The organism is Rhodococcus yananensis (assembly GCF_020515525.1).
GTDB classification, from domain to species: domain Bacteria; phylum Actinomycetota; class Actinomycetes; order Mycobacteriales; family Mycobacteriaceae; genus Rhodococcus; species Rhodococcus yananensis.
This window is the reverse complement of the sequence record NZ_JAIYEP010000004.1, coordinates 1-109778: the sequence shown is the minus strand read 5'-3', so window position 1 is coordinate 109778 and position 109778 is coordinate 1. Positions and strand designations below refer to the sequence as shown.

The window sequence follows — 109778 nt, the reverse complement described above, 5'->3', positions numbered from 1 at the left end:
CATTTCTGGTAGCTCCCACTACCAGAAATGCGCACGGGTCGCCGGGCCCGAGGCGAGGAAGGTGGGGTCCGGATCCACCCCATAACGTGTTAACGTCTAACGTAATGACCGAGAACACGCCCCGTCCGGGACGGCCACGAGATCCCGCAAAGGATCTCGCCGTCCTCGTCGCCGCCCGCCGACTGCTCGGCGAGGTGGGCTACCAGCAGACGACCATCAGTGCCATCGCGCGCCGGGCCGACGTCAACGCACCCGCCATCTACCGGCGCTGGCCCACCCGCGAGGCCCTCCTCGAAGAAGCCGTCCACGGCCCGGGGCGGCACGTCCTGCCCGAACCCACCGCCGACCTGCGCACCGACCTCGCGACCTGGACGAACATCTTCCTCGCCCGCGCCGCGAGCCCCGCTGCGCGCGCCGGAGTCCCCGGACTGCTCGCCGACGCCACGTCCGACGGCGACCGTGCGCGGCTGATCGCGCTGCAGGACCCCGTCCGCAAGGCGTTCGTCGAACGCCTCGACGCGGCCGTCGACGCCGGCGACATCCCCGGTCCCGTGCCGGCGACGATGCTGTTCGAACTCCTCGCCGGAGCCACGACCGTCCGTGGCCTGATCCACGGCGACGACGACGCCGACGCCTTCGTCGACGAACTCGCCTCGTCGCTGTACGTGCTCGCTCGGCACAGCGACGAGATCCCCGATGCGCGCGGCGGTGATGCCCGATGAAGATCGACGTCCAACTCGACGGCCGGCCCGAGAACGCGGCACAGCGGGCCCGGGAACTGGCCGCGCTCGGGGTGGGTGGTCTGTTCACCTTCGAAGGGCCCCACGACGTGTTCCTCCCTCTCGCGGCGGCGGCGCCCGTCGTGGACACCGACCTGATGACGAACGTCGCGATCGCGATTCCGCGCAGCCCGATGCACCTGGCCCACACCGCCTACGATCTGCAGGTGCTCAGCCGCGGGCGGTTCCGTCTCGGACTGGGCTCGCAGATCCGGCCGCACATCGAGAAGAGATACGGCGCACAGTGGTCCAGGCCCGCCGCCCGCATGCGTGAGAGCGTGCTCGCGATCAAAGCGATCTTCGATGCGTGGGAAGGCAATTCGCGTCTCCGGTTCGACGGGGAATTCACCACGCACACCCTGATGCCCCCGACCTTCGACCCGGGCCCGAACCCGTACGGACCCCCACCGGTCGACCTGGGCGCGCTCGGGCCCGTCATGACCCGTACCGCCGCGGAGGTCGCGGACGGGCTGCTCGTCATGCCGTTCAACAGCGTCCGACACTTCCGCGAGCGCACGATGCCGAAGATCGAGGAGGGACTCGACCGGGCCGGTCGCGACCGCGCGGACCTGGCGATCCACCCGCAGGTGATCGTCGGTGTCGGCCGCACCCCCGAGGAACTCGACGCGGCGTCGCGCGGAGTGCGCGGGCTACTGGCGTTCTACGGCTCCACCCCCGCCTACCGGCCCGTCCTCGAGGTGGAGGGCTGGGCAGACCTGCAACCGAAGCTCAACGTGCTCTCCAAACAGGGGCAGTTCGCGGCGATGACCGACCTGATCGACGACACGATGCTCACGACCCTCGCGGTGCACGGCACCCCCGAGCAGTGCGCGGCGCAGATCGTCGCCCGGTTCGGCGACCACGCCGACCGGGTGTGCTGCTACTTCCCGGGCTATCCCGTCCGCGACGCACACATCGCCGAACTGGTGGCTGCCGTCGAGGAACTCTCGTCGTGACGGGAGTGCTCTGCGAGGTGCGTGACGGCGTCGCACTCGTCACCCTCGATCGGCCCCGGCAACGCAACGCCTTCACCGGTGAGATGGGCCGCAGACTGGGTGAGCTGTACCGCGAGTACGACACCGACGACGACGTGCGCGTCGTCGTTCTCACCGGGACCCCACCCGCGTTCTGTGCGGGAGCCGACCTGTCGGCGGGTGCCGGCACGTTCGGCGCCGCCGCCGACGATTTCACCGCGTCACCGGTCGACCCGCCGGCGTTCCGGATCCGCAAGCCGGTGATCGCTGCGGTGAACGGCCACGCGATCGGTATCGGCCTGACCGTCGCCATGCAGGCCGACATCCGCATCGTCGCCGACGACGCGAAGTACGCGATCCCGCAGGTGCGTCGCGGTGTGATACCGGATGCGATGTCGCACTGGACGGTTCCGCACATCGCCGGAACGGCTGCAGCCGCCGACATCCTGCTCACCGGCAGGACCTTCGACGGTCCGGAGGCGGTGCGATTGGGCATCGCGAGCCGGTCGCTACCGGCCGGTGAGGTACTGCCCGCTGCCCTGGAGGTTGCGCGTGACATCGCCGTGAACGTGGCGCCGATGTCGGCGGCGCTGTCCAAGCGGTTGCTGTGGGACGCGGCACGGTACGGCTTCACCCCGGAGACCGTCGCCGATCACGAAACGGAACTGCACCACAGGGTGATGGGCGGCGTGGACGCCGCCGAAGGAGTCCGCGCCTTCCTCGACCGGCGGTCGCCGCGGTGGTCGGCGCGGGTGTCGACGGAGTGGAAGGATCTACCGTGGGAGTGAACCCGATGCAGGCGAACAGGTTCGGTCCGGAGACGACCACCGACGACGTGCTGTCCGGTGTCGATCTCGCCGGGCGTGTCGCGGTGGTGACCGGTGTCACGAGCGGCATGGGCGGCGAGATCGCCCGCGCGCTGGCGTCCGTGGGTGCCGTCGTCGTGCTCACCGCCCGCGACGGGAACGCGCTCGTGGCGGTCGCCGACGGGATCCGCGAGCGGGTGCCGGGCGCCCGGGTGCACGCGGTGCAGATGGATCTGACCGACCTGTCGAGCGTGCGGGCCGCCGCCGGTGAGGTCCGGGCCGGGCACGAGGAGATTCATCTGCTCGTCAACAACGCCGGTGTGATGTACACGCCGTTCGGGCGGACCCGGGACGGCTTCGAACTCCAGTTCGGAACGAACCATCTGGGTCACTTCCTGCTGACCACCCTGCTGCTGCCCGCGCTCGGGGCCGGTGCTGCCGGCGCGCGTGCCGCGTCGCGGGTGGTGACCGTGTCGTCGGATGCGCACAAGGCGTGTGGCGTCGACCTCGTCGATCCGCATTTCGAACGCACCGACTACGACAAGTTCGTCGCCTATGCGCGTTCGAAGTCGGCGAACGTGCTCATGACCGTCGAAGTGGAGCGGCGTTTCGGTGATCGCGGTGTGCACGCGTTCGCGGTGCATCCGGGTGTGGTGGCGACGAAGCTGGCGCGGTACATGACCCGTGAGGACGTGGCCGAGATGAAGCGGCTCAGCGCCGGCACGCCGGGACTGCTGAAGAACGTCAAGTCGATTCCGGCGGGCGCTGCGACCGCGGTGTGGGCGGCGACCGCTCGCGAACTCGGCGGGGCCGGCGGGAGTTATCTGGCGGACTGCGGGATCGGGCGGGCGGAGGAGCACGCGACCGACCCGGCTGTCGCGCAGGCGCTCTGGGAACTGTCGGAACGCTGCACCGCCTGACCCCACCCGCACGGGTCAGGAGCGCTGGGCCTGCTTGACGAGACCGCCGCCGATGATCAGACGCTGGATCTCGCTGGTGCCCTCGTACAGGCGCAGCAGTCGCACATCGCGGTAGATCCGCTCGACCGGTACCTCACGCATGTAGCCGGTGCCGCCGTGGATCTGCACCGCGAGATCGGCGACCTTGCCGACCATCTCGGTGCAGAACAGCTTCGCTGCCGACGGTGCGATCCGGCGATCGGTCTCCTCGACCCACGCCCGCGCCGCGTCGCGGACCAGTGCGCGACCGGCCATCACACCGGTCTGCTGATCGGCGAGCATGGCCTGCACCAGCTGGAAGCTTCCGATCGGGGTGCCTCCCTGCGTGGCTGTCGCGGCGTACGCCACCGACTCGTCCAGTGCGCGCTGCGCCTGCCCGACCGACAGTGCGGCGATGTGTACGCGACCGCGGGCGAGCGACACCATCGCCGCCTTGTAGCCGACGTCCTCGTTGCCGCCGACCAGCGCCGACGCCGGAACCCGCACCCCGTCGAAGTGCACATCCGAGGTCCAGGCACCCTCCTGCCCCATCTTGGCGTCCTTGGCTCCCACCTGGACACCGGCGGTGTCGGCCGGGACGAGGAACACCGCGATGCCGGTACCGTTCTCGTCGGCGGGCCGGGTGCGGGCGAACACCACGAACAGGTTCGCGAGCGGCGCGTTGGTGATGAACCGTTTCTCGCCGGTGATGACCCAGTCGTCGCCGTCACGCACGGCCTTGGTTCGCAGCCCGGACGGGTTCGAGCCGGCCCCCGGCTCGGTGAGCGCGAACGACGCGACGACCTCGCCGGAGGCGATGCCCTCGAGCCACTGCTGCTTCTGTTCCTCGGTGCCGTAGTTGACGAGCACCTGCCCGGCGATGCCGTTGTTGGTGCCGAACATCGACCGCAGCGACAGCGTCGTGTAACCGAGCTCCATGGCCAGTTCGACGTCCTGCATCAGGTTCAGTCCGAGACCGCCCCATTCCTGGGGGATCGCGTACCCGAACAGGCCCATCTCCTCGGCGGCCTGACGGATGTCCGCGGGGATCGCATTCGTGTCGGCGATCTCCTGTTCGCGGGGCACCACCGCGTCGCGGACGAACGAGCGGGTCTGGGCGAGGATCTCGCGGAAGTCGTCTTCGTCGACCTGGGTGGCCGGTGTCGCAACTGTCATGACGACCACTCTCCGATGCCCGGGCCGGAGATGTCCAATACGAATCGGCGGCATGACCGTATAGGCATTGTCGATGGATCGGGAGGGGGGTTTCGCGACGTCACGCCGATATATTCGGACTCGTCGACCCGTGTTCGGGAACCGTCTCGAATCGTCCCTCGACCCGAATCCCCGAAAGGAATCCGTCATGCCCCTGCTGGAGAACCGTACCGCCGTGATCACCGGTGGCGCTCAGGGAATCGGTTTCGCGATCGCCCGGTCGTTCGTGGATGCCGGCGCCCGCGTGGTGATCGGCGACCTCGATCTCGACGCGGCGACCGCCGCGGCCGACAAGCTCGGCGGTCGCGACGTCGCGCGTGCCGTGAAGGCGAACGTCGTCGAGTCCTCGGACTGGGACGCGTTGCTCGCCGAGGCCGTGGACGGGTTCGGTTCGCTCGACGTCGTCGTCAACAACGCGGGGATCACCCGCGATGCGACGATGCGCACGATGACCGAGGAGGATTTCGATCTGGTCGTCGCCGTGCACCTGAAGGGCACCTGGCACGGCACCCGCAAGGCCGCCGCGATCATGCGTGAGGCGAAGCGCGGTGCGATCGTGAACATTTCGTCGCTGTCGGGCAAGGTCGGCATGGTCGGGCAGACCAACTACTCGGCGGCGAAGGCCGGCATCGTGGGCCTGACGAAGGCCGCCGCGAAGGAGATGGCGCACCACGGTGTGCGCGTCAACGCGATCCAGCCGGGCCTGATCCGGTCGGCGATGACCGAGGCCATGCCGCAGAAGGCATGGGACGGCAAGATGGCCGAGATCCCGATGGGCCGTCCGGGTGAGGTCGATGAAATTGCGTCTGTCGCAATGTTCCTCGCTTCCGACATGTCGTCCTACATGACCGGCACCGTCCTCGAGGTCACCGGCGGCCGCTTCATGTGACCACCCGGTCACTCCCCTCTGTCTGGAAGGTCATCATGCGCGAAGTAGTCATCTGCGAACCGGTCCGCACTCCGATCGGCCGCTACGGCGGAATGTTCAAGTCGCTCACTGCAGTCGATCTCGGTGTCGCCGCGCTGCGCGGCCTGCTCGACCGCACCGGAATGGCCCCGGACGCGGTGGAGGACGTCATCCTCGGGCACTGCAACGGCAACAGCGAGGCCCCGGCGATCGGACGGGTCGTCGCGCTCGACGCCGGTCTGCCGGTCACCGTCCCGGGGATGCACATCGACCGTCGCTGCGGATCGGGGCTGCAGGCCGTCGTTCAGGCCGCGTTGCAGGTCGGCGCCGGCGACAACGACGTCGTCGTCGCCGGCGGCGCGGAGTCGATGAGCAACGCCGCGTTCTATTCCGTCGACATCCGCTGGGGCGGCGCCCGCACCGGTGTGCAGATGCACGACGGGCTGGTGCGCGCCCGCGCCACAGCGGGTGGGAGGCTCCATCCGGTGCCGGGCGGCATGATCGAGACCGCCGAGAATCTGCGCGCCGAGTACGGCATCAGCCGGCTCGAGCAGGACGAACTCGCCGCGCAATCGCACGCGCGGGCCGTGGCGGCGCAGAAGAACGGGATCCTCGCGGAGGAGATCGTCCCGGTGACCGTGAGCGGTCGCGACGGTGACGAGGTGATCGACACCGACGAGCATCCCCGCGCCGACACCACCGTCGAATCCTTGTCGAAACTGAAGCCGATCATGGGTCGGCAGGATCCGGAGGCGACGGTCACCGCCGGCAACGCGAGCGGCCAGAACGACGCGGCGTCGATGGCGATCGTGACCACCCCGGAGAAGGCTGCCGAACTCGGCCTGACCCCGCTGGTGCGGATCGTGTCGTGGGGTGTGGCCGGTGTGGCGCCGAAGATCATGGGTATCGGCCCGGTCCCCGCGACGGAGATCGCGTTGAGCAAGGCCGGGATCAGGCTCGCGGACGTCGACGTCGTCGAACTCAACGAGGCGTTCGCCGCGCAGGCTCTCGCCGTCACCCGGGAGTGGAAGTTCGCGTCCGCGGACTTCGAGCGCACCAACATCCACGGTTCCGGGATCTCGCTCGGTCACCCGGTCGGTGCGACGGGCGGGCGCATGCTCGCGACGCTGGCCCGTGAGCTGCACCGCCGTGACGGACGGTACGGGCTCGAGACGATGTGCATCGGTGGTGGACAGGGGTTGGCTGCCGTGTTCGAGAGGGTCGTCTGACCACGGAACCGGTACTTCCGCCCCGCGACGGCCGATCGGAGACATCCGGTCGGCCGTCGGCGTGTGCGGGCATCCCGCCGTCCTGCACAGGAACACGTTCCAGTCCAAGTTTCCGTTTCTGTACTGGCATGTTGATGCGATAACAGAAATGTGTTCTACTTTCTGAACTGTGACGCGATGCACATTTCGGACGGTGGGCGTGGGGTCTCACTGTCGCAGGCCCTACCCGGAAGGATCCAGCGCACCATGTCTTTGAACCTGGCCGATCTCATCGAAGCCGTCGTCGATGCGATTCCCGACCGTCTCGCGCTGGCCTGTGAGGGCCGCACGCACACATACGCACAGTTCGACGCCGCCGCCAACCGCATCGGCCACCACCTCGCCGGCGTCGGTGTCGGCGCCGGCGACCACGTGGGCGTGCACATGCGCAACAGCCTCGAGTTCCTCGACACCATGCTCGGAACCATGAAGATCCGGGCCGTCCCGATCAACATCAATTTCCGGTATGTGGGAGCGGAACTCGAGTACCTCTACAACAACGCCGAGCTCACCGCCCTCGTCGTCGACGACGAACTCACCGATCTCGTCGCCGAGGTGCTTCCGCGCGCCCCGAAGCTGCGGCACATCGTGGTCGTCGGCAACGGTCCGATCGACGCACTGACCACCGCGGCCGCCGCCGCGGACGTCACCGTCGTGCGGTACTCCGACGCGGTTGCCGAGGCGTCGTCCGACCGTGATTTCGCCGAACGCAGCAGCGACGACCTGTACATCCTGTACACCGGGGGAACCACCGGCATGCCCAAGGGCGTGATGTGGCGGCACGAGGACTTCTACTACGCGGCGCTGGGTGGCGGCAGCGCCTACGGCGACCCGCACGACGACCCCGAATCGCTCGCGGCCGCCGCCGCGGCGAACACCAGCCCCATGACCTACGTCATCACCGCACCGCTCATGCACGGCGCGGCCATGTATGCACTGCTCATGGGTCTGTTCATGGGATTCCCGCAGGTCGTCATGCGCAACTTCGAGCCGGCCGCCGCACTGCGCCTCGTCGACGAACACAAGGCCGCCGTGCTGATGGTGGTCGGCGACGCGATCGCCCGCCCGATCGCCGACGTCCTCGCCGACCGCCGCGACGATTTCGACCTGAGCTCGCTGATGGTCATCGGATCCGGCGGTGCACTGTGGTCGGTGAGCGTACGCGACCAGCTCACGTCGATCCTGCCGAACATCTACCTGCACAACTCGTTCGGCTCGTCCGAATCCGGGGCCAACGGCTCGATCACGCCCGGCGCCGACGGCCGGCTGCGTCTGCCGGCGTCACCGAAGATGCGGGTCGTCGACGTCGACTTCTCCGCCGTCGAACCGGGTTCCGACACCATCGGGTACCTCGCACGCATCGGCCACGTGCCCGTCGGATACTTCCGCGACGAGGAGAAGACCGCCGCCACGTTCGTGGAGGTCGACGGTGAACGCCTGTCGATCCTCGGTGACCTCGCCTCCGTCGAGGCCGACGGCACCATCGTCATCCTCGGCCGCGGTTCCGCGTGCATCAACTCCGGCGGTGAGAAGATCTACGCGGAGGAGGTCGAGGAAGCGGTCAAGGGGCACCCGTCGATCGAGGACGCACTCGTCGCCGGTGTCCCCGACGACCGGCTCGGTGAGAAGGTCTCCGTCGTCGTGCAGCTGCGGGAGGGCGCCGAGGCACCGTCGCAGATCGAACTCGCCGACTACTGCCGCTCGGTGATCGCCGGATACAAGGTGCCGCGGCACCTGGTCGTGGTCCCGGAGATCGTGCGTTCCCCCGCCGGCAAGGCGGACTACCGCTGGGCGAAGTCGACGCTCGCGCAGTCGGTGCCGGCGGAGGCCTGACCGACCGGCCCGGCCCACTCGAACCGGTGGGCCGGGCGGGGCGGACCGGATCGAACCCGCCCGGGTGCGGGGGTGGGATCAGCCGGAGAGCCGGTAGAAGCGGAAGAACGCGAAACCCTCGATCGGGAGGACGTCGACGCGGGTGAAGCCGGCGTCGTGCGCGTACCGCCGCAGGGTATCGGCGCGCATGACGGTGCCGGTACCCGCGCTGGGCTGCCGGCTCATGCCGTCGGGCAGGCACACCGCGAGGCTGTATCCGTACATGAGCCGTTCGACTTCGTCGCCGGGTGCCGTGAACTCGTCCGCCACGGCCTCGTCCATCACGATCACGACGCCTCCCGGAACCAGCGATCGCCGCGCGGCGGCGAGGACGTCCACGGGGCGAGGCAGGTCGTGGATGCATTCGAAGGCGAACACGGCGTGGAAGGTGGAGTTCGGGAGGGTGGCTGCGTCGGCTTCGGTGATCGTGATGCGCGACGCGACGGCCCGGTCGGCAGTCACTTTGGCGCGGGCATCCTCGACCGAGGCGCGGTCGATGTCGTATCCCCGTACCTCGGCGTCCGGATAACTGCGGGCCAGCGCGATGGTCGACCACCCGCCACCGCAACCGATGTCGGCGATCACGGCACCGGGAGTCCGCAGCAGCCCGTCGAGGTCCGCGACGGACCGCAGGGCGTCCGGCAGCCTCTTCTCGAACCACGGCCGGTTCACGTCCTCCTGGGAGCGGCGCACATCGGTGCCGTACTGCGCCCAGCCGACACCCCCGCCGGTCCGGTACGCGTCGAGCAGGGCGGGTAGTTGGACCATCGCGCTGCAGATCATCCGCGACAGCGGTGCGAGGTAGTCGAGATCCGTCTCGTCGGTCAGCACCTGCGCACCGGCCGGTGACAGCGCGAACCGCGGTGGATCGGTGCCGTCGACGGTGAGCAGTCCCGTGACGGCCTGTTGCTCGAGCCATTCGCGGGCGTAGCGCGGGTGGGTCCCGGTGCGTTCGGCGAGCTCGTCCGGTGTGGCGGGCCCGTCGGCGGCGAGGCTGCGGTACCAGCCGAGCCGGTCGCCGAGGTGGACGGACATGAGGTCGATGGTGCCGAGGGCTGCGTCGACGATGCGCTCCGCCGACGCCGGACCGGACGTGACGAGGGTCTATCACGCCGAGTTCCCGCACCTCCGCGACCTACGCGAGTTCGCGGACGCCCGCGTACTCGCCGACGACATCCAGACCATCTGGCTCGACGCGATCGATGCCGGCAGATCCGCGGGTGTCCTCCGAACGGACGTGCCGGCCAAGGTGTTCCACCGGTTCCTGCGCGACGCCGTGTGGTTCTCGGTCTATTGGCGCAAGCCGGGCGACACGTACACGGTCGACGAACTGTCCGAGCACTGCCTGGCGGTGTTCCTCGACGGAATGGCTGCCGCGACGGGTGACGCAGCGGCCGCGGCGTCACCTGATCGTCGACCGCACCATCTCGACGAACGCCCGACCGGCCTCCGACAGCGACGTCGCGTCGAATGCGATCCCGTACGGGCGGGTGAACGTCGGCTCGCACGGTCGCGCCACCGCGACGTCCTGCACGGACTCGGCCAGCGCGCGCTCCACCAGCGACCCGCCGAGACCCGCCAGCACCATCGGCAGCCGGATCTCACGGTGATCCGACAGGACGGCCAGGGACGGGCGGACCCCGGCACGACGCATCGCATTGTCGATCTCGAGGCTCATCGCACCGCCGTCGCGTGGCACGAACACCATCGGGATGTCGGGCAGTGCCGTCAACTCGATCGGACCGGGCGGCAGGTCCGTGCCGGGCGGGTACACGAACCAGTACTCCTGCTCCCCCAGCACGATGACCTCGAGGCCCCGGCCGCCGTCGTCGAGGGGGAGATGGGACACGATGAACTCGCAGTGACCGTCACGGATCACGGCGGGTGCGTTGTCCTCGGTCCGCAGATCCCCGAACCGCACCGTGGCCTTCGGGTGCGCGCGGCGGAATCGGGCCACGAGATCCACGATCGGGCCCGTGGCCAGTGCGGGGAACACCATCAGGTCCAGGCTGCCGGTGATCTCCCCCGGGTCGGCCGACGCCAACAGTTCCTCCACGGCGTCGACGTCGCGGAGGATCTGCCGGCTCGGGCCGATCAGGCTGCGCCCGGCAGCGGTGAGCACCATCCCGCGTCCGATGCGGTGGAACAGGTGCACCCCCAGCTCCCGTTCCAGGGTGCGCAGGGCCTGTGAGACCGTCGGCTGCGCAACACCCAACGCCGTCGCCGCACCGTTGATGCCGTCGTTCTCCACGACGGCGAGGAAGTACTCGACCTGACGGAACTCCACCGTGTCATCCCTCCCGCAGCTGCTCTGTGGCGCTCGCGATGAACGCCGCGGCCGCCGGTGACGGCTCACCGGCCCGCAGCACCAACCCGACCGGTCGGATCAACGGTGGTTCGATCGCGCGTACCGCAGCGCTCGGCATCTGCTGGCGCGCCAGCGGCGCCGGCACCACGGTGGCCCCGATTCCCCGCCGGACGAACTCCCAGGTCGCGGTGGGGTGCGCGCAGTCGACGACCACGTTGTGCGTGCCGAGCAACTCGCCGGTGCGGGCGGCGTCGGCGCGCGAGCCGAGATCGACGACCAACGGTACGTCCCGCACGAGGGCGCGCGGCACCGGATCGGGCAGTCCCTCCGCGAGATCGGGATGCATCGCCAGCACGAGATGCTGCTCCACCAGCGGAATCGCCACCATACCGCCGTGCTCGGCGGACAGGTCGGTGATCCCGAGCTCGGCTTCTCCCCGCCGCAGCGCGGTGTGCACACCGGACGGGCCGTCGGCATCGGACACGCGCACCATGATCCTCGGGTAGCGGGCCCGGAAGCGGCGGACCAGATCGACCACCGGATGAAGGGAGAACGCGGAGAACGTCGTGATCTCGACGGCGCCGGCCTCGAGGTCACGTACCGCGGCGACGCGCGCCTTCGCGCGGTCGACATCCGCGAGGATCCGACGTGCGGCGACCTCGAGGGTGCGCCCGGCCTCGGTGAGGGTGAGCCTGCGCCCGGTGCGGTCGAACAGGGTCGTGCCGAGTCTGCGCTCGAGGGTGCGGATGGCCTGCGACAGGGACGGCTGTGAAATATAGAGGGCCTGGGCTGCTTTCGTTATCCCGCCGTGGTCGATGACGGCCACGAAGTAGGTCACGAGATGCAGGTCCACTCGACCATCGTAGTGGTCGAGCTCACGTCGGTGGGGCGGCACCCACCGACGCGAGCGGGTTCTCAGGCTCCGGTCCAGACCGGAGCGCGCTTCTCGGCGAATGCGCGGGCACCTTCCTGCGCGTCGGCGGACGCGAAGACGGGGTCGACGAACTCGCGCTGTGTCTCGAAGCCGTCGGCGTCGGTGTAGTTCGCGGCCATCGACACGACCTGTTTGGTCGCGCGCACCGCCAGCGGCCCGTTCCGCGCGACACGGGCGGCGAGTTCCTTCGCGACGTCGAGGGCGTGACCGGGCTCGGCGAGCCGGTTGACGAGTCCGTACCGGTGGGCGTCCTCGGCGGTGAACGGATCACCGGTGATCGCGATCTCCATTGCCAGTTGGTACGGCAGGATCTTCGGCAGCCGCAGCAGACCACCGGCCGCGGCGGCCAGTCCACGCCCGACCTCCGGCAGGCCGAACTTCGCGTCGCGGGCCGCGACGATCAGGTCGGCGGTCAGCGCCAACTCGCAGCCACCGGCGAGCGCCCAACCCTCCACCGCCGCGATGAGCGGTTTCGTCGGAGGTGCCTGCGTGAGACCGCCGAATCCGCGCCCGGGCAGCGACGGACGTTCTCCTCGCGCAAAGGCTTTCAGGTCCATTCCCGCGCAGAATGTTCCACCGGTGCCGGTGAGGATGCCGATGGTCAGGTCGGGGCGCGCCTCGAACTCGTCGACGGCGGCGGCGAGCGCCTTCGACACCTCGAGGTCGACGGCGTTCCTCGCCTCGGGCCGATTCAGTGTGAAGACGGCGACGCCGTCGGCGAACTCGGCGAGAACGACACTCATGCGGGGGCTCCTGCTCGGTCGTCGGGTCGGGCGGGAAGGGTCCAGCGGGCGGGGGAGCCACCGTCGGACACGATGTCGCCGCGGTCGGCGAGCACGATCAGGTGTGCCTGGGTCTCGCGGACGGCGAGTCGCAGCAGACGCGGCTCCATGGCCTCGATCGGCCGCGACCACGAGACCCGCACCGTGATCTCCCAAGCGGTGGATTCGGGGTGCGTGACGAGAGTTTCGCGGATCTCGGTGAGCCGCTCCTCGTGGTGGTCGAGCAGCTGCCGTGCCCGGTCGGACGTACCGCGGAAGCGGTACTCGTGAGCGGGGAGGACCTCGCAGTCCGGCAGCGTCGTCGTCGCGTGCAGCGACAAAAGGTAACGATGCAGTGGATTGTCGAGTTCGCCCGGACCGGACGAGATGTTCGGGCTGATACGCGGAAGCATGTGGTCGCCACTGAACAGCAGGTCGTGGTCGCGGTCGACGAACGCGAGGTGCCCGGGAGTGTGCCCGGGGGTCCACACCGCGTCGATGTTCCAGCCGGGCAGCCCGAGCGGCGAGCCGTGTTCGAGAGTGACGTCGGCGGTTTCTCCGTGCGGGAAGCGGACGAGGGAGAATCGTTCCGCCTCCACCACCTCCGGTGGCGCACCCAGCGCGGTGAGATCGACCCGCCACGCCTCCTCGTCGGCGCTGACGTCCACGGGAGTGAAATGCCCGAGTGCTGCCGATTCGGCGGCATGCATCGCGATGACGGCGCCGGTGGTGGCGCGCAGGCGCGGCGCGAGACCGAAATGGTCGGGGTGCAGATGGGTGATCGCCGCGTATCGCACATCGCTGATGTGATGACCGGTTTCGGCGATGCCGTCGACGAGGGCGCACCAGGATTCCTCGGTGTTCATCCCGACGTCGACGAGGGCGAGTCCGTCGTCGATCGCGAGGGCGTACACGAGCGTGTACCGCAGGGGATTCCCCGGCATGGGAACGGGAATCGACCACAGCCCGTGCCGCACCTGTTCGACGGGGGGAAGCCGCTTGTCGGCCCACGCTTCGCGCTGCGCGATGCCGATGTCCTCGGTGACGATCATGACGGAACCTCCTCGGGTCGGCCGAACGACACCCGCAGAGCACGCTTGAGGATCTTGCCGCTCGCGTTGCGGGGCAGCTCGTCGACGATGTGGATGCGCCGGGGGCGCTTGTACGAAGCGAGCCGACCGTCGGTGAACGCCGCGAGATCCGCCTCGCTCGGCGGTGCGGCGCCCGCGACGAGGCGGATCACGGCGGTGACCGTCTCGCCCCACCGGTCGTCGGGGAGCCCGACGACCGCGACCTCCGCGACCGCCGGATGTTCGGCGAGCGCGGCTTCGACCTCGACGGGATAGACGTTCTCGCCGCCGGTGATGATCATGTCCTTGACCCGGTCGGTGACGAACAGGTAGCCGTCGTCGTCGAGATGCCCGGCGTCGCCGGTGCGCAGGAATCCGTCTTCGGTGTGGAGGGCGGCGGTCTCGACGTCCCGTCGCCAGTACGCGGCGATGTTGTTGCGGGAGCGCGACACGATCTCGCCGGTCTCACCCGGTGGCAGCAGCTCACCGGTGACGAGATCACGGATCTGTATCTCGTTGCCGGCGAGCGGTTTTCCGGCCGAGCGCAGGAGGTGGGCGCGTGGGCCGTGCGGGTCGTGGTCGTCGGCTCGCAGCGCGGACAACGCTCCGGTCGTCTCGGTCATCCCGTACCGCTGCACGAGACGGCAGCCGAGGGTGTCCATCGTGCGGGCGAGCATTGCCGGGGTGATCGGGGACGCTCCGTACGCGATCATGCGGAGACTCGACAGGTCGTACCGGTCGAGGTCGGGTAACTCCAGCAGCAGACCGATCGCGGACGGAACCAGGAATGTATGTGTGACACCGTATTCGGATATCGCCTGCGCGATCAGGGCGGGTTTCGCCTCCCCGACCAGAACGAGGTGCAGGCCCGCCGACAGGCACGTGCTCATCCAGCCCGCACCCGCGATGTGGAAGACGGGAAGGGCATCGAGCGAGACCGAATCCGCAGTGAACTCGTACAGTTCGAAGTTCTCGGGGACGTTGTGCAGGTTGCGGTGCGTCGACACCGCGCCCTTCGGCCGCCCCGTGGTTCCGGACGTGTAGAGCTGCAGGATCGCGGTGTCGGGATCGTCGCCGAATCCGGGATCGGCGGCGCTGCCGTCGGAGACGATCCGGTCCCACGAGTGGGCGTCGCCGGCGACGGTGTCGTCGCCGACGATCACGATGTGGACGTGCGGCAACGCCGCGGCGACCGCGCGGGCCGCGGGTGCGAAGTCCGGTTCGACGATGAGCACACCGATCTGGGCGTCCGCGGCGATCGCGGCGATGTCGTCGGGGTCGAGACGCCAGTTGATGGGCGTGAACACGAGTCCTGCCTTCGCACAGCCGACGAAGGCGGCGGCAGCGGGGATCCCCATGCGCAGCAACGCCCCCACCCTGTTCGGGTCGGTGGTGAGCGCGGCGAGGGCGGACGCCGTGCGGTTGGTGAGATCGTCGAACTGCGCGTACGTGAGGGTGGTGTCACCGCAGGTCACCGCAGGAGAATCCGGCTGCGTGACCGCGAGGGTCCGGATCCGGTGGGGAAGGTGAAGTCCACTCACTGCACACTCCTGTTCGACGGTCGGCCGCGGGGAGGCGGGGCCGCAGCCAGCAGAACACGAGGGTGTCGGCGGCCACAAAGACCGGCGGCCGCACGCAGGGATAGGGCAAACCTATGTGTGCCGGGGCACCTCGACGGCACGATCCGACCGTCCCTGCGCGCCGTCGATCCGCGTCGACGTCACGTACCGCCGAGCGCGGCGGCGACCCGTCGCAGCAGGACCGCGTCCGCGGGAAACGCATCGGATGTGAACGTCCAGTCGCCGCCCGTCCACGGGTCGGTGAAGCGTCCCTCGCCCTCGGCCGGCAGGAGTTGCGAATGTTCGTACAGGGCGAGATATCCGGGATCGTCCACATCGGCTGTTTCCGATCCCGAGAGAACGACGGACATGCTCTGCGGACCGGACAGTTGAAGCAACCGGACGAGCTGGAGGAAGTCGTCGCCGCCGTAGCCGTGCGGAACGCCCGGGAGCACCAGCACCCGGGGAGCGGGCCCGGCGGCCCCCGGATCCGCCGCCGCGGCGAGGGCCTCGAGATCGGCACCGTCCGCCAGACCCCGCAGCTTCGCGGAGACACCGGCCGCGTCCAGCACCGGAGGACCGGCGAGCACGGGCGCCGCCACCTCACGCAGGGTCGTGAGCGCACCCGCGGGGTCGACGATGTCGAGCCGCGCACCCGGATGTGCGGCGAGCAACCGCAACGCGAGGGCGATCACCACCCGGTGCGCGGCCTCGCCGTCACCGGCGACCCACAGCGGCCGGTCGAGCGGCAGGCGCAGGCACAGGGGAACGCGGAGGTCGTCTCCGTCGGGCGACGAGAGCTCGCCCACCCGGATGCCGTCGCTCGGGGTGCGTGCGGCGTACCAACTCGGCGCCGCCCACGACGCCAGCGCGGCAGGCAACCGCGCGTCGAGATCGCGCAGTTCGGCGGTCAGCTGGGTGCTGTCGTCGCGACGGCGCGCGTCGGACGCCGCGACGAGGTCGTCGTGGCGTCGCTGCGCCGCCGCGCGGGCCGACTCGGCGGCGCCCCCGGTGCGGGTCGCGGGGTCGGCGACCGCCGCGGACAGTTCCTGATCGAGCCGGTGTTGCGCGTAGTCGCGCCCCGACCGGTGGCCGGCGGCCGAGCGCGCCGCGTCCTCGAAGACCCGCCACAACCACTCGAACGACGGAAGAGGCTCGGAGGCCGGCGCGGCCGTCGGTGCTGCCGGGGTCTGCGGGGTCGCGGGTGCCGGAGGGGGCACGGCGCTCGGTTCCGGGGCAGGGTCGTCGACCTCCACGCCGTGTGCGACGAACATCTCGCGGAGCCCGCCGGCATACCCCTGACCGAGAGCCCGCATCTTCCAGACATCCTTGTGCCGGTAGAACTCCCAACACAACAGCGCGGTCTCGCCGTGCTCCGGCCGGATGCGGAACTCGCCGAGCACCGCACCGGACGGGGACTCGACGGTCGCGGTCACCGCAGCGGGTGCGTCGGTGCCGACCGCGCACAGCACCCGAGCTCCCGGTCGCACCGCACCCGTGTCGACGACGAGTGTGTCGCCGTCGAGCCGCACCCCGACCGCACGTGGCCGGTTGTAGAACACCACGTCGTCGGACGACGCGACACGCAGCGTGTCGTCGACGACGAAGACGCACGGATCCACGGGGCCCGGACCGGCGACGCGCACGTGCGCCACCGGTCCGGGAAGCGGGCCGTTCTGCCCGGGGGTGAACTCCACGGCGGGGTCAGGTCGCGAGGAACCGGCCGAGCTGCGGCGCGGCCTCGCCGGGATGCTTCGCCTGCATGCCCTCGCCGATCGCCTGCAGCTTCCATTCGCTGCCCTGCCGGTACACCTTCGCCATCACCATTCCGGTGAACGGCATCCCGCCCTGCAGCGTGTAGCGGGCGAGTTCGTCGTCGGTGGTGCCGTCGACGAGCCGGCAGAACGCGTTCTGCACCTGCTCGAAGGTGTGCCCCCGGTACGAGGTGACGATGAACATCACCGTGTCGACGTGCGGAGGAATGCGGGTGAGGTCGACGAGCACGACCTCGTCGTCGCCGTCGCCCTCACCGGTGAGATTGTCGCCCTGATGCTGGATCGACCCGTCCTTGGAGGTGAGCTGACCGTAGTACGCGACGTCCACGATGTTCTGGCCGGCGAACAGCACCGCCGACGCATCGAGGTCGATGTTGGCGGACCGGTTGCCGAACAGGCCGCTCTTCTTGACCGGATCCCAACCGAGACCCATCCGCAGGAACGTGAGCGCCACACCCCCGTCCTTGCGCAGCGTCACCTTCTGGCCCTTGACCAGGCTGACCGGCCGGCTCTTGGTCAGGTTGACCTCGCCGCCGGGCGCCTGCTGTGCGTGTGAGGGCACCGGCTGCCCGTACTGCGGCTGCCCGTACTGCGGCGCCCCGTACTGCGGCTGCCCGTACAGCGGCTGCTCGTACCGGGGTTGCGACGGCGGCGCGTACTGCTGCCCGGATCCCGGCGGCTGCGTCGGTGCCGCGGGCGGTGGGGTCGGTGCCGCGGGCGGTGGGGTCGGTGCCGCGGGCGGCTGCGTCGGTGCCGCGGGCGGTGGGGTCGGTGCCGCGGGCGGAGCAGACGGTGCGGATGCCGCCGCCGGCGGGGGAGCATCGTCGACGCTCACACCGTGATCGGTCACCAGCGCCGCGAAACCACCCGCGTACCCCTGCCCGACGGCACGCACCTTCCAGGTGCCCTGCCGCCGGTACAGCTCGAGGGCGATGACGATCGACTCGGTGCTCAACCCCTCGATCCGGTACTCGTAGAGCACCGCTCCGGACGTGTCGGACACCCGCGCGGTGGGCGGGGCGAACGCGCCGAACCGGCTCGATGCGTCGTCGAGCGTGATCACGGCGCGCACCTGGTCGATGTCCGCGGGAACGTCACCGAGCGACACGGCGAGGGACGCGGCCTGACCGTGCGCACCCGGCACGAGCTTCACCCCCGGCCCCGCGGGCTGGTTGAAGAACACGAAGTCTGCGTCGGAGCGCACCTTGCCGTCGGACTTGACGAGCAGAGCGGACAGGTCGGCGGGCGTCGTCAACTCGAGGGAGACGACGACGTCGGAGACGTCGATGGGGCCGTTCTGACCCTTGGCGAGCGGGCTGGTCAAGACTCGTGGTCCTCACTGTGTCGGCGACGGGAAGGGCGTGCACAGACCACTCTACGAAGCGAGCGGTACATCCAGGGAACGGGTGAACCACGCGAGGATCTCCTCGCTCGCCGCGATGCCCGCGGCGTCGGTCACGGCGACGGTCGGATGCTGCCAGTCGAGTGCCTCGAGTTCTCCGTGGCGCGGCCGGATCGCGGCGTGCGCGGCCACCAGCATCTCGGCGTCGAGCGCGCCGTCCCCGGCGGCCAGGACGGGCGCATCGGGGTCGAGTGCCCCCGCGTCCGTCAGCCGCCGGTGCACCTCCGCGACCGCGCGGCTCTTGCACACCGGATCCGGCATCGAATAGATCTTGCGACCCTGCTGGGAGACGTTCCATCCCCGCGCCGAACACCACCGGTCCCAGTCCTCGAGGAATCCCGGTGGCTGCGCGGCGACGTCGACGACGAGATAGCAGAACAACTCGTCGGCGACCCGCACCTTCGACACCCAGTCGTCCGTGATGCGGCGGTGCAACTCGGCGACCACCTCGTCGAGCGTCGCACAGGATTCCAGCACCGCGGTGTCGATGCGCCGACGCCACGCGGGGTCGGGTTCGCCGTCGACGAGGATCACCCCGCCGTTGCTGGTGATGGCGTGGTGCCAGGGGCCGCCGGGCAGGTCGATCCGCCGGAACTGTTCGGGTGTGCGGGTGGTCGTCGGCACCACGGGGCAGGCCGCAGCGAGGTCCCCGAGCAGCGTTGCCGCGGTGCCGGTGACGTACGACAGCGGGGCGCCGTCGAGGTACTCGACGCACAGCAACTCGGCGGGATCGGTGTGCCCGCCGAATGCGCCACGGGAATAGATCATCGTGCGGTCGAGATCGGTGGCGATCAGCGCACGCGTCACGGCACGTCCTTGATCAGACCCATACAGGAGTAGGTGAGCTCGGGTACCTCCACGACCGGCACGCCGCGCGCGGCGGCGAGCATCCGGATGTGGGCGTGCTCGTCGGCGTGTTCGTCGCGGACGAGCACCATCCACGGCACCCGGCGCAGCAGCACCCGGGTCGTCTCGCCGACACCGGGTTTGACGAAGTTGATGCTGGAGATTCCGTAACGCATGCGGGTCTTCTCCACCGACTCCCAACCGGCCCAGGTCGGTTCGCGGTCGGAGGCGAGAATGTCGCGTGCGTCGGCGACGGCCCCGGCGTGGTCGTCGAACTCCGCGGACACCGCATCGAGGAGTTGCCCGGAGACGTCGTCGTCGGCGAGTTCGGCGTAGAACTTGGCGCCGTGGAATTCACCGGGACCGATGAGACCGTCGCTGAGTACGGTGCGGGACACCAGTCCGGACACCGTCGAGTTCAGGCACGCGGACGCGATGAGGAAGTCGTCGCGGGTACCGTAGGTGCGCACGCAGTGGCCGGGGTCGGCGAGGACGGCGAGATCGGCGGACAACGCGGGTCCGCCGGACGCCGCGTACTCGGCGAGCGCGGCCGACAGTTCCCGCGCGATGGCACCCTTGCCCGTCCACCCGTCGACGAACGTCACCGATTCGGGGTCGTGCCGGGAAGTGATGTAATCGAGTGCGGCCCGGTCGATTCCCCGTCCGCGGACGATCGACACCGCGTAGTGCGGAAGATCGAGTCCGTGGTGTCGCCTCGCCCAGCGGCGGATGAGGATGCCCACGGGCGTGCCGGCGCGCGCCAGCGACACGAGGGTCAGATCGGTTCCGCGTTCGGCGAGAAGCAGTTCGGTGACGGTTCCGACGGCGCGTGCGAGACGGGGCGCCGTCGCGGCGAGCGTCTTGTCGAACAGTTCCCGGTAGCCGGCGTCGGGCTGGTACTCGATCGGCAGGGATTCGGCGTAGTGCGCCAGGCCCGCCTGGATCCGCGCCTCCCGCTCGGCGATGTCCCCTTCGAGGTCGACGTGCGAGAGATCCTTGAGCAGCCACGTCACCTCGTCGGGTGCGTAGGAACCGAACTCGGGTCCGGTCAGCGGCACCGTCACGGGCGTCCCCCTTCGTGTCGTCGTGCGGTGAGTACGGCAGGGTCGGTGGACGGCACGGTCGCGACGAGCACGTCCTCACCCGCCGCGGTGAGGACGTCGACGAGCCCGCCGGAGGCGCGCAGCCGGTCGGTGTCGGCCGGGGCGTCGACGACGAGCAGCAACTCGGCGCGCTGCCCTTCGCGGTCGGGCCACTGCGCGTTGTACAAGTGACGGGGTGTCTCGTCCTCGTGTTCAGCGGCGACGGACTCCGGTGCGATGAAGGAGAATCCGCGTCGCAGTGGGTAGCCGGGCGAGTCGCGCACGTACGCGGGGGAGCGGGTCGTGGTCTGGAACCGGGCCGGGGTTCCGCGCACGGTCAGTGCCTCCGCCAACCGCAGCGGCAGATACATGAGTTCTTCGTGGCCGATGACGATCGCGGGCCGCGTGGCGTCCCGTGACGCGGTCAGCACGTCGGTGGCGCAGCGGATCGCGTCGTCGAACCGCTCGGTGTCGTCGCGCAGGAACCCGTGTCGTCCGCCGTCCGGAACATCGGCGGGCCAAGGCAGCTCGACGAATCGGGCGTGTCCGCGCCGGTCGGCGGTCGGGTTGAGATCGGGTGCGGCGAGCGCGGTCACCTCCGCCGCGAGGCCGTCCGGTAGTTCGGTGCGGCCCGCCGCGAGGCTCACGTGGTCGATGCTCGCGCCGAGTTCCGCGGCGGCCGCGCGGGTGGCCTGCCGGTGCCGCTCCTCCCGCATGTCGACGAGCGACGCCACCACGTACCGACGTCGCGGATGATGCCGGTGCAGTGCGCGGATCGCGTCGATCGCGGTGGCGCCGGTGGAGATCTCGTCGTCGACGAGAACGAGGGGCGCGTCGTTCGCGAACAGATCGGGGGAGGTCGGAAGCAGCAGGTGCGAGGTGGCGTGCGAGTGTCCCTCCTCGAATCCGGCGAACACGGGGCTTCGCGGGACGTGTCGGCGCGTGGAGTGCAGGTAGCACGCGGCGCCGATGCGGTCGGCCACGCAGTGGCCGAGTCCGGTTGCGGTTTCGGCGAAGCCGAGGACCACGGTGGTCCGGGTGGCATCGGCGAGGAGTCCGGCGACGAGATCGCCGAGTCGATTGCCGGCGCCGAGTACGTCCGCGGGATCGGTCGGGATGTGCTTGCCGAGCACCGTCGACACCAGCAGATGCGCCCGTTTCGGGTTGCGGCGCAGGCCGGGTTCGACGAGGAGCTCCACCCGATCCGGTCCCGGCGCCGAGAGATGGTGCAGTGCCAGACCGAATCGCTGTGTCGCCCACTTCGGTTCGGTCACCGGAGCGGAGCTGCGGGCCGCCGTCACCGCTGCACCAGGGCCGTGAGCAGGTCGACGAACGTCACGCCCTTGTTGGTGACACCGAACACCGAGGCGCGCAGCAGCGTCTGCTGCGCCCACGAGCGGTGCGGGCGCCGTTCGTTCATCTTGTTGCGGTATCCGGAGGCGCGTACCCCGCCGGTGTCGGCGCCGAGAACGTCGATCGCGTCCTCGTACTCCTCGTGCGTGACGGCGGACAGCGCGTGCACCGCCGCGACGTGCGACGGGTGGATCACCGTCTTGCCCTGGATTCCGTTGGCGTGGTCGAGGGCGATCTCGCGGAGCAACCCGTCGAGGTCTCGGCTGACGAGTTGCTGGCGGAACATCACGGCGTCGTGCTCGACGAACGGGGTGGTGCGCAGCGTCGGGCGGAACATGCGTTCGTGGTCGGCGAAGTACTCCCACACCGGGCCGGTGATGACGAAACCCGTCCCGTCGGTGCGTCCGAGCCGGTTGACGATGTCGGCGATGACATCCGCGACGACCCGCACGTCGTAGATCGTCAGGTCGCGGTCGCGGCGGATGCCGAAGGCCCCGCACATGTCGGTGGCACCGATCCGCACGGCGAGGATCTTCGCGCGGTGCTCGGCGAGCAGCGTCGCCACCGCATCGAGTTCGCGGTCGCGGGTCTCGCGGTGCACGATCCCGGTCGACTCGAGCACCGGCATCGCGTACAGGTGACGACCGAGTAGTTCGGAGGCGCCGCCGACGGACTCGAGGAATCGACGCCCCGTGTCGGCGGAGAACTTCGGGAGCACGAATCCGGCGAGCACGGCGGCGCCCGGGCCCAGGAGCCGGGCGATGCGATCGATGCCGTCGGCGGTGCGGACCCGCACGAACAGCAGCATCGGCGCCGGTCCGCGCGCGGCGAGGTCGTCGAGTGCGGCGACCGCGTTGCGGATCCCGGCCTCCACCTCGTCGTCGGCGACGGCGTCCTCGAGATCGACGACCATGGAGGTGACGCCCGCGTCCGCCCGGCGCAGGATGGTCGCGGCGAGATCGTGGCGGGTCGCGGGTACGTACAGGGTCGCCCCGAGCGCGAGCGCGAGCCGGTCGCGTTCGTCGTCACCGAACGGCTGCGGTTCGACGTGGAAGAGGCGGCGGCGGGTCGCCTCGTCCAGATGCTGGAAGTGCCGCATCGTGCGCACCTCGGTGTCGGTTGCCCCCATCATGCGTGTTCGGTCCGTCCTCTCATCCGTGCGACGACTCCGGCGATGAAGTCTGCGACCGCGTCGAGGTCGCGGGCATACGCCCAGTAGTCGGGGTGCACACCGGTCAGGGCGTCGACCGCCCTGTCGATGCGGTCCAGTTGCGCATCGAGGACCGACCCCCATTCTGCGGTGAGACCGCGTTGGACGGCGAGGTGCTGTGCGTCACGTAGCCGGAAACGCACCTCGTCGACCTTCGCTTGCGGATTCTCCCGGATGGCACGCAACGTCGCGAGCCGACCGGTGACGGCGTCGACGAGGTCCTCGGCGACGGACAGTTCGCCGCGCACCGCCGCGACCCGTTCGAGGGCGGCCTCCGGATGACCCTCGCGCAGCGCGGCGCGTGCCTCGCCCAGTCCGGTCTCCGCCGCGTCCACCAGCGCGGACGCCTTCGTGTCGTTGTCGGTGAGATCGGCGGAGCTCGCCGCGTTGAACTCGCGCAGCAGCGCCGAGTACGCGGGGGCGAGTTGAGCCGTACGGGTGCGGACCGCACCCGTACGGGTTGTGACGGACGCCACGGCGTTTCGTGCCTCCGCGTCGCGTCCGGGTGCCTGTGCGAGCGCGGAGTGGAGGGCGGCGGAGGCCTCCTCCGCGGCCCGGGCACGGTCGCGGATCGTGCCCGCGCCGGTCGCGGTGTCGAGTGCGCGCAGGGCGTCGTCGAGGTCGTGGACGGCCGTGACGACGGACGGGTAATGCGTGTACGCGGCGTGCTCCGGCGCGTCGATCATCGCGAGTGCCGCGGCGGCGGAGGTGCGAGCGTGCTGCGCGAGTTGCGGTGCGGTCTGCGCCAGTGCCGTGGCGTGCTCGAGGTGGGCGCGGTTGCCGTTGTAGAAGCGGTCGAGCAGGCGGGTGGCCTCGGCGATCCGCTGCGTGGCCTGCTGGTATGCGGCTGCGGGTTGCAGCGGTTGCCCCGGTTCGGACCGGGCGAGCTGCAGGTAGTGGCCGGCGGCGTCGTAGCAGGCGCTCCGGATCGGATCCCACTGTGCCCTCATGCCGCGCTGCGGTTCGAGGTCGTGGGAGGCGGCCACCGCGAGTTCGGCGACCGACTGGCGCCGGTCCATGTCCAGGAACGCCGCCACCATCGTGTCGTGGGCACGACGTGCCGCAGGATCCTCGGTCGGTGCGCCGCCGAAGAGGCGGCGCGTCCATCGGCTCGCCACAGAGCGCATGGTACTTGCCGGTTCGGTCGTGGCGTCGGGACCGCGCGTGCAGGCTGTGGGCACACTCCGCCCGATGCCATTACTGTGGGGTGACACGCGCAAACCGGGCACACGGCCCGGGTCCGTCGACCGTTCCGATCGATACGAAAGGACCCCGCATGGGCGTCAGCTTGACCAAAGGTGGAAACGTCTCCCTCACGAAGGAGGCCCCGAACCTGACGGCCGTGGCAGTCGGCCTCGGCTGGGACGTGCGCACCACCACCGGTACCGATTTCGACCTCGACGCCAGCGCGATCGCCACGGGCGGCGACAAGAAGGTCGTCTCGGATCAGCACTTCGTGTTCTTCAACAACATGAAGTCCCCCGACGGTTCCATCGAGCACGCCGGCGACAACCGTACGGGCGAGGGCGAGGGCGACGACGAGGTCATCAACGTCGACCTGGCCGCGGTGCCCGCGAACATCGAGTCGATCTTCTTCCCCGTCTCCATCTACGACGGCAACGGCCGGGGGCAGTCGTTCGGTCAGGTCCGTAACGCGTTCATCCGCGTCGTCGACCGTTCCAACGGCAACGAACTGGCCCGCTACGACCTGAGCGAGGATGCCTCGACCGAAACCGCGATGGTCTTCGGCGAGCTGTACCGCAACGGCGCCGAGTGGAAGTTCCGCGCGATCGGCCAGGGTTACGCGTCCGGTCTCGAGGGCATCGCTCGCGACTACGGCGTCAACGTCTAGATCCCACTTGTTCGGATCCGGTTCCGGTCACGCACCGGAACCGGATCCGCCCCTCGTTCCGGCTCTGCAGCAACCACCCGGCACGACCTGACCCTCACGAGAAAGGCCACGCTTCGTGGTTCTGCGAATATTCGGTGCGTCCTTCGCCGTCACCGTCGTCTCCCTCGTGGTCGCCTTCCTGTACGGCGGCCCGCAAGCCCTGCTCCTGTGTGTGATCCTCGGCATCCTCGAAGTGTCGCTGTCGTTCGACAACGCGGTCATCAACGCGACCGTGCTGCAGCGCATGAGCGAGTTCTGGCAGAAGATCTTCCTCACCATCGGCATCCTCATCGCCGTGTTCGGCATGCGCCTGGTGTTCCCGCTGGTCATCGTGTGGGTCGCGTCCGGTCTGGGCCCGGTCGACGCACTGAACCTGGCGTTGAATCCGCCGCCGGACGGTGCCCCGTACTTCGCGAACGGTGACCCGAGCTACGAGACGCTCATCACCGAGGCGCACCCGCAGATCGCGGCGTTCGGTGGCATGTTCCTGCTGATGCTGTTCCTCCACTTCATCCTGGAGGACCGTGAGATCCAGTGGCTGAAATGGCTCGAACGTCCGCTTGCGAAGGCGGGCCGACTCGAACGCCTCGAGGTCGTCATCGCGATCGTGCTGCTGCTGTTCACCGCCACGATCATCGCGCCCGACGACAAGGTGTCGACGGTGATGATCGCCGGTTCGCTCGGCATGATCACCTACATCGTGGTCAACGGTCTCGGCGAGATGTTCCACATCCCCGAGGAAGGTGAGGAGGGATCGTCGGGCGGCCCGAGCAAACTCGCGAAAGCCACCGGCAAGGCCGGGTTCTTCCTGTTCCTGTACCTCGAGGTCCTCGACGCGTCGTTCTCGTTCGACGGTGTCATCGGCGCGTTCGCGATCACCGCGGATCCGATCATCATCGCGCTCGGCCTCGGCTTCATCGGTGCGATGTTCGTCCGGTCCATCACCATCTACCTGGTGCGCAAGGGCACGCTGGCCGATTACGTCTACCTCGAGCACGGTGCCCACTGGGCGATCGGCGCGCTTGCCGTGATCCTGCTCTACTCGATCGGCACGCACGTGCCGGAGGTCATCACCGGCCTGATCGGTGTCGCTCTGATCGGTGCGGCGTTCGTCTCGAGCGTGTACCGCAACAGGAAACTGCAGTCCGTCACCCTGGAACGCGTGTCCTGACGCGAACCCGGGTCCATCGACGATGGGAGCCCTCGACCTCGCGGCCGGCGGCTCCCATCGCCGTATCGGGGCGTCGCACCGCCCCCCACATCATCGGTTCACACGAAGGGAAAGCCCATGGCGATCGACTACACGAAGAAGCCCGAGTCCGGATCGGGCGGGGGAGTGAACCTCTCCAAGATCAACCTGACGAAGGACGCGCCCACCGTCAGCCTCGCGAAGGGCGGTGCCGGCCAGGGCGTCACCCGTGTGAACCTGAACTGGTCGCGCGGCGAGCAGAAGAAGGGTTTCCTGGCGAAACTCACCGGCGCCACCGGAGGGGTCGACCTCGACCTGGGCTGCCTGTTCGAACTCGCCGACGGATCCAAGGGTGTCGTCCAGGCGCTCGGCAACAGCTTCGGATCGTTGAACACCCCGCCCTACATCCACCTCGACGGTGACGACCGCACCGGCACGGTACAGGGCGGCGAGAACATGCACGTGAATCTCGAACGCCCCGAGCTGTTCAAGCGGGTGCTGATCTTCGCGATGATCTACGAGGGCGCCGCGAACTGGGCGGCCGTCGACGGTGTCGTCACCCTCACTCCGCCCACGGGACCCCAGATCGAGGTGCGCCTCGACTCCCCGAACAACGGGGCCCGCATCTGCGCGATCGCGATGCTCGAGAGCACCGGGCAGGGCGTGACCGTCAACCGGCTCGTCGAGTACGTCAACGGCAGCCAGTCGGACCTCGACCGCAAGTACGGGTGGGGCATGCAGTGGCAGGCCGGCCGCAAGTAGTCGGGACGTGTCTCAGCGGGTGGGGAGATCGCGGACGTCGTCCGGGTCGATGTCCGGGAACTCGGTGTCGACGTCGAACTCGTTGATCGACGTCGATCCCGAATTGTATTGCTGCAGAATGCGTCCCGCATCGTCCACCCACAGTTCCACAGTCGGTGTGATGCCGTCGAGGATCATCCGGCGGGCGTCGGCGATCTCGGACCTCGACAGGTCCGTCGCGAGCTGATCGAGTGCCGTGTCGGCGTACGCGGCGGTGTCCACGGTCGCGGTGAATCGAGTCGAGGTCCGGCCGTCGTCGGTCGTCGCGGTCCCGTGATCCTGCGCGCCCGTGATCGACTCGACCAGGATGGCGGTCAGTCGCTGCTGATCGCGAACGGTCATGGGAACCGCGGCGGGGATGGTGTCCGGATCGATCCGATACCAGGCGCCCGATTCCAGGCGCCCGCGTCCGGAGGCGGGAAGATCGTGGTAGCGGATGAAACTGCCGTCGTCGCTGCCGAACGTGTCGAACGGGCCGAGGGGTGATTCGACGACCCGCGTCGACACGATGTTGCGTTGCACGTCCGCGACGGTCACGGAGTCGGGTAGATCCTGCCCGTGCAGGACGCTGCGCATGGTCCCCACCGTCGTCATCACATCGAATGCGGCCCGCACCCGGTCGAGGGCGGCGGTCGCCTCCGCGTACTGCGTCGACGCATCCACGGGCACCGCCCGGGAGCCGATGTCGCTGCACGCGGTGAGCATCAGGACGAGAGTGGCTGCGGCAGCGGACACGGCTGCCCGGACACGGCGTGTACGGAACACGGATACCCCCCCGTTTTCGATGTGCGCCCGTGCGGCGCCCCCCGCGCCGAATGCTACCGGTTCCGTCCGCTCGTTCGAGTCTGCACCTCGACGGGCGGAGGTCGGGCCGACGTGCCGATGGGATGTCCGCGGTCGTACGCGAGGATGGGGACATGCTGGAAACCCCCGTGATCATCGGTATCGGATCGATCTGTGTCGGCTTCGTGTTCTTCCTGGCCGCGGCCAGCGGTGCGCGTGCCCGGTGGAATCGGAAGGTGACGATCACGTTGTTCGTGATCGCGATCGTGTTCATGACGATCATCCCGGTCATCGGCGCGATCGGGTTCGCCGCCTAGCCGGGTTCGCGGCGGCCACTCAGGAGCCGGGCGCCCGATAGGACGCATCCCTCCGCGCGGCCTCGTCGACCTGTTCCGGGGTGAGCAGCGCGATGGGACGCGACCGCGCCGCCCCCGATGCGATCGTGCGCAGTTCGAGGGTGGCGGCAGCGACCTCGTCGGGTACTTCGCCGACCACGTACAGATCGTGCCCGCCGAGTGCGAAGTGCACGGAGTCCACGGTGCCGCCGACGCTTTCGACCATCGCTGTGATGGCGTCGCGGCGGGCGCTGCCTCCGTCGGAGAGCAGTCCCTTCGCGCCCTCGGCCGTGTACGTGACCTGCCACAGATATTTCGGCATGTTCGTGCCCTCCCGGACCGCGGTACTGGTTGTCTCCATGGTCGGCCCTGTGAGCGCCCGGCGCGGTGCTTTCGGACGAACGCGTTCTGGACCTCGGTGTGACCCCGCCACGGATCACGACTCGGTTCGAGTACTGGCGGATGACCTTGTTCGGGACATCGAGCGGAGCAACCTCGAGCGGCGCACCACGGTCGACACATGAGCGCGGTGACCGTTCGGCGTTACCGAGGTGAAGCTACCTATGTGTGCAGAGGATGGTCAGAGAATCCCGGCCTTCTTGGCGGCGCTGCGGACCTGGAAGGACATGACGATCAGCAGGACGCCGAACAGGATGGCGTAGATGCCGACCAGGATGATCAGACCGAGGATGCCGGAGCCGGGGAAGATCAGCAGCACGACGCCGAAGATCACCGCCAGGACCCCGGCGACGAGGGACCAGGCCCAGCCGGATTCGGGGACGGTCCGGAACCGGAGGGCGCCGACGATGCCGGTGATGCCGAACAGGATCGCGTAGAACGCGATGATGTAGAGCAGCACGAGCGCGGTCGCTCCGGGCCAGAAGAGCGCGACGAGGCCGGCCAACACCGACACGATGCCCATCGCCAGCCACCATCCCCAGCCGTCGAGTCGCGCGCGGTCGCGGATGGACTGCCCGATCAGCAGGATGCCGTCGACGATCGCGTACGCCGCGAACACGATGACCAGTGCCCAGACCGTGATGCCGGGCCAGACGAGGGCGATGATGCCGAAGATCACGGCGAAGATGCCGCGTAGCAGCACCACCCACCAGACCGATTTGAAGAGGGAACGGAATTCGTCCTGAGGAGAGAGCGGGCTCGCGGACACGGCGACTCCTTGCATGAGGCTTCGCGATCTTGCCGGGACCCCAGAATAAGGCGAATTCGTTCGTGTCGTGCGGTTTTCAGGCTCTGTCGAGCCAGGTCGCCTGCGTACCGTTCGCAAACTCCCGGCGTTGCGTGACCGTGAACCGTGTCGGGGCGAAGTTCCCGGTGAGCGCCGGGATCCCGTCGCCCGCGATCACCGGATAGCTCTTGAACACGAGTCGATCGATCTCGTCGAGGAGTTGTCCGGCGAGATCGCCCCCGCCGCACAGCCAGATGTCGAGTCCGTCCTGTTTCTTCAGGTCGCGGACGAGTTCGGTGGGGTCGGTGTCGACGATCTTCACGCGGGGGTGATCGACGGGCGCCAGGGTGCGCGAGAAGACGTATTGCATCATGTGGTCGTATGGGCTCACCACACCCTCGTCGTGGGCAGGAGCATAGGCGCCGCGACCCATCAGTACGGTGTCCCACTCGCGATTCGGTGTGTCCACGGGGATGCCGGCGTGGGGGCGAAGGTGGGTGGGGACGGATTCGGGGTACTGCTCGGTGAGCGATCCCGTGTCGTCACCGATCGGATAGAAGTCGAATTCTCCCCGGGGGCCTGCGATGTAGCCGTCGAGGGTCACGGCCGCGTAGTAGACGAGCTTGCGCACGGGTTACCGCCTGTTTCGTAGTACTATGTATGAAGTGGTTTGAACCGTAGAACTACAGATGGAGTGGTGTCAAGTGGTGCGCACGAATCCCGAACGCCGGAGGGCGTTGCTGGACGCATCGATCGAGGTCCTGGCCCGCGACGGGGCTCGCGGACTGACCTTCCGCGCGGTGGACGGGGAAGCCGCGGTGCCGGCCGGAACGGCGTCGAACTACTTCGCCAACCGCGACGACCTGCTGGTCCAGGTCGGGCACCGCTACTACGAACGATTGATCCCCGACGCCGAGGTGCTCGCACGGGGGCGAGCCCCGCAGACCCGCGATTCCATGATCGACGTCATGACCGAGGTCGTCGAGCGGGTCGCCCGGTTCCGCACCGGCTATCTCGCGATCCTCGAACTCCGACTCGAAGCCACCCGGCGGCCCGCATTGCAGTCCCTGCTCACCGACCGTGTCCGTACCGACCTGGACCTCAACATCGCCAACTACCGGGCGTCGGGACTACCCGACGGTGAGAACACCGTCGTACTACTGTATTTCGCGTTGAACTGGCTCATCCTGGACCGATTGACGCTGCCGGATCTGTTCGACGAGCAACGTACCGCCGAACTGGTACGTACCGCTGTGGAGCGCATGATCGTCGAGCCCGTGTGAGTGTGGTGAGTCCGTGCGGGTGCGGTGACGGCGGGACCGTACCGTGAGGCGAGGCGGTCGCCCGACCGCCCGGAACCCGAGGAGAGCGCCGTGTGGCCCGAACACTGGCCGGTGATCGCCCGGCAGATCACCACGAGTACGGAGTCTGCGCTCGCGGCGGCGAGCGACGGGGCTGCCGACGCGTTCCGTGCATCCGTCGACGACCTGGCCGCGTTGCCATACGAGCAGGTCGGTGCCGTGCACGCAGGTGTGGCCCGCGAACTGCTCGAGGAACTGCACCCCGACGGTCTCACCGGTGAGGACGTGCAGGCGGTCCTCGAACGCACCGTGCGTGCCGGGCTTGCCTGGTACCCGGAACTCGCTCCCGACGCGGTGGTCTCGGTGCTCACCGGCACCCTCGGAGTGTCCGATCCGGACGCCCCGCAGCCGACGATCGCACCCGTCGACCACCTCGCGGCGGCGGTGCTCGTGCTCGCCGATCTGCTCGCCGCGCGCCGCGTCGCTGCGCGCCCGTACCTGCGGCGGGCCGTCGGGGAGATCGAACGTGGCGAGACGATGGAGATGCCCTGACACACCGGTTCAGGGCAGGGCGTCGTTCTCGGCGTTGGCGGTGATGCGGCGCAGCAGGTCGGTGAGGACGTCGAGTTCGTGATCGTCGAGACCGTCCAGCAGTCGCCGTTCGCCCGCGATCCGGACGGGAACCTCGCGTTCGACGAGCTCGCGACCGGCGTCGGTCAGCGACAGGAGCACGACCCGGCCGTCGCGTTCGAGGCGCTCGCGCGCGACGAGACCCATCTTGACGAGGCGTTCGGTGTGTTTGGTGGTGGAGGCCCCCGAGATCCCGGTCACCGAGGTCACCTCGCTCGCGCGCAAGGGGCGGTCGCTGCGGGCCAGCGCGCTCAGGACCTCGAGTTCGGTGCGGCCGATGCCGCTCGGCTCGAGCTGGTGCTCCACGCGGGCGAGGGCGAGTGAGCTGATCCGGGTGATCCGTCCGATGAGATCGATCGGGCGGACGTCGAGGTCGGGGTACCGGGCCTCCCAGGCGAGGCGTACCCGTTCCACGTAGTCGGGCCCGGTGGGGTGCGTGGGCATGTGCGCATCCTACCGCGTCGTTCACAGGAGATTCATAGATAATTTATCAGTGAAGTATTACGATGGGTCAATGCTCCGAACCCGTCCCGACACCTCCGGCCGTCTCCGGCACTCCACGGGTGCCCTGGCCCACTCCCTGTCGTCCGCCGCGTGGCGCGACGCCGTGGAGGTGCGGCGGGCCGACCCCACGATCGCCGTGGCACTCCGCGTCGGGACCGCGGTCCTCGTCGTGCTCGTCGCCGGGGGGCTTCTCGGGTACACACAGGTCGCGGGCTTCGCGGCGCTCGGTGCGCTGTGCGCCGCGTTCGTGCGGTACGAGCCGTATCCGCGGCTCGTCGCCAAGCTGGTGCCGCTCGGCATCGGCATGGTCGGCTACACCGCGTTCGGTGCCGCGCTGGGCGTGCTCGGGCTGTCGGTGTGGATCCAGATATTCGTGCTCGCGCTCGCAGCCGGCGTGGCCTACTGGTTGCTCACGGCATTCCGGGTCACCGGACCGGGGCCGGTCGTCCTGATCTTCGCCGCGGCCGGAGCAGCCGGTTTCGCCGACACCGCAGCGGACATCAGGCTCGCCGCGGGGGCCGCCGCGATCGGATCCGTCGTCGGGGTGCTCGTCGCGCTCGTTCCCGCGCTCCACCACCCGCACGGACCCGCCCGGGTCGCCACGGCCCGGGCGCTCGCGTCGGTCGCCGCACTCGAGACCGACGGCGCGACCGGCGTTCCCGCCGCGCGCACCGAGATCGCCCGCGCCCGCGACGTCATCGCGCTCGGGCCGCGACGCCTCATGGACCGCCACACACGCGAACTGCTCGCGCTGCTCGCCGCTGCCGAGGAGGTCGTCGACAGCGGGGACCACGACACGATCGTCGCCCGGCGGGACGACTTCGTCCGATTCGAAACAGAACTGCGCCGGGTGCGCCGCGACATCGAGATCCCGAGTGTCGACGGATCCGGTGCCCCGGTCGTCGAGCGTCCCGACGGCTTCGTGCGGCAGGGTGTACGTGCCCTGCGGGACCGCGCGATTCTCGTCGGTGTCGGGCGCGTGGCCCTCGCATCGCTGTTGTCCGGGTGGTTCGCCGCGGCCGCCGGACTGCAGCACCCGCTGTGGGCGACGATGGGCGCGATGGCGGCACTGCAGGGCGCGAACTATCGGCACACCGTGGCGCGGGCCATCCAGCGGCTCGTCGGCAACGCCGTCGGCGCGTTGCTCGCCGCGGGACTGCTCGTCCTCGACCTGGACTACTGGCCGATGGTCGTCGCGATCGTGCTGTGCCAGACGATCACCGAAATGTACGTCACGCGCAACTATGCGATCGCGACGGTGTTCGTCACCTCGATGGCGCTGCTGCTGACCGCGATCGCGGAACCGCTCGGGCCCGGGATCGGGGTCAGCCGGGTCGGCGACACGCTCGTCGGCGTCGTCATCGGCGTGATCGTCGCGGCGCTGACCATCGACCGCCGCGACCGGCACCACCTCGAGGTGTGAGACACGTACGGTGCGGTGATCAGGAGTGTGCGGCCTCGAACCGGTCCAGGATGTGCGCGGGGATACGCCCGCGCGAACTGACCTCGTAACCCTGGCCGCGCGCCCAGTGCCGGATCGCGGCGAGTTGTTCGGGCGAGCGTCCGGGAATGATCTTGTGCGTGCGGGGTCTTCCGGTCCGCGCCGGCACCGGAGTCGGTGTCGTGGGAGGAATGGCGGGTGAGGCAGCGCGGTTCCGGCGCGACTCCTTCAGCCACGGCTCGAGCTGGGCCCAGAACCTGTCGGCGTTGGCCGGCCGCAGATCGAGTTCGTACTCCACGTCGTCGATCGCGATCCGGATCGACTGGGCCAACCCCTCCGCGATCGGCTCGCCGTCGATGTCGTCGAAGTACTCGACCTGCACCCGCTGCGCCACGTTGTCTCCTTGTCCCCGATCATGCCCACCGAACGCTAGTTCGTGTCGGGTAGTGCCTTCAAATTCCGGACATACCGTCCGACGCGGTCGATCAGGTCGTCGAAGAAGGCTTCCGGATCGGTGCGGGTGACGATCTCCGCGTTCGTCGGCCGCCCCCACATGCCGGTCCGGTCCGCGACCGTCGTTCCGCGGGTGAGCCGGCCGTCGATCTCGACGTCCACCGTCGCCGCGCGCGTGGTGAACGGTACGGTGCCGAGCGCGACCGCCGCGGCGAACGGGTCGTGCACGTGGGCGAGGTATCCGATGTTCTCGTCGCGGTGGAACTCCATGTAGAACCGCAGCGCGTCGGACAGGTGTCGCACGACCTCGTTCGAGGCCGACGAACGGTGTCCGCGGGGCTGATCATCCGAAAGGTCTTCCAGCGGTGAGCTTCCTGCCGATTCGGAGAGGCGTCGCAGGTGGTGCGGGTGCATCTCGATCGTCTCGGTGACGTCGAGCGGACACACGATCGGCCGTCGTTCGGGTGGCACCGCGGAGAAGGCGTCGAACACCTCTTTCGCGGCCTCCGGATCGACGGCGACGTTCCACTCCGAGGTGGGCGTGGTGTTGCCGGGATGATGGAAGCACCCGCCCATGACGACCAGTCGCCGCAGCCGATGCGGCAGCTCGGGATCCTTCCGGAGGGCCAGGGCCAGATTCGTCATCGGGCCGGTGACCAGGCCCGTCAGCTCCCCGGGGCGCTCGTGGGTCAGTTCGATCCACGCGTCGGCCGCACTGCGTGACGACGGTATCCGTGTCGACACGGGCAGCACGGCATGACCGACCCCGAGCGGGCCGTGGGTGTCCTCGGTGGTCATCAACGGTGCCACCAGCGGGACCGGCGACCCCACGGCGACCTCGACGTCGTTTCGGCCGCACACGTCAAGCCACGCAACCGTATTCGCGGCGACCCGGTCGACCGGTACGTTCCCGGCCGTGCACAGCACCGCCGCGATGTCGGCTTCCGGGCTCGCCGACAGGTACAGCAGCGCCAGGGCGTCGTCGATGCCGGTGTCGACGTCGACGATCAGCGACACCCGATCGGAAGAAATGTGTGAGCACACGCGTCCATCTTGCGATACCGGTCGATTCCGCGGGGACAGGGGGTCCCGGTGCGTGCGTCGATGCAGGTCGCTGGGAGAATCCCGACGATGAGCGAGACGCAATCGGGGTATTTCACGCAGGACGGCGACGTGTATCGACCCACCCGGTACGCGGTCAGCCCCTGGTCCGAGAGGATGCTGCACGGCCCGGCCGTGTGCGGACTCATGGCCCGCGAACTCGAACTGCGGCACGGATCCGACGACATGGTCCCCGCGCGGATCACCATCGACCTGTTCAGTGCGGTGCGTTTCGACGACGTGCGCTTCACCACCACCGTCGTGCGGGACGGCAACCGGATCCGCGTCGCGGACGCGCTGCTGATGCAGGACGATGTGGTCGCCGCGCGCGCCGCCGTCCAGTACCTGCGGCCTTCCGGCCAGCCGCCGGGCCGGGTGTGGACGCGGGACACGCATCCGCAGCCGCCCTCCGGTGCGGACGACGCCGGTGCGCGGCACCTCGTGTGGTTCGGCAGCGACGACCACCCCGACGGCTGGTCCACCCGTCGTTCCGAGCACCAGAATGCCGGGCGCAAGCGGCTGTGGGCACGCCAGTTGCCGGTGATCGTCGGGGAGGAGACGTCGCCGTTCGCGCGCACCGTCACGGTCGGGGAGGCCACGAGTCTCGTGACGAACTGGAGCGACGTCGGTGTCGGGTTCATCAACTCCGATCTCACCTTGACCCTGTCGCGGCTGCCCGTCGGCGACGAGGTCGGGGTGGAAGCGGAGCACCACATCAGTGCCGACGGCATCGCCGTGGGGACCTCGGTGCTGTTCGACCGGTCGGGCGCGTTCGGGACGGGAACGGTGACCGCGGTCGCCAACGCGAGGCGGCAGGTCGACTTCGGCGGACGCTGAGCGGCCCGTGGGTCCGCGATCTGCCGGCGGGTTCCCGCCGTCGACGATGGGGTCGACGAGTATGTGCGACAGTGACTCTCACGACTCGACCATCGGACGCGCAGGTTCGCGCCGGACGTGCCGGACAGGACCTGCGGGGTCGCGGGTGTGGCGGGAACCTCCGGCCCGGATAGTATCGGCGGTATGCGTGTCGAGCGGATCGTCGACCTGAGTCATCCGATCTCTCCACGCATCCAGGTGTATCCGGGCGATCCCGAGCCGGTGTTCACCCCGCACGCGACGGTCGCGGCGGACGGTTTCGCGTTGCTGCACGTCGCGATGGGATCGCAGACCGGCACCCACGTCGACGCACCCTGCCACGTCCTCGGCGACGGCGAGTCGGTGGACCGCCTCGATCCGGCGCTGTTCGTCGGGAGGGGTGTCGTGCTCGACGGGCGCGTCGGGGAACGCGAGCGCATCGTGCCCGACGTGTGGGAGTCGGTTGCGATCGGGCCGGGCGATGTCGCTCTCGTGCACACCGGATGGTCCCGATACTTCGGCACCGACCGGTATTTCGCGCACCCCGCGTTGAGCATCGAGGCGTGTGCATGGCTGCTGGAGCGGGGGGTGCGTGCCGTCGGGATCGACGCCCCGAGCATCGACCCCACCGGCGACACCGACCTCGCGGCGCACCGTGTGTTCGCCGGGTCGGGCGGGGTGATCTGCGAGAATCTGTGCAATCTCGACGCGATCGACTTCCCCGACCCGCTCGTGTCCTTCCTGCCCGTACCGTTGGCGGGTGCCGACGGCGCACCGGTGCGGGCGGTGGCACTGCAGGTGCGCGAATGAGCTTGTGGGTCAGGCGAGTTGCGTCACCACGATGCGGGTGATGCCGTAGAGTGCCGTGCCGGCGGTGACCACGAGGAAGACCGCGATCCACACCGCGGTGGGAATGCGTGTGAGCCACCGCAGTTGGTCGGCATCCGAACCCTGCCCGCGACCGCGCAGGTGGGTGCGGGCCAGTTCGAGAACGGGACGGGTCGCGCCGAGCAACAGCACCCACGTGATCAGATAGGCCGCGGCGTAGCGTACGACCGGGTCGCCGAGATATGCGGCGGCGCCGACGACCGCCCCGGCGAGCACGAGCGAGAAGAACCCGAACAGGTTGCGGATCAGCAAGATCAACAGTGCGAGGGCGAGGAGGAGCGACCAGAGCACCGCCGCGGGACGGTTCAGGGTGAGCAGGGTGGCCGCGGCGAAGCCCAGCACCGCAGGCCCCACGTACCCGGCGAACGCCGTCGCGATCATCCCGAACCCGCGCGGATTCCCCGACGACACCGTCACCCCCGACGTGTCGCTGTGCAAGCGGATCCCGGACAGTCGTCGACCCGCCAGCATGGCGACGAGTGCGTGCGAACCCTCGTGCGCCTGCGTGATCACGTGCCGCGTCATCAGCCACAACGGCCGGACCGTCACGAGCACGAGCGCGACGACCGCGGTGACGACGACCACCGTCGTCGACACCGGTTCGTCGATGCCGGAAACGGTCTGCCATGCGGAACGCACGGTGTCCGTGAACGAATCGAGGGTCGAGGACACAGGCTGCCTTTCGGACGTCGGGGACGGCGGCGAGCACCGATGTGCGCGCCGATACCCTGATGAGCATGCCCGACGCTCGCACCACACAGATCCGCGCGGGGGTCGCCGACTCGTGGGCCGTCGGCCTCGGTCTCGTTCCCCTCGGCCTCGCGTTCGGGGTCGTCCTCACCCAGGGCGGTTTCGACTGGTGGTGGGCGCCGATCTTCTCCACCGTCATCTACGCCGGGTCCATGGAGTTCCTCGCGGTGGGGCTCGTCACCGCCGTCACCCCATTCGCGTCCGTTGCCGTCGCCACCCTGCTCGTCAACTTCCGGCACGTGTTCTACGGATTGTCGTTCCCGCTGCACCTCGTCCGCGGCCGGTTCGCCCGTCTCTACAGCGTGTATGCGCTCACCGACGAGTCGTACGCGATCGTCGCACCGAAACCCCGCGACGGGCTCACCGGCACCCGCGTTCTCACCGTGCAGGTGGTGTGTCAACTCGTGTGGGTGCTGTCCGGGGTCGTCGGCGCCTTGGTCGGTACCGTTCTGCCCGCCGGACTCACCGGACTCGAGTTCGCGCTCACCGCCCTGTTCACCGTCCTCGCGATCGACGCGTTCCGCGCGAATCGGGATCTGCCCGCCCCGGCGATCGCGGTCGTCTGCGGGCTCGTCGCACTGGTGGTCGCGAAGGAACAGATGCTCGTCGTCGGACTCGGGCTGTTCGTGGTGTGCCTGCTCGTGCGGTACCTCTACCGGACCAAGGTGTCGCGTGCCTGAGACCGTGCCCGGCGCCGGATACGTCCTCGGCGCACTGTTCGTGATGTTCGTCGTCACCGTCGCGCTGCGCGCAGCCCCGTTCCTCGCGTTGTCGGTGCTCGAGGGTTCCGCGGTGGTCGACTTCCTCGGCCGTACCATGCCGGCCGGGGTGATGCTGATCCTCGTGATGTACACGCTGCGCGACGTCGACGGTTCGACGTGGCTGCCCGCGACGGTCGGCCTGGTCGGGACCGTCGCGGTGCACCTGTGGCGACGCAGCGCGGCGCTGAGCACCGTGGTGGGGACGGTGCTCTACCTGCTCGCGTCGCTGCTCTGGGGATGAGCGTCGACGGTCTCCCTCGCCGGCTCGCCGGCTCGTTCCGCGGGTGCGACCCCGGCGACCGCGCGACGGCTGCGTGCGGCGATCACCGCGGCGACGAACACGACGATCGCGACGATCGCCTGGGAATTGCCGAGGATCTCGAGGACGAGGCCCTCCACCCAGCCGCGGGACGACGTGTCGGTGAGCAGATCGTTGGGGCCGAACAGGAAGATCAGGGTCGCGGGCACCAGTACCGGCCACCACGAACGGTAGCGGGGTGCAACGAGAAGCGGTACCAGGAACAGTGAATACACCCAGTGGTGCGTCACGGCGATGGGGGCGGCCAGCAGCGATGCCAGGCCCACGACCGCGAGCGCGGGGACGGTCTCTCCGGCCCGCAGGAATCGGTGTGCGGCCCACGCGGTGGCGGCGACGATGAGCGCGGCCGCGGCGACCCACAGGGTCTTGCTGGTGTCCTCGGAGAAGCCGAACCGGGCGATCAGGCCCGTGACGGCCTGATTGCGGAAGAACTCCTGGTCGCCGGCGCGGTCGGTCGCGAAGAACTCGTACCGCCAGAAGAAGGCCGACGATTCCGGGCGCAACCAGAATCCGAACGCCACGGTGATCAGGAACGCGCCGAACGCACGGGCGATCGAGGGAACGTCCTTGCGGAGCAACAACAGTAGGCCGAACGCGGCGGGGGTGACCTTGATGGCCGCGGCCAGCGCGATACCGACACCGCGGAAGCGGGCGGGGACGACACCGAGGACGTCGGCGACCACCAGCGCCATGAGGACGATGTTGATCTGTCCGAACGCGAAATTGGACCGGAACGGTTCGAGCATCAACACCGGGCCGAGCGTTGCGGACGCCACCCACGCGGCGCGATCGACGTCGAGTCGGGTGTAGACGACCTTCAGGATCCACCACACCAGCGAGATCAGTCCCGCGGTCCACAGCACCTGCAGTGCGGTGCTGCCGACCAACGCCATGGGCGCGAACAGGAACGCCGCGAAAGGCGGATAGATGAACGCGAATCCGGAATGACTGAAGAAGTCGTTGTACAGCGGTGCGTGGTGCACGAACGCGTATCCGGCGTCGCGGAAGACGTCCAGGTCCATCAGGTACTCGGTGAACGCGTCGCGCACGTATCCGGCCACCGTCACGACCGAGAGGGCCAGTCCTACGGCGATGAGCGTCCACCACACCGGGCGGGCTCGGACGTCGGACAACTGCACGGGCAGAACCTCCGTAGCGGGTACGTTCGCGGGCCGTCGTCGGGGTCGGCCCGTCGTCACGTTACACAATCGTTGTACAGGGGTTGCTGTGTGCATTCTGGGAATTCACTCGGAGTCAGGCGGTTTGACCGTTTTGCGAGAATGGTTCTGTGCGGCCGGGATTCCCGTCCGATCTCGGGTTCTCTACCTCCGTCTACCGTGAACCCGACAGACGCTCAGATTTCCCGAGCGAGGTGTGCCCGCACGTGCGTACTCGCCACCTTCCGCACGAACTCGCACGTCGAGGGACCGTCGGCGTCACCGACGACGACGGTGAGGTCCACCGCATCCGCCAGTCGATACGGCCGCCCGTCCACCACGGACCCCAACGCGCGCCGCAGACGCGACACCTCCGCTCGCACCGTCACCGCATGCTCCGTGTCGCCGAACAGTGCCCGACCCAACTCCGCCACCGACATCCCGTCGCGTCCGTGCCGGTGCAGCAACAGCAGGATCTCGGCGTGCCGCACCGTCACGGCACTGCGCCACGAGCCGTCGCCGACCTCCACGAACGGCGCCGCAGACAGGTGCAGCGTCATCCTGATCGTCGACGCCGATGCCTGCGGGCGGATCAGCCACCCGTGTGTGAGCCGTTCGGGAATGCACAGTCCCAGCCCCGGCACCGCCTGCGCGCGTGCCGCTCGGGGCACACCGACGCGGGTCGTCGCCGCGACACCCGACGCGTGCGCGACCCAGCCGTCGTCGTCGACCAACAACACCGGGCCGGTCGTGGAGGCGAGTACCGGTGCCGCGTCGGCACGTAGTCGTTCGAGCCGCTGCTCGTGCCGTCGCCACAGCTGCGCCTCCGCCAGCCGCACCGCCGTGTCGACGAGCGCCCCGATCGCCGGATGCAACGTCAACGCGGGACCGCTGACGTCGACGATGCCCAGCAGATCACCGCCGATCGGATCATGGATCGGCGCGGCCGTGCAGTACCACGGGTGCTGCGTCTGCTCGAAATGCTCACCGGAGAACAGTTGCACCGGAGCGGCTTCCGTCAGTGCCGTGCCGATCGCATTGGTGCCGACGGTGGACTCCGTCCACTCCACACCCTCGACGAAACCCAGTGTGTCGGCGCGCGACCGCACACGTGCCGATCCGCTGCGCCACAGGATCACCCCGTCCGCGTCGGTGACGACCAGCAGCATCTGCGACGACTCGGCCACCGGCGAGACGACCTGCTCCAGGTCGCCGATCACCTCCGTCAGGCGCGATGCTCGGCGGCGCCGCTCGATCTCGTCGATCGGCAGGGGTGTGCGGACGTTGCCGCCGGTCGGGTCGAGACCCGAATGCAGTACCCGCGACCACGACCGTGCCACCAGGGCGCGCGGCTCGAGCACGGGCCGTCCGCCGCCGAGGACGGTGTCGTGCATCCGCATGAGGTCGCGGGCGTATCGGGGCAGGTCGATGCCCGGTGCGATCGCGCTGAACGTGCTCACGGTGCCTTCTCCGGTCGGGGGTGTGTCAGCAGCATAGGTTCACTGATGTGGTGCGCGCCACACAGCCGGTGGTCGCGGCGCAACGTGATGCAACGCTTGTCGGTCGCGTCGAACAGCTGTGTGCTGGATCACAGCGACGACCGGAAAGGATTCGCCATGACCGACATCCTCGAACACCCCACCGACCGCGCCGCCGACGCGCAACGCAGGATCGATCTGTGGCTGCACGACTTCGAGACGGCTCTCGCCGCCCGCGACGTCGAGGCCGCCGCCGGGATGTTCGCCACCGACAGCTTCTGGCGCGACCTCGTCGCCTTCACCTGGAACCTCGAGACCGTCGAGGGACGCGACGGTGTCGCCGGCATGCTCCGCGCACAACTCGACGCCGTCGACCCACGCGGATTCCGTGCCACCGAGCCGCCCACGGTGGACGACGGGGTGATCAGCGCGTGGATCGCGTTCGAGACCGCGACCGGTCGCGGCGAAGGTCACCTGCGCCTGAAGGACGAGGGCGCCTGGACGCTGCTCACCACATTGCAGGAACTGAAGGGGCACGAAGAGCCCAAGGGCGTGCTGCGGCCGCGCGGCACCCGGCACGGTGCCGACAAGCACCGCGTCACCTGGTCGGAGGAGCGGGCCGCCGAGGAACGCGAACTCGGATACACCCGGCAGCCGTACGTCGTCATCGTCGGCGGCGGCCAGGGCGGCATCGCGCTCGGCGCGCGGATGCGTCAGCTCGGAGTACCCGCGTTGGTGCTCGACAAGCACGACCGGCCCGGCGACCAGTGGCGGGGCCGATACAAGTCGCTGTGCCTGCACGACCCGGTCTGGTACGACCACCTGCCGTATCTGCCGTTCCCCGACAACTGGCCGGTGTTCGCCCCGAAGGACAAGATCGGCGACTGGCTCGAGATGTACACGCGGGTCATGGAGGTGCCGTACTGGTCGAAGACCACGTGCACGTCCGCGTCGTACGACGAGGCCGCCGGGGAATGGGCCGTCCACGTCGAACGCGACGGCGAACCCCTCGTGCTGCGTCCGAAGCAACTGGTGATCGCGACGGGCATGTCGGGCAAGGCCAACGTGCCGAACTTCCCCGGCGCGGATCGGTTCCGGGGAGAGCAACACCATTCCAGCGCTCATCCGGGCCCCGACGCGTACGCCGGGAAGAAAGCGGTGGTGATCGGCGCGAACAACTCCGCCCACGACATCTGTGGGGCACTGTGGGAGGTCGGCGCCGACGTCACGATGGTGCAGCGATCGTCGACACACATCGTCAAGTCCGACACACTGATGGACCTCGGGCTCGGCGACCTCTACTCCGAGCGCGCCCTGGCGAACGGAATGACCACGCACAAAGCCGATCTGACGTTCGCGTCGCTGCCGTACCGGATCATGCACGAGTTCCAGATCCCGATCTATCGGAAGATCCGCGAACGCGACGCCGACTTCTACGACCGGCTCGAGAAGGCGGGTTTCCGGCACGACTGGGGTGACGACGGCTCGGGCCTGTTCATGAAGTACCTGCGCCGCGCGTCCGGCTACTACATCGACGTCGGTGCGTCCGAGCTCGTCGCGAACGGCGACGTCGCGCTGGCCCACGGAAACGTGCGGGAGTTGACCGAGAACAGCGTGATCCTCGAAGACGGAACGGAACTCGACGCCGACCTCGTCGTGTACGCCACCGGGTACGGCTCCATGAACGGGTGGGTCGCAGACCTCATCGGGCAGGACGTCGCCGACAAGGTCGGCAAGTGCTGGGGGCTCGGATCGGACACCACGAAGGACCCCGGTCCGTGGGAGGGCGAACAGCGCAACATGTGGAAGCCCACCCGGCAGGAAGGACTGTGGTTCCACGGCGGCAACCTGCACCAGTCGCGGCACTACTCCCTGTATCTCGCGCTCCAACTGAAGGCGCGGTACGAGGGCATCCCCACCCCCGTCCACCGGTTGCAGGAGGTTCACCACCTGTCCTGAGGTGGTACCCCAGCCCCGTGTGCCCCCGTGTGCCCCGCCCCCGTGTGAGCGAATGTATCGTTCAGTCTATCGGATGAGACGAGTGATACATTCGCTCACAGGGGGTTTAGGCTCACAGGGGATTTGGGCTCACACGGGTCGGGGAGTCAGGCCGCGGTGATCTCGTTGGGGGTGCGGGGCAGCGTCGCCGTGGCGACCGCGCCCGAGTCGAGGTCGACGGCGTGCAGTTCGTTCGTGGCCGGCTCGGTGACGTACGCGACGTGGTCGCGGACCGTCACCGCCGGTCGCGGCGACTGCCACTCGTCGGGCTCGGTCCACGGCGCGACGACGTCGATGCGTTCGGTGATCTCGCCGCTCCCGGGGTCGACGACGTGCAGTGCACCGTCGGTGCCGAGGATCAGCGCTTCTCCGTGCGGACCGCGGGCCAGCGACCGGAAGGTGTAGCTGGTGCCCAGGTCCACGATCGTCAGCTGTGCGGTACGCGTGTCGATCAACGCGACACGCTCGGGACGTTCGGGATCCGCGTCGGGGTCGGTCTTGTAATCGCCGAGTACGACGGGGGATTCGTCGCTACCCGCCTGGTTTCCGATCCGTCCGTACGCGTCGGGGGCGGCGACCTTGGTGAAGGTGCCGTCGCGGAAGATCACGGCGCCGTCCTCGCACCCGAACACCACGGCGTCGTCCGCGGCGACCGTCTCGCCGTGAACACCGGGGCAGTCGTCCGTACGCGACTGTTCCTGTCGGGAGTCGTCGAGAAGGACGATGCTGCTGCGACCGTCGGCTGTGCCCTCGGTGACGAGGAGTGAGCCGTCGTCGAGTGGTACGGCGACGCCGTGGTGTGGATCGGGGGCGGTGTACGTGTCGGGGTCGGCCTCGAGGTCGGTGGAATCGATGAAGGTCACGTTTCCGGTGCCGTCGTCGAACAGCGCGGTGACGTCGCCGTGGTGCACGACGTGGCCGGGCTTCTCGGCGGAGACCGTGGGGTCGGTGAATGCGGGGTCACCGGCGTAGTGGTGGCTGTGGTCGCCGTGCGGTTCGGTCCAGCTGCCGGTGTCCAGCGTTCGGAAGGCGCCGGAGGTGGAGACGACGACGTGCCGGCCGTCGCCGGTGGGGGCGACACGGTTGAATCCGTCGAGGGGCAGGTCGGAGACGACGTCGAGTTCGGTGGCGTCGACGACGAGGACGCCGCCGTCGTAGGTGAGGGCGAGGCGGGGTTGCGCGGTGCTCACCTCGGCGGCGACCGGTGAGGTCGAGGAGGGGCCGTCGGTGCCTTCGTGAGTGTCGGAGGCGTCGGACGACGAGCATCCCGTGACGAGTGCGGCGGCGAGTGCGGCGGACAGCGTGATGCTGCCGACGGAGATCGGTTTCATGGGCATACAACTAGCAACTATTGAAAACGGATGTCAAAGTCGAGTATGCGTATGTGTGCATTCCGCCGTCTACGACACGCGCTAGAGATGCCCAGAATCCGCTGATCGGCTCGCTACCATCGGCCGATGGACCCGGTCCGCAACCCGTACGCCCCCGGCGCGGGGCAGCGCCCGCCCGAACTCGCCGGTCGCGAGAAGCAACTCGCCGCGTTCGACGTCGTGCTCGAACGCATCGCGCGGGAGAGACCCGAACGCAGCGTCGTCCTCACCGGTCTGCGCGGAGTCGGCAAGACCGTCCTGCTCAACCAGCTGCGGTCGGCCGCGATCGCGAAGAGTTGGGGGACAGGAAAGATCGAGGCCCGCCCCGACCAGGGTCTGCGCAGACCGCTGTCGTCCGCGTTGCACATGGCCGTGCGGGAGATCGCCGCCGGGCACCCCGACCCCGACTCCGTCGACTACTTCCTCGGGGTCCTCAAGTCGTTCGCCCTGCGCGCCACCGCGGACAAGGGGATGCGTGAACGCTGGCAGCCCGGCATCGACGCGCCGGCGGTCAAGGGGCGCGCCGACTCCGGCGACATCGAGATCGACCTCGTCGAACTGCTCGTCGACGCCGCCGGTCTCGCACGCGACGTCGGTGTCGGCATCGCCTTGTTCATCGACGAGATGCAGGATCTCGGCGCCGACGACGTCTCCGCGATCTGCGGTGCCTGCCACGAGCTGAGCCAGGACGCCGCGCCGCTCATCGTCGTCGGTGCCGGTCTACCGCATCTGCCCGCCGTGCTGTCGGCGTCGAAGTCCTACTCGGAGCGATTGTTCACCTACCACCGCATCGACCGGCTCGATCGCGACGCCGCGGATCGAGCCCTCATCGCACCCGCCGAACGCGAGGACGTCGACTTCACACAGGAGGCTCTCGACGCCCTGTACGAGACCGCCGACGGCTACCCGTATTTCGTGCAGGCGTACGGCAAGGCGACGTGGGACGTCGCGGCGGGCAGCCCCATCACCGCGGAGGACGTCCGGGTTGGGTCCCCCGCGGCCGAGGAGGAACTCGCCGTCGGATTCTTCGGCTCCCGCTACGAGCGGGCCACCCCCGCCGAACGCGAGTACATGCGGGCGATGGCCGACCTGTCCGGTGACGACGGCCCCGTGGCGACGTCGAAGATCGCCGTGGAGTTGGGCCGCAAACCCGCATCGTTGTCGCCGGCGCGGGACGGCCTGATCAAGAAGGGGCTGATCTACTCCGCGGAGCGCGGTTTCATCGGGTTCACGGTGCCGCACTTCGGGCGGTATCTGCGCGCCCAGAACGACTGAGGTGCACTCTCAGTCGTCGATCCACTCGACGGTGTCGTCCAACGGCGCGCGCTCGGTGCGGCAGGTGTTGGCCGCGTGCGCGTCGTCGGCGTAGCCGAAGGAGACGGCGCAGACGATGTCGCGATCGTCGTCGATGCCCAGTTCCCGGCGCAACGCGGAGGCGACCATCGGGACCGCGGCCTGCGGGACCGCGGCGATGCCGAGCGACTGCGCGGCGAGCAGGAGCGTGGAGACGTACCCGCCGCAGTCCACCGCACCGTACGTGCCGAGCGCCCTGTCGGTGGTGATGATCGCGACGTGCGGTGCCCCGAAGAACCGGTAGTTCTCGAGCATCTGCTCGGTGCGGCGTGCGTAGTCGTCGCGGGCGATCCCGAGTGCGTGGTACAGGGCGTGACCGGCGCCGCGACGGCGTTCCGCGTAGACCCCGCGGTACTCGGAGGGTCCGGGGATGTCGGGATCGAACTCGCCGGCCGACGCCTGGGCGTACGCGGCCTTGCGCAGTCGTTCCAGGGCCTGCCCGCCGACCAGGTGCACGCGCCAGGGTTGCGAGTTGCACCACGATGCGGTGCGCTGCCCCATCCGCAGCATGCGCTCGATGTCCGCACGGGGCACCCGGTCGGGGAGGAATCCGCGACAGCTGTAACGGGCGTCGAGGAGTTGCGACAGGGCGGCGGCACTGCTGGTCATGGCACCACTGTCGCACACCGCACGAGTTAGCGCTCGTTCAGGAGTGGCTGAACTCGTAGTTGCCCCGATCGAATCGGCGTGTGCGGAGCACGTAGCGCCACGAGTAGTCGGGCCACAGCGACCGGTTGACGCCCCGGTGATCGAGATACCAACTGCGGCACCCGCCGGAGGTCCACACCGTCCCCTCGGATCGCCGGACCATCTCGTCGGCGAATGCCTGCTCGGCCTCGGCGGTCACCTCGCACGACCGTGCGCCTGCCCGATCGACGGCGTCGAGCGCGGCTCCGACGTAGCGGATCTGCGCCTCGGTCATCGTCAACACCGAATTGTGGGCCAGCCCGGTGTTGGGGCCACCCAGAACGAATGCGTTGGGGAATCCGGCAACCGTGGTGCCCAGATGTGCCTGCGCGCCGTTCCGCGCCCAGACGTCGAGCAGTCGTGTTCCGTCCCTGCCCGTGACGGGCAGCGATGCCAATGCCCCCGACACGTGGAAGCCGGTGGCGTGGACGATGACGTCGACCGGGTGCTCGCGGCCGTCGGCGGTGACGATCGAGTCGGGTGTGAGGCCGGTCGCGGCCGCGGTCACGAGATCGACGTTCGACCGTCCGAGTGCGGGATAGTATGTGTCGGAGAACAGTATTCGCTTGCATCCGGTCGTGTGGTGGGGGGTCAGCGCCGCTCGCAACCGTGGATCGGGCACCTGGTCGTGCAGGTGACGCAGTGCGCGCGTCTCGAGTCGGCGCGACGACCCGGTGAGTGCGGGGACGAACGATTCGCCGCGCCAGTACTCGGCGACACGGGAGAGTTTGCGCGGCAACCTGATCGGTTTGCGTCGGGGAAGGATCCACGGTGCCGTGCGTTGCACGACGGTGACGTGCCGCGCGACGGACGCGAGGTGGGGGACGACCTGCACGGCGCTCGCGCCCGTGCCGACGACGGCCACGCGCCGCCCTGTGACGTCGAGCGAGTCGTCCCAGCGTGCGGTGTGCACGACCGTGCCGTCGAAGGTGCCGTCGAGGCGGGGAGTCCGAGGGATGTTCAGTGCGCCCGTCGCGAGGACGAGGAAGCGGGCCTCGTGGCGGGTGCCGTCGTCGGTGGTCACGTGCCAGCGCCCGGTCGCCTCGTCCCATCGGCAGTCGGTGGCCGCCGCGCCGCACACGATGTGCTCGCGGAGTCCGTGCCGGTCGGCGAGGGCGCCCAGGTGGTCGAGGATCTCCGGCTGCGTGCCCCGTGACCGCGGGTGCTGCGGGGCGAACGAGTACGAGTACAGCGCCGGCGGGATGTCGCACGCGCATCCCGGGTAGACGTTGTCGCGCCACGTCCCGCCGATCGTGTCGGCTCGTTCGAGCACTCGGACGTCGCGCCCGCGACCGCGCAGGTAGGCGGCCGCGCCCAGACCGGCGAAGCCGGCACCGATGACGAGAACTTCGGAAGCGATCACTTGAACAGTGTGCAAGTTGTGCGTCTACCTGGCAAATAGTGCTGTATTCGACATTCTAGGAAAAGTCCGAGAGCAGCGGATATTTTCCTGATCCACGGAGGAAACGTCGAGCACTACATCGACGAGACCCCCGTGCATCCCGCCGACGAACCGCTCAGACGATGTCCTGCTCGTGCCCGGCCGCGTACTTCCGCAACCCCCGGTACGCCTCCGCGGGCGTGCGCCGACCCGCGACGACGGCCTCGACCTCCGCGGCGATCGGCATCTCCACGTCGAATTCGCGGGCGAGTTCCATGACGGTCGGCGCGGTCTTGACGCCCTCGGCAACCTGACCGAGTTCGACGAGGATCTCGTCGAGGGTGAGACCGCGCGCCAGCGCCTCCCCGACCCGCCGGTTGCGTGACGACGGGCTGGTGCACGTGGCGATCAGGTCACCGATGCCGGTCAGGCCCGCGAAGGTGCGCGGATCGGCACCCATCGCCTCGCCGAGCCGGGTCATCTCGGCGAGGCCCCGCGTGAGCACCATCGCCCGGGTGTTGTCGCCGACACCGAGGCCCTCGGCCATCCCGGCGGCGATCGCGACGATGTTCTTGAGGACACCGCCCAGTTCGCACCCCAGCACGTCGGTGTTGCGGTACACGCGGAACACCTTCGACGCGAACAACGGTTGCAGCGCGGTCGCGACGGCGTCGTCCTGGATCGCGACGACCGACGCCGCTGCTTTGCCGTCCGCGATCTCGCCGGCGATGTTGGGTCCCGACAGCAGACCGACGGGATGCCCGGGCAGGCATTCCGCGATCACCTGGGTGGGACGCAGCCGGGTTCCGGGTTCGAGTCCTTTCGCGAGCGACAGGATCGGCACCCAGGCACGCAACAGGTCGGCGATCTGTTCGAGCGTCGACCGGACCGCGTGCGACGGCACCCCGACGACCAGCACGTCGGCCTGCTGAGCGGCTTCCTCGATGTCCGCGGTGGCACGCAGCCCGTCGGGGAGTTCACGGTCGCCGAGATACCGGCTGTTGCGCCGGTGCTCGTTGATCTCCGCGACGGTGGCGGGATCGCGGGCCCACACCAGCGTCGGGGTGTTGTGTGCCGCGAGCGACGCGACGGTGGTGCCCCACGAGCCGGAGCCGAGTACGACGACCTGGACCGGACGCGCCATCCGAATTCTCCTGTCCCCGCCGAACGATGTGGATGCCTGTGGCGACCAGTGTGTCGGGCCGTGCCCGGTCACGCAGGGAATTCGTCGGAGTTCGTGTGCCGAACGTCAGTTCGCGAGCATCTCCGACACCGTCACGAACCGGTAGCCGTCGGCCCGCAGCGCGGCGACGATCCCCGGAATCGCGGCGAGCGACGCGGCCCGCGACGGATACATGACGTGCAACAGGATGATCGACCCCGGGCGGGTCTGCTCCACGGCCGTCCGCACGATCGTGTCGACGTCGGTGTCGGCCGACACCGAGTCCGGCTCCACGTCCCAGGTGACGGTCGTGCGGTCGTGCTGATCGAGATACCGGGGCAGCGTGATCAGCTTCTTGCCGTAGGGCGGACGGAACGTGATCTCTCCGTCGTATCCCGCGGCGCGGATCTCCGCGTCGGTGCGTTCGATCTCGTCGGCGACGGTGCCCGGTCCGACGAACACCATCCGGCGGTGCGACGCGGTGTGGTTGCCGAGTTCGTGTCCGGCGTCGACGATCGCGCGCCCCAGATCCGGGTGCTCGGCCATCTCGTCGCCGGTCACGTAGAACGTCGCCGGAACACCCGCCTCGTCGAGCGTGCGGAGCACCTCGCCGGTGGTGGTGCTCGGACCGTCGTCGAGGGTCAACGCCACCACCTTCTCGTCGGTGTCGACGCGATTCACGAGCGTCCCGAACAACTGGACGGTGCGGGAATTCATCAGCTCGAAGCCACCGAACGCGACGACCGTCAGCGTGATCACCACGACCACGGTGGAGACGAGGACGGTTCGGAGACGTGAACGCATGGATGCATCCTGCCAGGCACCGTCGAGTTCCCCGCGATCGGTGGGCCGACGCTCACTGCTCCTGCCGGAACCGGGCCGCGAGCTCGCTGCGTGACCGGATCCCGAACTTCGCGTACACGCGGGTCAGGTGGTACTGGACGGTCTTGACCGAGAGGAAGAGCTCGCTCGCCACCTCCTTGTTGGTGTTCCCGCCCGCGACGAGCGTTGCGACGGCACGTTCCTGCGGGGTCAGAGCCGACACGTCCGCCGACTCGCGGCCGGTCGTCGAGGCGCCACCCTTGAGCCCGCCGGCCTTCAGTTCGCGGTCGCACCGGGCGGTGATCGAGGTCGCTCCGAGGGTCGAGTACAGCTCGCGAGCCGTGCGGATGACACTGTCGGCGTCCCGTCGGCGCCCGGCGCGACGCAGCGTCTGCCCGTAGGCGAAGTTGACGCGGGCACGCGCGTACGGCAGCGGTAGCGGTGTGAGCTCGGCCAGTGCGGACTCGAACGACTCCTGCGCCGCGTCGATGTCGCCGCGGGCTCCGTGGATCCGTCCCCGCACGTAGCCCAGGCGTGCCTTCGCGGAGCGGTGCCCGCGGGCCACGGCGCGCTCCTCGTGCGGAGTCAGGAAGGCATCGGCTTCGTCGACCCGGCCGGTCATCACCAGCGCATTCCCGTACAGGTCGGTCCACGGCCAGAAGCCCGGCTCGTCGAGGGCGGCCCGGTGCTGCAGTGTCCGCAGCGGCTCGAGATACCGCAGCACGCTGTCGTAGTCGGCCGCGACCTCGGCGCACTGCGCGGCCGAGATGCAGGACGGGACGAGCATCAGCGCGTAGTCGTTGACGCCGGCCCGGCCGCGGAGGATGTGTTCCCGGGACGCGGCCCAGTCGCCGCGCAGCGCGTGGATCTGTGCCCCCGTCCAGTGCACCAGTGGTCGCAGCAGATCCAGCCCGGTCGAATCAAGTTGTGCTGCAGCTCGATCCACTGTCCGCAGCGCGTCGTCCCACGCGCCGAGGACGAACTGGGTGCGCGCCAGCCACGCCTGCGCCCACAACGAGATCCTCAGTGACCCGCCGCGGAACGAGGTGGGCTCGGCGATCTCGAGTTCGGTACGGGCCCGGTCGGGTTCGTCGAGCACGAGCGCCAACCATCCCTCGGCCATGCGGATGCGTTGACTCTGCGCACCCAGGCGGGTGTGCTCGGGGAGCGTCGCGTATGCCTCGCGCGCCTCCTCGATGCGCCCTGTCATGCCGAGCCCCAGTCCGCGGATCGCTGCCGCCTCGACGGCCGCGGGCGTGTTCTCGGGGACCAGTGATGCGGCACGGTCCGCCCAGTCGACCAGGTCGTCACCGCGAAGTCGCGCCAGGGAGTGCAGCACCATGCGCTGGCAGATCATCGCGGCGAGTCCGGGATCCGACGGAGGGTCGCCCCCGAGTTCCCACGCCGCGGTCAGCAGATGGTGGGCTTCGGCTGCGCGGCCACGCTGGATCGCGAGGTAGGCGAGCACGGTGTTGCGCATCGGTCCGCCCGGGACGCTCTCGATCTCGGGGACGAACGTCTGGGCCTGAGGAAGATCGGCCGCACCGATGAGTGCGTCGACACCGCGGATCAGGCGTTGCGTGCGCAGATCACGGTCCGGCGTGATGCGACCCGCGGTGATGAGCGCCTCCGCCGCGCGTCGCCATTCGCCGTCGGACGCGCGTTCTCGTGCGTAGTCGTCGAGACGGTCGGCGAGGGCACCGTCGGAGGTGGGGGTGGCCGACACCAGATGGAACAGTGAGCGGCCCTCGTCGTCGACGAGTTCCGCTGCGCGGGCGTGCAGGTCGTGCCGTGCGGCCGGGCCGATGCCGTCGGTGACCGTGGCCCGCGTCATGGGGTCGGCGAACGAGACGGTGGTGACACCGCGCTCTTCCGACACCGTGAGCAGACCCGTCGAAAATGCCTCGTCGAGAAGAGGAATCGGGTCGTCGGTGGGGGTGAGGGCGGCGACGACGGTGAGGTGCGCGCCGTCGCCGAGAATCGCGGCGGCCCGCACCAGATCGCGGGTCGCCGGTGCGCAGGACGCGAGCGTGCGCTGCACTGTCGACGCAACCTGCTGCGGCGCGGGGAACCGCTCCCGCCATCGATGCCACTGGGCGTGCGGGATCTCGTCGAGCAACTGCTGCACCGCCCCGGGATTCCCGAGGGTGTGGTCGTGGAGTCGGTGTGCCGTCCACGGCGACAGGTCGATGCCGGTGTGTACCAGAACGAGACGCGCGACGGATTCGGGGGTGAGCGGCCCGACATGCACAGTCGTGCCGCGGTGCACCGCCAGCACCCGGGCGACATCGTCGTCGACGGAGGCGGGCAGGACGTCCGGGACGATCCACAGCATGAGCACGGGCCGGTCGTGGGCACGCCGGATCATCGACGAGAGCGTCTGCAGCGAGTCGACGTCGGACAGGTGCGCATGATCGACGACGACCAGCGTCGGCTCCCGCACGGTCTCGAGATATGCGTGCGCGGTGTCGATGGCATCGCCGGAACCCGTGACCGCGCCGGTCAACTGTTCGAGCACACCCCACGGGTGGTGACGTTCCCATTCCGCCCCGGACGCGGTGTGTACCCGCATCGTCGGATGGCGTTCGATGAAATCGTCCACCAGGGACGTTCTTCCGGAACCCGGAGGCCCCTCGACGAGGGCGAGCACGGGGGTTCCGGCCCGCACCTCGTCGAGGAGCCCGTCGAGTCGGTATCGCTCGCGTTCGCGTCCGACCAGCCCAGCGTTCTCGGTCACACGTCCACGGTAGTCGCGGGTGCGGGCCGGGGAACGTCGATCGCGGTGACCGTGGTCTTCGGCGCCCGGACGAACGACGTCACCACACCACCGGCAAGGGCGATGCCCGCGAAGATGTAGAAGTTGACGTTGTTGGCGAATCCGGCACCGATGAGGACCCCGCCGATGATCGGGCCGACGATCCCGCCGAGCCGCCCGAACCCGGCGCACCACGCCACACCCGCTGCGCGGGCCGGAGTGTCGTAGTAGTTCGACACGAACCCGTACACGAGGACCTGCGTGCCGATGGTGCCGACACCGGCGATCGCCACGGCGGTGAGCAGGACCGGCAACGGGAACCCGAACGTCAGGAGCACCAGCGCGACCGCGGCGAGGAAGAAGGTGGTGACGATGACCGACTGCGGTCCGCGTCCGTCGGCGATGCGCGACGCGATCAGACCACCGACGATGGCGCCGCCGTTGAGCACCAGCAGGAACGCGAGCGACCCGTCGGCGTCGTAGCCCGCATCCGCCATGATCTTCGGCAGCCAGGTGTTGAGGCCGTACGTCAGGAGCAACCCGGCGAAGCTCATCATGCCGAGCAGCGCGGTGCCCGTCGTGTACCGACGGCTGGCGAGAGCCGCGAATCCGACCTTCTCCGTCGGTGCCGGCGGTGTCGTGTCGGGCACGGGGAATCCGTACCTGCTGCACACGCCGCGTGCCTCGTCCACCCGGCCGCGGGAGATCAGCCAGGCAGGGGATTCCGGCAGCTTCACCAGGGCCAGGGGCAGCAGGATCACCAGCGGCAACGCACCGATGAGGAACAGGCCGCGCCATCCGATCACGTCGCGCAACGCGATGGCGAGCAGCGACGCGAGCACACCGCCGGCGGGGACACCGCTGTAGACGATCGCATTGAACAGATTCCGGCGTCCGGCGGGCGCGAACTCGGCGACGACGGCGCCGGCGGTGGCGACGAGACCACCCACACCGATTCCGGTGAAGAACCGGAGGGCACCGAACATCGGGATGCTCGTGGCGAAGGCCGCGGCACCCATCCCGACGGAGAACCAGACGATGTTGACGAGCATCATGCGGCGTCGGCCGAGTCGGTCGCCGAGCGCACCGGTGACGAGCGCGCCGACGAGCACACCGACCAGCGCGTACGAACCGAGTGCGCCGGCCTGCTGCGCGGACAGTTCACCGATCTGGGCGGGGTCGGCCATGAGGGTGGGCAGGACGGTGCCGTACACGACGAGGTCGTAGCCGTCGAAGATGATGGCGAGGGTTGCGAGCGACACGATCCACAGGACGCTGCGCTTGTGCTGCGGACTGGTCCAGCCCTGTGTGCTCTGTGTGGTCCGGTTCATCGATGACTCCGAGTGTGTGGGGGATCACAGGTGATTTCGGGTAGGAAAATGGCCTCACCAGCAGGGACGGCCTGTTGGTGAGGCCTTCGACGACGGGAGTGGGTGGGGCGCTACCCCAGATCGCCGCCGGCAACCGGGAGGACGGTGCCGGTGATGTAGGAGGCCTCCTCGGAGGCCAGGAAGGTGATCGCGGCGGTCTGCTCGTCGAGCGTGCCGTACCGCTTGAACAGGGACGAGTCGACGGTCTGGTCCACGATCTGCTGGTACCAGGCCTTCTCCCGCTCGGACCGCGGCGCCGGGCCGCGGGCGACGCGGCGTTCCGGGGCGACGGTTCCGCCCGGCGCGGTCGCGACCACCCGCACGCCGTGCGGGGCGAGTTCGAGCGCGAGCGACGCCGTGATCGCGTTGACGCCGCCCTTCGCCGCCGCGTACGGAATGCGGTTGACGCCGCGCGTCGCCACCGACGACACGTTCACGATGGTCCCGGACCGCTGCTCGATCAGGTACGGTGCGACCGCCCGGCACGTCCACAGCGTGGGGAAGAGCGACCGGCGGATCTCCTTCTCGATCTCGTCGGACGCATACTCCTCGTAGGGTTTCGCCCAGATCGTGCCGCCCACGACGTTGATCAACACGTCGACGCCGCCGGCCTCGCGGACCGCGAACGCCAACGCGTCCTCGGCGCCCTCGAACGTCTCGAGGTCTGCGGTGACCGAATGCGCGATACCACCGTCTGCGCGGAGTTTCTCGGCCACCTCGTGCACGAGGTCGGACCGGTCCACCAGCACGACCTCACCACCCTCGGCCGCGATCCGGGTCGCGACGGTCAGCCCGATGCCCTGCACGGCCCCGGTCACCGTGACCCGACGTCCGTCGAACCTTCCGGGGAACACCTTCGCGTCGCTCATCGCGCGCCCGCCGTGGCGCCATCGCTGATGGCGCGGCGCATCGTCGCCTTCGCGTGGTCTGCGTGCGCGACGATCAGGTCGCGGGCGCGGGCCCGATCGCCCTGCTCGTACGCCTCGACGAGTTGCAGGTGTTCGTCGACGATGTGTTCTTCGATCCACTGGGCGTCGCGCAGCACCCGGTACATCAGCCGGGTGACCTCGAGTCGGTTGTAGGCGTCGAGCAGCACCGGGTTGGTACAGCAGCGGAACAGGAACTGGTGGAATGCGGCAGTGGTGTCGGTGAACGCCTCCGCGTCCGTGAAGTGGTCGCCCTCGACGGAGGCGCCGGAGGCCTCGGCGAGGATCCGGAACTCGACCAGTTGCTCGGGAGTGAGTCGGCCGATCGTGAGTTCCAGGACGCCGAGTTCGAGGGCCATGCGCGCGTCGAACTGGGCGTCGGATTCGGCGACGGGCGGGTGCTCCTCACCGATCTCGTAGTTCCCGGGATCGGCGGGGCTGTCGAGCGCCACGGGCTGCCCGGTCTCGGCGGCGGCCTTCTCCGCAGCCGCCTTCTCGGCGTCCGTGGGAGCCGGGGCGGTGACGCCACCGGGGGTGGCGGAGGTGTTGAACTTCTCGAAGTAGAAGTTCGCCGGGACGATGCCCTGGTCCGCGAGGTGGGTGCGCACGGCCTCCACCATCGGCGGGGGGCCGCACAGATAGATGTCGACGTCCCCGTCGTTCAGATGCTGCGGTGCGAACAGGCCCGTGACGTATCCCTTGTTGGGGGCGGACGAGTTCTCGTCGGCGACGCAGTAGTCGAATGTGAAGCCGGGCAACGATTTCGAGTATTCTTCGAGCTTGTCGAGTTCGGCGAGATCGTGGTCGAAGGTGACACCGTAGATCAGGTGGATCGGGTGGTCGCTGCCGTCGACGGAGACCTTCGACAGGATCGACAGCAGCGGCGCGAGGCCCGTGCCGCCGGCGAGGAGCAGCGACGGGCGCTTGCGTTCGCGGAGGAAGAAACTGCCGAACGGTCCGGTGAATTCGAGGGTGTCACCGACCTGCGCGCGGTCGCGCAGGTATTCCGACATCAGCCCGCCGTCGGTGATCTTCACCAGGAACGCCAGGGTGTCCTCGTTCGGGCCGGTGCTGAACGAGTACGAGCGGGTGGCCTGCTTGCCGGTGCCGTCGTCGCTGCCGGGCACACCGATGTTCACGTACTGACCGGGCAGGAACACCAGATCGTCGCGGTTGTCGATCGAGATGGTGAACCCGATGACGCTGTCGGAGAAGCGGTTCAGCTCGGTGATCGTCGCCGTGTAGGTCGCCGCGGCGGTCTTCGCGACGTCCGATGTGCTCGCGATCTGCACCACCAGATCCGATTCCGGCATCATCTGACACGGCAGGCAGAAACCCTGCTCGGCTTCCTCGTCGGTGAGTGCGTCCTCGATGTAGTCGCCCCCGTCGTAGGTGCCGGATTCGCAGAACGCCTTGCATGTTCCGCATGCGCCGTCGCGGCAGTCGAGGGGAATGTTGATGCGTGCCTTGTACGACGCATCGGCAACCGTCTCGTTCGGCTTGCACTTGATGAAACGGGTCACCCCGTCCTCGAAGGCGAGTGCCACCTGGAATGTCATGGCCTCGAGCCTCCTTTCGTGGTGTCGGGGTGGATCAGACGACGTAGACGTCCACGATGTGGTGGATGTAGTCGTTCTTGAGCACGATCTTCTTCTTCTTGATCACGGGCTGCGCACCGGACACGTCGAGGGTCAGGAACGTCGTCCCGAAGTACGTGTCCGTGGTGTTGTAGCGGAAGTACAGGGAGAACCAGTTGTGCCGCAGATCGATCTCGGTGCCACGACGCTCCAGGATCTCGACGTTCGTGATATTGTGTCCCGTACGGGGTTCGGGGAGCGATGTCGCCGACGAGCGGTCGGTGCGGATGCGGAACACGCGGTCTTCGAGTCCGCCCCGGTTCGGGTAGTAGATCAGCGAGATCTCCGACTGCGGATCCTCGGTGGTCTCACCGTTGTCGTCCCACGCAGGCATCCAGTACTCGGCGTCGGGGTGGTAGCACTCGAGCCACTGCTCGAAATCGCGGTCGTCGAGCAGGCGTGCCTCACGGTAGAGGAACTGTTCGATCTCGGTCTGCGTCAACTCGGTTGCGATGGTCATTTTTCCGGATCCTCTCAGGCGTTCTCTGCGGCCTGCTCGGCGTCGGCAGCCTTGCGCATCTGCTCGAGCCAGTAGCCGTGCTGGATCGGGTACAGGCCTTCGTCCTCGGTCTTGACGCCGCTCGACAGGACGTTCTTCATGCCGAGATCCTGTGCCACCTGGTCGGGTCCGTTCAGGACGTGTGTTGCGCCGCGGCTCATGTCGTTCCACGGTGCGGCGGTCGCGAGGTAGGTCTTCTGGCAGGACCGGAACTCCTCGAGATCGTCGGGGGTGGCCATGCCGGTCGCGTTGAAGAAGTCCTCGTACTGGCGGATGCGGTTCGCGCGGGACTCGGCGCTCTCCCCCTTCGGGGCGATGCAGTAGATCGTGACCTCGGTCTTGTCCACGGAGATCGGACGGAAATGCCGGATCTGTGACGAGAACTGGTCCATCAGATACACATTCGGGTACAGGCAGAGGTTGCGGGACGCGCCGACCATGAACTCGGCCTTCTTCTCGCCGAACTCGCGGGCGAGTTCGTCCTTGCGCGGGAACAGCGGGCGGTCCTCGGGGTTGCCCCACCACATCCACAGCAGCAGGTGCCCGTGCTCGAACGAGTAGTAGCCGCCACCCTGCTTGCCCCAGGTTCCGGCGTCCATCGCCTTGGTTTCGTTGGTGGACTCGCCGGCGGTGCGACGCGCGGTCGTCGCGGCATAGTTCCAGTGCGTCGCCGACACGTGGTAGCCGTCGGCGCCGTTCTCCGCTTGCAACTTCCAGTTGCCGTCGTAGGTGTAGGTGGACGAGCCGCGGAGTACCTCGAGCCCGTCGGGGGACTGGTCGACGAGCATGTCGATGATCTTCGTCGTGTCACCGAGATGCTCGGTCAGCGGCAGCACGTCGGGGTTGAGCGACCCGAAGAGGAAACCGCGGTAGTTCTCGAACCGTGCGACCTTCGTCAGATCGTGGCTTCCGTCGGTGTTGAACTGCTCGGGGTAGCCCGCGTCCCGGGGGTCCTTGACCTTCAACAGCTTCCCGTTGTTGCGGAACGTCCACCCGTGGAACGGGCAGGTGAAGGTGGTGCGGTTGTCGGTCTTGCGGCGGCACAGCATGGCACCGCGGTGACTGCACGCGTTGATGAGGCAGTTCAGTCCACCGTCCTTGTCGCGGGTGATCACGACGGGCTGACGGCCGATGTTGGTGGTGAAGTAGTCGCCGACGTTCGGGATCTGGCTCTCGTGCGCCAGGTACACCCAGTTGCCCTCGAAGATGTACTTCATCTCGAGTTCGAAGATCTCCTCGTCGGTGAAGACATCGCGGCGGAGTTGGTGCTTGCCCTGTTCGGGGTCCTCGACGAGGGCGTGGTCGAGGTGAGTGCGCACGTGGTCCACGGTGTCGGTCATGGGGGTCCTCCAGTATCGGCGTCGTTCCCGACGCGGGCGGCGCCCTGTGTATGCGCGGTTCCGATCCCGATGGCAATCGACGGGCTGCGTCGGTTGTCGTGCGCGGGGTTGTCCGGTCCGCTCGAACGGGGCTGTGTCCGGCGTTGGTTCCACGATGCCAGGCTGTGTCTGTCGTCACACCGGGGGAATGCCTAGTGATACCTACGACCTCGAGGCTCGGGGTCCTACGACCCTCGTGCGGCTCGCGGCACGAGTGAGTCCGCGGCACGAGTGAGTCCGCGGCGCGAGTGAGTCCGCGGCGCGAGCGAATGTATCGCTCACTCGACTCGATCGAGCGAGCGATACACTCGCTCAGCTCTCCGGCAGGAGTCTCCGCGCAGGTCCGAGCAGGCCGGTGTCCTACTCGTAGACCCGCAGCGGACCGGGATTCCACCACCCGGATCGGGTCACCTCGACGGTGTCGATCTGCGCGGGAACCGCATCGGGATAGAACCGTACGTACCGTTCGAGCGAACCCCAGTCGCGGGCCCAGTCGTCCTCCAGATACGTGGGGATCGCTTCGGGTCGGGCGAGGACCTCGGTGAATCCGAGGGGCCCACCGTTCTCCGCGGCCTGCCACGTGTCGGTGGAGGACACCGCGAGCGGCCGGTCCGGCAGGATCCGGTAGTTCGGCATCTCCGCCACCCCGTACCGATGGTCGAACGGGCGTTGACACGGGAACTGCAGGCCCACCGCCCAGTCCAGCAGCACCGGCTGCTCCGAGCCGATGTCGTCGTTCAGCGTGACGAGCTGCGGGACGCGCGGTGGCGTGAACGCCAACCACTGATCGCCGGTCAGGTTCGGGTCGTTCGCGACGATCCGCACCGCGTTCGTGTCCTCCGGCAGGTCTGCGATCGGCACGCGCAGGTTCCGCCACGACGGCGCGGGGCCGATATCGCGGGGCAGATAGCTGCCCTGCACGTCGACGCTGCCGTCGGCCTGCCGCACGCCGTATTCGAGCAGAAGCGACTGCCCGTAGGTGAGGGCACCGGTGTCGTCGTACGACCAGATGCGTCCCGCCGCGGAGATCGCGATCAGCGGTGCGTCGTCGCTGCGCTCGGGCAACGCGTACCAGCTGGATGTGAGCCGCGCCGGCTCCTGGATGCCGTTCTGATAGCTGCCGAGCACCGGGGTGACGGCGGGGTCCAGCCCGAACGGCAGCTTGACGGTGCTGCCGTTGACGGTCTCCGCCCCGGACCCGCCGGTGGTGCCGCCGCCCGCACCCGTCTCGAAGGTGACGCCGACGGTCTGGGTGTCGGTGTTGCCCTGGCCGGGTTTGACCTCCACGTAGTCGGCGGTGAGATCGGACGGGACACCGTCGGGCGAGAAGCCGACCGGTTCGCTGCCGGCGAGGGGGTCTCCGTCCGCCGGCGGGTTCGCCGGGTCGACGATCGGTTCGAGCCGTCCCGCGTTCGGATCGGACTCGACCAGCACGTCGGTGGCGAGCCCGCACGTCTGCCCGGTCACCGCCTCGATGTTGGATCGCGCCAGCGAATACGCCGGATACTGCGACACCGCGCCCTTGAGCAGCGACAGCACCTCGAACAGCACCATCGCCGCCGCGACCACCGTCAGCGGTGCCGCAGCGAACGTGCGGATCCGACGGCCCTTCTTCGTCGTCTCCTTCTCCGGTGGCGGCGCGTACCCCTCCCGCAGGTACTGCCATGCGACGAGCACCAGCGCCGCCCCGAACAGGATCAGGAACAACGTGGACGACTGGTAGCCCTTCAGCGACACGGTCTTGTCGAACCAGGGGATGCCGTAGCTCGACACGTACCACCAGCCGTTGATACCGGCGAACGACACGGCGAGGACGAACAACAGTCCGGCGAGGAAGATCGTGCGATTGCGCCGCGACCGCAGGGCCTGCGCCGACACCAGCACCGCGGTGACCGCGGCCAGGGACCCGGCGATACCCGCGTACGCCCCGAAGTGATGGGTCCACTTCGTGGGGTTGAACATCATGAAGAACATCGTGCCGAACACGATGCCGATCAGCCGCCACGTCGGGCTCACCGCGACACCCGGGACACGCCGGCGCCGCAGCAACACCAGCAGCGACGTGAACAGGCACAGGATCATGACGAGGAACGCGAAGCGTCGCGACAGCGACCCGTCGACGGTCTGCACCATCAGGTAGTAGTAGCGGAGGAAGTCGTTCCACCACTCCTCGTTCGGGCCGATGATGGTGCGCACCCGTGTCGCCTCCATGACCGCCGCGAACGACTGGTCGGCGAACACGACGACGAGAACCAACAGTCCGGCCGCGGCGATCGGGGCGAGCAGCGGCAGTGCCCCCACCTCGCGGTGTCTGCGCACGACGATGCGGGTCAGCGGGCGCACACCCGCGATGAGCGCCGCGACGCACATCAGTCCGGTGGGGGCGGCGGCGAGAGTGAACGCGCCGATGATCACCGCGGTCGCGGCGGGCAGCAACCGGCCCGTCGCGATGGCCCGTTCGATCGAGCACCACGTCAACAGCGCACCGACCGCGACGATCGGTTCGGGACGCAGACCGTTGTTGAAGGGAAGCCAGAACGCGAGGAACACCATGCCGCCGGTCCACAGGGCGATGCGGTTGCGTCGCACGGCCCGGCCGAGGCGCGGCACCACCTCGCGGCTGATCACCATCCAGCACAGGATCCCGGCGATCAACGCGGGCAGCCGCATCCACGGGCTGGCCGTCGACACCTTCGCGAACACGGCGAGCACGTCGTAGTACCAGCCGAACGGTGCCTCGGGGACCCCGAACCACCGGAAGTAGTTCGCCATGTAGCCGGCATGATCGGAGACCCGGGCCATCGTCAGCAGATACCCGTCGTCGGACGTGTTCGCGCCGAAGAAATGCCAGCCGGCGAGGACACCCACGACGACCGCGTCGACACCGGTGAACCTCCACCAGCGTGCGGGCAGGAAACGCCGGTGCCCCCGACCGTCGGTGCCGTCGAGGCGCGCCAGCGACCACAGCGCCAGCGCCGTCGACAACACCGCCAGGAGCATCGCCAGGCTCTTCACCACGGTCGGCGACGACGAGAACCGCGAATCGATGTCGACGGTGACGGACAGGCCGGGAACATCGGTGCTCAGGTCGCTGAACACGCCGACGACGACGGGACGCAGATCCCCGGTCAATTCTCCGGCCCGCGCGGTGCCGTTCTCGTCGGTCAGGCCCGTGAACTCGGCGGTGGTGCGGTCGGCGTCGGAGAAGATCCGGATCTCGCGGCACGCACCGGACTCGACCTCGGTGCGCGGCGCGGACGCGACCACCACGTTGCGGTCGAGCACGTCGACGTTGTCGCCGACACGCACGAACATGGCGTTGAGTGCGGCGTCCTGCCCGTCCGTCGGTGCCGTAGCCAGGAGCATCCCACCGGTCGGTGGCAACTGGGCGACGGCGCTGCACGGCACGGTCGCGGACAGTTGCCGCGGCACCTGCGACATCAGCGGAGCTTCGACGTCGGTGACCGAGCCGTTCTGCGGCCACGACAGCGACGCCTCGGTGACCTTGACCGGCAGGAACGGGGTGGCGAGGGCACACACGACGCCGATCAGTCCCGCGACGACGGCGATGAGCCGCGCCGTCCGGTACCGCTCGCGCAGATCCTCGCCGAGCAGGGCGGTTGCGGTCACGGGAGGGGTGGTGTCGGGTGTCGCGTCGTCGGGCACGGGTGACGATGCTATCCGGCGGCGCTTCGCGGCGGCACTCTCCCTCATCGACCGCGGGACGCGGCGTCACCCGTCCGGGTGGCGTTCACTCGAGCAGGTCGGGTACGCCGTCGCGGATCTCCCCGGGTGTCCACAGCCCCCATCGGGTGACCTCCTCGACGTGGACGTCGGCGGGGCCGGCACCCGGATCGATCGGTGCGTACCGTTCCAGCGAACCCCAGTCCCGGTCCCAGTCCTGATCCAGATAGGTGGGCACCGTTTCCGCGGTCAGCAGCAGCGGGATCCATCCGAGCGGACCACCCCCGATGTCGTCCTGCCAGCCGTTGGTGGCGTCGGCACCGACCCGGTCCGGCAGGATCCGGTACTCGGGGACCTCCGCGACACCGTCGCGGTGACCGAACGGACGTTGGCACGGGAACGCGAGGCCCACCGACCAGTCCAGTAGCACGGGGGCATCGGATCCGACCGTGTCCTGCAGCGTCGCGAGCCGCGGGAGCCGGGGCGGGGTCAGCGCCACCCATTGGTCCGGCGCCAGGTCCCCGTCGCGCACGACGAGACGGACCGCGTCGGCGTCCGCCGGAACCGTATCGGTGGGTACCCGTAGATTGCGCCACGACGGGGACGGCCCGATGTCGACGGGCGAGGCATCACCGAGGACACGCACACCGTCGTCGGTGATCTCACCGAACTCGAACAGCACCTCCTGACCCGGTGTGATCACCCCGTCCGGATCGACGTACCGGACACGCCCGGCGACGCTCACCACCAACAGCGGTGTGGCGTCGCTGCGCTCGGGAAGCACGTACCAACCGGACTCGAGTTCGGCGTCCTGCTGCACGCCGCCGCGGTGGCTGCCCAGGACGGGAACGCGCGCCGGATCGAGCCCGAACGGCAGATGCACGGTGCTGCCGTTGATGCCTTCGTCGCCGCGCTGCCCGCCACCGGTGCCTGCGGTCGTCGACGTGCTGGTGCCGCCCTCGTCCGGGTCGACGGTGTTCGCGCCGCCCGCCACGGTGGTCTCGGCGTCCGCGGTCAGGTCGGACGCGACACCGTCGGGGGTGAAGCCGGTGTTGCGTCCGGCGCCGAGCGCGTCGGCGACCGTCGAGTCGAGCGGGGCCAGCAGGCCGGCGTTGGGGTCGGTCTCCACCAGCACGTCCTCGGCGAGCCCGCACGTGTCGCCGCGCAACGCCGCGACGTTCGATTTGGCGATCGAGTACGCCGGGTACTGTGCGACCGCGCCCTTGACCAGCGACAGCACTTCGAACAGGACGACGGCGGCCGCGACGACGGTCAGCGGCGCCGACGTCGCCGCACGGATCCACCCGGTGCGTTCCGGCTCCGGGGACGGTGTCGTGAACGGCTCACGCAGGTGGAACCACGCGGCGACCGCCAGCGCGAGCACCGTCAGCGCCAGCAGCGCCGTGGAGAACGCGAAACCGGAGATCGACGGTGGTTTGTCCCACCACGGCACCCCGTAGCTCGACACGTACCACCAGCCGTTCGTTCCGGTGAACGACATGGTGAGCACGAACAGCACACCGGCGGTGAACAGGGCACGGTTGCGGGCCGACCGGATGCCGGCGGCGCCCACCCCGACCGCGGCGAGGGCCGCCACCGACGCCGCCAGCCCCGCGTACACCCCGAAATGATGTGTCCATTTGGTGGGGGTGAGCATCATCAGCAGCAGCGACGCGAAGACGATCCCGAGGATGCGGCGGGACGGACCGATCGCGCTGCCCGGAACCCTGCCCCGACGCAACACCAGCATCACGCAGACCACCAGGCACAACAGCATCACGAACACGCCGAACCGTCGGGCGAGTGAACCGTCGGGGGCGACCGTCAGCAGCGCGTCCCACCGGAGGCGCTCCTCGAACCACGGCACGTTCGGGCCGACCGCGGAACGCACTCGCGTCGCCTCCATCACGGTCGCGAGGGTCTGGTCGGCGAACACCGCGATCATCACCACGGTTCCCGCGGCGAGGAGCGGCGCGATCTGCGACAACGTTCCCACCGTCGCCCGCCGTGCGGCGAGGACCCGCAACAGCGGACGGGCACCGGCGAGCAGTGCCGCCACGCAGATCAGGCCGGTGGGCCCGGCGGCGAGGGAGAACGCGGCGATCAGAACGGCGATCGCCGCCGGCAGCATCCGACCGGTCGCGATCGCCCGCTCGACGGAGCACCAGGTCAGCAGTGCGCCGACGGCGATGATCGGTTCGGGTCGCAGCCCGTTGTTGTAGGGCAGCCAGAAGGCGAGGAACACCAGCGCGGCCGTCCACAACGCCACCCGGTTGCGGCGCACCGCCACCCCCAGTCGGGGGATGACCTCGCGGCTGACGACCATCCAGCACAGGATCGCCGCTATCAGCGTGGGGATCCGCATCCACAGGCTTGCCGTCGACACCTTCGCGAACAGCACCAGGACGTCGTAGTACCAGCCGAACGGTGCCTCGGGCACCCCGAACCAGCGGTAGTAGTTGGCCATGTATCCGGCGTCGCCGGACACTCGCGCCATGTTGAGGATGTAGCCGTCGTCGGAGGTGTTCGCGCCGATCACATGCCACAGCAGCAGGGTTCCGACGGCCACCGCGTCGACGACGGTGAACCGCCACCACCGCGCGGGAAGGAACCGGCGTGCGCGTCGACCATCGGCTCCGTCGACCCGGTGCAGTGCCACCAGCGACACCAGCGTCGCGAGGGCGCACAGCACCATCACGACGAGTTTCAGGGTCGTGGGTGTCGACGTGAACCGGGAATCCAGTTCGGCACGCACCGACAGTCGTTCGGATTCGCTGTCGTCGACGAGGGTCCCCGTCTCACCGTCGAGGTCGGAGAACACCCCGACCATCTGTGGCCGCACGTCCCCGTCGACGGTCGTGGCGACGGGGGAGCGGGCACCGACGATCTCCGCCGCTGTCCGTTCCGAGTTCGAGGCGACCGTCACCGCGGTGCACGGATCACCGATCGGAACCGATACGAGCACGGAATTGCGCAGGATCGCCTCGATCGTCCCCGGCTCACCGTCCTCACCCGGCACCGCACGGATCACCAGGGCGTTCGCGGTTGCGTCCGGTGCACCGGACGGCACCGTCGACATCACCGTGCCGCCGTTCTCGCCGAGGGCGGTGACGGCCGAGCACGGCACGCTGACCCGCAACGTCAACGGTGTGTAGGTGACGAGCGGTGCATCGATGCTGTCGAATCGGCCGTTCTGCGGCCACTGCACCGCCGCGACCTCCTGCCGCACCGGCAGGAACGGAATCGTGAGTGCGAGCACGAACCCGAGCAGCCCCGAGACGACCGCGATCAGTCGTGCGGCGCGGAGGCGATTCGGCGCAGCCGTCGATGCGGACGTAACGGGCGAACGGGAGTCGGCGGGCACAAGCAACGATGCTAGGCGAGCGCGGAGGGTTGACGGGACAGGCGTGCGCGGGGGTGTCGGTGGACCCGCGACCCGGAGGAACCGGTCGGCGGCACCCGAGCGCAATCCGGACGGGTATCCGCGACCCCATCCGGCACATGCGATCACAGCACTAGCATCGACACCCATGGACTCTTCGTCGGCCATCGCGCGTGCGCTGCGGCGTGCCGGGGTCTCCGACGTTCGCGACGACACCACCACCCGCGCCCTCTACTCGACCGACGCCTCGCTGTATCGGGTTCCGCCGTCGGCGGTCGTGTTCCCCCGCAGCGTCGACGAGGTGGCCACCACGCTCGACGTGTGTCGCCGGGACGGGATACCGCTCACCGCGCGGGGAACCGGGACGTCGCTCGCCGGAAATGCCGTCGGCACCGGTGTGGTTCTCGACTTCTCCCGGTATCTCGGACGGGTCCTCGACGTCGATCCGGAGGCGCGCACCGCGCGGGTGCAGCCCGGTGTGATCCAGGCGGATCTGCAGCGCGCCGCGGCACCCCACGGCCTGCGGTTCGGTCCCGACCCGTCCACCCACAACCGCTGCACGATCGGCGGGATGATCGGCAACAACGCGTGCGGTGCCCGCGCACTCGGCTACGGTCGCACATCCGACAACGTCGTCGGACTCGACGTGCTCACCGGCACCGGCCACGCTCTCGCGCTACCGGGCCACGATGCGCTGCTCGACCCGCTGCGTGAACTCGTCGGTGGTCACCTGGCGACGATCCGCACCGAGTTCGGCCGGTTCGGCAGGCAGGTGTCCGGGTACGCCCTCGAACACCTGCTGCCCGAGAACGGTTTCGCCGTGCACCGCTTCCTCGTCGGCAGCGAGGGCACGCTCGGGGTCGTCACCGGAGCCACCGTGCGGCTCGTCGCCGACGCTCCGCTGCGTTCCCTCGTCGTGCTCGGCTATCCCGACATCGTCGCGGCCGGCTCCGCGGCACACACGTTGCTGCGGTTCCGTCCGACGGCCTGCGAGGGCATCGACTCGCGCATCGTCGACGTCGTCCGGACCCGCCGTGGCCCGGGCGCGGTGCCGCCGCTGCCGGGCGGGGCCGCCTGGCTGTTCGTCGAACTCGCCGGCGACGATCCCGACGAACTCCGCGCGCGCTCCGACACCCTGGTGGCGTCCGCCGGCGCCGTCGACGGTCTGCGGGTGGACGACCCCTCGCGCGCCGCGGCGCTGTGGCGGATCCGCGAAGACGGCTCCGGGTTGTCCGGGCGCAGCCCGAAAGGGCTGCCCGCGCACGCCGGCTGGGAGGATGCCGCCGTCCCACCCGAACGGCTCGGCGACTACCTGCGCGATTTCGACGAGCTGCTCGACAGCTACGGCATCACCGGATTCCCGTACGGACACTTCGCCGACGGATGCATTCACATCCGCCTCGACATCCCCCTCGAGATCCCGGGCATGTTTCGTGAATTCCTGTTTTCCGCAGCACAGCTCGTGTCGTCGTACGGTGGGTCGATGTCGGGGGAGCACGGCGACGGCCGTGCCCGCAGCGAACTGCTGCCGCTGATGTACTCGCCGGAGGCCATCCGATTGTTCGGCGCGGTCAAGGCCGTGTTCGATCCCGACGACATCCTCAATCCCGGGGTCCTGGTCGACCCCCGGCCGGTCGACGCCGATCTGCGCGTCCCGGCCGCGCGTGCCCTGCGCACCGACCTCGGGTTCCGGTACCGCGACGACGACGGCGACTTCACCCGGGCCGTGCATCGTTGCACCGGTGTCGGAAAGTGCCGTGCCGACACCACCGCTGTCGGCGGTGTCATGTGTCCGTCGTACCAGGCGACCCGCGAGGAGAAGGACTCCACACGCGGTCGCGCCCGAGCCCTGCAGGAAATGCTCAACGGCGGTCTCGTCACCCATTCGTGGCGGTCACCCGAGGTGCACGACGCGCTCGACCTGTGCCTGTCCTGCAAGGGGTGTGCATCGGACTGTCCCACCGGAGTCGACATGGCCATGTGGAAATCCGAGGTGCTCCACCAGACGTACAAGGGGCGGCTCCGTCCCATGAGTCACTACACGCTCGGCCGACTCCCCACGTGGGCGGCGCTCGCCTCCCGAATGCCCGGCGTCGTCAACACGCTGACCCGGTTGCCGGGTGCGCGGTCGGCCGGCCTGACGGTTGCGGGACTCGACCGTCGCCGTCGCATCCCGCAGTTCGCCACCACCACCTTCAGGAAGTGGTTCACCGCCACTGCACGGCAACGGTCGCGCACCGGCGAGCCCGTTCTGCTGTTCGTCGACACCTTCACCGATCATTTCACCCCGCACGTCGGTGTCGCTGCCGTAGAGGTGCTCGAGGCCGCCGGCTATCGCGTACGCATCACCGATCGTCCTCAGTGCTGCGGGCTCACGTGGATCACCACCGGCCAGCTCGACACGGCACGGAAGATGCTGGGGCGCACCGTCACCGAACTCTTCCGTGCCGGAACGCCCATCGTCGGGCTCGAACCGTCGTGCACCGGTGTGCTGCGGTCCGACACCGTGGAACTGCTCGGTTCCGAACCGGCCCGGGTGGTCGCGGACTCCACTCGCACCCTCGCGGAACTGCTCGGCGACTGGCAGCAGCCCTCGCTGGATGGCGTGACCGTCGTCGCGCAACCCCACTGCCACCACCACGCGGTCATGGGGTGGGACACCGATGCCGCGCTACTCCGCCGTGCCGGTGCCGACGTCACTCGACTCGGTGGGTGTTGCGGCCTGGCAGGCAATTTCGGTGTCGAGCGTGGACACTACGAGGTGTCGGTTGCCGTCGCGAACACGCAACTGGTGCCCGCGGTGGAAGCGGCGTCCCCGGACGCCGTGATCCTCGCCGACGGGTATTCGTGCCGCACCCAACTCGACGACCTCACCGACCGTCGCGGCATCCACCTCGCGCAGCTCCTCGCGTCCGGCCTGCCTCATCCATCGTCGTGATCCACAGTAGTTCGGAGGTGTGGACGAAGTGGATACGAGGTGGTCGGTATCTCACGCGCCGCGGTAGGGACGGTGACGTCCCTTACGCGGCACGTAATTTCTGGGACGACCGGTGGTGCGGGCCAGCGGGTCGGGTGTCGTGCCGTTCTTCTTCGGAGTGAATCGGGTGGCTCGAGGTTCGGTACGGTGGGGAATTTTCAGGACGCGACGGGTCTTGGCGTCGATGTCGCAGTTGCCGGAGGCGACGGAGTGGAGGATGCCGTTGTAGACGAGGTCCCAGAGGTCGGGGTTGGCTTGGAGGTCGTGGATCTTGAATGAGTGGATTGTGTTGCCGTGGACGTCCTTCAGCCGCAGGACGCGGGCGTAGCCGTCGGCGGAGAACTGGATGCGGGTGAGGTGGTAGGTGTCGACCCAGCTACTGCGCCATTGCACCCAGGTGGCGCCGGCCGCTGACCACGAATTCCCACACGCGCGGAATATTATCCAGGAAAATGTCACCACAATCGTCCAGTACCACCACCAGTGAATCCACTCGAATCCAGCTTGCACCGAGATCAGAGCGATGGAAAGGCCTGCCATGACTGCCGCGGCAAAGTACTGGTCGCGCAACGTCGGTTGGTCCCATTCGAGCATCGGTCCGAGGCTGTCCGGTGGTGGTGCGGGCCGTCTCCGAGGTGAGCGGTCCATCGGTGTGGTTGCGGTGCCGTTGTGGATGCGTGGTGCGCGGGGTGGTCGGGGTTCGCCGGTGACCGGGTCGGGGATCGGAGGCAGGTCGGATGTGTGCATCGTGCTCCTCAGAAAAGATTGCCGACCCAGCGCACAGCCGAACCGGCGGCACCGGTGATGTCGTCCCAGTGCTCGATCGCTTCACCGACCCCGAATGCGACGCCGACACCAGCGCCGACGGCGAGCAGAGTGACGGGCCCGCCCGCTGCGCTGGCGAGGATCAATTCGGTCGCAACAGTTCCTGCAACGAACCCGCCGACGTCCTTTGCTACAGCCTTCACTGCGTCGCCTGTGGTCTCGGTGTTGTACACGTCGTAGCCGGTTTGGATGATGGTCAAACCCGCGCCGACAACGGGGATTCTGGATCCGATACTGGTGAAAGTTGATCCGTTCGGGAGAAGTGAGTCGACGTTCCCACCGAAAACTTGGACGACCTTGTTGTCACCGAGTCCGGCGAGCAGCCGGGAGTTCTCCGCCGCGAATCGGGCGGCATCGTCGGCGCCGCCCTGGAAGGCCCGGACCGCTCGGGCTGCCGTGGCTTCCGGATACGGATCGTTCAGCCGTGCTGCTTCTGCGGCGAGCTGGTGTAACCTAGTCAGATTTGCCCCCCGACTCTCCGCAATCGCGTTCCATTTCGTCAACTCGGCGAAGGCGGTCCCGATATATCCGGTGACGGTGAATGCGGCCAGCCAACCCCACTGGGCCTTCGCGTCCTTCAAGATCGTCATCGGTCCGTGCATGGCCTCCGCGAATGTGCCGTGCGCTGCCGCCTCGATCGCGCGGCCTTCCGAGACAAGCCCCGCTGCGGCGTCATAGGCGACGACCTGTCTGGCTCGAAGAACCTGGGGCGCGACGTCATACGAGTTCGGGTCGATCATGACCGGATCCCCGATGGCGGTACCGAACTCGACAGGGATGCCGGCATCCGAGGCCGTCGACTCGGCCTGAGACATCCGCGCCTTGGCGGTGGTGATGTCGGCTGCGAAAGAGCGGAGAGCAGTTCCGATCGCATCGACCTGGTCCGCTGCCTCCGTTGTTCCGGAGATGATGCCATCGAGCGTCACCCGGAACTCATCGCCGGCGGGACTTCGGAACTCGTACTCGGATTCGGTGCGGGCGTCGCGCGCCGACTTCAACTGTTCCCCTACGCCGGTAGCGAGAACGGTGAGCGAATCGGCGCACGAGGAGCACGAGGCGGGATCACCGAAGACTCGTGTGTCGAGGCTCATCGTTCACCGGCCTTCGCGATCTCCACGGCATAGCGTTCGGAGGTCTCCTGGTAGTCGCGCAGACTGTTCTGGGTCAGGTCGGCTGCACCGGCGAGTGACCGGACCGCCACGTCCAACGCTGATGCGATCTCCCCGAGAGCGTCTACGAGCAGCGCGGTCGATGTGCCGGCATCCGGGAAGTCGGTGGTGTCGGATCCGAGGTCATCGATTCCGATCGCGCCGACTGCCAGATGGCGTGCGACGGAGTTCAGGTCTCCGATCTCGATACTCATGACGTCCGCGGCCTCCCCAGCGGATCCTGCAGCCAACTTCGAGGACGGCGATACCCGTCGTCGGTCGATGGAGGCGGTGGGGGCGGTTGCCTCGCATCGAGCAGGACCACGTCGTATCCGGTAGTTCGGTGAATCTGTTCCAGTCCCGCGCTGTCGATACCCATCCACGGCTGCTGCGGTCCGCAACAGCGGACCAGTTCCTGCAGCGATGTGTAGGCGGGCAATGCCAACCGGCCGTCGGCCAGGGTGCGCATCTCCAACCGGACCTGCCCCGATCCGTCACGGCGGCGAGTCGGCACGTACAGAACGTCGTCCATCGAACCCCCATTCGGTCGTAGCCCCCGTACGACCCGGCGCGACTCTACCGCAGCGGTGATGAGTTTCCGGATCCCGCCCGGTCGGTACATGCGACACCATCGCCGCAACCTCGGGAGACCGCCATGACCGCCGGTACCGCATCCACGACCACCGCGACCACCCCGTCGAAGGCTGCCCGCACCGCCGGGTGGATCATCAGTGCACTCGTCGTGTTGTTCCTGCTGTTCGACTCGATCATCCACATGCTGAACACTTCACAGGTCCAGGACGCGATGGCGGACCTCGGATTCGATCCGAGCCTGAACCGCGTGTTCGGGGTGGTGTTGCTGATCTGCCTCGGTCTGTACGTCCTGTCCGTCACGTCGATCCTCGGGGCGGTGCTGCTCACCGGTTACCTGGGGGGTGCCGTCGCGACGAATCTGCTCACCGAGCAACCCATCGTCAGCACCACACTGTTCCCGATCTACACCGGCATCCTCGTATGGGCGGGATTGTGGCTGCGCGACAACGAAGTCCGTTCGATCATGCCGATTCGTCGCGGGTGACCACGACGAACGGCCCCACCTCCGTCACGGTGAAACGCGGATCGTCGAACAGTTCTTTGGGGAAGGTCACCGTGTACCGACGCACATTCGGGTCGTTCGGGTAGACATCCTCGGCCAACCGCAACGTGTAGCCCTCGGCGCCCTGCCGGAAGACGACGGCGTCGGGCGCACGCCACGGCAGGTCGTCCCATGCCGCGAGCAGTTCGTCGGTGGACCCGAGTTCGCTCCATCTCTCGATCTCCGCAGCACGACCTTCGAAGTCCGCGAGCGGATTCGCGTAGTGCGACGTGAGCGCCTGGAACCCGTAGTACGGGTGGAAGGCGAGGAACGTGGTGTCGGCGGTGAGTACGACGTGGTCGTGGCGGTCGCCGCCGAGCTGCGCGAGCAACGTCTCGTCGATCTCCGCGTAGTACGACGCGGCGCCGGGTGGTCGCTGGTCGGCCCGCTCACCGTCGCCGTCGGTGTCGGTGTACGCGACGGTGATCTCCCCGGCCAGCACCTGCGGAATGTTCTGGGTGAACGCGAGCGCCCCGAGTGCACCGACCGCAACCAGCACCCGGCGCACATTCGGATTGTCGCTCGTCGCGCGGCTGATCCAGCGGGAGAAGTCGACGAACGCGAACGTCCCGGCAACACCGAGGAGTACCAGCAGGATCACCTCGAGCCGGAAGGCGAGGAGAGTGTTGCCGAGCGCGGTGAACGCCATCGACGCGAGGAACCACAGGTAGACCGCGATCACACCGAGGCCGAGAGCCTGAGCTCTCCGCGACGACGGCGCCCGCCCCACGAGCCACACCGTCCCGAGCAGACACAGCAGACCGACGAGGGAGAAGTGGAACATCGGAAGTGGCAGTCGCGCGCCGGTGTCGGGCAGGTAGTGGGTGGCGGTGCCGGACCCTGCGGTGGTACCTCCGGTGAGCACCTCGATCATGAACGGCGCCCACACCGTCAGTGCGACTAGCGCGGCGATCGCGGCGATCGTGACGAACCGGCCGAGCACCGGCAAGGCGGCTCGCCACGAACCGTCGGCGCGCCGGGCGAGTACCGCCGCGGTCACCGCCATCACGGTCACCGTGAACGCGGCGGATCCCAGGTACAGGGTGTAGAACGTGGCGGCCAATCCGAGGAACAGTCCCGTCCCCACCACCGCACGGGTGCGAGCGCACCCCAGGCGAGGACGAGAGCGGGTGCGATGAGCAGCGCGATCACCGCGCCGTACGGTTCCGGCGACCCGTAGGCCAGCACGATCACCGTCGACGCGGTCGCCGCGAGCACCGCAAGATCCGACCGGACGAGTTCCGACCACAGCACCAGCGCCACCACCGCCGCGACCGCCAGCGACGCGATGGAATACGGCTTGAACGCCTCCCACCCGTCCATGCCCAGCATGTTCGCGACACGACCGCCGACCCAGAACCAACCGGCCGGATAGAACGACGGGACGTCCGCGTAGTTCATGTCGTGCAGCGCGACACTGTCGGTGAGGCGGGTGAGGAACTGGGTGCGGAACTCCTGATCGACGGACACGCCGTGCAGATACAGTTTCGTCGCCGCCAGCGGCATCCCGAGCGTCGCCGTGACCAACCCGGACAGCGCCGCCCACGACAAGACCCTCGCACCGGTCACCCAGCGACGGCGACGCAACAGGAGGACCGACAGTCCCAGCGCGGCGAGAGCGACGAACTGCATCACCGTCGTCACGGCCTGCGTCACGTTGGACGAGTTGAACGCCGGCCACTGCACTCGTGCGAACACGAACAGGCCGACCCCCGAAACGACGACCGCGACGACCACCGCCGCGATCATGCGGCCGGCGGTCGTCGCGGCCTTACGCCAGGGGGCGACGGGGATGACGGTGGTGCTCGTGTCGGTCACGGCCACCGAGCCTAGTCAGATGGGAAGTTTGCGGAACACCGCCCGCGGCAGGTGCCGCAGCACGATCATCACGAACCGGAACGGTCCGGGCGCCCACACGATCTCCTTGCCCCTGTCGGAGGCGGCGACCGCGAGTCCGGCGACGTCCTCCTTGTTCACCGTCAACGGAGCCTCGGCGACGTGCGCGCTGAACTTGGTGCGCACCTGCCCCGGGCGCACGACGGTGACGCGGGGGCCGAACGGGCGGAGGGCCTCGCCGAGACCCAGGTAGAAACCGTCGAGGCCGGCCTTCGACGACCCGTACATGAAGTTCGCGCGCTTGACGCGTTCACCGGCGACCGACGACATCGCGATGATCCGCCCGAAACCCTGGGCCTTCATCTTCTCGCCGAGCAACACACCGACCGACACCGCGGCCGTGTAGTTGACATTCGCGACGAGGACGGCCTTGCGCTGGTTCTGCCACAGCTCCTCGGAGTCGCCGTCGAGCCCGAACGCGACGACGGCGACGTCGACGTCGCCATCCTGCCAGGCCTCGTCGATGACCTTGGGGTGGGACTCGGTGTCGAGCGCGTCGAAGTCGATCAGGTCGACCTTCGTCGCACCGGCGGCCTTCATCTGGTCGGTGGCCTTCTCCCGCAGCGGATCGTTGGGGAGGGTTGCGAGGACGACGCGGGCCGGTGCCTTGCGCAGGTACTCCTCGACGATCGCCAAGCCGATCTCCGAGGTGCCACCGAGCAGCAGCACGGTCTGGGGGTTGCCGACGGCGTTGATCATCAGTTCAGTTCCAACCTTCTGGACATATCGGAGGCGAACACGTTGGTGGGGTCGACGTCGCGGCGCACCTTCAGCCACTCGTCGATCCGCGGGTACATCGAATGGAAGGTCTCGGCGTCGGTCCGCGAATCCTTCGCGGTGTAGAGGCGACCCCCGAACTCGAGGACACGCTTGTCGAGTTCGCGGACGAACTCGTTCAGGCCGGCCTTGATGGGGAAGTCGACGCAGATGTTCCAGCCCTTCATCGGGAAGCTCAGCGGCGCCTTGTTTCCCTCACCGAACAGCTTGAACACGTTGAGGAACGAGTAGTGACCCGATGACTGGATGTCGACGATGATCTTCTTGAACTCGTCGACGGCCTCGGTGGGCACCACGAACTGGTACTGCAGGAAACCCTTCGATCCGTACGCGCGGTTCCATTCGCCGAACAGGTCGAGGGGGTGATAGAACGCCGTCAGATTCTGGATCTGCCCGGTCGCGTTCTTCGTCTTCCGGTAGTACAACTCGCCGACGATCGAGAAGTCGAACTTGTTCGCCAGTCCGTTCGGGAACACGTCCGGGAGCGTGAGAAGTGTCGGCGCGTCGAAGGCGAGGGGGTTCTTCTGCAGCTTCTTCGGCAACTGGTCGAGAGTTGCCAGCGACCCGCGGGAGACCGCCCCGCGCCCGAGCTTCGGCGGTGCCGAGATCGCATCGAACCAGGTACTCGAGTAGTCGTACCTGTCCTCGGAGCCGTCGCTGTGCACGGCGATGGTCTCGTCGAGCGACTCGGTGCGCATGCTGTCGGCGATGAAGTACGCCGTTTCGGTGGGCGTCATCTCGATGGTCGCGCGGAGGATGATGCCGGTCAGGCCCATGCCGCCGACGGTCGCCCAGAACAGCTTCGAGTTGCGCCCGCTGGGTGTGCACGTGCGGATCTGCCCGTCGGCGGTGAGCAGGTCGATCGAGCGCACATGGTTGCCGAAGCTGCCGGCGCTGTGATGGTTCTTACCGTGGATGTCGGCCCCGATCGCACCACCGATGGTGACCTGCCGGGTACCGGGAAGGACGGGAACCCACAGCCCGAACGGCAGGGCCGCCCGCATCAGCTGGTCGAGGTTCACGCCGCCGTCCACGACGACCTTGCGGGAGTCACGGTCGATGCTGTGGATCTTGTTCAGAGCGGCCATGTCGACGACGAGGCCACCGGCGTTCTGCGCGGGATCGCCGTACGAGCGGCCGAGTCCTCGGGCGATGACACCGCGACGCAGGTGCGATGGCTTCGACTCGTTCTGCTCCGCAACCTGGGCGACTGCCTTCGCGATCAGTTCGACATCAGGCGTGGAGAGCACCTCCGCGGTGGTCGGCGCGGTGCGCCCCCAACCGGTCAGGGTGCGTGTCTTGGTGGGGAGAGGCTCGACGGCCTGCTCGTTCGCTGTCGTGGACATCGGCATAGAGGCTACCCGCGACCCGGTGCGGGGCGGCAGATGCCGTAGGTCACCGACGTGATACGGGCAGTACCCTCGACTGCGTGCCCGAGCCCCACGACCACGTCCAGCCGCTCCCGGAACACCACGTTCCGCTGGCCCCGGAGCTTCCGCTGACCGATTCCACGGCCGACGAAGCGCTCGACCTGAAGACGCAGCTGGTGCGGTTCGTGCTGACCGGGGGGCTGTCGGCGATCGTCGACTACGGCCTGTACGTGCTGCTCATGGCGCTGGGTGTGGGCCGCGACGTCGCGAAGGCCATCTCGTTCGTGGCCGGCACCACCACCGCCTACCTCATCAACCGGCGCTGGACGTTCCAGGCGCCGCCCAGCAAGGCGCGGTTCGTCGCCGTCGTGATTCTGTACGCGGTGACGTTCACCGCGCAGGTGGGTATCAACGGCCTGCTCAACGACGCCATGTCGGATGCGTGGTGGGTCACGCCGTTCGCGTTCGTCGTGGCGCAGGGCACCGCGACCGTGATCAATTTCGTGGTGCAGCGGCTGGTCATCTTCCGGATCCGCTGATTTGTGCAGGTTTCTGCCCGCTCAGCGGTCAAAAACCTGCACAAAACCGAAAAACGGAACCGTTCGACGAGCGGCTGCGTCTGAAGGGCATGGACCGGCACGAGATCCTCGCGATACTGGCGCGGCAGGACGGCGTCATCACGCGTGCACAAGCACTGGCATGTCAGATGAGTCCGTCCGCCGTCGGCCGTCTCCTCCGGTCCGGCGAGTGGATCCCCGTGGAAACGGGTGTCTACCAGCGCGCAGACCGCGAACGCACCCCGGCCGTCGAACTACGAGCGGCGGTCTACGGGGCAGGATTCGACGCGGTGGCGTCCGGTCCCAGCGCCTGCTGGTGGCACGGTCTGCTCGACTCGGTTCCTGATCGGATTCACGTGACCGTGCCCCGGAACCGGTACCGACCCCGGTCCCACGCCGTGTCCGTGCGCCGCCGTGATCTGCCGTGGAAGGACACCCTCGTGGTGCGGCACCTTCCGGTCACCGCACTTCCGTTGACCGTGCTCGAGACCGCGGTGGTGATTCCGGGTGGCACGGCCCTCATGGACCGCGCCTTGCAGCGGCACACGACATTGGCCGAACTCCGCCGGGCACACGAACGCAATGCCGGTCGCCACGGCACAGTTGCCGCGGCGAGGCTTCTGGACGTCGCGGAGTCCGGTGGGCACTCGGAAGCCGAGCGACTGCTGCTCCACCTGTTGCGCAAGGCCGGGCTGGACGGCTGGCGGATACACGTCCGGAGCTGTGGGTTCGAGATCGATGTGGCATTCGAGAAGGAACGCGTCGCGATCGAAGTCGACGGGTGGAGGTGGCACCGCGACCCGGAGCGGTTCCGCCGGGACACGGAGCGTCAGAACATCCTCGTGAACGCCGGGTGGCATGTCCTTCGGTTCACCTGGCACACCTTGAACGACGATCCCGAAGGTGTCATCCGCCGGATATGTGAAGCCCTTGCCCGCCGCCGCTGACTTGTGCAGGTTCTCGCCTGCTCAGCGAGCAAGAACCTGCACAAGTCGCATCAGAATCGGGGGAGTCGGCCTGCGTCGTGGGCTTCGGCGAGGGTCGGCGCAGCCTGATCCTTCGCGGACAGCTCGAACGTGAAGGGCCCGCCCGGTCCGGACGTCGGCCAGTCGATGCCGAGCGCGGGGTCGAGGGGGTGGACCTCGTGCTCGCGTTCCGGGGCGTATCCCGTCGAGCACAGGTAGACGACGGTCGAGTGATCCTCCAATGCCAGGAATCCGTGCCCCAGCCCTTCCGACAGGAAGATCGCCCGACGGTCGACGGTGTCGAGCAGCACCGAATCCCACTGTCCGAAGGTGGGCGACCCGACCCGCAGGTCGACGACGACATCGAGCACCGAACCGGACACACACGTCACGTACTTGGCCTGGCCGGGCGGAACGTCGGCGTAGTGGATTCCGCGCAGCACGCCGGCTGCGGACACCGAGCAGTTGGCCTGCGCGAGGTCGAGGGTCCGGCCGACGACGTCGGCGAACGTGGACTGCCGGAACCATTCGAGGAAGACCCCTCGGTGGTCCCCGAACTGCCTCGGAGTGAGCTCCCACGCCCCGGCGATCGTCAGTTCGCGGTGATCCATGACCTCAGTGGTCCCTTCCCAGTTCGAGCAGTCGGAGCAGATAGGTGCCGTAACCGGATTTCACCAGCGGCCGTGCCAACTCCTGCAGTTCGTCGTCCGTGATGAATCCGCGTCGCCACGCCACCTCCTCGGGCACACCGATCTTCAGCCCCTGGCGCTGTTCGAGGGTGCGGACGAAGTTCGAGGCGTCGAGCAGCGAGTCGAAGGTTCCGGTGTCGAGCCACGCGGTGCCGCGCGGAAGCACCTCGACCTGAAGTTTCCCGCAGGCCAGGTACGTGCGGTTGATGTCGGTGATCTCCAGTTCGCCGCGTGCGGACGGGCGCAGTCCGCGTGCGATCTCGACCACGTCGTTGTCGTAGAAGTACAGCCCGGGCACCGCATAGTGCGACTTCGGGTCGGCGGGTTTCTCCTCCAACGACAGGGCCCGGCCGTCACCGTCGAACTCGATCACCCCGTACGCGCTCGGATCCGACACCCGGTAGGCGAACACCGCGCCCCCGTCGACGTCCGCGAACCGGGTGAGTTGGCTGCCCAGGCGGGGGCCGTAGAAGATGTTGTCGCCGAGCACGAGCGCGACCGCGTCGGTGCCGATGTGCTCGGCGCCGAGGACGAAGGCCTGCGCGATCCCGTCGGGTTGTTCCTGCACGGTATAGGTGATGTGGATCCCGAACCGTGATCCGTCACCGAGGAGATGCCGGAACTGTGCGGCGTCGTGCGGGGTGGTGATGACCAGGACGTCGCGGATCCCGGCGAGCATGAGGGTCGTCAGCGGGTAGTAGATCATCGGCTTGTCGTAGACCGGGACGAGTTGTTTGCTGATCCCCTGGGTGATGGGGTGCAACCGCGATCCGGTCCCGCCGGCCAGGATGATTCCGCGCATGGGCGCCAGTCTCGCATGGGTAGGGTGGTCGCAATGAAACTGCTCGTCACCGGCGGTGCCGGGTTCATCGGCGCGAACTTCGTCCATCAGACGGTGGCGGAACGCCCCGATGTGCGCGTGACGGTGCTCGACAAGCTCACTTATGCGGGTAACCGGGCGTCGTTGGATTCGGTCGCCGACCGCATCGAGTTCGTTCACGGAGACGTCGCCGACTCGGCGCTGGTCGACGGGCTCGTCGCCGACACTGACCTGGTCGTGCACTTCGCGGCGGAATCCCACAACGACAAGTCGCTCGCCGACCCGTCGCCGTTCGTACGGACCAATCTGGTGGGCACGTTCGCACTGTTGGAGGCGGTGCGCAAGCACGACGTGCGCTACCACCACATCTCCACCGACGAGGTGTACGGCGATCTCGCCGTCGACGATCCGGCCCGATTCACCGAGTCCACCCCGTACAACCCGTCGAGCCCGTATTCGTCGACGAAGGCGGGTTCGGACATGTTGGTGCGGGCGTGGGTGCGTTCCTTCGGGGTGCGCGCGACGATCTCGAACTGCTCGAACAACTACGGTCCCTACCAGCACGTGGAGAAGTTCATTCCGCGGCAGATCACCAACGTGCTCACCGGGGTGCGGCCGAAGCTGTACGGCTCGGGCGAGAACGTGCGTGACTGGATCCACGTCGACGACCACAACCGGGCGGTGTGGACGATCGTCGAGCGAGGCCGGATCGGCGAGACCTACCTGATCGGTGCGGACGGTGAACTCGACAACCGCACCGTCGTGGAGACCATCCTCGAGGCGTGTGGGAAGGACCGCGCGGACTTCGACTTCGTCACCGACCGGCCCGGTCACGACCTGCGGTACGCGATCGACGCGACCCGGCTGCGCACCGAACTGGGGTGGGAACCCCGGTACCGCGATTTCCGGTCCGGTCTGGACGCGACGGTCGCCTGGTACCGCGACCACGAGTGGTGGTGGCGGCCCGCCAAGGATGCGACGGAATCGGCCTATGCCCGGACCGAGCGGATAGTGGGATCCTGACCGCCGTCGGGCGGTTGTTCCGGATACAGCGGTTGTTCCGGATATAGAGGACATTCCGGTTGTTCCGACCGAACCGGTCGTCGACTTGCGTGAGCAGGGAAGCGGGTCGTGGCCGCTGCTACTGTCGCATCCGGACCAACAAGGATCGACCACAACGGGGAGTAGCTCGATGGAGCAGGCATCTGCCGGCGACGTGACGAACGAGAAGACTGTCGACGCGCTGGGGGACGCCCTCGTCGAACCCGTCCGCCGCGACCGGCTGATCGTCCAACGAGGGTTGTTCGGATCGCTGTCGGAGCGGGTCCCCGAGAAGATGTACGTCGTCACGAAGGGCGATGCCGCCGCCGATCGTCACGGACTGCAACTCGCCGCGGGCGCGAAGGCGGGCACCAACACGTACTTCGGCCGGTTTCCGGCGAGCTTCTGGCAGCGCTGGACCGACGTGAAGACGGTGAGCCTGCAGCTCACCTACGCGTCCTCGGGGAGCGCTTCGTTCGCGGTGTGGGCGTCCGACGCCCGGGGCCGCGAGCGCATCGTCACCGTCGAGAAGGTGTCGGGTTCCGGCGATCTCGACCTCGAGCTTCCCATCGAACGATTCGTCGACGGAGGTGCGATGTGGTTCGTGGCCGAGGCCACGAACGGTTCGCTGCTGGTGTCCGATGTGCGGTGGACGGTCGCGGCGCCCGAGCATCTGCGCCCGGCCGCGGTGGTGATCTGCACGTTCAACCGCGCCGACGACTGCACCGTCACCGTCGGCACCCTCGCATCCGACGACGATGCGATGGCCGACATCGACGCGGTGTGCATCGTCGACCAGGGCACCGACCAGGTGCGGTCGCGCGCGGCGTTCGCGGAGGTCGAGGAGAAGCTCGGCGGCAAACTGAAGTACCTCACCCAACCCAACCTCGGTGGTGCCGGCGGGTTCTCGCGCGGCATGTACGAGATCACGGGCTCGCCGAACTCGGCGCACGCGAACGTCATCGTGATGGACGACGACATCCTGTGCGAACCCGAGTCGGTGCTGCGGATGAACGCGTTCGCGAACATGACGGTGCAGCCCACGATCGTCGGCGCGCAGATGCTGTCGCTGAGCAACCCGCAGATCCTGCACGTGAGTGCCGAACGCGAAGTGCTCGACGAGATCACCGCCGGTGCACTCACCCCGGGCGCGCGGATGGGCATCGACCTGGTCAAGAAGAAGCAGGACGCGCGTTTCGACGCGGGCTGGAACGGCTGGTGGACGTGCCTGCTGCCCGCCGAGATCATCGCCGACTGCGGGCTTCCGATCCCGTTGTTCTTCCAGTGGGACGACATCGAGTACGGCATCCGCGCCCGGTTCGCGGGTCACCCGACGGTCACGCTGCCGAACGCCGGTGTGTGGCATGCCGATTTCCATCTGAAGGACTACGACGACTGGTCGCGTTACTTCAGTATCCGAAACGGTCTGATCGTTTCGTCGATCTACGGTCGGTTCGACGGCACGGACATGGCGAAGTATCTGTTCCGCAAGATCGGCGAGCTGATCGTGTCGATGCAGTACGGGCTGGCGGCGACGTTCATCAAGGCTGCGGAGGACTTCCTGGCCGGGCCCGACGTCCTGTACGACGGCGGGCAGGCGGTGCTGAGGGAACTGCGGGAGTTGCGTGACCGCTACCCGGAGACGAAGCCGAAGCCGGCCGTGGACGTGGGCAACGAGTCCGACCCGCACACCCAGATGTCGGTGTGGCAGTTCGAGCCGGACGAGTCGCGCGAGGGGTTGGTGTTGCTCAAGCGCGCGGTGCAGCAGTTCACCGGTCGGGTCCAGGGGCGCCCGGTGACGGTGCCGGCGCATTTCGCGAGCTGGTGGCACGTGTCGCTGTTCGACAACGCGGTCGTCACCGATGCCTCCCAGAACGCGGTGCGGGTGCGTCGTCGCGACAAGGACACCGCCGTCGACCTCGCGAAGCATGCGGCACGAGTGTGCTGGCAGCTGCGCAAGGAGGCTCCCCACATGAAGCGGGTGTGGCAGGACGCGATGCCGAAACTCACGAGCCGTGAGAACTGGGCGCGTCTGTACGGAATCGACGGGTAACCGGTGCTCGGCCGGTCGTTGCCTCTGCTGGTCGGGGTGGCGACCGTGCTGGTGGGGGCAGCCTTCTCGTGGGTTCCGTCGCTGTGGTGGGACGAGGCCGCGACGATCTCGGCGGCGAACCGTCCGCTGGACGGATTCGTGGCGTTGCATGCGCAGCGCGACGCGGTGCACGCCCTGCACAATCTGCTGTTGCACGGGTGGTTCTCACTGGTCGGGATCGACGAGTTCACGGCCCGTATCCCGGGTGCCGTCGCGCTGGGGGTCGGTGCCGCTGCCGTCACCGCCACCGGCAGGATCCTGGCGGGTCCGCGCGTCGCGGTCGCGGCGGGTGTGCTGTTCGCATTGACGCCGAGGGTGACGTGGGCGGCGACCGAGGCGCGTTCGTATGCGTTCGCGATCGCCGGGGCCGCGGTGTTGTCGTGGCTGGTGGCCGCGGCGATCACTTCCGGTCACGCGCGCTGGTGGGTGTTGTACGCACCGATGGTGACGCTCGCGACCGTCACCTTCGTGTACACGGCGACGTTGGTGGTGGCACACGCGGTGACGGTGCTGGCGGTGCGTCGCGACCGACTGCGGTTCCTCGTGTCGGCTGCGGTCGGATCGGTGGCGGCGGCACCGTTCGTGTTTCTCGTGTGGTCGCAGAAGAAACAGGTGTCGTGGATTCCGCCGTTGGACGGCACGGTGGTGCGCACGGTGCTGTTGGACCAGTGGTTCCCGCAGGCACCGTGGGCGGCGGCGATGTGCGCGGTGATCGTCGTGGTCGGGTCCGTGTGCGTCGTCGCGTCGGGGGTGGGCGCGCGGGAGCGGATCCTGCCGTGGCTGGCCGTGCCCGGTGTCGTGGTGCCGATGGCGTTGCTGCTCGCGGTGTCGGTCGTGTCGGAGAACATCTATCTGGACCGCTACGTGGCGTTCACGGTGCCGTCGATGGCATTGTCGGCGGGGTGGATGCTCGCGCGGATCACGGCGCGGGGGTGGGTGGTCGCGGTGGGTCTGGCGGCGGTCGCGGTGGCGGTGGCGCCCGCTTACGTGGCGCAACGTCAACCGTTCGGGAAGCCTGGGGGATCCGACTACACGGCGGTCGCGGACCGTCTGCTCGAGGTGTCGCGACCGGGGGACTGCCTGGCGTTCGAACCGACCGTGTCGTGGCAGCCGACGTCCCCCCGTTCGGTCGCGGATGCCCGCCCCGACCTCGCCGAGCGGCTCGACGACGTCGGGCTCGGGCGCAGTGCCGCGGAGCGCGACAACCTGTGGTCGAGCGACGCCCCGCCCGATGTCCTCGCGGAACGCGCCGCGGACCGGTGCGACGTGGTGTGGGTGGTCGCGGACCGTGACCGGGACACGGCGTGGCGATTGTGGCATCCGAACAACGTGTGGTGGCGGTTCGAGCCGTACCGGTTCGCCGGTACCGACACGTATCGGGCGCTCACCGGCGTGGGGTTCGTCGTCGTCGACGCGGAGCCGGTGCACCACCTGCAGATCGTGCGTCTCGAGCGGGCGGGGCCGGGGGAGGACGCCGTCGAACGGACGGGTGTGCCGACGGGCTGACCGGCAGGTGGGGTCGGTGGTGTCCGGTGGGCGGTCACTGTTCGGTGAGGAGATCGGCGAGCGTGCGCAGGCCACGTTCGGTGGCGTCGGCGTCGGCGTGGCTGAAGTTGAGGCGGAGGGTGCCGAGGCGGGGCTCGCCCGCGTAGAACTCCTCGCCGGGCATGAACGCGACGTTCCGGGTGATCGCCTCGGGGAGCAGCGTGCGGGTGTCGACGGGCCGGTCGAGTCGCAGCCAGAAGAAGAGTCCGCCGTCGGGGGGGCTCCAGGTGGCGTGGCCGTCGAAGTGGCGGTGGAGGGCGGCGTCGAAGGTGTCGCGGCGTCGCCGGTAGAACGCGGCGAGGTCGGTGAGGCGGCCCGGCCACGTGCCGGCGGTGATCGCGTCGAGCACGATCTTCTGTGACAGCGACGAACTGTGCAGGTCGACGGCCTGCTTGAGCATCACCAGTCGGGGGAACAGGTCGTCGGAGGCGGCGAGGAAGCCGAGTCGCAGCCCGGGTGCGAACGTCTTGGAGAACGAGCCCTGGTAGATCCAGGAGCCGCCCCGCATCCGCGCGGCGATCGGGGTGCGGTCGCACGGACCGTAGGCCAGTTCCCGGTAGGGGTCGTCCTCGAACAGGGTGACGCCGCCGTCGGTGCAGGCGCGGGCCAGGGCGTCGCGTTCGGCGGTGGTCGCGCAGCGGCCGGTGGGGTTCGCGAAGGTGGGGACGACGTAGGTCAGGGGCGCGGCGGGTGTGTCGGTCCAATCGAGGTCGGTGAATGCGGCCCCGTGGAAGCGGAAGGTCTGGAGGGCGGCGAGGTAGGTGGGGTTCTCGACGGCGACGGGGGTGCCCGGGTCGACGAACAGTTTCGCGACGAGGTCGATCCCCTGCTGGCTGCCGGAGAGGATCAGCACCCGTTCCGGGGGCGCGTCGATGCCGAGTCCGCGGAGGTTCTCGGACACGACGGCCCGCAGCGCCGGGTCGCCTTCGCTGGGTCCGTACTGCAGGGTGGTGGGGTCGAGGTCGACTCTCGGGTGCGGGAGGGTGTCGGTGGCGGGGAGACCTCCGGCGAACGAGACCATGCCGGGCCGGTCGACGACACCGAGGATCTCGCGGATCGGTGACGGTCGTAGCGCTGCGACGCGGTGGGAGAACATGATGCCGTCCTTCGGTAGGTCAATGAAGTTGACATACCCTAGGGCGTGAACGAACAGAAGGTCAATGTGTTTGACCCAAATCGTGAGACGGAGCTGCGGCGCGCGATCGAGGACTTCTACTTCGGCTACCGCACCTTCACGGCGCTACCCGACCGGCTGCTCGCCGAACGCGGACTCGGTCGCACCCACCACCGCGTCCTCCACTTCGTTCGCCGCGACGACGGGATCTCCGTCGGCGCGCTGCTCGACGTCCTCGGCGTGACCAAGCAGGCCCTGCACCGGCCCGTCCGCGACCTGGTGGACCAGGGTCTGCTCACGGTCACGACCGACCCGGACGACCGTAGGGTCCGACGACTGGCCGTCACCGACGCGGGCCGCGAACTCGAGTCCGAACTCGTCGACACCCAGATGAACCTGCTCGACGACGTGTTCCGCCGGGCCGGTAACGGAGCGGAACGGTCCTGGCGGACGATCATGGAGTTGTTACGCGACACCCCGCCCGTGTCGGGTGGGGCCGACACTCACACCCAGTAGGCGACCCGGGAGCGGTAGTTGCGCATCACGCACAGCGCGAGGATCCAGCCGAGCACCGTGATCGCCAGCACGATCACCCAGTGGTACAGCTGCTGGTCGCCGCCGAGCAGCGGAGTGCGCACGATATCGAGGAAGTGGTACAGCGGATTGATCTCCGCGATCCGGGCACGACCCTCGTTGCCGGTGCCCTCGAGGGTCTTCTCCGTCCAGATGATCGGCGTCATGAAGAACAGGAGCTGGACGATGCTGCCGAGCAGCGGCGCGATGTCGCGGTAGCGGGTCGAGAGGATGCCGAACACGAGGGCCACCCACACGGCGTTGATCGCGATCAGAGCGAGCGCCGGGATCGCGGCGAGCGCCGTCCAGTGCAGCGGCTGGGGGAAGACGATGAGGATGCCGATGTAGATGACGATGTTGTGGGCGAACAGGATCATCTGCCGCCACACGAGTCGGTACACGTGCACACTCAGCGGCGTGGGCAACTGTTTGATCAGGCCCTCGTTCGACATGAACACGTCGGCGCCCTCGAGGATCGCGCCGCTGATCAGGTTCCAGATGATGAAGCCGAGCGCCACGTACGGAAGGAACTCGGGCACGTCGAGGTTGAACAACGTGCCGTAGAGCACGCCCATCGCGATCGCCGACACACCCGTCGCGATCGTGATCCAGAACGGGCCGAGCACCGACCGGCGGTACCGCTGCTTGATGTCCTGCCACCCGAGGTGCAGCCAGAGTTCGCGGTGGGAGAAACCGTCGCGGAGATCCTCGAACGCGCGACGGAAACTGCGCGACGACGATTCGATCGGTGCATTCTCGACGGTGAGGGCATCAGACACGAGTCCCGAGCCTACCCGCGCGTGTTTCTCCGTCCGTGCGGTGGCGACCCGGACGGCGTGTGAGCTCAGGAGCGGTGCACGGCGGCGGCGGCGATGTTGGACGCGAGCACGCCGAGACTGATTCCGGCTCCCTCCCACCGTTCACGATGCCGCGTCGGCAGCAGCTTCGTCGCGGCGAGGGTGACGGCGACCGGCAGCAGCGGCATGACCAGCGGTGCCGACCATCGCGGATATCGGGTGCGCCCCAGCGCAGCCAGCATCGAGACCTCCACCGACACGCCGGTCAGGGCGGCGCCGAACACGGCGTAGGGGATCTCGACGGACCGTTCGATCTCTGCGGCCTGCCCGAGTGCCGCTGCCCGCTGGGGAGTACCGGGGTCGGCGGCTTCGGCGGTGTGGAAGGCGGCACCCCACGGGTAGAAGGCGCCGTGGATGTACGACGCCATCGCCCACGCGCCCGCGTAGGTGCCCGCGATGCGCGCGGCCCGGGCGGTGCCGGTCGGTCGGAGCGCATCGTAGAGCTGCCATGCCGACGCGATGTGCAGCGGTGACGACAGCACGCCCCACAGCCCGCCGGCGCGCATCCGCGTCGTGGGTGATCCGAGGAAGGTTTCCGCGGCGTCGTGCAGATCGGTCTCCTCGCGGAGCAGCCGATGCTCCGCGGGGCGACCCCGTCGGCCCAGCAGGAGAAGGTCACCGACGGTGAAGCACGCCGATGCCACTGCACCGGCCGCTGCGCTCCGTCGTGCCCATGTCGTCGTCGATCGTCGCACACCCATGGCCGACAGCTTAGGTTTGCCTTCCCTTTCTGTGGGGAGGTGAGGGTGCGTGTCGGTGGCAGGGATCAGTCCACGGGGTCGCGCGAGATCGGGCACGTCATGCAGTGCCCGCCTCCCCGACCGCGACCCAGCTCGGCACCGCTGATCGTGATCACCTCCACCCCCGCCTTGCGCAGCGCGGCGTTGGTCTGGGTGTTGCGGTCGTACGTGAACACCACACCCGGTTCCAGGGCGACGGCATTGTTACCCGAATCCCACTGCTGGCGCTCCGACGCATACGCGTCCCCGGCCGTCTCGACGACCCGCAGCCGCGGCAGATCCAGGGCGGCGGCGACCACATCGACGAACGCGGTGCCCGCCTCGTCGGTGATCTCGACACCCGGAGCCGCGTCGGACGGACGCAACGTGAACGGGTGGATACCGTCGACGATGTTCGGGTGCACGGTGACCAGATCACGGTCCGCGAATGTGAACACCGTGTCGAGGTGCATCGCCGCGCGGAGCTTCGGCATGCCCGCGACCACGACGCGGTCGGCGGCGCCCTGGTCGAACAGCGCCTTCGCGAACTGGGTGATCGCCTGCCTCGACGTGCGTTCGCTCATTCCGACCAGCACCGACCGGTTACCGATCGGCATCACGTCGCCGCCCTCGAGGAAGGCCTGACCCCAATCCTGCTCCGGGTCGCCCCACCACACGGTGGAGCCGGCGAAATCGGGGTGGAAGGTGTACACGGCCTTCATGAGCAGCGTCTCGTCGTGACGGGCCGGCCAGTACAGCGGGTTGAGCGTCAGACCGCCGTAGATCCAGCACGTCGTGTCGCGGGTGTAGAGGGTGTTGGGGAGCGGCGGTAGGAGATACTCGGGTAGCCCCACCGACTCGCGTGCGAGGGACACGTAGCCGGTGCGGAAGTCGTCGGGCAGGTCGGCGGTGGACAGACCACCGATGAGGAACCGCGACAGCTCGCGGGGCGTGAGGGTGTCGAGGTAGTTGCGGGTGGGCTCGACCATCCCGAGACCCACCCGATTCGGGACCACCTTGCGATCGAGCAGCCAGGTGCGGGCCTCGCCGATCGCCATCGTCTCGGCGAGCAGTGCATGCAGTTCGACGACCTCCACACCGCGGTTGGTGAGCTTGTTGACGAAATCGAGGTGGTCGCGCTGCGCGGCCTCGACCCACAGCACGTCGTCGAACAGCAACTCGTCCGAATTGGTCGGTGTGAGTCGTTCGTGTGCCAGCCCCGGGGCGCACACGAGAACCTTGCGCAATCGCCCGACCTCGGAGTGGACACCGTGTGTGCGCTGAGCGGGGGTCGTCATCGTGGACTCTTTCCTTTCGGTGGGCGATACGGGTCGTGCGCCTTTCCGGTAGCCCGGACTACCGGAAAGGCGCACGGGTCAGAGGGTGATCCAGCCGGCGGTGAGGCCGACGACGCCGGCGACCGCCCCCGCCACCACGACCGCGAACAGGAGCGCCTCGCGCGGCGTGAACACCGCGCGGCCCTGTTCGCGCCGGGTGAGGACGAACAGGACGGTGGCGACGGCGTAGAAGATGAACGACAGCAGCAGGAACGATGCTCCCGCCGCGTACAGCAGGAACGCGGTGTAGATCGTCGCGAGGACCGCGACCACCAGGTCGCCTCGGAGGGTGCGTGCGCTCGCGTCGCCGTAGGTCTCCCGCGTGGCACGCAGTTTCACCGCGTACAGCGCCGCGAGCAGGAACGGAATGAGCGTGAGCGAGGCGGTCAGGTCGAGCGCGAAGTCGAACGCGTCCTCCGACAGCAGCGTGATGATCAGGACCGTCTGCGACAGGGATGTGCTCAGCAGCAGGGCGTTCACGGGTACGTCGTCGGCGGTGGATCGCGACAGGAACTTCGGCATGTCGCGGTCCTTCGCGGCCACGAACAGGACCTCCGCGGCCATGAGGCTCCACGCGAGGTACGCGCCGAGGACGCTGACGATCAGGCCGATGCTCACGAAGGTGCTGCCCCAGGGGCCGACGGCCTCCTCGAGTACCCCGGCCATGGACGGTTGCCGGAGTTCGGCGATCTCACCCATCGGCATGATCCCGTACGACACGATCGTCACCGACGCGAAGATCGCGAACACGGACAGGAATCCCAGGACGGTGGCGCGGCCGACGTCCTCGCGACGTTTCGCGTGCCGCGAGTACACGCTGGCCCCCTCGACACCGAGGAACACGAACACCGTCACGAGCATGGTGGAGCTGATCTGGTCGAACAGCGAGCCCGCATAGTCGGCGCCGCCGAAGTTGTCGGCGAACACGGCGGGGTCGAGCACGAACAGGCACAGCAGGACGAACACGATGATCGGCACGACCTTGGCGATCGTGACGATCCGGTTGATCGCGGTCGCTTCCTTGATACCCCGCCGGATCAGGAAGAAGAACAACCACATGCCCACCGAGCCGACGGCCAAGGCCAGGACGGTGTCGCCGGCGCCGAACGCCGGGATCCACGCGCCGAGTGTCGACGTGATCAGCACCCAGTACGTCACGTTGCCCACGCACGCGCTGGCCCAGTAGCCCGCCGCGGAGAAGAACCCGACGAATTCGCCGAATCCCGCCTTGGCGTAGGCATACACGCCGGCATCGAGGTCGGGCCGTCGCACGGCGAGTCGTTGGAACACGAACGCCAGCATCAACATGCCGGTGCCCGCGACGACCCACGCGATGATCGCGCCGGCGACACCGGTCTCCTGCCCGAACCTCCGCGGCAGGGAGAACACACCGGCGCCGACCATCGATCCGACCACCATCGCGGTCAGTGTGAGCACCGAGACCTTCGCGGTGCGTGCCACCCCTGCCGTCTGCTCCGCGTTGTCCGTCACACCGCCGAGATTTTCACATCGCCGTCGTGCTCGGCAGGGTTTCGACGGAGACGGCCGAGTCGGGTGACGACTCTCACGACGGGGACACCCGTCCGCGGAAGGACCGCAGCCGCAAGCTGTTCCCCACCACGAACACACTGGAGAACGCCATAGCGGCGCCGGCGAGCATCGGATTGAGCAGTCCCAGCGCCGCGAGCGGAATCGCCGCGACGTTGTACGCGAACGCCCAGAACAGGTTCACCTTGATCGTGCCGAGTGTGCGCCGCGACAATCGGATCGCGTCGGCGGCGCTACGGAGATCACCGCTGACGAGGGTGATGTCGGCGGCCTCGATGGCGACATCGGTGCCGGTGCCCATCGCGAGGCCGAGGTCGGCGCGGGCGAGCGCGGGCGCGTCGTTGACGCCGTCACCGACCATCGCGACGACCGCCCCTTCGTCCTGCAGTCGGGCGATCACGTCGACCTTGTCCGAGGGCAGTACCTCGGCGTGCACCCGTTCGATGCCGACCTCGCGGGCGATCTCCTCCGCCACCGCACGGTTGTCGCCGGTGAGCAGCACCGGTGTCAGACCCAGTTCGCGGAACTGCGCGACGGCGTCGGTGCTGGTCGGTTTCACGGTGTCGGCGACGACGAGCACACCGCGGGCCGCGCCGTCCCAGCCCACCGCGACCGCCGTCTTGCCTTCGCGTTCGGCGCGGGCCTTGGCATCGGCGACGTCCGCGGGCAGGGTCAGCGACCAGTCGGCGAGCAGCGAATCGCGGCCCACGACGACGGCGTGCCCGTCGACGACTCCCTGTACGCCCTTGCCCTCGACGTTGGTGAACTCCTCGGGTGCGGGCAGGGTGCCCACCTCGTCGGCGGCGGATTGTGCGATGGCCTGGGCGATCGGATGTTCGGAGGCGTGTTCGAGTGCACCGGCGATGCGCAGCAACTCGGCACGTTCGGTGTCGTCGGCGACGACGACGTCGACGAGCGTCATCTTCCCGGTGGTGACGGTGCCCGTCTTGTCGAGCACGATCGTGTCGACCTTGCGGGTCGATTCGAGGACCTCGGGGCCCTTGATGAGCACGCCCATCTGCGCGCCGCGGCCGGTCCCGACGAGCAGCGCGGTGGGGGTGGCGAGGCCCAGCGCACACGGGCAGGCGATGATCAGCACTGCGACGGCCGCGGTGAACGCCGCGGCGACGGGGAAGCCCGCGCCCAGCCACGCGCCGAGCGTGACGACGGCGATCGCGATGACGACGGGTACGAACACCCCGGCGACACGGTCGGCGAGGCGCTGTACGTCGGCCTTGCCGGACTGGGCATCCTCGACGAGCTGCGCCATGCGCGCCAGCTGGGTGTCGCTGCCGACGCGGGTGGCACGCACGACGAGTCGACCGCCGGCGTTGACGGTCGCGCCGGTCACGGTGTCGCCTTCGCCGACCTCCACGGGAACGGACTCGCCGGTGAGCATCGACGCATCGACCGCCGACGATCCGGATGTCACGGTTCCGTCGGTGGCGATCTTCTCTCCGGGGCGCACGACGAACTCGTCGCCGACGGTGAGTTCCCCGATGGGAATGCGGGTTTCGGCACCGTCGCGCAGCACGGCAACGTCCTTGGCGCCGAGTTCGAGCAAGGCGCGCAGTGCGGCTCCGGCGCGGCGCTTGGACCGTTTCTCGAAGTAGCGGCCGAGCAGGACGAACGTGGTGACGCCCGCGGCGACCTCGAGATAGATGTTGGCGGCGCCGTCCGACGGTGCGACGGTCAGTTCGAAGGCGTGTTTCATGCCGGGTTCGCCGGCGGTGCCGAGGAACAGGGCGTACAGCGACCAGAGGAACGCCGACAGGGTGCCGATGGAGATCAGCGTGTCCATCGTCGCGGCGCCGTGCCGCAGGTTGGTCCACGCCGCCTTGTGGAAAGGCCATGCGGCCCAGACGATCACCGGAGAAGACAGTGCCAGGGCCGCCCACTGCCAGTAGTCGAACTGCAGGATCGGGAACATCGAGACGGCGATCACCGGAACCGACAGCACCGCCGCGCCGATCAGGCGGGTGCGGAGGGCATCGAGTTCCCGATCGGCGGGTTCCTCGTCGGCCGACGTGTCGTCGGCAGGGGGTGACGGGAGGGTCGCGGTGTAGCCGGTGTTCTCGACGACCTCGACGAGTCGTTGCGGGTCGTATCCGGCGGGGACCGTGACCTTCGCCTTCTCGGTGGCGTAGTTGACGCTCGCGTCGACGCCGTCGAGTCGGTTGAGCTTCTTCTCGATTCGCGCCGCGCACGAGGCGCACGTCATCCCACCGATCTCGAGTTCGATTCCGGTGGTGCGGGTGTCGGGCCCGGCGGGGGTGACTGACATCGGAAGGTCCTTTGCGGAGGGTTCGGAGGTGGTGTCGGTCTAGGGGTGGGGGTGCTCGTCGGCGCCGTCGGTCGCGTCCACCGCGAACGCGGCGGTGTGCACCTGCCCGTCGACCTGGAAGTCCAGGTACAGCAGGTAGCGGCCGGGGGTGGGTGCCTGCACCGCGAACGAGACCGTGGGCCCGGAGGTCCCGCCGACCGCGACGTCTCCGCCGTGCGGGTGGGAGTGCAGGTAGGCGAGGTCGCCTTCGCGGAGTGCGACGAGATGACCGAATGCACCCAGGTACGGTTCGAGGGTGGTCACCGGTTCGCCGTCGTGGGTGACGGTGAAGTCGAGTGTGCCGGTGGTGTCGGTGCGGAGGTGGCCGCCGAGGGTGACGGTGAATCCGTCTACGGTCGAGACGCTCGTCGGCGCGGGAGCCTCCGGGGTGACGGGGCCGGCGACCTCGACCGTGCGGCTGAGCGTCGTCCGTGTTGCGCCGGCGGGGGTGAAGTCGGTGTAGACGCGGTAGGTGCCGGCAGCGGCCCATTCGACGGGGACGGTCCAGGTGCCGGTGTCGTCCCGGGCGGGGTGCAGGTGGCGGAAGTGCGTGCCGTCGGAGCGGACGACGATCAGGTGGAGTTCCTTCTCGTGTTCCACGTCGTAGTCGGTGACGGGGCTGCCGTGGACGTCGAGGATCCGGAATGTCAGGTCGCCGGGGGCGTCGGGTTCCCGCGGCGCGGTGACGGTGTCGAGCAGGTAGCCGCCGTCGGCGAGCGCGAGTCCGGTGACGTCGCTGTCGGGTCCGTACCCGTCCGCGTGGCCGGATGCGGTGGATTCGGCCCACCGCGTCGCGACGTCGTCGGGCGCGACGGCGCTCGCGATGCCGAAGGCCGCGGCGAACAGGGCCACGAGCCCCGCCCCGTACAGGCCGAGTCGAACGGGGGTGTTCATCGGTCTCCCTTCGTCTCATACCCCTGGAGGGTATCCGTGTCCACGGTATACCCCTAGGGGGTATGAACGTCAAGGGTGTCGGCATGTGCGAACGGAAACACCGCCACCCCGTGGAGCACGGGGCGGCGGTGCGGTGGAGCAGGCGACGCGGTCAGGCGTCCACGTACAGTTTCGCGATCTCCTCCGTGTACTTGGCGTCGATCGGCTTGCGCTTCAGCTTCATGGTCGGGGTCAACTCGTCGCCGGACGGCTCCCACACCGTGGTCAGCACCGTGAACTTCTTGACCTGCTCCACTCGGGACAGTTTCGTGTTCGCGGTCTCCACCGCCCTACCGACGAATTCGAGGACGACGGGGTGCTGCGCGAGTTCGGCGTGGCTACCGGCGAGCCCGCGTTCCTGCGCGAACACCGCGAGCCCGTCGGCATCCAGCGCCAGCAACGCCACCACGAAGGGGCGGTCGTTGCCGATCGCGACGGCGCCCCCGAGCATCGGGCACGCCGCCCGCAGGACACCCTCGATGTTCGCGGGCGACATGTTCTTACCGGCCGCGTTGACGATGATCTCCTTCTTGCGGTCGACGAGGCGCACGTAACCGTCGGCGTCGATCTCGGCGATGTCGCCGGTGTGCAGCCAACCGTCGGCGTCGATCGCCTCCGCGGTCTTCGCCGGGTCGTTGCGATAGCCGTGCATGACCAGCGGCCCCCTGACCAGCAGCTCGCCGTCGTCGGCCGTCGTGATCTCCACACCGGGCACCGCCTGCCCGACCGTGCCGATGCGGATGGCGTCGGGTCGGTTCATCGTGACCACACACGACGTCTCCGACATGCCCCACACCTCGGAACACGGGATGCCCAGGCCGAGCACGAACTCGAGCACCTCGGGGGAGATGGCGGCGGCCCCGGTGACGGCGGCACGCACCTCGTCGAGACCGAGCTTCTTCCGGATGGCGGACAGCACGAGCCGGTCGGCGAGGCCGTGCTGCAACTCCAGCAGCTTGGGGACGGGCCTGCCGTCGGACTGCAGTCGCGCCCGTGTCCGCCCGACATCGATCGCCCACAACGCGAGCTTCTTCTTCACCGGGCTCGGCTCGTCGGCGAGCGTCTTGTCGATCGCGGCCTTGAGCTTGTACCAGACCTGCGGGACCGCGCCGAACAGCGTGGGACGCACGGTCGGAAGCACCGCGATCGCCTGCTTGAGATCGTCGAGGGTGGTGATCTGCATGCCGGTGTAGATGCTCGAATAGTGCGATCCCCAGCGGTTCGCGATGTGCGCGTCGGGCAGGTACGACACGATCCGGTCGTCCGGCCCGGTCGGCAGGAACACGGTGGTGGAGGCGAGCTCGGCGAGCAGGTTCGCGTGGGTCAGCTCGACCCCCTTGGGCGGACCGGTGGTCCCGGACGTGTAGATCAAGGTCAGCAGGTCCTCCGGCTGCACCGCCGTCCATGCCGCGGCGAAATCGAAGTCCGGGTCGGCCGCAGCCTCGAGATCGTCGAGGGACAGCGTGCCCTCCGGTCGGGCATCGATGCACACCAGGTGTTCGACACCGGTGTCGCCGAGCGCGTCACGCAGTACCGGCACGAACTGCTCCTCGCAGATCATCACCTTGTTTCCGGCATTGCCGAGAACGTACGAGATCTGCTCCGAGGTGAGCGAATTGTAGATCGAGAACGGAGTGGCACCGAGGTGGAACGCGGCGGTGTCGAGCAGATGGAACTCGGGGCGATTCGTGAGCATGAGCCCCACGGTGTCGCCGCGCCGGACCCCGAGTCCGGCGAGTCCGGCGGCGAGCTTCTCGACGCGCTCGGCGTACCGGCGCCACGTGTAGCGGACGGAATCGTCCGGTGTGCGCAGGGCGACGCGGTCGGGGTGGGCCGCGGCGGTGGTCTGGAACGCTTCGCAGAGGGTGGACGGCGGTGTGTCGCGAGGTGTCATCGCTGGCTCCCGGTCGTGGATGGTGCCGAAAAGTGTAAATCGGACTGTCCACGACGGTGACCGGATTGACCGGACCCGCCGCGCCCGGAACACGAGGAGGCCCGGAACACCAGGAGTCTGTGCGGGGGAGCGCTCAGGGGCGCTCGAATCTCTCCTCACGTCCCAGCCGTCGCAGGCGCACCCACTCGCGCAGCGCGGCCGGATCGCGCCGCGTGACCAGGAAATACCAGCCGAACCGGAGCCATTCCTGCGGCAGCAACCTGCGCATCCCCGGCTGCGACAGCAGATACCCGCGATTGCGGTACGTGAAGAACCGCTTCGTCTCGTTGTCCGGGTACTGCGTGTGCATCCGCCCACCGAGGATCGGCTTGAACTCGTCGGCGCCGTCCGGATGCAGATACGCCGCCTGCAGGCACGTGCCGAACGGCAACCCCGACCGCACCAGACGACGATGGATCTCCACCTCGTCACCTCGCACGAACAGGCGCAGATCGGGGACCCCCACGGCGTCGATCGCCTCCGCCGTGAACAGGGCACCGTTGAACAGGGATGCGATGCCGGGCAGCAGATCGTCGTCGCCGAGTTCGTGCCGCCACCGGCGCCACACCACGCCGCGGCGCAGCGGGAAGGCCAACCGGTCGGGTTGCGCGATGTCGCACACCACCGGCGACACCTCCGCCAGACCGTTCCGGCGTGCACAGTCGAGCAGCGTCGCGAGAACCTCGGGGCCCTCGGGACGACCGTCGTCGTCGGCCAGCCACACCCGGTCCGCTCCCAGCGACAGCGCGTACAGCATGCCGAGCGCGAAGCCTCCCGCACCACCGAGATTGTGCTCCGACCCCAGGTAGGTGGTGGGCACGTCCGCGCCGTCCACCAGCGCCCGGACCTCGACCTCGTTCGCGTTGTCGACGACCACCAGGTGATCGAGCGGCCGCGTCTGCGTCGCCAGGACCTTCAGGGATTCGGCCAGCAGGTCGCGGCGGCGGTGCGTGACGACGACGCCGACGATGCGTTCGTCAGGCACTCTTCTTACCGCCCGCCGTCGCGTCACCCCGCGCGGTCGTGCGCTCACGGGCGAGTTCGTTCAACACGGTCCGCACGTGGTCGCCGGCCTCGTCGCCCTCGTAGGCCCGCACCACGTCCTCGATTCCCCCCTGCTCACGGATCTGCCCGTGGTCGATCCACATGGCCTGATCGCACAGCTGCGCGAGGAACTCGTTGGAATGACTCGCGAACACGAGGATGCCGGAGCGCGTCACGAGATCCTGCAGACGCGTCCGGGCCTTCTTCATGAACTCGGCGTCGACCGCCCCGATGCCCTCGTCGAGCAGCAGGATCTCCGGGTCGATGCTCGTGACCACACCCAGCGCCACCCGTACCCGCATGCCCGTCGAATACGTGCGCAGCGGCATCGACAGATAGTCGCCGAGCTCGGTGAACTCGGCGATCTCGTCGACCTTCTTCAGCATCTGCTTGCGGGACATGCCGAGGAACATGCCGCGGATGAGGATGTTCTCGTATCCGGAGATCTCCGGATCCATGCCCACACCCAGATCGAAGACCGGTGCGACCCGACCCCGCACCCGCGCGGCGCCGCGTGTCGGTTCGTAGATGCCCGACAGCAGACGCAGCAGCGTCGACTTGCCTGCACCGTTGTGCCCGACCAGGCCGACGCGGTCGCCTTCCTTCAACGACATGGTGATGTCGCGCAGGGCTTCGACGACGACCACGTCGGATCCGTTCCGCCCGATCGCACCGCCGGCCTTGCCCAGGAACGCCTTCTTCAACGAACGGGTCTTGGCGTCGAAGATCGGGAAGTCGACGCACGCGTCGCGGGTTTCGATGCTGACACGGCTCACGATGCTGCTCCAGACGCTGACACGGGTTCCGAGCCTACCGGTCGGGCGATACCACGCGTCGAGGCGGCGACCGCTAGAGGTACTGGCCGGTGCCCGGGTTGCCGTGGCCGTGCTGGTCGCCAGGCTGCTGCATCTGCACGGCCAGACCGGGGGGAAGGGCCCCCTGACGCATCTGCTCGAGTTGTGCCCGGGCCGCCATCTGCTGGGCGAACAGCGCCGTCTGGATGCCGTGGAACAGACCTTCGAGCCAGCCCACGAGCTGCGCCTGGGCGATGCGCAGTTCGGCGTCGGACGGCACGGCGTCCTCACTGAACGGCAACGCCAGGCGTTCGAGTTCCTCGCGCAGCTCGGGGGCGAGCCCCTGCTCGAGTTCGACGACGGAGGAGCGATGGATCTCCTTGAGCCGGGTGCGGCTCGCATCGTCGAGGGGAGCGGCCTTCACCTCCTCGAGGAGCTGCTTGATCATCGTGCCGATCCGCATGACCTTCGCGGGCTGCTCGACCATGTCGGCCAGGGTCTCGCCGGGCGTCGAATCGTCGGCGTTCGCGGTGTTCTCCTCGTTCGTGTCCGGGGTGGCCTCGTCGGAAGTGCCGGGAACGTCGGAGGTACGGGGAACACGGATGGGTCGACCGTCGGGTCCGATGACGAGAACGGCGTCGTTGTCGGGATGTGTCATGCCCCCATACTCACCTTTCCCGGCGCTACGCGCTGCCGGCGGCACGTTCGGCGTGTGGATTCGTCCGGAGCGCCGGACCTGCGTACGAGGGTACTCACGCGGGCCGTCGTGCCTCGGGGGAGCGGCCGACCGCCGGTTGACAGAAAGTCCTAGAGTGTCTGCCATGGCCTACGACGTTGCCCGGATCAGGGGGTTGATCCCCTCCCTCGGCGACGGTTGGATCCACCTCGATCCCCAGGCCGGGATGCAGACGGCCGACGCGGTGTCCCGATCCGTGTCGACAGCGTTCCGCAACGCCGGTGCCTCGGCGGTGGGCAGACACGCATCGAACCGTCGGAGCGCGCTGATCCTCGACGAGGCCCGCGCCGCCGTGGGGGACCTGGTCGGTGCCGACCCGGCCGGTGTGGTTCTCGGATCCAGCCGAGCCGTGTTGTTGTCGTGGCTGGCCGAAGCGCTCAGCCCCCGGCTCGGCCTCGGCACCGGGATGGTGCTGTCGCGCCTCGACGACGAAGCGAACATCGCTCCGTGGCTGCGTGTCGCGAGCCGGTACGGCGCGCAGGTGCGGTGGGCCGAGGTCGACATCGAGACGTGTGACCTCCCCACCTGGCAGTACGAAGAACTGATCACCCCGACGACACGTCTGGTCGCGTTGTCGGCGGCGTCGTCGATCGTGGGATCCGCACCCGATGTGCGGATCGTGGCCGACCTCATCCACGACGTCGGCGGTCTCATGGTGGTCGACGCGACCGGCGCCGCACCGTACGCGCACATCGACATCGACGATCTCGGCGCCGACGTCCTCACCGTCGAAGCCGCCGCGTGGGGTGGCCCGCGGATCGGTGCACTGGTGTTCGCCGACCCGTCGCACCTCGACCGGGTGCCGTCGATGTCGTTGGATCCGGGCGCGCGCGGACCGGAGCGGCTCGAGGTGGGGGGCCACCAGTACGCGCTGCTGGCCGGAGTCACCACGTCCATCGACTTCCTGGCCTCCCTCGACGACGCCTCCACCGGGACGCGTCGGGAACGGCTGGAGGCGTCGATCAGCTCGATGCAGGACTACCAGGATCGATTGTTCGATCGGCTCGTTCGTCAGCTCGACAGCCTGTCCGGCGTGATCGTGCTCGGTCGCGCATCGAGCCGGGTCCCGGCGCTCAGCTTCACGATCGACGGGGTGCCCGCGGACAAGGTCGCCGGTCATCTCGCCGATCGTCGTGTCGCGACGGTCGCGAGCATGCGCGGAGCCAGTCGGCTGCTCGATTCGCTCGGCGTCGGCGACGAGGGCGGTGCCGTCACCGTCGGTCTCGCCCCCTACACCACCGCGTTCGAGATCGACCAGCTGGCGCGCGAACTCCGCAATCTGTGAGAGATCGGATCGGCTCGCCCCACCCCTGAGCGAATGTATCGCTCGCTCTACTCGTTCGAGCGAGCGATACATTCGCTCGACGCGACTTCAGACGCGGTCGATCCGCAACACGACCTTCCCGACGGTGTCGGGGGAATCGAGCATCTCGTGGGCCTTCGCGGCCTCGGTGATGGGCAGTTCGGCGTGCACGATCGGCTGCACCTTCGCCTCCTCGATCAGCGGCCACAGGTGCTCGCGGACCGCCGTGACGATCGCGGCCTTGCCCGACTTTCCGGTGTCCGGGCGTCCACGCAACCCGGTCGCGGTGACCTTGCCGCGTTTGGCCAGCAGCTTGCCGATGTTCAGTTCGCCCTTCGTGCCGCCCTGCATCCCGATCACCACGAGCGTTCCGTCGGGGGCGAGCACGTCGATGTTCCGGGACAGGTACGCGGCGCCCATGTTGTCGAGAACGACGTTCGCGCCGCCGTACGCCTTCTTCACCTCCGTGACGAAGTCCTGGCTTCGGTAGTCGACGGTGAGGTCGGCGCCGAGCTCGCGACACCGGTCGAGTTTGCCCGCGGACGCGGTGACCGCGACGGTCGCGCCGAGCGCCTTGCCGACCTGGATCGCGTGGGTTCCGATCCCGCCGCCGCCGCCGTGCACGAGAAGCACGTCGCCGCGCGACAGTCCGGCGACCATCACCACGTTCGACCACACGGTGCAGGCGATCTCCGGTAGCGATGCTGCGACGGCGATGTCCATGCCGTCGGGAACGGGCAGCAACTGGGTGGCCGCGACGACGACCTGTTCGGCGTATCCGCCGCCGACGAGCAGCGCGCACACCCGGTCGCCGACGTTCCAGCCGGAGACACCTTCGCCGAGTTCGGCGATGACACCCGAACATTCCAGGCCGAGGATCTCGCTGGCACCGGGAGGTGGTGGGTACAGGCCGCGTCGCTGCAGCAGATCGGCGCGGTTGACGGCGGTCGCGGCGACGTCGAGCAGAACCTGTCCGGGTCCGGGGGCAGGGTCGGGTTGTTCGATCCACTGGAGAACTTCCGGTCCGCCCGGTTCGGAGACGACGATTGCGTGCATGTGTTCGACGCTATCGCGCCGGAGCGGCGCCGTGGCGGGGTGACCGATAGGTAACATTTCGGTGTCGCACGCGACTAGACTTCCTCCGTGACCAGCGAACGTGAGGAACCGATCTGGCTGACCGCGACCGAGCAGTACGCGTGGCGTCAGTACATGGACGGCAACGGTCGGCTGATGAGCATCCTCAACCGCAGTCTGCAGGACAAGCACGGGCTGTCGCTCGCCGAATACCGGATCCTCGTCATGCTGAACGAGGCGCAGGACGGTTCGCTGCGTATGAGCGATCTCGCCGACGGCGTGCTGTCCTCCCGCAGCCGACTGACGCATCAGATCAGGCGGATGGAGGACGACGGTCTGGTGGTGCGCAGTTCGTGTCCCGTCGACGGTCGCGGTGTGCTCGCGACGATCACGGAGAAGGGGCGCGGTCGCCTGGCGGAGGCCGCTCCCACCCATGTCGACGACGTGCGACGCAACCTGATCGATCTGCTCGACGCCGACGAACTCGACGTGCTCGGCAAGGTCTTCGCGCGTGTCGGGGCGGCCCTCGCCGACCGTTGACCGTCCGCTACCGCTAGGATTTGCGGCGGAAGTGTGGCAGAGCGGCCGAATGCACTCGCCTTGAAAGCGAGCTTGGGTAACACCAACGGGGGTTCAAATCCCTCCACTTCCGCCGCGGCCCCTCACCTGTTCACGCAGGTGAGGGGTTCTTCGTGCTCAGTCCTCGTCGTACTTCTCCCAGAAGCGCGCCCGCAACCGGTACCGACTGTTCTCGTCCAGGTCGTACTTCTGCATCGCGACCGAGGCGTCGAGCAGCAGGGCACGGTCGATCTCCCGGGGGATCGAGGGTCGGGCCCGGGTGAGTTCGAGTTTCTCGTCGGGGCCGGCGCTCTCGCGGAACGAGGTCAGTACCCGCAGGACCACCTCGTCGATCAGGCGTTCGTCCGGGTCCTCCTCGGTGTGGTCGTATCCCGGAAGAACCTGGGCCGGAGAACCGGTGGTGCTGCTGTAGGCGAGCACGCTGGTCCGGCGCGGGGCCGCCGGCGTGTGTGTCCGTGCCGCGACATCCAGTGGGGTGCGGCCGGTCGACCGCGTCGCCGGGACGGCGGCAGGTGTCGGCGCCGGTGCAGGCCGTTCGACGATCGGTGTGGTCGCCGGTTTCCGGTCCACCTTCAGCACCGCGGTATCGACGACTGCGCCGTCGATGGTGTCGAGCTCGTCGGCGGCGCGGATCAGGTGTCGGCTCACTCCGTGCGACGTGCCGGCGGCGGTGGGGACGGCGAGCAGGACGACTTGCACCCCGTGGACCTGGGCCTCTTCCACGGCTTCGGTCAGGTCGTCGTCGCCGGAGACGAGGAAGAACACGTCGGAGGCGCCGTTGCGGGCGTGCGCGACCAGGTCCAGGCCGATGCGCAGGTCCACGCCCTTCTGCTCGCCGTTGACGCCGAATCGGCCGAGGCGGAGCTTGACCTTGGACAGCTCACCGATGCGTTCCTGCTGCGCGTCGGGGATGCCGTGGCGGGCCGAGTCGTACCAGTACACGCGGAGTACCGGCAGTTCCGATCGGGTCTCGGCGGTGTCCACCAACGAGTTGACCAGTGCGGCGTAGTCGACGTGGATGCCGCTGCGCAGCGAGGTGCCGGTCACGCGGGTAGCTGCGGACGCCAGCAGGTATCCGGCGTCGATGTAGAGCGAGCAGGTCGAGCGCATGCGCACACTATGACATGCGCGAACGACAGGTGCGGCGGACGCTGTATCCGTCACGAGTACGTGCCTCGCAGGTGTTCGCCGAGAGGTATTCATCCAGGACGCGGGCTTCGTCTGCCGGGTCGGAGCGCTGCCGGCCGAGTGCCCCGCGTGCCCGACATGTCCGGAGTGTGCCGTCCGTCCACGGGATTTGCGGTCGATGGTTAGGGTCGTTCCCAGACGGCTTGACCGTCGCGGGGCCCGGTAGTGGTATCGAGGCTCCATGGAGTCGGGGACGGAGAGCCGCACGATGCTCGGGAAGACAATCAGGATCTGCGCTGCCGCGTTGCTGGTCACGGCGGGCGGCACCGCGGTCGCGTACGCCGATCCGGTTGTGACGGATCCGTTGGTGAACATCGCGCCGGCGCCGGCCTCCGCAGTCGTCGAACGGGTCGAGCACCTCACCGACACGCGCACCGCACTGTTCGTGCATTCCCCGGCGATGCGCCGGGTCGTGCAGGTGCAGGTCCTGCATCCGGCGTCCGAGGGGCCGAGGCCGACGCTGTATCTGCTCGACGGTGTCGAGGCCGGGTCGGAATCCGAGTACCGCGAGAGCGCGTGGACCGCAGAAACCGACATCGTCGACTTCGTTTCCGACAAGAACGTCAACGTCGTGTTGCCCGTCGGTGGTACCGGCAGCTACTACACGGATTGGCAACGACCCGACCCCGTGCTGGGTGTCAACCGGTGGGAGACCTTCCTGACCGAGGAGTTGCCGCCGATCATCGACGGCCGGTTCCACGGGAACGGAACCAACGCGGTCGCGGGCCTGTCGATGGGGGCGACCGGTGCAATGCTGCTCATCACCCGGAATCCCGAACTCTACGAGGGCGTCGCGGCGTTGAGCGGCTGCCTCGACACCTCGCAGGCCTCCACCCGCAACTCGGTCCGCGGGACGGTGGTCTACAAGGGTGGCAACCCCGACAACATGTGGGGTCCGCCGGAGGACCCCGATTGGGCCGCGCATGATCCGTTGCGGCTCGCCGAGCGCCTGCGCGGCAAGGACGTGTTCGTCAGCACCGGAAACGGGCTGCTCGGTCCGCACGATTTCGCTTCCGGGCAGGATCAGTTGTCCGCGGGTATGGCACTGGAGATGGGCGCGTTCACGTGCACGCTCACCTTCGACCGCAGGCTGCGGGAGTTGAACATCCCCGCGACCGTCGTGTACCGGCCGTGGGGAACCCACACGTGGCCGTACTGGCAGGACGACATCAAGACCGCATGGCCCACTCTGGCGAGGTCGCTCGGGCTCTGATCGTGTCGCCGGCGGTCGCCGGTGGGAACGACGTCGGTGGAGTCGAGGTCAGTGGACGCGGATGCGGTCGGTCGCCGGAACGGACACAGGCCGTTCCGATGTTCCTCGCCCGAGGTAGGTGGTGAGGGCGTCGAGGTCGTAGCCGAGCCCCGCCCGACTCCGCGTCTCGGCGAACACCGTGAATCCGTCGCCGCCGCCGCTCAGGAACGAATTGACGACGACGGAGTACACCGCGTCGGGGTCGAGCGGTTCGCCCGCGACCGTGATGTCGCGGATTCGTTCTCCGCGGGGTGCCAGTCGGTCGAGGGTGTAGTGCAGGGTGTGCGACGGCGCGAGGATCCGTTCGACGCTGCTGCCCACCGAATCGCTCCGGAACTGTTGTTCGAGGACGGCGTGGATCTGTGCGCCCGTCATGTCGACGATCTCGAGGCGGTTTCCGAACGGGTGGACGGCGAACGCCTCACCGAAGCTGACGGCGTCGCCGTCGGCCGTCAGGTCGGCCCGCACCCCGTCGATGTTCATCAATGCCAGCTGGGCGCCGTGGGGTTCACCGGCGGCGAGTTGTGCATCGGCGACGAGGTTGCCGAGTGTCGACTCGCCGCTGGACGTGGTGTCCCGGGTGAGTGGGGCCGCGACGTGCCCCACTTCGCGTCGCGCGGTCTCGGCGGAGCGGTCCACAGCACGTTCGACGAACGCGGAGACGCCGGGGTCGGGTGTGATGTCGTGGGTGACCACCTGGTTGAACGCGACGGTGCGGTCGCGCAGCACATCGCGATCCGCGCGGTCGATGACGAGATCGGCGACCGACAGGATCCGCCCGTGCGAGGCGCCCTGCACCACGGTGCGCTGGGTGCCGAGCGGGTCCGGGAAACTGCAGTTGAAGTGGCCTTCGCCGTCGGCGGTGACGATCAGGTCGACGAGCGGGGACACCGAGGTGGCGACGGCCCTGGCGCGTCCGTCGACGGGATCGCAGGGATCGGTGGTGGTCTCGGCGAGGTCACCCTTGTACAGCACGATCATCGCCCGCACCCCGAGTGCGTCGAGTGCGTCGGCAGTGCGGTTCACGGCGTCCACCTCGTCGCCGAAATGCAGACCCTCGATGGAGTCGGCGCGCACGTAGTCGGGGGTGTTGCTCGGCATGACTCCGATCGCGGCGACGGGGATGCCGTCGATGTAGGTGACCGAGTACGGCAGCGCGGCGGGCTCGCCCGTGTCCGTGGTGATGTTCGACGCGAGCAGCGGGAAGTCGGCGCCGTCGAACGCCTCCCCGTACCGGCAGCCTTCCTCCGGGTGGCAGCCACCGTCGCGCAGCCGCCGCAGTTCGGCGGCACCGTTGTCGAATTCGTGGTTGCCGAGGCCCGCGGCGGTGAGGTCGAGATCGTTGAGCAGTTCGACGGTCGGTTCGTCGTGGAACATCGCGGACTCGAGCGGGGACGACCCCCACGTGTCGCCGGTCGAGTACAGCACCGAGTGGTCGGCCTGGCCGCGCAGCTGCCGGATGTACGCGGCGAGGTAGGCGGCGCCGCCGGCGGGTACGGAGGCTCCGTCCGACCGGACGACCTCGCTGCGCGGGCCCTCCGGCGGTAGCAGACTGCCGTGCAGGTCACCGAACGCGATCATCCGCAACGGAACGGTGTTCTCGGGCGCTGCCCCCGCCGGATGCACAGCGGTGGTCGCGGACAGCCCCGCGACGACGAGTGCCGTGGTCAGGACACGTCGGAGTGCCCTGCCTGGCAGCATCGTGTTTCCTTCTCCCTCGTCGCTCGCGGAGTTCGACGATCCGGCGCGCTCGACGGCCGACTCGACCGGTCGAGTCTGCCAGCGGCCGGTCACGCTATCGATACCCACGGGTCACGGTTGGGTCTCGCCGGTCAGTCGAGTCCCGCGCAGGCGCGTCCGGCTCCCGTGGCGAACGACAGGAACAGGTCGTTCTCGTGGACGTCACCGATACTGACCCGGACTCCGTCCCCGGCGAAACCCCGCAGCACGACACCGGCCTCGGCGGCAGCATCCGTGTACGCCGCAGCCGCAGCACCGAGGGGGAGCCACACGAAGTTCGCGTAGCTGGCGGGAACGTCGTAGCCGGCGGCGACGAGGGCCGCGCGCACACGTTCGCGTTCGGCGACGACCCCGTCGGTGCGGTCGAGTAGTTCCGCGGCAGCCTCGAGGGACGCGATCGCGGCCCGCTGCGCAGGAGCGCTCACAGAGAACGGAGTGTGGACCTTACCCAGTGCGATCACGATCGCCGGATCGGCGACGGCGTACCCGACCCGGATCCCGGCGAGCCCGTACGCCTTGGAGAAGGTGCGCAACACCACCACGTTGCGGCGCCCCGCGGCGAGTTCGAGTCCGTCGGGCAGGTCTTCGCCGGGGGCCGGGCGCACGTACTCGAAGTACGCCTCGTCCAGGGCGACGACGACGTCGTCGGGCACCGCGTCGAGGAATTTCTCCAGGTCGGGCTTCCCGATCAGCGTGCCGGTGGGGTTGTTCGGATTGCATACGAAGATCAGCCGGGTGCGGTCGGTGATCGCCGCGAGCATCGCGTCGAGGTCGTGACCGTGGTCGGGCCCGTTCGGCACGGCGACGGCTTTCGCCCCGGCCACCGCCGAGATCACCGGGTATGCCTCGAACGATCGCCACGAGAACACCACCTCGTCGCCGTCGTCGCAGGTGATCTGCACCAGTTCTTGGCAGAGGTTCACCGAGCCGCAGCCCACGGCGATGCGGTCCGCCGGCACCGACAGTCGCTTCGACAGTGCAGCGATCAGATCGGCGGCACTGTTGTCGGGATACCGGTTCGCGTTGTCCACCGCATCGAGGATCGCCGCGCGCACGCTCGGCAGGGGTCCGGCGGTCGTCTCGTTGCTCGCGAGCTTGACCGCACCCGGAAAACTGCGTCCGGGGACGTAGGCGGGAATCGTGTCGAGGCCGGGACGGATGCGTGGGGTCACCAGGCGATTATGCCCCCGCGGTTCACCTGCGGGACCACGACGGTCGTGTCATCGTGGACAACATGCCCGATATCAGCAAGGACTCCGCGCGCCTGGAGGATGCTTCCGGAGAACTGCCGTTGACGGTGGTCAGGCCCGAATCGGCGCCGCGCGGGTGCATCGTGCTGCTGCATCGTGCCCACGCGTTCTCACCCACGCTGCTCGAGTTCATGCGGGCGCTGGCGGAGGAGCGGTGGCTGGTGGTGGCGCCGGATCTGCATCATCGCGGCCCGGACGGCGACGAGTCGGCGCTGTTCGGCGACGCGGCGCTCGTCAACGCCGACGCGACGTTCACGTGGATCGCCCGTGCCGGTATCCGTGCCGACACCATCGGAATCATCGGTTTCGACGAGGCGGGGGTCGCGGCGATGGCGGTGGCCGCCGAACGCCCACTCGGCGCCGTGGTGAGTGTCGCGGCGTCGGGCATCACCGAGCGGCTACGCCCGAATGTTCTGCCGCTCGTCGAACTGGTGCAGGCGCTGCGCGCGCCGTGGCTCGGTTTGTACGGTGTCGACGATCCGCACACGCCGGGCAGTGACGTCGAGCGACTGCGTGAGGCGGCGGGACGGGCGGACGCCCCGACTCTGGTGGTGACCTACGAGGGGTTGGAGCATCGACCCGACGAGCCGCCCGTCGAACACGCCACCGCCGACCCCGACACCGATCCGCGGGAGGCCGCGATCGTCGACGCGCGGCGCCGGATCTTCGACTGGTTCGACAGTCACATGCGTTGACCAGCTGTTTTGCGTTTTCGAGGGGGGCTTGTGTAATGTTTCGATCCGGCGGTTCGAGAGAATCGAATCCCCGCAAGGAGGCGTGCCAGAGCGGCCGAATGGGACTCACTGCTAATGAGTTGTCCCCCTTACCGGGGACCGGAGGTTCAAATCCTCTCGCCTCCGCCACGTTGGTGTAGCGTCACCGACGACAACTGAATAACATGCGCCCGTAGCTCAACGGATAGAGCATCTGACTACGGATCAGAAGGTTAGGGGTTCGAATCCCTTCGGGCGCACAAGAAACCCCAGGAGAGAGGCCGTTTTGACGGAGGAATCGCCTGGGGTTTTTCTTATGCTCACCCCGAAACCACCCCTATTCGTCGAGCGCAGGGAGCACGCTTACAGACATGGGCGCCCCTGCTCCCTGCTTCACGCCCTCCTCGTCGTCGGTGGTGCCAGCTTCCCGAGCACGTCCGCAACCTCCGGGCCGACGTCCGGCCTGTCGACGTAATGACGCTCCGTCACGGCGGTACCCGAGTGCCCGAGCTGCCGAGATGCCGCCTCGACGCCGAGGGCGCGATCGACGGTCGTGGCCGCGAGTCGCCGCAGCGAGCGCAGCGTGACGTGATCGAGGTCGTCGGGCCGCGCTTCCCGTAGCTGCCTGTCGAGATTCGCCCGGCTGCGCACCGTGCCCGACGACGAGGGGAAGATCAGCCCGGTCAGTTCGACGACGGGATCGTCGAGGCGTCGCCGCAGTGCCTCGACGACGAACGCGGGCAGCTGCACTGTCCGGTGCCCCTTCCTCGTCTTCGGGGTGGGCTGGCGGACGCTCCCGACGACGGTGCCGGCCACCGTCAGCGTCGCGGCCTCAACGTCGACGTCCTGCACCCGCAGCGCCAGCACCTCACCCGGACGCAGTCCGGTACCGAGAACGACGTCGACGACCTCGAGGAGCCCCTGCCCCCGTGGCCGGCCCAGCGTGTTACCGCCGCACCATCGAGCGACCGCGGCTCGGTACCGGTGAGCCTCCTCGATGGCCGGCACCTCGATGCCTCCCGACTGCTTTCGCACCGCCGCCGTGTCCCGCACAGGGTTCGACTCGACGAGATCTAGGCGGGCCGCGTAGGCGAACGCGAGCATCAACACCGTCCTGGTGCGCTTCCGGATGCCCTCACCCTTGATTCCGCGTAGGAACCTGTCGATCGTGCCTACCGTGGCCTCCCTGATGCGAACCTGCCCGATGCCAGGCTTGATGTGCCCGTCGATAGCCGAGCGGTAGTCGCCGAGGGTTTGGGGTCGACGGCTGCCGTCGTCTGCGTTCTTCAGCCAGTCGTCGAGGAGGTCGGAAACCTTCGAGTCGGCGGTGAGCGTGTCTCCGCCGGATTGCCGGCGCCGGTCGCGTAGGTACGTCGTCAGTGCCGCCTCCGCTTTCGCTCCGGACGGGCCGAACCGCTCGAATCTCCGCGTTACGCCGTCGAGGTCGCGGTACTTTGCGCGGGCGCGCCATCGGCCGGGTTCGACTTCGGTCCGAGTGATCCGGCCCCACGTGCCGAGGGGGAGCGGCTGCCTAGGCATCGGTTGCGCTGCCCCCATGAAGGATCGGGCCATCGTCTTCGATGACACCGCCAAGGGCTCGGATGCCCTCCTCGAGGTGCCGGCGCTGCTTCTCGATACCCTCGGCCACGCCGGAGAGCTGATCCCAGAGGCCAGGTGCAGAGTCGGCGGGCTGGCCACTCGTCAGCTTTTCGAGGAGTTCTTGCAGCCGCTCGGATGACCGCTGGTAGTTCCCGGCCAACTCCCGCGTCAGCTGCACGAGGCGAAACAGCGCCCCGTCGGACCCTTCCGCCGGCATCGGCTCGGTCTTGTACTCAGCTTTCAGGACGCAGCCGAGATCCTCGAAGTCCTCGGCGTCAACCAGCATGTCCCACCCGTACGGAGGCCGACTCACTTCGCCCGAGAACCAGCGCAGCGCGTCGAGCGCCCGGCCGCTGGAGCGCGGCAGGACGGCAACCTCGCCGTCCGGTAGTCCGGGGAATAGCAGCGCGACAGGCGGCACTTCGAGCGCGGCGGCAATCGCGAGCAGGTCGGCGACGGAGATTGTCTTACGGACCCCTCGGCGAAACTCCGATACGGCCGTCCGTGACATCGGATATCCCAGGCTCGTCACGCGGTCGGCGATCCACTGGTCTGAGCGCTTCCCGCGTGCCCTGTCGATGCCGCGGCCAATCTGGGCGGTAATGGCCTGCTGCCAAGTCTCGGTTGACTCCATGGCAGTCATCGTAGGCCCAATTCCGGTGATTCTTGACGATCACATCGGCGGCTGCTAGACATTGATTGTCACAAAGTCGATTGGAGGCAGAAATGACTGCAACACAGTCAAGTGGGCGCAGGATGACCCGAAATGAACTCGACACACTGGGGGTTGCGACAGACCTTCGGACCGCAGCGCGCGCCCTCGGGCTGGGGGCCTCCACTGCGTATCAGCTCGCAGCCGCCGGCGAGTTTCCGGTCCGAGTGCTGCGGGCGGGGTGCCGCTATGTGGTGCCGACCGCGGGGCTGCGGGAAGTGCTCGGCATTGAGGACGCCGACTGATGGCCGGCTACTTCGGCGATGAGCCGACATGCGCCCGATGCGATTACCCCCGCCGGCTGCACCACATGCTCCGGGTCGAACACGAGTACACCGAGCGCCCCGACAAGAAGAACGCCCCCGGGTCGGCCGCCACCGACTCCGAGGGCACGAACGGCACCGACTACCAGGAAGGGACCAGTTCAATGGTCAATCGTACTGACTTCATCCGCAACGCCGCCACCATCGCCACCATCGTGGCGGTCGGGTTCATCTTCCCGCTGCTCGTCGCAAAGGGCGCGGTCGACGCCGGGTGGTACGTGGCCGCCACAGCTGGATTCGGTGCCGGCGCACTCCGCGGTCGCGAGCGGGGTTTCGACTACTTCGAGGCCATGCGCCGACTGCGTGACCTCGAACCCCTCGAAGTCGAGTTCATCGCGCACTCCGGGTACACCGAGGAACAGCTGCACGACCTCGCTCGCGCCGTCGGCCGCGAACCACAGCAGTGGCGGACTATGCCCCTCTGGGCCGCCGCCGACGTCGACCGCATCCGCGTCAGCATCGAATCCGAACAGTCCGGCGTCACCCCCGACCCCATCGACCTCCTCGAGGATGTCGTCGTCGAACGAGGCCTCGAGCGCGCCGCGGGGCTGACGGTGGTGCCGCTCCGATACGGGGACAAGACGGTCGTCGCGTTCGATCCGCACCCCATGTCTCTCGACGGACCCGAAATCGACCTCGAGGACATCCCGCGGCTGATCGGGATCCTGAGCGACATCCACGCTCGCCTCACGGCATCTCGCACCGGCACCGAAGACACGTCCACCCACTAACGCACGCGGCCCCAGGATCGAATCCTGGGGCCGCCAACCAGCTCTGAGGAGCACCATGCACGATACCTGCAAACCCGACCCGATCGCAGCCCTCGACGCCGAGGCACGCCGCCACGGCGCTCGCATCGCCACCCGCTGCACGCGCTGTGGAGCCTGGTTGGTCGACCCGAAGTCACGTGCTGCCCACCGCGGCCCGAAGTGCCGGAAGGCGGTGAGCGCGTGAGCGACCCGACACCCGAAACGCTGTTCCTCGCGTCCGCCATGCAGGCCACCGCAGCC

The 109778-nt window shown here is 68.5% G+C and carries 95 protein-coding genes, 3 tRNA genes and 1 pseudogene; 36 read left to right on the top strand and 63 right to left on the bottom strand.

Going from position 1 to position 109778, the window contains the following annotated elements:
• Positions 1 to 104: 104 nt before the first annotated feature.
• From LDQ05_RS01815 to LDQ05_RS01800, 4 genes are read left to right on the top strand one after another with little or no spacing between them, the layout of a single operon-like run.
• Entirely contained in the window at positions 105 to 722 is a 618-nt protein-coding gene (locus LDQ05_RS01815) for a TetR/AcrR family transcriptional regulator (RefSeq protein ID WP_226435183.1), read from the top strand.
• Entirely contained in the window at positions 719 to 1735 is a 1017-nt protein-coding gene (locus LDQ05_RS01810) for a TIGR03617 family F420-dependent LLM class oxidoreductase (RefSeq protein ID WP_226435182.1), read from the top strand. The genes LDQ05_RS01815 and LDQ05_RS01810 overlap by 4 nt, the downstream gene beginning before the upstream one ends.
• Positions 1732 to 2541, top strand: coding sequence for an enoyl-CoA hydratase/isomerase family protein (locus tag LDQ05_RS01805; RefSeq protein WP_226435181.1), 810 nt, complete (start codon positions 1732 to 1734; stop codon positions 2539 to 2541). The genes LDQ05_RS01810 and LDQ05_RS01805 overlap by 4 nt, the downstream gene beginning before the upstream one ends.
• A 5-nt stretch (positions 2542 to 2546) precedes the next feature.
• Positions 2547 to 3479, top strand: coding sequence for an SDR family NAD(P)-dependent oxidoreductase (locus tag LDQ05_RS01800; protein ID WP_226435191.1), 933 nt, complete (start codon positions 2547 to 2549; stop codon positions 3477 to 3479).
• A gap of 15 nt (positions 3480 to 3494) precedes the next feature.
• Here the strand turns inward: LDQ05_RS01800 and LDQ05_RS01795 are convergent, their stop codons facing one another.
• Positions 3495 to 4673, bottom strand: coding sequence for an acyl-CoA dehydrogenase family protein (locus LDQ05_RS01795; RefSeq protein ID WP_226435180.1), 1179 nt, complete (start codon positions 4671 to 4673; stop codon positions 3495 to 3497).
• 187 nt (positions 4674 to 4860) lie between these two features.
• Between LDQ05_RS01795 and fabG the strand changes: the two genes are divergently transcribed.
• From fabG to LDQ05_RS01780, 3 genes are all read left to right on the top strand, one after another.
• On the top strand, positions 4861 to 5601 hold the full coding sequence (gene fabG / locus LDQ05_RS01790; RefSeq protein WP_226435179.1) for a 3-oxoacyl-ACP reductase FabG: 741 nt from the start codon (positions 4861 to 4863) through the stop codon (positions 5599 to 5601).
• A gap of 35 nt (positions 5602 to 5636) precedes the next feature.
• A complete protein-coding gene (locus LDQ05_RS01785) occupies positions 5637 to 6848 on the top strand; it encodes an acetyl-CoA C-acetyltransferase (protein ID WP_226435178.1) in 1212 nt (403 codons plus the stop codon).
• 246 nt (positions 6849 to 7094) lie between these two features.
• Complete coding sequence (locus LDQ05_RS01780) at positions 7095 to 8720, top strand: acyl-CoA synthetase (RefSeq protein ID WP_226435177.1); 1626 nt, start codon at positions 7095 to 7097, stop codon at positions 8718 to 8720.
• Between the two features lie 78 nt (positions 8721 to 8798).
• Here LDQ05_RS01780 and LDQ05_RS01775 read toward each other — a convergent pair whose 3' ends face one another.
• The 13 genes from LDQ05_RS01775 to LDQ05_RS01715 form a co-directional block, all read right to left on the bottom strand.
• Positions 8799 to 9794, bottom strand: coding sequence for a class I SAM-dependent methyltransferase (locus LDQ05_RS01775; protein WP_226435176.1), 996 nt, complete (start codon positions 9792 to 9794; stop codon positions 8799 to 8801).
• A gap of 367 nt (positions 9795 to 10161) precedes the next feature.
• Positions 10162 to 11046 (bottom strand): LysR family transcriptional regulator, encoded by an 885-nt coding sequence (locus LDQ05_RS01770; RefSeq protein ID WP_226435175.1) that lies wholly within the window; start codon positions 11044 to 11046, stop codon positions 10162 to 10164.
• Between the two features lie 4 nt (positions 11047 to 11050).
• On the bottom strand, positions 11051 to 11920 hold the full coding sequence (locus LDQ05_RS01765; protein WP_226435174.1) for a LysR family transcriptional regulator: 870 nt from the start codon (positions 11918 to 11920) through the stop codon (positions 11051 to 11053).
• A 62-nt stretch (positions 11921 to 11982) separates the two neighbouring features.
• Positions 11983 to 12744, bottom strand: a complete 762-nt coding sequence (locus tag LDQ05_RS01760; protein WP_226435173.1) for a crotonase/enoyl-CoA hydratase family protein — start codon at positions 12742 to 12744, stop codon at positions 11983 to 11985.
• Complete coding sequence (locus tag LDQ05_RS01755) at positions 12741 to 13814, bottom strand: MBL fold metallo-hydrolase (protein WP_226435172.1); 1074 nt, start codon at positions 13812 to 13814, stop codon at positions 12741 to 12743. Before LDQ05_RS01755 ends, LDQ05_RS01760 begins: the two co-directional genes overlap by 4 nt.
• A complete protein-coding gene (locus LDQ05_RS01750; protein WP_226435171.1) occupies positions 13811 to 15373 on the bottom strand; it encodes an AMP-binding protein in 1563 nt (520 codons plus the stop codon). Before LDQ05_RS01750 ends, LDQ05_RS01755 begins: the two co-directional genes overlap by 4 nt.
• A 179-nt stretch (positions 15374 to 15552) precedes the next feature.
• Positions 15553 to 17088: a TerD family protein gene (locus tag LDQ05_RS01745; RefSeq protein WP_226435170.1), complete on the bottom strand. Its 1536-nt coding sequence runs from the start codon at positions 17086 to 17088 to the stop codon at positions 15553 to 15555.
• A gap of 7 nt (positions 17089 to 17095) precedes the next feature.
• The gene (locus LDQ05_RS01740; protein ID WP_226435169.1) at positions 17096 to 18490 is read right to left on the bottom strand and encodes a TerD family protein; all 1395 of its coding nucleotides are present in this window, start codon (positions 18488 to 18490) and stop codon (positions 17096 to 17098) included.
• 51 nt (positions 18491 to 18541) lie between these two features.
• A complete protein-coding gene (locus LDQ05_RS01735; protein WP_226435190.1) occupies positions 18542 to 19336 on the bottom strand; it encodes an HAD family hydrolase in 795 nt (264 codons plus the stop codon).
• Between the two features lie 35 nt (positions 19337 to 19371).
• Positions 19372 to 20478 (bottom strand): cysteine protease StiP family protein, encoded by a 1107-nt coding sequence (locus tag LDQ05_RS01730; protein WP_226435168.1) that lies wholly within the window; start codon positions 20476 to 20478, stop codon positions 19372 to 19374.
• Complete coding sequence (locus tag LDQ05_RS01725; protein ID WP_372461007.1) at positions 20475 to 21770, bottom strand: phosphoribosyltransferase family protein; 1296 nt, start codon at positions 21768 to 21770, stop codon at positions 20475 to 20477. The genes LDQ05_RS01730 and LDQ05_RS01725 overlap by 4 nt, the downstream gene beginning before the upstream one ends.
• A gap of 23 nt (positions 21771 to 21793) precedes the next feature.
• Positions 21794 to 22948, bottom strand: coding sequence for an HpcH/HpaI aldolase/citrate lyase family protein (locus tag LDQ05_RS01720; RefSeq protein ID WP_372461009.1), 1155 nt, complete (start codon positions 22946 to 22948; stop codon positions 21794 to 21796).
• A gap of 29 nt (positions 22949 to 22977) precedes the next feature.
• Positions 22978 to 24099, bottom strand: coding sequence for a serine/threonine-protein kinase (locus tag LDQ05_RS01715; RefSeq protein ID WP_226435188.1), 1122 nt, complete (start codon positions 24097 to 24099; stop codon positions 22978 to 22980).
• A 236-nt stretch (positions 24100 to 24335) separates the two neighbouring features.
• Between LDQ05_RS01715 and LDQ05_RS01710 the strand changes: the two genes are divergently transcribed.
• The 3 genes from LDQ05_RS01710 (at position 24336) to LDQ05_RS01700 (ending at position 26901) form a co-directional block, all read left to right on the top strand.
• Positions 24336 to 24911: a TerD family protein gene (locus LDQ05_RS01710; RefSeq protein WP_226435166.1), complete on the top strand. Its 576-nt coding sequence runs from the start codon at positions 24336 to 24338 to the stop codon at positions 24909 to 24911.
• Positions 24912 to 25026: 115 nt separating this feature from the next.
• Complete coding sequence (locus LDQ05_RS01705; RefSeq protein WP_226435165.1) at positions 25027 to 26121, top strand: DUF475 domain-containing protein; 1095 nt, start codon at positions 25027 to 25029, stop codon at positions 26119 to 26121.
• 117 nt (positions 26122 to 26238) lie between these two features.
• On the top strand, positions 26239 to 26901 hold the full coding sequence (locus LDQ05_RS01700; protein ID WP_226435164.1) for a TerD family protein: 663 nt from the start codon (positions 26239 to 26241) through the stop codon (positions 26899 to 26901).
• Between the two features lie 12 nt (positions 26902 to 26913).
• On the opposite strand, the gene LDQ05_RS01695 is transcribed toward LDQ05_RS01700, so the two are convergent.
• A complete protein-coding gene (locus LDQ05_RS01695; RefSeq protein ID WP_226435163.1) occupies positions 26914 to 27675 on the bottom strand; it encodes a hypothetical protein in 762 nt (253 codons plus the stop codon).
• A gap of 182 nt (positions 27676 to 27857) precedes the next feature.
• On the opposite strand from LDQ05_RS01695, the gene LDQ05_RS01690 reads away from it, so the two are divergent.
• Positions 27858 to 28040, top strand: coding sequence for a hypothetical protein (locus LDQ05_RS01690; RefSeq protein ID WP_226435162.1), 183 nt, complete (start codon positions 27858 to 27860; stop codon positions 28038 to 28040).
• A gap of 19 nt (positions 28041 to 28059) precedes the next feature.
• Here the strand turns inward: LDQ05_RS01690 and LDQ05_RS01685 are convergent, their stop codons facing one another.
• The 3 genes from LDQ05_RS01685 to LDQ05_RS01675 form a co-directional block, all read right to left on the bottom strand.
• Entirely contained in the window at positions 28060 to 28380 is a 321-nt protein-coding gene (locus LDQ05_RS01685; RefSeq protein WP_226435187.1) for a GYD domain-containing protein, read from the bottom strand.
• Positions 28381 to 28638: 258 nt separating this feature from the next.
• Positions 28639 to 29226 carry an HdeD family acid-resistance protein gene (locus LDQ05_RS01680; RefSeq protein WP_226435161.1) on the bottom strand — a complete coding sequence of 196 codons (588 nt, stop codon included), beginning with the start codon at positions 29224 to 29226 and terminating at the stop codon, positions 28639 to 28641.
• A 76-nt stretch (positions 29227 to 29302) separates the two neighbouring features.
• Entirely contained in the window at positions 29303 to 29875 is a 573-nt protein-coding gene (locus tag LDQ05_RS01675) for a dihydrofolate reductase family protein (RefSeq protein ID WP_226435160.1), read from the bottom strand.
• A 73-nt stretch (positions 29876 to 29948) separates the two neighbouring features.
• Between LDQ05_RS01675 and LDQ05_RS01670 the strand changes: the two genes are divergently transcribed.
• Complete coding sequence (locus tag LDQ05_RS01670; RefSeq protein WP_226435159.1) at positions 29949 to 30527, top strand: TetR/AcrR family transcriptional regulator; 579 nt, start codon at positions 29949 to 29951, stop codon at positions 30525 to 30527.
• Between the two features lie 90 nt (positions 30528 to 30617).
• Positions 30618 to 31097 (top strand): hypothetical protein, encoded by a 480-nt coding sequence (locus LDQ05_RS01665; RefSeq protein WP_226435158.1) that lies wholly within the window; start codon positions 30618 to 30620, stop codon positions 31095 to 31097.
• 9 nt (positions 31098 to 31106) lie between these two features.
• Here LDQ05_RS01665 and LDQ05_RS01660 read toward each other — a convergent pair whose 3' ends face one another.
• Positions 31107 to 31619, bottom strand: a complete 513-nt coding sequence (locus LDQ05_RS01660) for a MarR family winged helix-turn-helix transcriptional regulator (RefSeq protein ID WP_226435157.1) — start codon at positions 31617 to 31619, stop codon at positions 31107 to 31109.
• A gap of 70 nt (positions 31620 to 31689) precedes the next feature.
• Here LDQ05_RS01660 and LDQ05_RS01655 point away from each other — a divergent pair, with 70 nt between their 5' ends.
• Positions 31690 to 33102, top strand: coding sequence for an FUSC family protein (locus tag LDQ05_RS01655; RefSeq protein ID WP_226435156.1), 1413 nt, complete (start codon positions 31690 to 31692; stop codon positions 33100 to 33102).
• A 19-nt stretch (positions 33103 to 33121) separates the two neighbouring features.
• On the opposite strand, the gene LDQ05_RS01650 is transcribed toward LDQ05_RS01655, so the two are convergent.
• Positions 33122 to 33514, bottom strand: a complete 393-nt coding sequence (locus LDQ05_RS01650) for a histone-like nucleoid-structuring protein Lsr2 (RefSeq protein WP_226435155.1) — start codon at positions 33512 to 33514, stop codon at positions 33122 to 33124.
• Between the two features lie 35 nt (positions 33515 to 33549).
• Positions 33550 to 34605: a nucleoside hydrolase gene (locus tag LDQ05_RS01645; RefSeq protein WP_372461008.1), complete on the bottom strand. Its 1056-nt coding sequence runs from the start codon at positions 34603 to 34605 to the stop codon at positions 33550 to 33552.
• A gap of 99 nt (positions 34606 to 34704) precedes the next feature.
• Here LDQ05_RS01645 and LDQ05_RS01640 point away from each other — a divergent pair, with 99 nt between their 5' ends.
• Together LDQ05_RS01640 and LDQ05_RS01635 are read left to right on the top strand one after the other, a co-directional pair.
• Complete coding sequence (locus tag LDQ05_RS01640) at positions 34705 to 35511, top strand: acyl-CoA thioesterase domain-containing protein (RefSeq protein WP_226435153.1); 807 nt, start codon at positions 34705 to 34707, stop codon at positions 35509 to 35511.
• Positions 35512 to 35694: 183 nt separating this feature from the next.
• Entirely contained in the window at positions 35695 to 36339 is a 645-nt protein-coding gene (locus LDQ05_RS01635; protein ID WP_226435152.1) for a cyclase family protein, read from the top strand.
• Positions 36340 to 36348: 9 nt separating this feature from the next.
• On the opposite strand, the gene LDQ05_RS01630 is transcribed toward LDQ05_RS01635, so the two are convergent.
• The gene (locus LDQ05_RS01630; protein WP_226435151.1) at positions 36349 to 37089 is read right to left on the bottom strand and encodes a M50 family metallopeptidase; all 741 of its coding nucleotides are present in this window, start codon (positions 37087 to 37089) and stop codon (positions 36349 to 36351) included.
• A 59-nt stretch (positions 37090 to 37148) separates the two neighbouring features.
• Here LDQ05_RS01630 and LDQ05_RS01625 point away from each other — a divergent pair, with 59 nt between their 5' ends.
• Complete coding sequence (locus LDQ05_RS01625; RefSeq protein ID WP_226435150.1) at positions 37149 to 37847, top strand: AzlC family ABC transporter permease; 699 nt, start codon at positions 37149 to 37151, stop codon at positions 37845 to 37847.
• Positions 37840 to 38169 (top strand): branched-chain amino acid transporter permease, encoded by a 330-nt coding sequence (locus tag LDQ05_RS01620; RefSeq protein WP_226435149.1) that lies wholly within the window; start codon positions 37840 to 37842, stop codon positions 38167 to 38169. The genes LDQ05_RS01625 and LDQ05_RS01620 overlap by 8 nt, the downstream gene beginning before the upstream one ends.
• Here LDQ05_RS01620 and LDQ05_RS01615 read toward each other — a convergent pair.
• On the bottom strand, positions 38139 to 39386 hold the full coding sequence (locus tag LDQ05_RS01615) for a glycosyltransferase 87 family protein (RefSeq protein ID WP_226435148.1): 1248 nt from the start codon (positions 39384 to 39386) through the stop codon (positions 38139 to 38141). The genes LDQ05_RS01620 and LDQ05_RS01615 overlap by 31 nt on opposite strands.
• A gap of 215 nt (positions 39387 to 39601) precedes the next feature.
• The gene (locus LDQ05_RS01610) at positions 39602 to 40864 is read right to left on the bottom strand and encodes a sigma-54-dependent transcriptional regulator family protein (protein WP_226435147.1); all 1263 of its coding nucleotides are present in this window, start codon (positions 40862 to 40864) and stop codon (positions 39602 to 39604) included.
• 156 nt (positions 40865 to 41020) lie between these two features.
• Between LDQ05_RS01610 and LDQ05_RS01605 the strand changes: the two genes are divergently transcribed.
• Positions 41021 to 42841 (top strand): NAD(P)/FAD-dependent oxidoreductase, encoded by a 1821-nt coding sequence (locus LDQ05_RS01605; RefSeq protein WP_226435146.1) that lies wholly within the window; start codon positions 41021 to 41023, stop codon positions 42839 to 42841.
• Positions 42842 to 42987: 146 nt separating this feature from the next.
• Here the strand turns inward: LDQ05_RS01605 and aztD are convergent, their stop codons facing one another.
• On the bottom strand, positions 42988 to 44211 hold the full coding sequence (aztD, locus tag LDQ05_RS01600; RefSeq protein WP_226435145.1) for a zinc metallochaperone AztD: 1224 nt from the start codon (positions 44209 to 44211) through the stop codon (positions 42988 to 42990).
• A 126-nt stretch (positions 44212 to 44337) separates the two neighbouring features.
• On the opposite strand from aztD, the gene LDQ05_RS01595 reads away from it, so the two are divergent.
• The gene (locus LDQ05_RS01595; protein ID WP_226435144.1) at positions 44338 to 45525 is read left to right on the top strand and encodes a DUF8462 domain-containing protein; all 1188 of its coding nucleotides are present in this window, start codon (positions 44338 to 44340) and stop codon (positions 45523 to 45525) included.
• A gap of 9 nt (positions 45526 to 45534) precedes the next feature.
• Here LDQ05_RS01595 and LDQ05_RS01590 read toward each other — a convergent pair whose 3' ends face one another.
• From LDQ05_RS01590 to LDQ05_RS01535, 12 genes are all read right to left on the bottom strand, one after another.
• Positions 45535 to 46212, bottom strand: a complete 678-nt coding sequence (locus LDQ05_RS01590) for a nitroreductase (RefSeq protein WP_226435143.1) — start codon at positions 46210 to 46212, stop codon at positions 45535 to 45537.
• A 37-nt stretch (positions 46213 to 46249) separates the two neighbouring features.
• Positions 46250 to 47653: a flavin-containing monooxygenase gene (locus tag LDQ05_RS01585; protein ID WP_226435142.1), complete on the bottom strand. Its 1404-nt coding sequence runs from the start codon at positions 47651 to 47653 to the stop codon at positions 46250 to 46252.
• A 154-nt stretch (positions 47654 to 47807) separates the two neighbouring features.
• Complete coding sequence (locus LDQ05_RS01580; RefSeq protein ID WP_226435141.1) at positions 47808 to 48815, bottom strand: NAD(P)H-dependent glycerol-3-phosphate dehydrogenase; 1008 nt, start codon at positions 48813 to 48815, stop codon at positions 47808 to 47810.
• A gap of 105 nt (positions 48816 to 48920) precedes the next feature.
• Positions 48921 to 49637 (bottom strand): polysaccharide deacetylase family protein, encoded by a 717-nt coding sequence (locus LDQ05_RS01575; RefSeq protein WP_226435140.1) that lies wholly within the window; start codon positions 49635 to 49637, stop codon positions 48921 to 48923.
• A gap of 52 nt (positions 49638 to 49689) precedes the next feature.
• Positions 49690 to 52392 carry a helix-turn-helix transcriptional regulator gene (locus tag LDQ05_RS01570; RefSeq protein WP_226435139.1) on the bottom strand — a complete coding sequence of 901 codons (2703 nt, stop codon included), beginning with the start codon at positions 52390 to 52392 and terminating at the stop codon, positions 49690 to 49692.
• Positions 52389 to 53741, bottom strand: coding sequence for an MFS transporter (locus LDQ05_RS01565; RefSeq protein ID WP_226435138.1), 1353 nt, complete (start codon positions 53739 to 53741; stop codon positions 52389 to 52391). Before LDQ05_RS01565 ends, LDQ05_RS01570 begins: the two co-directional genes overlap by 4 nt.
• 110 nt (positions 53742 to 53851) lie before the next feature.
• Positions 53852 to 54649 carry a 1,6-dihydroxycyclohexa-2,4-diene-1-carboxylate dehydrogenase gene (locus LDQ05_RS01560; RefSeq protein WP_226435137.1) on the bottom strand — a complete coding sequence of 266 codons (798 nt, stop codon included), beginning with the start codon at positions 54647 to 54649 and terminating at the stop codon, positions 53852 to 53854.
• Positions 54646 to 56265 (bottom strand): benzoate 1,2-dioxygenase electron transfer component BenC, encoded by a 1620-nt coding sequence (benC, locus tag LDQ05_RS01555; RefSeq protein ID WP_226435136.1) that lies wholly within the window; start codon positions 56263 to 56265, stop codon positions 54646 to 54648. The genes LDQ05_RS01560 and benC overlap by 4 nt, the downstream gene beginning before the upstream one ends.
• Before the next feature lie 34 nt (positions 56266 to 56299).
• The gene (gene benB, locus LDQ05_RS01550) at positions 56300 to 56803 is read right to left on the bottom strand and encodes a benzoate 1,2-dioxygenase small subunit (RefSeq protein ID WP_226435135.1); all 504 of its coding nucleotides are present in this window, start codon (positions 56801 to 56803) and stop codon (positions 56300 to 56302) included.
• Between the two features lie 14 nt (positions 56804 to 56817).
• Positions 56818 to 58182, bottom strand: coding sequence for a benzoate 1,2-dioxygenase large subunit (gene benA / locus LDQ05_RS01545; RefSeq protein WP_226435134.1), 1365 nt, complete (start codon positions 58180 to 58182; stop codon positions 56818 to 56820).
• A gap of 399 nt (positions 58183 to 58581) precedes the next feature.
• Positions 58582 to 61887 carry an arabinosyltransferase domain-containing protein gene (locus LDQ05_RS01540; protein WP_287222199.1) on the bottom strand — a complete coding sequence of 1102 codons (3306 nt, stop codon included), beginning with the start codon at positions 61885 to 61887 and terminating at the stop codon, positions 58582 to 58584.
• 85 nt (positions 61888 to 61972) lie between these two features.
• A complete protein-coding gene (locus tag LDQ05_RS01535; protein WP_226435133.1) occupies positions 61973 to 65269 on the bottom strand; it encodes an arabinosyltransferase domain-containing protein in 3297 nt (1098 codons plus the stop codon).
• A gap of 166 nt (positions 65270 to 65435) precedes the next feature.
• Between LDQ05_RS01535 and LDQ05_RS01530 the strand changes: the two genes are divergently transcribed.
• Entirely contained in the window at positions 65436 to 68225 is a 2790-nt protein-coding gene (locus LDQ05_RS01530; protein WP_226435132.1) for an FAD-binding and (Fe-S)-binding domain-containing protein, read from the top strand.
• A 51-nt stretch (positions 68226 to 68276) separates the two neighbouring features.
• On the opposite strand, the gene LDQ05_RS01525 is transcribed toward LDQ05_RS01530, so the two are convergent.
• From LDQ05_RS01525 to LDQ05_RS01510, 4 genes are all read right to left on the bottom strand, one after another.
• A complete protein-coding gene (locus LDQ05_RS01525; protein ID WP_226435131.1) occupies positions 68277 to 68858 on the bottom strand; it encodes a hypothetical protein in 582 nt (193 codons plus the stop codon).
• A gap of 161 nt (positions 68859 to 69019) precedes the next feature.
• Positions 69020 to 70015 carry a hypothetical protein gene (locus LDQ05_RS01520; RefSeq protein WP_226435130.1) on the bottom strand — a complete coding sequence of 332 codons (996 nt, stop codon included), beginning with the start codon at positions 70013 to 70015 and terminating at the stop codon, positions 69020 to 69022.
• Between the two features lie 161 nt (positions 70016 to 70176).
• Positions 70177 to 70452 carry a hypothetical protein gene (locus tag LDQ05_RS01515; RefSeq protein ID WP_226435129.1) on the bottom strand — a complete coding sequence of 92 codons (276 nt, stop codon included), beginning with the start codon at positions 70450 to 70452 and terminating at the stop codon, positions 70177 to 70179.
• Positions 70449 to 70769 carry an SAV_915 family protein gene (locus LDQ05_RS01510; RefSeq protein WP_226435128.1) on the bottom strand — a complete coding sequence of 107 codons (321 nt, stop codon included), beginning with the start codon at positions 70767 to 70769 and terminating at the stop codon, positions 70449 to 70451. Before LDQ05_RS01510 ends, LDQ05_RS01515 begins: the two co-directional genes overlap by 4 nt.
• A 123-nt stretch (positions 70770 to 70892) precedes the next feature.
• Here LDQ05_RS01510 and LDQ05_RS01505 point away from each other — a divergent pair, with 123 nt between their 5' ends.
• Positions 70893 to 71315 (top strand): DoxX family protein, encoded by a 423-nt coding sequence (locus LDQ05_RS01505; protein ID WP_226435127.1) that lies wholly within the window; start codon positions 70893 to 70895, stop codon positions 71313 to 71315.
• On the opposite strand, the pseudogene LDQ05_RS01500 reads toward LDQ05_RS01505, so the two are convergent.
• The 3 genes and pseudogenes from LDQ05_RS01500 to dprE1 form a co-directional block, all read right to left on the bottom strand.
• Positions 71293 to 73121: pseudogene (locus LDQ05_RS01500) on the bottom strand (galactan 5-O-arabinofuranosyltransferase). The gene LDQ05_RS01505 and the pseudogene LDQ05_RS01500 overlap by 23 nt on opposite strands.
• A gap of 84 nt (positions 73122 to 73205) precedes the next feature.
• A complete protein-coding gene (gene dprE2 / locus LDQ05_RS01495) occupies positions 73206 to 73967 on the bottom strand; it encodes a decaprenylphospho-beta-D-erythro-pentofuranosid-2-ulose 2-reductase (RefSeq protein ID WP_226435126.1) in 762 nt (253 codons plus the stop codon).
• Complete coding sequence (gene dprE1, locus LDQ05_RS01490) at positions 73967 to 75391, bottom strand: decaprenylphosphoryl-beta-D-ribose oxidase (RefSeq protein WP_226435125.1); 1425 nt, start codon at positions 75389 to 75391, stop codon at positions 73967 to 73969. The genes dprE2 and dprE1 overlap by 1 nt, the downstream gene beginning before the upstream one ends.
• 83 nt (positions 75392 to 75474) lie before the next feature.
• Between dprE1 and LDQ05_RS01485 the strand changes: the two genes are divergently transcribed.
• Complete coding sequence (locus tag LDQ05_RS01485) at positions 75475 to 75954, top strand: GtrA family protein (RefSeq protein ID WP_287222213.1); 480 nt, start codon at positions 75475 to 75477, stop codon at positions 75952 to 75954.
• 89 nt (positions 75955 to 76043) lie between these two features.
• Complete coding sequence (locus LDQ05_RS01480; protein WP_226435124.1) at positions 76044 to 76919, top strand: PDDEXK-like endonuclease domain-containing protein; 876 nt, start codon at positions 76044 to 76046, stop codon at positions 76917 to 76919.
• A gap of 50 nt (positions 76920 to 76969) precedes the next feature.
• Here the strand turns inward: LDQ05_RS01480 and rfbC are convergent, their stop codons facing one another.
• Positions 76970 to 77548 (bottom strand): dTDP-4-dehydrorhamnose 3,5-epimerase, encoded by a 579-nt coding sequence (rfbC, locus tag LDQ05_RS01475; RefSeq protein WP_226435123.1) that lies wholly within the window; start codon positions 77546 to 77548, stop codon positions 76970 to 76972.
• Between the two features lie 4 nt (positions 77549 to 77552).
• Positions 77553 to 78428: a glucose-1-phosphate thymidylyltransferase RfbA gene (gene rfbA / locus LDQ05_RS01470; RefSeq protein ID WP_226435122.1), complete on the bottom strand. Its 876-nt coding sequence runs from the start codon at positions 78426 to 78428 to the stop codon at positions 77553 to 77555.
• Positions 78429 to 78461: 33 nt separating this feature from the next.
• Here rfbA and rfbB point away from each other — a divergent pair, with 33 nt between their 5' ends.
• From rfbB to LDQ05_RS01455, 3 genes are all read left to right on the top strand, one after another.
• Positions 78462 to 79469: a dTDP-glucose 4,6-dehydratase gene (gene rfbB / locus LDQ05_RS01465; RefSeq protein ID WP_226435121.1), complete on the top strand. Its 1008-nt coding sequence runs from the start codon at positions 78462 to 78464 to the stop codon at positions 79467 to 79469.
• A gap of 169 nt (positions 79470 to 79638) precedes the next feature.
• Positions 79639 to 81540 carry a glycosyltransferase gene (locus LDQ05_RS01460; protein WP_226435120.1) on the top strand — a complete coding sequence of 634 codons (1902 nt, stop codon included), beginning with the start codon at positions 79639 to 79641 and terminating at the stop codon, positions 81538 to 81540.
• A 36-nt stretch (positions 81541 to 81576) separates the two neighbouring features.
• Positions 81577 to 83085, top strand: a complete 1509-nt coding sequence (locus LDQ05_RS01455) for a glycosyltransferase family 39 protein (protein ID WP_226435119.1) — start codon at positions 81577 to 81579, stop codon at positions 83083 to 83085.
• 34 nt (positions 83086 to 83119) lie between these two features.
• Here the strand turns inward: LDQ05_RS01455 and LDQ05_RS01450 are convergent, their stop codons facing one another.
• Entirely contained in the window at positions 83120 to 84220 is a 1101-nt protein-coding gene (locus LDQ05_RS01450) for an aminotransferase-like domain-containing protein (protein WP_226435118.1), read from the bottom strand.
• A 45-nt stretch (positions 84221 to 84265) separates the two neighbouring features.
• Between LDQ05_RS01450 and LDQ05_RS01445 the strand changes: the two genes are divergently transcribed.
• Positions 84266 to 84754 carry a MarR family winged helix-turn-helix transcriptional regulator gene (locus tag LDQ05_RS01445; protein WP_226435117.1) on the top strand — a complete coding sequence of 163 codons (489 nt, stop codon included), beginning with the start codon at positions 84266 to 84268 and terminating at the stop codon, positions 84752 to 84754.
• Here LDQ05_RS01445 and wzm read toward each other — a convergent pair.
• The 10 genes from wzm to LDQ05_RS01395 all read right to left on the bottom strand — a co-directional run bounded on the left by wzm (position 84742) and on the right by LDQ05_RS01395 (position 96957).
• Positions 84742 to 85590 (bottom strand): galactan export ABC transporter permease subunit Wzm/RfbD, encoded by an 849-nt coding sequence (gene wzm, locus LDQ05_RS01440; protein ID WP_226435116.1) that lies wholly within the window; start codon positions 85588 to 85590, stop codon positions 84742 to 84744. The genes LDQ05_RS01445 and wzm overlap by 13 nt on opposite strands.
• A 65-nt stretch (positions 85591 to 85655) precedes the next feature.
• Complete coding sequence (locus LDQ05_RS01435) at positions 85656 to 86369, bottom strand: DUF6796 family protein (RefSeq protein ID WP_226435115.1); 714 nt, start codon at positions 86367 to 86369, stop codon at positions 85656 to 85658.
• A 65-nt stretch (positions 86370 to 86434) separates the two neighbouring features.
• Positions 86435 to 87685 (bottom strand): arginine deiminase, encoded by a 1251-nt coding sequence (locus LDQ05_RS01430; RefSeq protein ID WP_226435114.1) that lies wholly within the window; start codon positions 87683 to 87685, stop codon positions 86435 to 86437.
• Between the two features lie 78 nt (positions 87686 to 87763).
• Complete coding sequence (locus tag LDQ05_RS01425; protein ID WP_226435113.1) at positions 87764 to 89215, bottom strand: basic amino acid/polyamine antiporter; 1452 nt, start codon at positions 89213 to 89215, stop codon at positions 87764 to 87766.
• Between the two features lie 73 nt (positions 89216 to 89288).
• Positions 89289 to 91556 (bottom strand): heavy metal translocating P-type ATPase, encoded by a 2268-nt coding sequence (locus LDQ05_RS01420; RefSeq protein WP_226435112.1) that lies wholly within the window; start codon positions 91554 to 91556, stop codon positions 89289 to 89291.
• Between the two features lie 39 nt (positions 91557 to 91595).
• Entirely contained in the window at positions 91596 to 92489 is an 894-nt protein-coding gene (locus LDQ05_RS01415; protein ID WP_226435111.1) for a DUF8832 domain-containing protein, read from the bottom strand.
• Between the two features lie 151 nt (positions 92490 to 92640).
• Complete coding sequence (locus LDQ05_RS01410; protein ID WP_226435110.1) at positions 92641 to 94422, bottom strand: AMP-dependent synthetase/ligase; 1782 nt, start codon at positions 94420 to 94422, stop codon at positions 92641 to 92643.
• Positions 94423 to 94555: 133 nt separating this feature from the next.
• The gene (glfT1, locus tag LDQ05_RS01405) at positions 94556 to 95446 is read right to left on the bottom strand and encodes a galactofuranosyltransferase GlfT1 (protein ID WP_226435109.1); all 891 of its coding nucleotides are present in this window, start codon (positions 95444 to 95446) and stop codon (positions 94556 to 94558) included.
• Positions 95439 to 96284, bottom strand: a complete 846-nt coding sequence (gene wzt, locus LDQ05_RS01400) for a galactan export ABC transporter ATP-binding subunit Wzt/RfbE (RefSeq protein ID WP_226435184.1) — start codon at positions 96282 to 96284, stop codon at positions 95439 to 95441. The genes glfT1 and wzt overlap by 8 nt, the downstream gene beginning before the upstream one ends.
• Positions 96285 to 96354: 70 nt before the next feature.
• On the bottom strand, positions 96355 to 96957 hold the full coding sequence (locus LDQ05_RS01395) for a bacterial proteasome activator family protein (protein ID WP_226435108.1): 603 nt from the start codon (positions 96955 to 96957) through the stop codon (positions 96355 to 96357).
• Positions 96958 to 97120: 163 nt separating this feature from the next.
• Here LDQ05_RS01395 and LDQ05_RS01390 point away from each other — a divergent pair, with 163 nt between their 5' ends.
• A complete protein-coding gene (locus LDQ05_RS01390; RefSeq protein WP_226435107.1) occupies positions 97121 to 98320 on the top strand; it encodes a cysteine desulfurase-like protein in 1200 nt (399 codons plus the stop codon).
• A gap of 87 nt (positions 98321 to 98407) precedes the next feature.
• Here the strand turns inward: LDQ05_RS01390 and LDQ05_RS01385 are convergent, their stop codons facing one another.
• A complete protein-coding gene (locus LDQ05_RS01385) occupies positions 98408 to 99394 on the bottom strand; it encodes an NAD(P)H-quinone oxidoreductase (RefSeq protein ID WP_226435106.1) in 987 nt (328 codons plus the stop codon).
• An 87-nt stretch (positions 99395 to 99481) separates the two neighbouring features.
• Here LDQ05_RS01385 and LDQ05_RS01380 point away from each other — a divergent pair, with 87 nt between their 5' ends.
• Together LDQ05_RS01380 and LDQ05_RS01375 are read left to right on the top strand one after the other, a co-directional pair.
• Positions 99482 to 99952 (top strand): MarR family winged helix-turn-helix transcriptional regulator, encoded by a 471-nt coding sequence (locus LDQ05_RS01380; protein WP_226435105.1) that lies wholly within the window; start codon positions 99482 to 99484, stop codon positions 99950 to 99952.
• A 27-nt stretch (positions 99953 to 99979) separates the two neighbouring features.
• A tRNA-Ser gene (locus tag LDQ05_RS01375) sits at positions 99980 to 100064 on the top strand.
• Between the two features lie 44 nt (positions 100065 to 100108).
• Here the strand turns inward: LDQ05_RS01375 and LDQ05_RS01370 are convergent.
• Positions 100109 to 101101: an NYN domain-containing protein gene (locus tag LDQ05_RS01370; protein ID WP_226435104.1), complete on the bottom strand. Its 993-nt coding sequence runs from the start codon at positions 101099 to 101101 to the stop codon at positions 100109 to 100111.
• A gap of 286 nt (positions 101102 to 101387) precedes the next feature.
• Here LDQ05_RS01370 and LDQ05_RS01365 point away from each other — a divergent pair, with 286 nt between their 5' ends.
• On the top strand, positions 101388 to 102392 hold the full coding sequence (locus LDQ05_RS01365; protein ID WP_226435103.1) for an alpha/beta hydrolase: 1005 nt from the start codon (positions 101388 to 101390) through the stop codon (positions 102390 to 102392).
• Positions 102393 to 102440: 48 nt separating this feature from the next.
• Here LDQ05_RS01365 and LDQ05_RS01360 read toward each other — a convergent pair whose 3' ends face one another.
• Positions 102441 to 104132, bottom strand: a complete 1692-nt coding sequence (locus tag LDQ05_RS01360; RefSeq protein WP_226435102.1) for a bifunctional metallophosphatase/5'-nucleotidase — start codon at positions 104130 to 104132, stop codon at positions 102441 to 102443.
• Between the two features lie 131 nt (positions 104133 to 104263).
• Positions 104264 to 105343 (bottom strand): histidinol-phosphate transaminase, encoded by a 1080-nt coding sequence (gene hisC, locus LDQ05_RS01355; RefSeq protein WP_226435101.1) that lies wholly within the window; start codon positions 105341 to 105343, stop codon positions 104264 to 104266.
• A 62-nt stretch (positions 105344 to 105405) separates the two neighbouring features.
• On the opposite strand from hisC, the gene LDQ05_RS01350 reads away from it, so the two are divergent.
• The 3 genes from LDQ05_RS01350 (at position 105406) to LDQ05_RS01340 (ending at position 106394) form a co-directional block, all read left to right on the top strand.
• Positions 105406 to 106116: a dienelactone hydrolase family protein gene (locus tag LDQ05_RS01350; RefSeq protein WP_226435100.1), complete on the top strand. Its 711-nt coding sequence runs from the start codon at positions 105406 to 105408 to the stop codon at positions 106114 to 106116.
• 76 nt (positions 106117 to 106192) lie between these two features.
• Positions 106193 to 106284 (top strand) — tRNA-Ser (locus tag LDQ05_RS01345).
• A gap of 37 nt (positions 106285 to 106321) precedes the next feature.
• Positions 106322 to 106394 (top strand) — tRNA-Arg (locus LDQ05_RS01340).
• A gap of 133 nt (positions 106395 to 106527) precedes the next feature.
• Here LDQ05_RS01340 and LDQ05_RS01335 read toward each other — a convergent pair.
• Both LDQ05_RS01335 and LDQ05_RS01330 read right to left on the bottom strand, forming a co-directional pair.
• Entirely contained in the window at positions 106528 to 107673 is a 1146-nt protein-coding gene (locus tag LDQ05_RS01335) for a site-specific integrase (protein ID WP_226435099.1), read from the bottom strand.
• A complete protein-coding gene (locus LDQ05_RS01330) occupies positions 107666 to 108367 on the bottom strand; it encodes a hypothetical protein (protein ID WP_226435098.1) in 702 nt (233 codons plus the stop codon). Before LDQ05_RS01330 ends, LDQ05_RS01335 begins: the two co-directional genes overlap by 8 nt.
• Positions 108368 to 108755: 388 nt before the next feature.
• Here LDQ05_RS01330 and LDQ05_RS01325 point away from each other — a divergent pair, with 388 nt between their 5' ends.
• Positions 108756 to 109499 carry a hypothetical protein gene (locus LDQ05_RS01325; RefSeq protein WP_226435097.1) on the top strand — a complete coding sequence of 248 codons (744 nt, stop codon included), beginning with the start codon at positions 108756 to 108758 and terminating at the stop codon, positions 109497 to 109499.
• The last annotated feature ends 279 nt before the right edge of the window (positions 109500 to 109778 follow it).

Excerpts from the sequence above, each read along its gene's own strand:
- LDQ05_RS01515 (WP_226435129.1), bottom strand. The coding sequence starts at position 70,452 with ATGAGTATCGAGATCGGAGACCTGAACTCCGTCGCACGCCATCTGGCA.
- LDQ05_RS01720 (WP_372461009.1), bottom strand. The coding sequence starts at position 22,948 with ATGCGGCACTTCCAGCATCTGGACGAGGCGACCCGCCGCCGCCTCTTC.
- LDQ05_RS01350 (WP_226435100.1), top strand. The coding sequence starts at position 105,406 with ATGCCCGATATCAGCAAGGACTCCGCGCGCCTGGAGGATGCTTCCGGA.
- LDQ05_RS01700 (WP_226435164.1), top strand. The coding sequence starts at position 26,239 with ATGGCGATCGACTACACGAAGAAGCCCGAGTCCGGATCGGGCGGGGGA.
- LDQ05_RS01390 (WP_226435107.1), top strand. The coding sequence starts at position 97,121 with ATGGCCTACGACGTTGCCCGGATCAGGGGGTTGATCCCCTCCCTCGGC.
- benC (WP_226435136.1), bottom strand. The coding sequence starts at position 56,265 with ATGACATTCCAGGTGGCACTCGCCTTCGAGGACGGGGTGACCCGTTTC.
- LDQ05_RS01450 (WP_226435118.1), bottom strand. The coding sequence starts at position 84,220 with ATGTTCTCCCACCGCGTCGCAGCGCTACGACCGTCACCGATCCGCGAG.
- LDQ05_RS01755 (WP_226435172.1), bottom strand. The coding sequence starts at position 13,814 with ATGATCGTCACCGAGGACATCGGCATCGCGCAGCGCGAAGCGTGGGCC.
- LDQ05_RS01505 (WP_226435127.1), top strand. The coding sequence starts at position 70,893 with ATGACCGCCGGTACCGCATCCACGACCACCGCGACCACCCCGTCGAAG.
- LDQ05_RS01660 (WP_226435157.1), bottom strand. The coding sequence starts at position 31,619 with ATGCCCACGCACCCCACCGGGCCCGACTACGTGGAACGGGTACGCCTC.
- LDQ05_RS01590 (WP_226435143.1), bottom strand. The coding sequence starts at position 46,212 with ATGACCAGCAGTGCCGCCGCCCTGTCGCAACTCCTCGACGCCCGTTAC.
- LDQ05_RS01565 (WP_226435138.1), bottom strand. The coding sequence starts at position 53,741 with ATGAACCGGACCACACAGAGCACACAGGGCTGGACCAGTCCGCAGCAC.
- LDQ05_RS01370 (WP_226435104.1), bottom strand. The coding sequence starts at position 101,101 with ATGCGCTCGACCTGCTCGCTCTACATCGACGCCGGATACCTGCTGGCG.
- LDQ05_RS01430 (WP_226435114.1), bottom strand. The coding sequence starts at position 87,685 with ATGACGACCCCCGCTCAGCGCACACACGGTGTCCACTCCGAGGTCGGG.
- LDQ05_RS01640 (WP_226435153.1), top strand. The coding sequence starts at position 34,705 with ATGAGCGAGACGCAATCGGGGTATTTCACGCAGGACGGCGACGTGTAT.
- LDQ05_RS01580 (WP_226435141.1), bottom strand. The coding sequence starts at position 48,815 with ATGGCGCGTCCGGTCCAGGTCGTCGTACTCGGCTCCGGCTCGTGGGGC.
- LDQ05_RS01420 (WP_226435112.1), bottom strand. The coding sequence starts at position 91,556 with ATGTCAGTCACCCCCGCCGGGCCCGACACCCGCACCACCGGAATCGAA.
- rfbB (WP_226435121.1), top strand. The coding sequence starts at position 78,462 with ATGAAACTGCTCGTCACCGGCGGTGCCGGGTTCATCGGCGCGAACTTC.
- LDQ05_RS01605 (WP_226435146.1), top strand. The coding sequence starts at position 41,021 with ATGACCGACATCCTCGAACACCCCACCGACCGCGCCGCCGACGCGCAA.
- dprE2 (WP_226435126.1), bottom strand. The coding sequence starts at position 73,967 with ATGATCAACGCCGTCGGCAACCCCCAGACCGTGCTGCTGCTCGGTGGC.
- fabG (WP_226435179.1), top strand. The coding sequence starts at position 4,861 with ATGCCCCTGCTGGAGAACCGTACCGCCGTGATCACCGGTGGCGCTCAG.
- dprE1 (WP_226435125.1), bottom strand. The coding sequence starts at position 75,391 with ATGTCCACGACAGCGAACGAGCAGGCCGTCGAGCCTCTCCCCACCAAG.
- LDQ05_RS01595 (WP_226435144.1), top strand. The coding sequence starts at position 44,338 with ATGGACCCGGTCCGCAACCCGTACGCCCCCGGCGCGGGGCAGCGCCCG.
- LDQ05_RS01480 (WP_226435124.1), top strand. The coding sequence starts at position 76,044 with ATGGACCGGCACGAGATCCTCGCGATACTGGCGCGGCAGGACGGCGTC.
- LDQ05_RS01710 (WP_226435166.1), top strand. The coding sequence starts at position 24,336 with ATGGGCGTCAGCTTGACCAAAGGTGGAAACGTCTCCCTCACGAAGGAG.
- LDQ05_RS01435 (WP_226435115.1), bottom strand. The coding sequence starts at position 86,369 with ATGGGTGTGCGACGATCGACGACGACATGGGCACGACGGAGCGCAGCG.
- LDQ05_RS01775 (WP_226435176.1), bottom strand. The coding sequence starts at position 9,794 with ATGTCCGTCCACCTCGGCGACCGGCTCGGCTGGTACCGCAGCCTCGCC.
- LDQ05_RS01525 (WP_226435131.1), bottom strand. The coding sequence starts at position 68,858 with ATGCTCGAATGGGACCAACCGACGTTGCGCGACCAGTACTTTGCCGCG.
- benB (WP_226435135.1), bottom strand. The coding sequence starts at position 56,803 with ATGACCATCGCAACCGAGTTGACGCAGACCGAGATCGAACAGTTCCTC.
- LDQ05_RS01410 (WP_226435110.1), bottom strand. The coding sequence starts at position 94,422 with ATGACACCTCGCGACACACCGCCGTCCACCCTCTGCGAAGCGTTCCAG.
- LDQ05_RS01415 (WP_226435111.1), bottom strand. The coding sequence starts at position 92,489 with ATGAACACCCCCGTTCGACTCGGCCTGTACGGGGCGGGGCTCGTGGCC.
- LDQ05_RS01530 (WP_226435132.1), top strand. The coding sequence starts at position 65,436 with ATGGACTCTTCGTCGGCCATCGCGCGTGCGCTGCGGCGTGCCGGGGTC.
- LDQ05_RS01810 (WP_226435182.1), top strand. The coding sequence starts at position 719 with ATGAAGATCGACGTCCAACTCGACGGCCGGCCCGAGAACGCGGCACAG.
- LDQ05_RS01795 (WP_226435180.1), bottom strand. The coding sequence starts at position 4,673 with ATGACAGTTGCGACACCGGCCACCCAGGTCGACGAAGACGACTTCCGC.
- rfbA (WP_226435122.1), bottom strand. The coding sequence starts at position 78,428 with ATGCGCGGAATCATCCTGGCCGGCGGGACCGGATCGCGGTTGCACCCC.
- rfbC (WP_226435123.1), bottom strand. The coding sequence starts at position 77,548 with ATGGATCACCGCGAACTGACGATCGCCGGGGCGTGGGAGCTCACTCCG.
- LDQ05_RS01800 (WP_226435191.1), top strand. The coding sequence starts at position 2,547 with ATGCAGGCGAACAGGTTCGGTCCGGAGACGACCACCGACGACGTGCTG.
- LDQ05_RS01635 (WP_226435152.1), top strand. The coding sequence starts at position 35,695 with ATGCGTGTCGAGCGGATCGTCGACCTGAGTCATCCGATCTCTCCACGC.
- LDQ05_RS01560 (WP_226435137.1), bottom strand. The coding sequence starts at position 54,649 with ATGAGCGACGCGAAGGTGTTCCCCGGAAGGTTCGACGGACGTCGGGTC.
- LDQ05_RS01365 (WP_226435103.1), top strand. The coding sequence starts at position 101,388 with ATGCTCGGGAAGACAATCAGGATCTGCGCTGCCGCGTTGCTGGTCACG.
- LDQ05_RS01785 (WP_226435178.1), top strand. The coding sequence starts at position 5,637 with ATGCGCGAAGTAGTCATCTGCGAACCGGTCCGCACTCCGATCGGCCGC.
- LDQ05_RS01685 (WP_226435187.1), bottom strand. The coding sequence starts at position 28,380 with ATGCCGAAATATCTGTGGCAGGTCACGTACACGGCCGAGGGCGCGAAG.
- aztD (WP_226435145.1), bottom strand. The coding sequence starts at position 44,211 with ATGAAACCGATCTCCGTCGGCAGCATCACGCTGTCCGCCGCACTCGCC.
- LDQ05_RS01575 (WP_226435140.1), bottom strand. The coding sequence starts at position 49,637 with ATGCGTTCACGTCTCCGAACCGTCCTCGTCTCCACCGTGGTCGTGGTG.
- LDQ05_RS01385 (WP_226435106.1), bottom strand. The coding sequence starts at position 99,394 with ATGCACGCAATCGTCGTCTCCGAACCGGGCGGACCGGAAGTTCTCCAG.
- LDQ05_RS01325 (WP_226435097.1), top strand. The coding sequence starts at position 108,756 with ATGCTCCGGGTCGAACACGAGTACACCGAGCGCCCCGACAAGAAGAAC.
- LDQ05_RS01360 (WP_226435102.1), bottom strand. The coding sequence starts at position 104,132 with ATGCTGCCAGGCAGGGCACTCCGACGTGTCCTGACCACGGCACTCGTC.
- LDQ05_RS01330 (WP_226435098.1), bottom strand. The coding sequence starts at position 108,367 with ATGGAGTCAACCGAGACTTGGCAGCAGGCCATTACCGCCCAGATTGGC.
- LDQ05_RS01690 (WP_226435162.1), top strand. The coding sequence starts at position 27,858 with ATGCTGGAAACCCCCGTGATCATCGGTATCGGATCGATCTGTGTCGGC.
- LDQ05_RS01335 (WP_226435099.1), bottom strand. The coding sequence starts at position 107,673 with ATGCCTAGGCAGCCGCTCCCCCTCGGCACGTGGGGCCGGATCACTCGG.
- benA (WP_226435134.1), bottom strand. The coding sequence starts at position 58,182 with ATGACCGACACCGTGGACCACGTGCGCACTCACCTCGACCACGCCCTC.
- LDQ05_RS01625 (WP_226435150.1), top strand. The coding sequence starts at position 37,149 with ATGAGCATGCCCGACGCTCGCACCACACAGATCCGCGCGGGGGTCGCC.
- LDQ05_RS01815 (WP_226435183.1), top strand. The coding sequence starts at position 105 with ATGACCGAGAACACGCCCCGTCCGGGACGGCCACGAGATCCCGCAAAG.
- LDQ05_RS01780 (WP_226435177.1), top strand. The coding sequence starts at position 7,095 with ATGTCTTTGAACCTGGCCGATCTCATCGAAGCCGTCGTCGATGCGATT.
- LDQ05_RS01715 (WP_226435188.1), bottom strand. The coding sequence starts at position 24,099 with ATGGTGGCGGCGTTCCTGGACATGGACCGGCGCCAGTCGGTCGCCGAA.
- LDQ05_RS01760 (WP_226435173.1), bottom strand. The coding sequence starts at position 12,744 with ATGAGTGTCGTTCTCGCCGAGTTCGCCGACGGCGTCGCCGTCTTCACA.
- LDQ05_RS01735 (WP_226435190.1), bottom strand. The coding sequence starts at position 19,336 with ATGATCTATTCCCGTGGCGCATTCGGCGGGCACACCGATCCCGCCGAG.
- LDQ05_RS01655 (WP_226435156.1), top strand. The coding sequence starts at position 31,690 with ATGCTCCGAACCCGTCCCGACACCTCCGGCCGTCTCCGGCACTCCACG.
- LDQ05_RS01395 (WP_226435108.1), bottom strand. The coding sequence starts at position 96,957 with ATGACACATCCCGACAACGACGCCGTTCTCGTCATCGGACCCGACGGT.
- LDQ05_RS01460 (WP_226435120.1), top strand. The coding sequence starts at position 79,639 with ATGGAGCAGGCATCTGCCGGCGACGTGACGAACGAGAAGACTGTCGAC.
- LDQ05_RS01510 (WP_226435128.1), bottom strand. The coding sequence starts at position 70,769 with ATGGACGACGTTCTGTACGTGCCGACTCGCCGCCGTGACGGATCGGGG.